Source organism: Bacillus sp. WC2507, assembly GCF_052656125.1.
On the sequence record NZ_JBQXPN010000001.1, the window covers coordinates 4,241,907 to 4,357,249 of the forward strand.

126 protein-coding genes, 4 pseudogenes, 2 riboswitches and 1 other annotated feature (2 of these 133 cut by a window edge) are annotated in these 115,343 nt (G+C 35.5%); of the genes and pseudogenes, 37 read left to right on the forward strand and 93 right to left on the reverse strand.

What is annotated here, in order from left to right; all coding sequences use genetic code 11:
- The 14 genes from hisH to ACUN28_RS22400 form a co-directional block, all read right to left on the reverse strand.
- On the reverse strand, positions 1–168 hold the start of the coding sequence (gene hisH, locus ACUN28_RS22335; RefSeq protein ID WP_016088721.1) for an imidazole glycerol phosphate synthase subunit HisH. 462 nt of this gene lie to the left of the window's left edge; only the first 168 of its 630 coding nucleotides appear in the window; the start codon lies at positions 166–168; the stop codon falls past the left edge of the window.
- On the reverse strand, positions 169–753 hold the full coding sequence (gene hisB, locus ACUN28_RS22340) for an imidazoleglycerol-phosphate dehydratase HisB (RefSeq protein ID WP_016088722.1): 585 nt from the start codon (positions 751–753) through the stop codon (positions 169–171).
- The gene (gene hisD / locus ACUN28_RS22345; protein WP_016088723.1) at positions 753–2,042 is read right to left on the reverse strand and encodes a histidinol dehydrogenase; all 1,290 of its coding nucleotides are present in this window, start codon (positions 2,040–2,042) and stop codon (positions 753–755) included. The genes hisB and hisD overlap by 1 nt, the downstream gene beginning before the upstream one ends.
- A gap of 11 nt (positions 2,043–2,053) precedes the next feature.
- Complete coding sequence (gene hisG, locus ACUN28_RS22350; protein ID WP_016088724.1) at positions 2,054–2,689, reverse strand: ATP phosphoribosyltransferase; 636 nt, start codon at positions 2,687–2,689, stop codon at positions 2,054–2,056.
- On the reverse strand, positions 2,665–3,927 hold the full coding sequence (hisZ, locus tag ACUN28_RS22355) for an ATP phosphoribosyltransferase regulatory subunit (protein WP_016088725.1): 1,263 nt from the start codon (positions 3,925–3,927) through the stop codon (positions 2,665–2,667). Before hisZ ends, hisG begins: the two co-directional genes overlap by 25 nt.
- Before the next feature lie 308 nt (positions 3,928–4,235).
- Entirely contained in the window at positions 4,236–4,817 is a 582-nt protein-coding gene (leuD, locus tag ACUN28_RS22360; RefSeq protein ID WP_016088726.1) for a 3-isopropylmalate dehydratase small subunit, read from the reverse strand.
- A complete protein-coding gene (gene leuC, locus ACUN28_RS22365; protein ID WP_016088727.1) occupies positions 4,795–6,189 on the reverse strand; it encodes a 3-isopropylmalate dehydratase large subunit in 1,395 nt (464 codons plus the stop codon). The genes leuD and leuC overlap by 23 nt, the downstream gene beginning before the upstream one ends.
- Positions 6,189–7,253 carry a 3-isopropylmalate dehydrogenase gene (gene leuB, locus ACUN28_RS22370; protein WP_016088728.1) on the reverse strand — a complete coding sequence of 355 codons (1,065 nt, stop codon included), beginning with the start codon at positions 7,251–7,253 and terminating at the stop codon, positions 6,189–6,191. Before leuB ends, leuC begins: the two co-directional genes overlap by 1 nt.
- Before the next feature lie 77 nt (positions 7,254–7,330).
- Complete coding sequence (gene leuA / locus ACUN28_RS22375; protein WP_016088729.1) at positions 7,331–8,851, reverse strand: 2-isopropylmalate synthase; 1,521 nt, start codon at positions 8,849–8,851, stop codon at positions 7,331–7,333.
- Position 8,852: 1 nt separating this feature from the next.
- A complete protein-coding gene (ilvC, locus tag ACUN28_RS22380; protein WP_016088730.1) occupies positions 8,853–9,863 on the reverse strand; it encodes a ketol-acid reductoisomerase in 1,011 nt (336 codons plus the stop codon).
- Positions 9,864–9,889: 26 nt separating this feature from the next.
- Positions 9,890–10,399, reverse strand: coding sequence for an acetolactate synthase small subunit (gene ilvN / locus ACUN28_RS22385; RefSeq protein ID WP_016088731.1), 510 nt, complete (start codon positions 10,397–10,399; stop codon positions 9,890–9,892).
- Positions 10,396–12,096, reverse strand: coding sequence for an acetolactate synthase large subunit (ilvB, locus tag ACUN28_RS22390; protein ID WP_016088732.1), 1,701 nt, complete (start codon positions 12,094–12,096; stop codon positions 10,396–10,398). The genes ilvN and ilvB overlap by 4 nt, the downstream gene beginning before the upstream one ends.
- Positions 12,097–12,168: 72 nt before the next feature.
- Positions 12,169–12,396, reverse strand: a binding site (T-box leader).
- Positions 12,397–12,412: 16 nt separating this feature from the next.
- Entirely contained in the window at positions 12,413–13,309 is an 897-nt protein-coding gene (ilvE, locus tag ACUN28_RS22395; RefSeq protein WP_001005497.1) for a branched-chain-amino-acid transaminase, read from the reverse strand.
- Between the two features lie 141 nt (positions 13,310–13,450).
- Positions 13,451–13,666, reverse strand: coding sequence for a hypothetical protein (locus tag ACUN28_RS22400; protein ID WP_016136600.1), 216 nt, complete (start codon positions 13,664–13,666; stop codon positions 13,451–13,453).
- 59 nt (positions 13,667–13,725) lie between these two features.
- Between ACUN28_RS22400 and ACUN28_RS22405 the strand changes: the two genes are divergently transcribed.
- Together ACUN28_RS22405 and ACUN28_RS22410 are read left to right on the forward strand one after the other, a co-directional pair.
- On the forward strand, positions 13,726–13,965 hold the full coding sequence (locus ACUN28_RS22405) for a DUF3911 family protein (RefSeq protein WP_000752505.1): 240 nt from the start codon (positions 13,726–13,728) through the stop codon (positions 13,963–13,965).
- A gap of 86 nt (positions 13,966–14,051) precedes the next feature.
- The gene (locus tag ACUN28_RS22410; protein ID WP_000101009.1) at positions 14,052–14,291 is read left to right on the forward strand and encodes a YkuS family protein; all 240 of its coding nucleotides are present in this window, start codon (positions 14,052–14,054) and stop codon (positions 14,289–14,291) included.
- Between the two features lie 363 nt (positions 14,292–14,654).
- Here ACUN28_RS22410 and ACUN28_RS22415 read toward each other — a convergent pair whose 3' ends face one another.
- Positions 14,655–14,744, reverse strand: a complete 90-nt coding sequence (locus tag ACUN28_RS22415) for a hypothetical protein (RefSeq protein WP_000608225.1) — start codon at positions 14,742–14,744, stop codon at positions 14,655–14,657.
- Between the two features lie 108 nt (positions 14,745–14,852).
- The gene (gene ytfJ, locus ACUN28_RS22420) at positions 14,853–15,320 is read right to left on the reverse strand and encodes a GerW family sporulation protein (protein ID WP_016088733.1); all 468 of its coding nucleotides are present in this window, start codon (positions 15,318–15,320) and stop codon (positions 14,853–14,855) included.
- Between the two features lie 203 nt (positions 15,321–15,523).
- Between ytfJ and ACUN28_RS22425 the strand changes: the two genes are divergently transcribed.
- Positions 15,524–15,916 carry an imidazole glycerol phosphate synthase gene (locus ACUN28_RS22425; RefSeq protein WP_074651135.1) on the forward strand — a complete coding sequence of 131 codons (393 nt, stop codon included), beginning with the start codon at positions 15,524–15,526 and terminating at the stop codon, positions 15,914–15,916.
- 33 nt (positions 15,917–15,949) lie between these two features.
- Here the strand turns inward: ACUN28_RS22425 and ACUN28_RS22430 are convergent, their stop codons facing one another.
- Entirely contained in the window at positions 15,950–17,293 is a 1,344-nt protein-coding gene (locus tag ACUN28_RS22430) for a TrkH family potassium uptake protein (protein WP_016088734.1), read from the reverse strand.
- Positions 17,294–18,478: 1,185 nt separating this feature from the next.
- Here ACUN28_RS22430 and ACUN28_RS22435 point away from each other — a divergent pair.
- A complete protein-coding gene (locus tag ACUN28_RS22435) occupies positions 18,479–19,714 on the forward strand; it encodes a dicarboxylate/amino acid:cation symporter (RefSeq protein WP_016088735.1) in 1,236 nt (411 codons plus the stop codon).
- Between the two features lie 22 nt (positions 19,715–19,736).
- On the opposite strand, the gene ACUN28_RS22440 is transcribed toward ACUN28_RS22435, so the two are convergent.
- The gene (locus tag ACUN28_RS22440; protein WP_000184933.1) at positions 19,737–19,892 is read right to left on the reverse strand and encodes a hypothetical protein; all 156 of its coding nucleotides are present in this window, start codon (positions 19,890–19,892) and stop codon (positions 19,737–19,739) included.
- Positions 19,893–20,028: 136 nt separating this feature from the next.
- Positions 20,029–20,448 carry a MarR family winged helix-turn-helix transcriptional regulator gene (locus ACUN28_RS22445; RefSeq protein WP_016088736.1) on the reverse strand — a complete coding sequence of 140 codons (420 nt, stop codon included), beginning with the start codon at positions 20,446–20,448 and terminating at the stop codon, positions 20,029–20,031.
- Between the two features lie 162 nt (positions 20,449–20,610).
- Here ACUN28_RS22445 and ACUN28_RS22450 point away from each other — a divergent pair, with 162 nt between their 5' ends.
- Together ACUN28_RS22450 and ACUN28_RS22455 are read left to right on the forward strand one after the other, a co-directional pair.
- Positions 20,611–21,042 carry a regulatory YrvL family protein gene (locus ACUN28_RS22450; RefSeq protein ID WP_016088737.1) on the forward strand — a complete coding sequence of 144 codons (432 nt, stop codon included), beginning with the start codon at positions 20,611–20,613 and terminating at the stop codon, positions 21,040–21,042.
- 33 nt (positions 21,043–21,075) lie between these two features.
- Positions 21,076–21,663, forward strand: coding sequence for a thioredoxin family protein (locus ACUN28_RS22455; protein WP_098405136.1), 588 nt, complete (start codon positions 21,076–21,078; stop codon positions 21,661–21,663).
- Between the two features lie 29 nt (positions 21,664–21,692).
- On the opposite strand, the gene uppP is transcribed toward ACUN28_RS22455, so the two are convergent.
- Positions 21,693–22,484, reverse strand: a complete 792-nt coding sequence (uppP, locus tag ACUN28_RS22460; RefSeq protein WP_016088739.1) for a bacitracin resistance undecaprenyl-diphosphatase — start codon at positions 22,482–22,484, stop codon at positions 21,693–21,695.
- Positions 22,485–22,665: 181 nt separating this feature from the next.
- Between uppP and ACUN28_RS22465 the strand changes: the two genes are divergently transcribed.
- From ACUN28_RS22465 to ACUN28_RS22475, 3 genes are all read left to right on the forward strand, one after another.
- A complete protein-coding gene (locus ACUN28_RS22465; protein WP_016088740.1) occupies positions 22,666–24,030 on the forward strand; it encodes an MATE family efflux transporter in 1,365 nt (454 codons plus the stop codon).
- Between the two features lie 70 nt (positions 24,031–24,100).
- Positions 24,101–24,274, forward strand: a complete 174-nt coding sequence (locus ACUN28_RS22470) for a hypothetical protein (protein ID WP_016088741.1) — start codon at positions 24,101–24,103, stop codon at positions 24,272–24,274.
- Positions 24,275–24,292: 18 nt separating this feature from the next.
- Positions 24,293–24,442, forward strand: coding sequence for a hypothetical protein (locus ACUN28_RS22475; RefSeq protein WP_016088742.1), 150 nt, complete (start codon positions 24,293–24,295; stop codon positions 24,440–24,442).
- Positions 24,443–24,506: 64 nt separating this feature from the next.
- Here ACUN28_RS22475 and ACUN28_RS22480 read toward each other — a convergent pair whose 3' ends face one another.
- Positions 24,507–25,004, reverse strand: coding sequence for a hypothetical protein (locus ACUN28_RS22480; protein WP_016088743.1), 498 nt, complete (start codon positions 25,002–25,004; stop codon positions 24,507–24,509).
- Between the two features lie 105 nt (positions 25,005–25,109).
- Here ACUN28_RS22480 and ACUN28_RS22485 point away from each other — a divergent pair, with 105 nt between their 5' ends.
- Positions 25,110–26,012, forward strand: coding sequence for an aminoglycoside phosphotransferase family protein (locus tag ACUN28_RS22485; RefSeq protein ID WP_016088744.1), 903 nt, complete (start codon positions 25,110–25,112; stop codon positions 26,010–26,012).
- Between the two features lie 2 nt (positions 26,013–26,014).
- Here ACUN28_RS22485 and ACUN28_RS22490 read toward each other — a convergent pair whose 3' ends face one another.
- The 5 genes from ACUN28_RS22490 to ACUN28_RS22510 all read right to left on the reverse strand — a co-directional run bounded on the left by ACUN28_RS22490 (position 26,015) and on the right by ACUN28_RS22510 (position 29,236).
- Positions 26,015–26,176, reverse strand: coding sequence for a hypothetical protein (locus ACUN28_RS22490; protein ID WP_016088745.1), 162 nt, complete (start codon positions 26,174–26,176; stop codon positions 26,015–26,017).
- Positions 26,177–26,426: 250 nt separating this feature from the next.
- Positions 26,427–27,200, reverse strand: a complete 774-nt coding sequence (locus ACUN28_RS22495) for a hypothetical protein (protein ID WP_016088746.1) — start codon at positions 27,198–27,200, stop codon at positions 26,427–26,429.
- 24 nt (positions 27,201–27,224) lie between these two features.
- Complete coding sequence (locus ACUN28_RS22500; RefSeq protein WP_016088747.1) at positions 27,225–27,671, reverse strand: flavodoxin; 447 nt, start codon at positions 27,669–27,671, stop codon at positions 27,225–27,227.
- Positions 27,664–27,840 carry a hypothetical protein gene (locus tag ACUN28_RS22505; RefSeq protein WP_016088748.1) on the reverse strand — a complete coding sequence of 59 codons (177 nt, stop codon included), beginning with the start codon at positions 27,838–27,840 and terminating at the stop codon, positions 27,664–27,666. The genes ACUN28_RS22500 and ACUN28_RS22505 overlap by 8 nt, the downstream gene beginning before the upstream one ends.
- A gap of 226 nt (positions 27,841–28,066) precedes the next feature.
- Complete coding sequence (locus tag ACUN28_RS22510) at positions 28,067–29,236, reverse strand: amidohydrolase (protein WP_016088749.1); 1,170 nt, start codon at positions 29,234–29,236, stop codon at positions 28,067–28,069.
- A 336-nt stretch (positions 29,237–29,572) separates the two neighbouring features.
- Here ACUN28_RS22510 and ACUN28_RS22515 point away from each other — a divergent pair, with 336 nt between their 5' ends.
- The 5 genes from ACUN28_RS22515 (at position 29,573) to dltD (ending at position 33,888) form a co-directional block, all read left to right on the forward strand.
- A complete protein-coding gene (locus tag ACUN28_RS22515) occupies positions 29,573–29,719 on the forward strand; it encodes a teichoic acid D-Ala incorporation-associated protein DltX (RefSeq protein WP_002011626.1) in 147 nt (48 codons plus the stop codon).
- A 12-nt stretch (positions 29,720–29,731) separates the two neighbouring features.
- Positions 29,732–31,246, forward strand: a complete 1,515-nt coding sequence (dltA, locus tag ACUN28_RS22520) for a D-alanine--poly(phosphoribitol) ligase subunit DltA (RefSeq protein WP_016088750.1) — start codon at positions 29,732–29,734, stop codon at positions 31,244–31,246.
- Positions 31,243–32,409, forward strand: a complete 1,167-nt coding sequence (gene dltB, locus ACUN28_RS22525) for a D-alanyl-lipoteichoic acid biosynthesis protein DltB (RefSeq protein ID WP_000127922.1) — start codon at positions 31,243–31,245, stop codon at positions 32,407–32,409. The genes dltA and dltB overlap by 4 nt, the downstream gene beginning before the upstream one ends.
- 67 nt (positions 32,410–32,476) lie before the next feature.
- Complete coding sequence (dltC, locus tag ACUN28_RS22530) at positions 32,477–32,716, forward strand: D-alanine--poly(phosphoribitol) ligase subunit DltC (protein ID WP_000807310.1); 240 nt, start codon at positions 32,477–32,479, stop codon at positions 32,714–32,716.
- A complete protein-coding gene (dltD, locus tag ACUN28_RS22535; protein ID WP_016136599.1) occupies positions 32,713–33,888 on the forward strand; it encodes a D-alanyl-lipoteichoic acid biosynthesis protein DltD in 1,176 nt (391 codons plus the stop codon). The genes dltC and dltD overlap by 4 nt, the downstream gene beginning before the upstream one ends.
- A 17-nt stretch (positions 33,889–33,905) precedes the next feature.
- On the opposite strand, the gene ACUN28_RS22540 is transcribed toward dltD, so the two are convergent.
- From ACUN28_RS22540 to ACUN28_RS22550, 3 genes and pseudogenes are all read right to left on the reverse strand, one after another.
- Positions 33,906–35,000 (reverse strand): NAD(P)H-dependent flavin oxidoreductase, encoded by a 1,095-nt coding sequence (locus tag ACUN28_RS22540; RefSeq protein WP_016088752.1) that lies wholly within the window; start codon positions 34,998–35,000, stop codon positions 33,906–33,908.
- A gap of 157 nt (positions 35,001–35,157) precedes the next feature.
- A pseudogene (locus ACUN28_RS22545) lies at positions 35,158–36,314 on the reverse strand (RNA-guided endonuclease InsQ/TnpB family protein).
- Positions 36,311–36,910 (reverse strand): annotated as a pseudogene (locus ACUN28_RS22550) (IS607 family transposase). Before ACUN28_RS22550 ends, ACUN28_RS22545 begins: the two co-directional pseudogenes overlap by 4 nt.
- Before the next feature lie 164 nt (positions 36,911–37,074).
- On the opposite strand from ACUN28_RS22550, the gene ACUN28_RS22555 reads away from it, so the two are divergent.
- A complete protein-coding gene (locus tag ACUN28_RS22555; protein WP_016088754.1) occupies positions 37,075–37,995 on the forward strand; it encodes a S66 peptidase family protein in 921 nt (306 codons plus the stop codon).
- Positions 37,996–38,022: 27 nt separating this feature from the next.
- On the opposite strand, the gene ACUN28_RS22560 is transcribed toward ACUN28_RS22555, so the two are convergent.
- From ACUN28_RS22560 to ACUN28_RS22570, 3 genes are read right to left on the reverse strand one after another with little or no spacing between them, the layout of a single operon-like run.
- Positions 38,023–38,421 carry an SseB family protein gene (locus ACUN28_RS22560; RefSeq protein WP_016088755.1) on the reverse strand — a complete coding sequence of 133 codons (399 nt, stop codon included), beginning with the start codon at positions 38,419–38,421 and terminating at the stop codon, positions 38,023–38,025.
- 52 nt (positions 38,422–38,473) lie between these two features.
- On the reverse strand, positions 38,474–39,061 hold the full coding sequence (locus ACUN28_RS22565) for a cysteine hydrolase family protein (protein ID WP_016088756.1): 588 nt from the start codon (positions 39,059–39,061) through the stop codon (positions 38,474–38,476).
- Positions 39,030–39,545: a carboxymuconolactone decarboxylase family protein gene (locus tag ACUN28_RS22570; RefSeq protein WP_098405137.1), complete on the reverse strand. Its 516-nt coding sequence runs from the start codon at positions 39,543–39,545 to the stop codon at positions 39,030–39,032. The genes ACUN28_RS22565 and ACUN28_RS22570 overlap by 32 nt, the downstream gene beginning before the upstream one ends.
- A gap of 63 nt (positions 39,546–39,608) precedes the next feature.
- Here ACUN28_RS22570 and ACUN28_RS22575 point away from each other — a divergent pair, with 63 nt between their 5' ends.
- Together ACUN28_RS22575 and ACUN28_RS22580 are read left to right on the forward strand one after the other, a co-directional pair.
- A complete protein-coding gene (locus ACUN28_RS22575) occupies positions 39,609–40,061 on the forward strand; it encodes an Lrp/AsnC family transcriptional regulator (protein ID WP_001175491.1) in 453 nt (150 codons plus the stop codon).
- A 100-nt stretch (positions 40,062–40,161) separates the two neighbouring features.
- Positions 40,162–40,344, forward strand: coding sequence for a DUF3913 family protein (locus ACUN28_RS22580; RefSeq protein WP_000707107.1), 183 nt, complete (start codon positions 40,162–40,164; stop codon positions 40,342–40,344).
- Between the two features lie 29 nt (positions 40,345–40,373).
- Here the strand turns inward: ACUN28_RS22580 and ACUN28_RS22585 are convergent, their stop codons facing one another.
- The 13 genes and pseudogenes from ACUN28_RS22585 to ACUN28_RS22645 form a co-directional block, all read right to left on the reverse strand.
- Positions 40,374–41,387 carry a CPBP family intramembrane glutamic endopeptidase gene (locus tag ACUN28_RS22585; RefSeq protein WP_016088758.1) on the reverse strand — a complete coding sequence of 338 codons (1,014 nt, stop codon included), beginning with the start codon at positions 41,385–41,387 and terminating at the stop codon, positions 40,374–40,376.
- Between the two features lie 213 nt (positions 41,388–41,600).
- Positions 41,601–42,377, reverse strand: coding sequence for an ABC transporter permease (locus tag ACUN28_RS22590; RefSeq protein WP_016088759.1), 777 nt, complete (start codon positions 42,375–42,377; stop codon positions 41,601–41,603).
- On the reverse strand, positions 42,377–43,279 hold the full coding sequence (locus ACUN28_RS22595) for an ABC transporter ATP-binding protein (protein ID WP_016088760.1): 903 nt from the start codon (positions 43,277–43,279) through the stop codon (positions 42,377–42,379). Before ACUN28_RS22595 ends, ACUN28_RS22590 begins: the two co-directional genes overlap by 1 nt.
- A 14-nt stretch (positions 43,280–43,293) precedes the next feature.
- A complete protein-coding gene (locus ACUN28_RS22600) occupies positions 43,294–44,088 on the reverse strand; it encodes a hypothetical protein (RefSeq protein ID WP_016088761.1) in 795 nt (264 codons plus the stop codon).
- A complete protein-coding gene (locus tag ACUN28_RS22605) occupies positions 44,085–44,783 on the reverse strand; it encodes an ABC transporter ATP-binding protein (RefSeq protein WP_016088762.1) in 699 nt (232 codons plus the stop codon). Before ACUN28_RS22605 ends, ACUN28_RS22600 begins: the two co-directional genes overlap by 4 nt.
- Positions 44,780–45,160: a GntR family transcriptional regulator gene (locus ACUN28_RS22610; protein WP_000687513.1), complete on the reverse strand. Its 381-nt coding sequence runs from the start codon at positions 45,158–45,160 to the stop codon at positions 44,780–44,782. Before ACUN28_RS22610 ends, ACUN28_RS22605 begins: the two co-directional genes overlap by 4 nt.
- Before the next feature lie 216 nt (positions 45,161–45,376).
- A complete protein-coding gene (nrdF, locus tag ACUN28_RS22615; protein WP_016088763.1) occupies positions 45,377–46,345 on the reverse strand; it encodes a class 1b ribonucleoside-diphosphate reductase subunit beta in 969 nt (322 codons plus the stop codon).
- 93 nt (positions 46,346–46,438) lie between these two features.
- Positions 46,439–47,758, reverse strand: a pseudogene (locus ACUN28_RS22620) (ribonucleoside-diphosphate reductase subunit alpha); the annotation flags it as partial.
- 97 nt (positions 47,759–47,855) lie between these two features.
- Entirely contained in the window at positions 47,856–48,617 is a 762-nt protein-coding gene (locus ACUN28_RS22625) for a group I intron GIY-YIG endonuclease (RefSeq protein WP_000995589.1), read from the reverse strand.
- Between the two features lie 243 nt (positions 48,618–48,860).
- Positions 48,861–49,625: pseudogene (locus ACUN28_RS22630) on the reverse strand (ribonucleotide reductase N-terminal alpha domain-containing protein); the annotation flags it as partial.
- Positions 49,612–49,971 carry a class Ib ribonucleoside-diphosphate reductase assembly flavoprotein NrdI gene (gene nrdI / locus ACUN28_RS22635; RefSeq protein WP_016088765.1) on the reverse strand — a complete coding sequence of 120 codons (360 nt, stop codon included), beginning with the start codon at positions 49,969–49,971 and terminating at the stop codon, positions 49,612–49,614. The pseudogene ACUN28_RS22630 and the gene nrdI, both read right to left, overlap by 14 nt.
- Positions 49,972–50,447: 476 nt before the next feature.
- Entirely contained in the window at positions 50,448–50,765 is a 318-nt protein-coding gene (locus ACUN28_RS22640; RefSeq protein ID WP_016088766.1) for a hypothetical protein, read from the reverse strand.
- Between the two features lie 25 nt (positions 50,766–50,790).
- Positions 50,791–50,985 carry a hypothetical protein gene (locus ACUN28_RS22645; RefSeq protein ID WP_000344284.1) on the reverse strand — a complete coding sequence of 65 codons (195 nt, stop codon included), beginning with the start codon at positions 50,983–50,985 and terminating at the stop codon, positions 50,791–50,793.
- Between the two features lie 245 nt (positions 50,986–51,230).
- Between ACUN28_RS22645 and ACUN28_RS22650 the strand changes: the two genes are divergently transcribed.
- Positions 51,231–51,809 carry a GNAT family N-acetyltransferase gene (locus ACUN28_RS22650; RefSeq protein ID WP_016088767.1) on the forward strand — a complete coding sequence of 193 codons (579 nt, stop codon included), beginning with the start codon at positions 51,231–51,233 and terminating at the stop codon, positions 51,807–51,809.
- A 35-nt stretch (positions 51,810–51,844) separates the two neighbouring features.
- On the opposite strand, the gene ACUN28_RS22655 is transcribed toward ACUN28_RS22650, so the two are convergent.
- Positions 51,845–52,447: a hypothetical protein gene (locus tag ACUN28_RS22655; RefSeq protein WP_016088768.1), complete on the reverse strand. Its 603-nt coding sequence runs from the start codon at positions 52,445–52,447 to the stop codon at positions 51,845–51,847.
- 88 nt (positions 52,448–52,535) lie between these two features.
- Positions 52,536–52,691, reverse strand: a complete 156-nt coding sequence (locus ACUN28_RS22660) for a hypothetical protein (RefSeq protein WP_016088769.1) — start codon at positions 52,689–52,691, stop codon at positions 52,536–52,538.
- Positions 52,692–52,951: 260 nt separating this feature from the next.
- Between ACUN28_RS22660 and ACUN28_RS22665 the strand changes: the two genes are divergently transcribed.
- Positions 52,952–53,137 (forward strand): YkvS family protein, encoded by a 186-nt coding sequence (locus ACUN28_RS22665; protein ID WP_001165081.1) that lies wholly within the window; start codon positions 52,952–52,954, stop codon positions 53,135–53,137.
- A 55-nt stretch (positions 53,138–53,192) separates the two neighbouring features.
- On the opposite strand, the gene queF is transcribed toward ACUN28_RS22665, so the two are convergent.
- From queF to queC, 4 genes are read right to left on the reverse strand one after another with little or no spacing between them, the layout of a single operon-like run.
- Positions 53,193–53,690 carry a preQ(1) synthase gene (queF, locus tag ACUN28_RS22670; protein WP_000147752.1) on the reverse strand — a complete coding sequence of 166 codons (498 nt, stop codon included), beginning with the start codon at positions 53,688–53,690 and terminating at the stop codon, positions 53,193–53,195.
- An 18-nt stretch (positions 53,691–53,708) separates the two neighbouring features.
- Complete coding sequence (queE, locus tag ACUN28_RS22675) at positions 53,709–54,425, reverse strand: 7-carboxy-7-deazaguanine synthase QueE (protein ID WP_016088770.1); 717 nt, start codon at positions 54,423–54,425, stop codon at positions 53,709–53,711.
- Positions 54,418–54,909: a 6-carboxytetrahydropterin synthase QueD gene (queD, locus tag ACUN28_RS22680; RefSeq protein ID WP_000368412.1), complete on the reverse strand. Its 492-nt coding sequence runs from the start codon at positions 54,907–54,909 to the stop codon at positions 54,418–54,420. Before queD ends, queE begins: the two co-directional genes overlap by 8 nt.
- On the reverse strand, positions 54,909–55,571 hold the full coding sequence (queC, locus tag ACUN28_RS22685) for a 7-cyano-7-deazaguanine synthase QueC (RefSeq protein ID WP_000711595.1): 663 nt from the start codon (positions 55,569–55,571) through the stop codon (positions 54,909–54,911). The genes queD and queC overlap by 1 nt, the downstream gene beginning before the upstream one ends.
- 93 nt (positions 55,572–55,664) lie before the next feature.
- Positions 55,665–55,708, reverse strand: a riboswitch (PreQ1 riboswitch).
- Between the two features lie 207 nt (positions 55,709–55,915).
- Between queC and kinB the strand changes: the two genes are divergently transcribed.
- Positions 55,916–57,124: a sporulation sensor histidine kinase KinB gene (gene kinB, locus ACUN28_RS22690; protein WP_016088771.1), complete on the forward strand. Its 1,209-nt coding sequence runs from the start codon at positions 55,916–55,918 to the stop codon at positions 57,122–57,124.
- 11 nt (positions 57,125–57,135) lie between these two features.
- Here the strand turns inward: kinB and ACUN28_RS22695 are convergent, their stop codons facing one another.
- From ACUN28_RS22695 to ACUN28_RS22710, 4 genes are all read right to left on the reverse strand, one after another.
- Positions 57,136–57,252 (reverse strand): DUF6254 family protein, encoded by a 117-nt coding sequence (locus tag ACUN28_RS22695; protein ID WP_000038254.1) that lies wholly within the window; start codon positions 57,250–57,252, stop codon positions 57,136–57,138.
- Between the two features lie 100 nt (positions 57,253–57,352).
- On the reverse strand, positions 57,353–57,886 hold the full coding sequence (locus ACUN28_RS22700; RefSeq protein ID WP_016088772.1) for a DinB family protein: 534 nt from the start codon (positions 57,884–57,886) through the stop codon (positions 57,353–57,355).
- 139 nt (positions 57,887–58,025) lie between these two features.
- The gene (locus ACUN28_RS22705) at positions 58,026–59,720 is read right to left on the reverse strand and encodes a M3 family oligoendopeptidase (RefSeq protein ID WP_016088773.1); all 1,695 of its coding nucleotides are present in this window, start codon (positions 59,718–59,720) and stop codon (positions 58,026–58,028) included.
- Between the two features lie 160 nt (positions 59,721–59,880).
- Positions 59,881–60,327, reverse strand: a complete 447-nt coding sequence (locus tag ACUN28_RS22710) for a MarR family winged helix-turn-helix transcriptional regulator (RefSeq protein WP_000203348.1) — start codon at positions 60,325–60,327, stop codon at positions 59,881–59,883.
- 195 nt (positions 60,328–60,522) lie between these two features.
- On the opposite strand from ACUN28_RS22710, the gene ACUN28_RS22715 reads away from it, so the two are divergent.
- On the forward strand, positions 60,523–62,019 hold the full coding sequence (locus tag ACUN28_RS22715; RefSeq protein ID WP_445423420.1) for a DUF3149 domain-containing protein: 1,497 nt from the start codon (positions 60,523–60,525) through the stop codon (positions 62,017–62,019).
- 29 nt (positions 62,020–62,048) lie between these two features.
- On the opposite strand, the gene ACUN28_RS22720 is transcribed toward ACUN28_RS22715, so the two are convergent.
- Positions 62,049–62,330 carry an aspartyl-phosphate phosphatase Spo0E family protein gene (locus tag ACUN28_RS22720; RefSeq protein WP_016088775.1) on the reverse strand — a complete coding sequence of 94 codons (282 nt, stop codon included), beginning with the start codon at positions 62,328–62,330 and terminating at the stop codon, positions 62,049–62,051.
- A gap of 398 nt (positions 62,331–62,728) precedes the next feature.
- Here ACUN28_RS22720 and ACUN28_RS22725 point away from each other — a divergent pair, with 398 nt between their 5' ends.
- Positions 62,729–63,499, forward strand: coding sequence for a divergent polysaccharide deacetylase family protein (locus tag ACUN28_RS22725; protein WP_016088776.1), 771 nt, complete (start codon positions 62,729–62,731; stop codon positions 63,497–63,499).
- A gap of 67 nt (positions 63,500–63,566) precedes the next feature.
- On the opposite strand, the gene cbpA is transcribed toward ACUN28_RS22725, so the two are convergent.
- The 11 genes from cbpA to ACUN28_RS22780 form a co-directional block, all read right to left on the reverse strand.
- A complete protein-coding gene (cbpA, locus tag ACUN28_RS22730) occupies positions 63,567–64,190 on the reverse strand; it encodes a cyclic di-AMP binding protein CbpA (RefSeq protein ID WP_016133949.1) in 624 nt (207 codons plus the stop codon).
- A gap of 125 nt (positions 64,191–64,315) precedes the next feature.
- On the reverse strand, positions 64,316–64,945 hold the full coding sequence (locus tag ACUN28_RS22735) for a class II aldolase/adducin family protein (protein ID WP_016088778.1): 630 nt from the start codon (positions 64,943–64,945) through the stop codon (positions 64,316–64,318).
- Between the two features lie 248 nt (positions 64,946–65,193).
- Complete coding sequence (locus ACUN28_RS22740) at positions 65,194–67,470, reverse strand: NEAT domain-containing leucine-rich repeat protein (protein ID WP_033660047.1); 2,277 nt, start codon at positions 67,468–67,470, stop codon at positions 65,194–65,196.
- Between the two features lie 412 nt (positions 67,471–67,882).
- Positions 67,883–68,665: a DeoR/GlpR family DNA-binding transcription regulator gene (locus tag ACUN28_RS22745; protein ID WP_016088780.1), complete on the reverse strand. Its 783-nt coding sequence runs from the start codon at positions 68,663–68,665 to the stop codon at positions 67,883–67,885.
- 52 nt (positions 68,666–68,717) lie between these two features.
- Positions 68,718–69,890 carry a saccharopine dehydrogenase family protein gene (locus ACUN28_RS22750; RefSeq protein WP_016088781.1) on the reverse strand — a complete coding sequence of 391 codons (1,173 nt, stop codon included), beginning with the start codon at positions 69,888–69,890 and terminating at the stop codon, positions 68,718–68,720.
- Positions 69,887–70,984, reverse strand: coding sequence for a 2-aminoethylphosphonate--pyruvate transaminase (gene phnW / locus ACUN28_RS22755; RefSeq protein WP_016088782.1), 1,098 nt, complete (start codon positions 70,982–70,984; stop codon positions 69,887–69,889). The genes ACUN28_RS22750 and phnW overlap by 4 nt, the downstream gene beginning before the upstream one ends.
- 15 nt (positions 70,985–70,999) lie before the next feature.
- Positions 71,000–71,794, reverse strand: coding sequence for a phosphonoacetaldehyde hydrolase (gene phnX / locus ACUN28_RS22760; RefSeq protein WP_016088783.1), 795 nt, complete (start codon positions 71,792–71,794; stop codon positions 71,000–71,002).
- A 21-nt stretch (positions 71,795–71,815) separates the two neighbouring features.
- Entirely contained in the window at positions 71,816–73,573 is a 1,758-nt protein-coding gene (locus tag ACUN28_RS22765) for a putative 2-aminoethylphosphonate ABC transporter permease subunit (protein ID WP_016088784.1), read from the reverse strand.
- Positions 73,574–74,575, reverse strand: a complete 1,002-nt coding sequence (locus ACUN28_RS22770) for a putative 2-aminoethylphosphonate ABC transporter ATP-binding protein (protein WP_016088785.1) — start codon at positions 74,573–74,575, stop codon at positions 73,574–73,576. It abuts the gene before it with no gap.
- A 20-nt stretch (positions 74,576–74,595) separates the two neighbouring features.
- Positions 74,596–75,672 carry a putative 2-aminoethylphosphonate ABC transporter substrate-binding protein gene (locus ACUN28_RS22775; RefSeq protein ID WP_016088786.1) on the reverse strand — a complete coding sequence of 359 codons (1,077 nt, stop codon included), beginning with the start codon at positions 75,670–75,672 and terminating at the stop codon, positions 74,596–74,598.
- 228 nt (positions 75,673–75,900) lie between these two features.
- Complete coding sequence (locus ACUN28_RS22780) at positions 75,901–76,053, reverse strand: hypothetical protein (RefSeq protein ID WP_000240799.1); 153 nt, start codon at positions 76,051–76,053, stop codon at positions 75,901–75,903.
- Between the two features lie 148 nt (positions 76,054–76,201).
- On the opposite strand from ACUN28_RS22780, the gene ACUN28_RS22785 reads away from it, so the two are divergent.
- Entirely contained in the window at positions 76,202–76,537 is a 336-nt protein-coding gene (locus ACUN28_RS22785; protein ID WP_016088787.1) for a DUF3905 domain-containing protein, read from the forward strand.
- A 38-nt stretch (positions 76,538–76,575) separates the two neighbouring features.
- Here ACUN28_RS22785 and ACUN28_RS22790 read toward each other — a convergent pair whose 3' ends face one another.
- The 5 genes from ACUN28_RS22790 to phaR form a co-directional block, all read right to left on the reverse strand.
- Entirely contained in the window at positions 76,576–77,925 is a 1,350-nt protein-coding gene (locus tag ACUN28_RS22790) for a TrkH family potassium uptake protein (RefSeq protein WP_016088788.1), read from the reverse strand.
- A 23-nt stretch (positions 77,926–77,948) separates the two neighbouring features.
- Positions 77,949–79,142, reverse strand: coding sequence for an NAD(P)/FAD-dependent oxidoreductase (locus ACUN28_RS22795; protein WP_016088789.1), 1,194 nt, complete (start codon positions 79,140–79,142; stop codon positions 77,949–77,951).
- 95 nt (positions 79,143–79,237) lie between these two features.
- Entirely contained in the window at positions 79,238–80,323 is a 1,086-nt protein-coding gene (gene phaC, locus ACUN28_RS22800; RefSeq protein ID WP_016088790.1) for a class III poly(R)-hydroxyalkanoic acid synthase subunit PhaC, read from the reverse strand.
- 82 nt (positions 80,324–80,405) lie between these two features.
- Positions 80,406–81,149 carry an acetoacetyl-CoA reductase gene (locus tag ACUN28_RS22805; RefSeq protein ID WP_016088791.1) on the reverse strand — a complete coding sequence of 248 codons (744 nt, stop codon included), beginning with the start codon at positions 81,147–81,149 and terminating at the stop codon, positions 80,406–80,408.
- A 153-nt stretch (positions 81,150–81,302) separates the two neighbouring features.
- Positions 81,303–81,785: a polyhydroxyalkanoic acid synthase subunit PhaR gene (phaR, locus tag ACUN28_RS22810; RefSeq protein WP_016088792.1), complete on the reverse strand. Its 483-nt coding sequence runs from the start codon at positions 81,783–81,785 to the stop codon at positions 81,303–81,305.
- A 198-nt stretch (positions 81,786–81,983) separates the two neighbouring features.
- On the opposite strand from phaR, the gene phaQ reads away from it, so the two are divergent.
- The 7 genes from phaQ (at position 81,984) to ACUN28_RS22845 (ending at position 87,459) form a co-directional block, all read left to right on the forward strand.
- The gene (phaQ, locus tag ACUN28_RS22815; RefSeq protein WP_016088793.1) at positions 81,984–82,436 is read left to right on the forward strand and encodes a poly-beta-hydroxybutyrate-responsive repressor; all 453 of its coding nucleotides are present in this window, start codon (positions 81,984–81,986) and stop codon (positions 82,434–82,436) included.
- 42 nt (positions 82,437–82,478) lie between these two features.
- Positions 82,479–83,003, forward strand: coding sequence for a polyhydroxyalkanoic acid inclusion protein PhaP (gene phaP / locus ACUN28_RS22820; protein ID WP_016088794.1), 525 nt, complete (start codon positions 82,479–82,481; stop codon positions 83,001–83,003).
- A 101-nt stretch (positions 83,004–83,104) separates the two neighbouring features.
- On the forward strand, positions 83,105–83,548 hold the full coding sequence (locus ACUN28_RS22825; RefSeq protein WP_001067917.1) for a MaoC family dehydratase: 444 nt from the start codon (positions 83,105–83,107) through the stop codon (positions 83,546–83,548).
- 147 nt (positions 83,549–83,695) lie between these two features.
- Entirely contained in the window at positions 83,696–83,881 is a 186-nt protein-coding gene (locus ACUN28_RS22830) for an alpha/beta-type small acid-soluble spore protein (RefSeq protein ID WP_000241212.1), read from the forward strand.
- Between the two features lie 114 nt (positions 83,882–83,995).
- Positions 83,996–85,315, forward strand: a complete 1,320-nt coding sequence (locus ACUN28_RS22835; RefSeq protein WP_016088795.1) for a TrkH family potassium uptake protein — start codon at positions 83,996–83,998, stop codon at positions 85,313–85,315.
- Between the two features lie 38 nt (positions 85,316–85,353).
- A riboswitch (yybP-ykoY riboswitch) is annotated at positions 85,354–85,519 on the forward strand.
- 90 nt (positions 85,520–85,609) lie between these two features.
- On the forward strand, positions 85,610–86,404 hold the full coding sequence (locus tag ACUN28_RS22840; protein ID WP_000383326.1) for a TerC family protein: 795 nt from the start codon (positions 85,610–85,612) through the stop codon (positions 86,402–86,404).
- 203 nt (positions 86,405–86,607) lie between these two features.
- Positions 86,608–87,459 carry a formate/nitrite transporter family protein gene (locus ACUN28_RS22845; protein ID WP_016088796.1) on the forward strand — a complete coding sequence of 284 codons (852 nt, stop codon included), beginning with the start codon at positions 86,608–86,610 and terminating at the stop codon, positions 87,457–87,459.
- 27 nt (positions 87,460–87,486) lie between these two features.
- Here the strand turns inward: ACUN28_RS22845 and ACUN28_RS22850 are convergent, their stop codons facing one another.
- From ACUN28_RS22850 to ACUN28_RS22890, 9 genes are all read right to left on the reverse strand, one after another.
- Entirely contained in the window at positions 87,487–87,798 is a 312-nt protein-coding gene (locus ACUN28_RS22850) for a cyclic-phosphate processing receiver domain-containing protein (protein WP_016088797.1), read from the reverse strand.
- A gap of 14 nt (positions 87,799–87,812) precedes the next feature.
- Positions 87,813–88,535: a prepilin peptidase gene (locus ACUN28_RS22855; protein ID WP_016088798.1), complete on the reverse strand. Its 723-nt coding sequence runs from the start codon at positions 88,533–88,535 to the stop codon at positions 87,813–87,815.
- A gap of 112 nt (positions 88,536–88,647) precedes the next feature.
- The gene (locus ACUN28_RS22860; protein WP_016088799.1) at positions 88,648–89,358 is read right to left on the reverse strand and encodes a LutC/YkgG family protein; all 711 of its coding nucleotides are present in this window, start codon (positions 89,356–89,358) and stop codon (positions 88,648–88,650) included.
- A complete protein-coding gene (locus tag ACUN28_RS22865) occupies positions 89,358–90,779 on the reverse strand; it encodes a LutB/LldF family L-lactate oxidation iron-sulfur protein (RefSeq protein ID WP_000061930.1) in 1,422 nt (473 codons plus the stop codon). The genes ACUN28_RS22860 and ACUN28_RS22865 overlap by 1 nt, the downstream gene beginning before the upstream one ends.
- 16 nt (positions 90,780–90,795) lie before the next feature.
- Positions 90,796–91,515 (reverse strand): (Fe-S)-binding protein, encoded by a 720-nt coding sequence (locus tag ACUN28_RS22870; RefSeq protein ID WP_000869154.1) that lies wholly within the window; start codon positions 91,513–91,515, stop codon positions 90,796–90,798.
- 168 nt (positions 91,516–91,683) lie between these two features.
- Positions 91,684–92,373 (reverse strand): FadR/GntR family transcriptional regulator, encoded by a 690-nt coding sequence (locus ACUN28_RS22875; protein ID WP_254913065.1) that lies wholly within the window; start codon positions 92,371–92,373, stop codon positions 91,684–91,686.
- Between the two features lie 228 nt (positions 92,374–92,601).
- The gene (locus ACUN28_RS22880; RefSeq protein WP_016088800.1) at positions 92,602–94,002 is read right to left on the reverse strand and encodes a sensor histidine kinase; all 1,401 of its coding nucleotides are present in this window, start codon (positions 94,000–94,002) and stop codon (positions 92,602–92,604) included.
- A gap of 3 nt (positions 94,003–94,005) precedes the next feature.
- Entirely contained in the window at positions 94,006–94,677 is a 672-nt protein-coding gene (locus ACUN28_RS22885) for a response regulator transcription factor (RefSeq protein ID WP_000049878.1), read from the reverse strand.
- Complete coding sequence (locus ACUN28_RS22890; RefSeq protein ID WP_016088801.1) at positions 94,670–95,644, reverse strand: YncE family protein; 975 nt, start codon at positions 95,642–95,644, stop codon at positions 94,670–94,672. The genes ACUN28_RS22885 and ACUN28_RS22890 overlap by 8 nt, the downstream gene beginning before the upstream one ends.
- Positions 95,645–95,780: 136 nt before the next feature.
- On the opposite strand from ACUN28_RS22890, the gene ACUN28_RS22895 reads away from it, so the two are divergent.
- From ACUN28_RS22895 to ACUN28_RS22910, 4 genes are all read left to right on the forward strand, one after another.
- Positions 95,781–96,896, forward strand: coding sequence for a CdaR family transcriptional regulator (locus ACUN28_RS22895; RefSeq protein WP_016088802.1), 1,116 nt, complete (start codon positions 95,781–95,783; stop codon positions 96,894–96,896).
- A gap of 117 nt (positions 96,897–97,013) precedes the next feature.
- Positions 97,014–98,426, forward strand: coding sequence for a glycolate oxidase subunit GlcD (glcD, locus tag ACUN28_RS22900; RefSeq protein ID WP_016133936.1), 1,413 nt, complete (start codon positions 97,014–97,016; stop codon positions 98,424–98,426).
- Positions 98,423–99,751, forward strand: coding sequence for a (Fe-S)-binding protein (locus ACUN28_RS22905; protein ID WP_016088804.1), 1,329 nt, complete (start codon positions 98,423–98,425; stop codon positions 99,749–99,751). The genes glcD and ACUN28_RS22905 overlap by 4 nt, the downstream gene beginning before the upstream one ends.
- 466 nt (positions 99,752–100,217) lie before the next feature.
- Positions 100,218–101,015, forward strand: coding sequence for a CAP domain-containing protein (locus ACUN28_RS22910; RefSeq protein ID WP_016088805.1), 798 nt, complete (start codon positions 100,218–100,220; stop codon positions 101,013–101,015).
- A 41-nt stretch (positions 101,016–101,056) separates the two neighbouring features.
- Here the strand turns inward: ACUN28_RS22910 and ACUN28_RS22915 are convergent, their stop codons facing one another.
- From ACUN28_RS22915 to inhA1, 11 genes are all read right to left on the reverse strand, one after another.
- Positions 101,057–101,662, reverse strand: a complete 606-nt coding sequence (locus ACUN28_RS22915; RefSeq protein WP_016088806.1) for a DUF1648 domain-containing protein — start codon at positions 101,660–101,662, stop codon at positions 101,057–101,059.
- 91 nt (positions 101,663–101,753) lie between these two features.
- Positions 101,754–102,677, reverse strand: a complete 924-nt coding sequence (locus ACUN28_RS22920) for an RluA family pseudouridine synthase (RefSeq protein ID WP_016088807.1) — start codon at positions 102,675–102,677, stop codon at positions 101,754–101,756.
- Positions 102,678–102,776: 99 nt separating this feature from the next.
- Positions 102,777–103,193, reverse strand: coding sequence for a hypothetical protein (locus ACUN28_RS22925; protein WP_016088808.1), 417 nt, complete (start codon positions 103,191–103,193; stop codon positions 102,777–102,779).
- Between the two features lie 101 nt (positions 103,194–103,294).
- Positions 103,295–105,487 (reverse strand): MMPL family transporter, encoded by a 2,193-nt coding sequence (locus ACUN28_RS22930; RefSeq protein WP_016088809.1) that lies wholly within the window; start codon positions 105,485–105,487, stop codon positions 103,295–103,297.
- A gap of 110 nt (positions 105,488–105,597) precedes the next feature.
- Positions 105,598–106,245: a phosphatase PAP2 family protein gene (locus tag ACUN28_RS22935; protein WP_016088810.1), complete on the reverse strand. Its 648-nt coding sequence runs from the start codon at positions 106,243–106,245 to the stop codon at positions 105,598–105,600.
- 60 nt (positions 106,246–106,305) lie between these two features.
- Entirely contained in the window at positions 106,306–107,355 is a 1,050-nt protein-coding gene (gene potD / locus ACUN28_RS22940) for a spermidine/putrescine ABC transporter substrate-binding protein PotD (protein WP_016088811.1), read from the reverse strand.
- A gap of 38 nt (positions 107,356–107,393) precedes the next feature.
- Positions 107,394–108,194 (reverse strand): spermidine/putrescine ABC transporter permease PotC, encoded by an 801-nt coding sequence (gene potC, locus ACUN28_RS22945; protein WP_000714199.1) that lies wholly within the window; start codon positions 108,192–108,194, stop codon positions 107,394–107,396.
- 6 nt (positions 108,195–108,200) lie between these two features.
- The gene (potB, locus tag ACUN28_RS22950; RefSeq protein WP_000715494.1) at positions 108,201–109,049 is read right to left on the reverse strand and encodes a spermidine/putrescine ABC transporter permease PotB; all 849 of its coding nucleotides are present in this window, start codon (positions 109,047–109,049) and stop codon (positions 108,201–108,203) included.
- The gene (gene potA, locus ACUN28_RS22955) at positions 109,046–110,029 is read right to left on the reverse strand and encodes a spermidine/putrescine ABC transporter ATP-binding protein PotA (RefSeq protein ID WP_016088812.1); all 984 of its coding nucleotides are present in this window, start codon (positions 110,027–110,029) and stop codon (positions 109,046–109,048) included. Before potA ends, potB begins: the two co-directional genes overlap by 4 nt.
- 236 nt (positions 110,030–110,265) lie before the next feature.
- On the reverse strand, positions 110,266–111,633 hold the full coding sequence (locus tag ACUN28_RS22960; RefSeq protein ID WP_445423421.1) for an aldehyde dehydrogenase: 1,368 nt from the start codon (positions 111,631–111,633) through the stop codon (positions 110,266–110,268).
- Positions 111,634–111,804: 171 nt separating this feature from the next.
- Complete coding sequence (inhA1, locus tag ACUN28_RS22965) at positions 111,805–114,192, reverse strand: M6 family metalloprotease immune inhibitor InhA1 (RefSeq protein ID WP_016088814.1); 2,388 nt, start codon at positions 114,190–114,192, stop codon at positions 111,805–111,807.
- Between the two features lie 343 nt (positions 114,193–114,535).
- On the opposite strand from inhA1, the gene ACUN28_RS22970 reads away from it, so the two are divergent.
- Positions 114,536–114,670, forward strand: a complete 135-nt coding sequence (locus tag ACUN28_RS22970) for an anti-repressor SinI family protein (protein WP_016088815.1) — start codon at positions 114,536–114,538, stop codon at positions 114,668–114,670.
- Positions 114,671–114,749: 79 nt separating this feature from the next.
- A complete protein-coding gene (locus ACUN28_RS22975; RefSeq protein ID WP_016088816.1) occupies positions 114,750–115,073 on the forward strand; it encodes a helix-turn-helix domain-containing protein in 324 nt (107 codons plus the stop codon).
- Between the two features lie 72 nt (positions 115,074–115,145).
- Here the strand turns inward: ACUN28_RS22975 and calY are convergent, their stop codons facing one another.
- Positions 115,146–115,343, reverse strand: the final stretch of a protein-coding gene (gene calY, locus ACUN28_RS22980; RefSeq protein WP_016088817.1) for a biofilm matrix protein CalY. The gene runs 396 nt beyond the window's last position; the window shows 198 of its 594 coding nt (coding positions 397–594); its start codon lies off the right edge, out of view — the gene reads right to left on this strand; it ends in the stop codon at positions 115,146–115,148.

Genomic DNA, 115,343 nt, shown 5'->3' on the forward strand with positions numbered 1-115,343 from the left:
CAATACATCCATCGCTTTTGGAAATGCACCTACTCCTGGTAAAATTACTCCATCACTTCTAAGAATCTCTTCTTTATCACTCGTTACGATGTACTCTGCTCCAATATATTTTAATGCTTGTTCTACACTACGAATATTTCCCATTCCATAATCTATAATGGCAATCAATTACAACATCCCTTTCGTTGAATTTACACCAGTAATGTTGGCATTTCTTTCGACTGCTTCTCTAAGCGCTCTACCAAACGCTTTAAATAACGCTTCAATTTTGTGATGTGTATTGCTTCCGTATAAAATGCGAGCATGTAATGTAATATTGGCAGCATGAGCGACTGCTCTAAAAAATTCTTCTGTTAGTTCTGTATCAAAATCCCCTAGCTTCGGATTCGTTAATTCTCCTTGAAATACAATATATGAGCGCCCGCTAATATCAATTGCGACAAAACCTAAAGATTCATCCATCGGTACATATGCTGAGCCGTACCTGTTAATCCCCTCTTTATTTTGCAATGCTTCTTTCAAACAATTTCCCAGTACAATTCCAACATCTTCAACTGTATGATGCGCATCAACGAATACATCGCCTTCCGCCTCCACTTGTAAACCGAATCTTCCATGCCGTGCAAATAAAGTTAGCATATGATCAAAAAATCCAACTCCCGTTTGTATAGAAACGCTCTTGCCTTCATCAAGCTGCAAACTTAATTTTATTTTTGTTTCTGTCGTCTCACGTATTTGACTGGACTCACGCATTATTCTTCCTCCTCAAATCTTATTTGAATTGCTCTCGCATGCGCATGTAACCCTTCTTTATTGGCAAGTTCTACAATATGATGTTGTACATCTCTTAACGCTTCCTCCGTATAAGACAGAAAGCTTGATTTTTTTACGAAATCATCGACTGATAGCGGTGAGAAAAACCTTGCCGTTCCACTTGTCGGTAACACATGATTCGGCCCTGCTAAATAATCACCGAGCGGTTCCGGTGCATATGGTCCCAGAAAGATAGATCCTGCATGTTTCACATAAGCTAGAGCATTCATCGGTTCTTTTATATGTAACTCTAAATGTTCTGGAGCGATTTCATTCGATAATTGTAGTGCCTCATCTAAAGAAGGAACGATAAAAATAGCTCCATTTCTATTTATCGATTCACGTGCAATTTCGCTTCTTGTTAATGTTTCTAACTGTCTTTCTATCTCTTTTTCTACTTCTTTTGCTAACTCTATATTCGTTGTAATACAAATTGCCGTTGCTCTCTCGTCATGTTCTGCTTGTGATAATAAATCAGCAGCGATATATTTTGCATTGCCGGTTTCATCAGCAATAACTACAATTTCTGACGGTCCAGCAATCATATCAATATTTACGATTCCGTATACTTCTCGTTTCGCCAGAGCGACGTACAAATTTCCTGGTCCAACTATTTTATCCACTTTCGGAATCGATTCCGTCCCATATGCTAAAGCAGCAATTGCTTGCGCACCACCTATCGTATAAATTTCATCTACTCCTGCAAGGCTTGCAGCCGCTAATATATGAGGATCCATTCCCCCTTGCCTTGGTGGTGTCACCATTACAATCTTTTTCACACCAGCGAGTTTTGCTGGCAATACATTCATTAATACTGACGAAGGATACGAAGCAGTTCCGCCTGGCACATATACACCTACATTTTCTAACGGCCGAATGATTTGTCCTCTAATGATGCCTTCACTCGCGCAATCGAATATGGATTGCCTTTTTTGCTTTTCGTGATACGAAATAATGTTTCTCTTCGCCTCTTGTAACGCTTCTAAAAATGAATTCTCTACAAACGTACTCGCTTGTTTTATTTCTTCTTCACTTACACGAAATTCTTTCATCTCCACACCATCAAACTTTTTTGTATAAAAAGATAGGGCCTCATCCCTACTCTCCCTCACATTTTGAACGATTTCACTTACACTTCTTTGAACAGTTTCTTCTATTATATTGGCGTTTTCTCGTAGCAATTCTATTTTTGATAGTGCCTGTTGAAAATCTTCACAAACTATCTCCATTACAAGTCCCCCTATTTTTCCGACAAAATTTCTTGCTCCATCATATTTACAATACTGAATATTTCGTCTTTTTTAGTTTTTAATGCAGCCTTATTTACAATCATTCGAGCAGATATAGAACACATTTCCTCAAATACAATAAGTCCATTTTCTTGTAATGTTTTTCCTGTTTCAACAATATCAACAATCGCATCTGCCAATCCCAGAATAGGAGCGATTTCTACAGAACCTTCTATTTTTATAATTTCTACATCCTCTCCTTTATCATGAAAATAGTTAGAAGTAATATGTGGATATTTCGTCGCAATACGTTTCTTCCGGTAACTCTTTGGGTTATAAGTAGGAATAGAAGCAACACAAAACTTACACACGCCTACTCCTAAATCCAACATTTCATAAATATCTTTCTCGTTTTCCATTAAAATATCTTTTCCAACGACCCCAATATCAGCTACTCCATGTTCTACATAAGTAGCAACATCTACTGCTTTCACTAAAATAAATGAGATATCTGTATTTTTACTTTGAAAGACAAGCTTTCGTCCTTTATTTTTGAGCTCTGAACAATCAATTCCAATCTGCTCAAAGAGTGGAATCACATGTTTTTCTAATCTTCCTTTCGTTAACGCAATTTGAATGTTACGCATGAAGTTTCTCCTTCTTTCTGGACTACCCATTTCTCTTTCCATACATATTCCACTAACGATTCGTTCTTTGCCTCAACGACCGTTACTATTTGATTTTTTCTTGCAAATTGAAAGGTGTCGTTTACATTAGAGAATAAAGATAGCTCTACTTTTTTCCCGTCCTTTTGAAGTAAATTTCGTAATCTTTCCGCTTCTGCTAATCTATTTAACTCATAATGAATGATAATATCTATTCTCTTTCTTTCATATGGTTTTTGCTGCTCTTGCAGCGCCTTCACAATTTGATTGACTTGCACCGCGAGTCCAACAGCCGGCTGCATTTCCCCAAAATTCCCAATTAACTCATCATATCTTCCGCCACTAACAATTTCTTCTCCAATTTCATATATATACCCTTTGAAAATAACACCTGTATAATAATCCAAATGTTGAATCATACCTAAATCGATTGATATGTAAGATCCATAGCCTAGTTTTTCAATTGCTTCATATATTTCTTTCACTCTTGCAATAGCCATTTTCATTTCATTACTTGAGGCGAGTTTTTCTGCTTCCTCAATCACTTCTAAATTCCCAAATAGCCTTGGTAATTTCTCAAGTAATCTTACGGTTTCATCACATCGATCTAATTTCTTTTCTCTAATAAAATTTGATAGAGCAGCATAATTTTTACTTTCTATATACGTTCTAAGTACTTTCTCTCCTTCTTCATGAATGGAGAGCTTTTTTACAATACATTTATATAACTGCACTTGCCCAATCTCTATGGTAAAAGATTTCACCTTCACCTTTTGAAGTGATTGAATGACGCTTATAACACATTCAATTTCAGCTCTTACATTATCAATCCCGATAATTTCAATACCACTTTGCACAATTTCATTATATTTTCCGGTAAGGGACTCATTCGCTCGAAATACATTCCCACTATACGTCAGTTTAAGCGGCGTATCCCACCTCTGCGTTCCCATTACTCTCGCTAAAGGAATTGTCATATCTGGACGCAAGACGATAATCCGTCCCTTTTCATCAAAAAATTTATACATCTTTTCTTCATCTATCGGCCTGCTTTGAAAGGCAAAAACATCATAAAATTCAATTGTAGGTGTCCTTATTTCCTCATAACCTCTCTCTAAAAAAGTACGTCTTAATTTTTGCTCCACTTCTTCAATTAACGTACATTCTTCGAATAAATAGTCTCTCGTTCCATTTGGGTTTGCCCGTTTCCATTTTGCCATCTAAATGCTCACACCTTTCCCTTTCTAATGTATGCCTATTTCATTCACCTAAACCGAAAATAAAAAGAGCCTTGTAGACAAAATACCTACAAGGCTCTTTAGTAGAGTGTAGGTACAACGGGAATAACCCTTGTGCCTACACGTTTTCACGCTAGGTTCAAGGGCTTTATGTATGATGATGTAGTTGTGTAAGCATTTTAATAGATTGCACGATATTCATAATACTTACTCCCTTTCTCCTCTGATTTTTACATAGTATATAATACTTAATTCTGAATGTAAATACATTTTGAACATTCCGTTATTTCTTAATATAAAGCTACTTTCCTTTCATACTCTACAATTTCCTGTTCATATTGCATCGTAATACTAATTTCGTCTAGACCATTCAATAATTTCTCTTTCCACATTTTCTCGATTGTAAAATGAAACCTGTACGTACTCGTTGTAATTACTTCATTCTCTAAATCTACTTCTATTTGTTCTCTCGCATCCGTTTTGGCAAGTTTTTCTCGCATTTCTTTATCCATTACAATTGGCAACATACCATTTTTCATACAATTCATATAAAAAATATCTGCAAACCCACCAGCGATAATAACGCGGAAACCATAATCAGCAAGTGCCCAAGGTGCATGTTCTCTAGAAGAACCACACCCAAAATTATTACCTGTAATTAATATACTTGCTCCTTTTCTGTCTTGTGCATTAAGTGGGAAATTAGGGTTTTCATGTCGTTCATTATCATATCGCCACTCGTCAAATAAATATTTTCCAAATCCCGTCCTTTCAATTCTCTTTAAGTATTGCTTCGGAATAATTTGATCTGTATCAATGTTATCATTCATAAGTACTGCAGCAGTACCTTTATGAATACGAAATGGCTTCATCATAACTCTCCTTTCTAGTATCAACAAAATGACCATATAACGCAGCTGCTGCCGCCATTGCTGGGCTAACTAAATGTGTTCGTGCTCCCTTTCCTTGTCTTCCTTCAAAATTACGATTTGAAGTTGAAGCACAATGTTCTCCTTCAGGTACTTGATCTGGATTCATTCCAAGACACATGGAACATCCAGGTTCTCTCCATTCAAATCCAGCTTCTTCAAATATGTGATGTAGTCCTTTTTGCATCGCAGCTTCTCTTACTCTTTTCGATCCAGGTACAACGAGTGCTCGCACACCTTCTTTTACCTTTCTCCCTTTCACAACAGATGCAGCAATTTCTAAATCAGATAATCGAGAATTTGTACAAGATCCAATAAAGACATGCTGAACTGGAATTTCATAAGTGCTTTGCCCAGGGCTTAATCCCATATATAAAAACGCTCTTTCATCGTTTCCATCCTGTGTTTCTGGCAACTTTTCATCAATACGAACACCCATACTTGGATTTGTTCCCCACGTAACGTACGGTGCTAAATCTGTCACATCTATCGAAATATGCAAATCATAAATTGCGTCTAAATCTGTATAAAGTTCAGACCATTTTTTCGTGAAAGATTCATAGTCTTTCGGTGCATATTTACGTCCATTTACATACGCAAATGTTTTTTCATCTGGTGCGATAATACCAGCCTTTGCTCCTCCTTCAATTGCCATATTACAAAGTGTCATTCTCTCTTCCATCTCCATTGCCCCAATCGTCTCTCCGTAAAATTCCATTACGTATCCAGTTCCAACTGCTACACCGTACTTTGAAAGGAGATGCAAAATAATATCTTTTGCGTAAACGCCTTTCTGTAATTTTCCGTTTAACTCAATGCCCATCGCTTTCGGTTTTCGTTGCCATAGCGTTTGCGTTGCCAATACATGTTCCACTTCACTCGTACCAATACCAAATGCTAGCGCGCCAAACGCACCGTGCGTCGCTGTATGACTATCACCACAAACAATTGTTTTTCCAGGCTGCGTGAGCCCAAGTTCTGGTCCGATAACATGAACGATTCCCTGGTCTTCATCCCCGATATCCGCTAATGGCACCTGAAATTGTTTGCAATTTTCCCTAAGGGTATCCAATTGCTGCTTCGCAATACGATCGGTAATATTCCAAACATCTTTCGTTGGAATATTATGATCCATCGTTGCGAATGTTAAATCTGGTCTGCGGACCGTTCGATTTGTAAGCCGCAAGCCTTCAAAGGCTTGCGGTGACGTTACTTCGTGAACAAGATGTAGATCGATATATAATAAATCCAATCCATTTTCGTTTGTCGTAACTACGTGTCTTTCCCAAAGTTTATCTAGCAATCTTTTCCCCATTATCTCCCTCTCCCTACTAACGCTTGCTCTTCCATTTCTTGCATAACTGCCTTCGTAAATGAAGTTGTCGTTTCAGTCCCCCCGATATCTGCTGTACATTTTCCTAATTTAAGAACTGCAGAGATTGCGGATTCAATTGCACACCCTTCTCTCGTTAATCCGAATGATTGCCCAAGCATCATTGCAACAGAGCGCATCATTGCAATTGGATTTGCCTTATTTTTCCCGGCAATATCCGGTGCTGATCCGTGAATAGGCTCGTATAATGAAGGGCCTTTTTCCGCGTGACTAGCTGATGGCAGCATTCCTAATGATCCAGCTAATACGGAAGCCTCGTCACTCAAAATATCACCAAATAAATTTTCCGTTACAATTACATCAAACCGTCCAGGATTCCGAATTAATTCCATAGCTGCGGCGTCCACTAAAATATGTTCTAATTCAACACCTGGATATCGAAGTGCTACCTCTTCTGTTACAGTTCTCCATAGTTTACTAGACTCTAAAACATTCGCTTTATCAATAGATGTTACTTTTTTCTTCCGCTTACTCGCTAATTGAAAAGCATAAGAAACGATACGTTCAATTTCATGACGATGATACGTAAGTGTATCTGTTGCTACTTCGTCCGTTCGTTCTTTCGGATAAGAAAAATAAATCCCACCTGTTAATTCACGAACGACAACGAAATCAATTTCATCAGCCTTTTTTAATGGCGATAAATGTGCCGTTGCACTTTCTACCGTTACAGGACGAACATTCGCAAATACTCCAAGTCCTTTTCTTAAAGCTAATAATCCTTTCTCTGGTCTTTCTTTCGCACCATCCCACCTTGTTCCACCAACTGCTCCTAGTAGAACCGCATCACTTGCTAAACAGGCGGCAAGTGTTCGTTGTGGTAATGGTTGCCCATTTAAATCAATAGCCACACCACCAAAGTACTCATCTTGCAAATGAAAATGATGCCCATATAGCCTCTCTACCATATGCAATACTTCCTTTGCACTCTCCATAACTTCTGGACCAACACCATCACCAGCTAAACAAACGATACGTTTTTCCAATTTCAACACTCCTTTTAACTGAATTTTCGGAACTTTAATTTGATAGGTGAGGAAAGCTTCTCTCACCTATCAAACACTTATTTCACAAGCGCTATAAGAGATTTTAATTTCCCTGCTGCATGGACATACGCTCTTGCCGACGCTTCCAATACGTCTTGGGCAACACCAAAACCCGATACTTGATGCGTTCCTTCTTTTAATTCAACATGAACATGAGCAAGTGCATCTTGACCTTGTGTAATAGATTGTATGCGATAATCTGCCAATTCACATTCTAATCCTAAAATTCTTTGGATTGCATTGTAAATCGCCTCAATACTACCAGAGCCAGTGGCTGCATCTTCGTATACATTTCCTTCCTCATCTTTTAGTACAACTGTCGCGCATTGTGTACTATTTGATACGAAATGTACTTGTAATTGCGTAATGTTATATTGTTGTGCTGCAAATGCTGCTTCACCAAGCATAAGCGCACGTAGATCTTCTTCAGTAATTTCCTTTTTACGATCAGCCAATTTTTTAAATGCTTCAAATACCGCATCCCGCTCTTCGTTTGTAAATTCATAGCCAAGCTCTTTCATTTTTTCTGTGAACGCGTGACGTCCAGAATGTTTTCCAAGTACGAATAGATTTTGAGATTCGCCTATTAGCGCTGGTTCAATAATTTCATATGTTGTCACTTCTTTTAAAACACCATCTTGATGAATGCCTGACTCGTGAGCAAATGCATTCGCTCCTACAATCGCTTTATTTTTCGGTACTACCATACCTGTTAAACGACTTACTAACGTACTTGTCGATTTAATCTCTTTTAGTGTCATAGAAGACTCCGCTTTATAGAAATCTCTTCGAATATGAAGCGCAACTGCAACCTCTTCTAACGCCGCATTCCCTGCCCTTTCTCCAATTCCATTAATCGTTCCTTCTACTTGCAGTGCTCCGCCTTCAACCGCAGCTAAGGAATTTGCTACTGCCATACCGAGATCATCATGGCAGTGACAAGAGAAAATTGCTTTTTCATACGAAGGAACAGATTCTTGTAAGTATTTAAATAGAGAATAGTATTCTTCTGGGTTCGTATAACCTACTGTGTCTGGAATATTGATTACATTCGCTCCTGCACGAATTGCAACTTCTACTGCTTCCGCTAAAAAATCTCTCGCTGTTCTTGTCGCATCTTCTGCAGAAAATTGTACTGTCGGGAATAAAGATTTTCCGAGTGTAACCGAGCGATGAATACTATCTAATACATCTTCTTTTGACATACAAAGTTTATATTTCATATGAATATCACTCGTAGCTAAAAATACATGTAAACGAGGAGATACAGCACCTTTCACAGCTTCATATGCTCTTCGAATATCACTTTCTTTCGCTCTAGCTAAGCTCATAACTGTCGCATTTTGAATTGTATTTGCGATCCGCTTTACCGATTGAAAATCCCCGTCGGAAGCTGCTGCAAAGCCAGCTTCCATGACATTAATACCTAGTCTCTCTAATTGCCTTGCAATTTGCAATTTCTCTTGTTCATTTAAATTCACTCCTGGTGATTGTTCGCCATCACGTAGCGTCGTATCCATGAACAAAATCTGCTTCATATTATTTAATCCCTACCTTTACACGTGGTTGTACGAAAGGCATCATTTCACGTAATTTACGTCCAACTACTTCAATTTCATGTTCATTCTCTTTCTCATTTGTAGCCTGGAAATTTGGTCTTCCTGCTTTATGCTCCGCAATCCAGCCTCTCGCAAATGTACCATCTTGAATTTCCGCTAGTACTTCACCCATCGCTTTCTTCGTATCTTCAGTAACAACACGTGGTCCTGATACGAAGTCTCCCCACTGCGCTGTATCCGAAACTGAATATCTCATATTTTCAAGTCCACCTTCATACATAAGGTCAACAATTAGTTTTAGTTCATGTAAACATTCAAAATATGCAAGTTCAGGTTGATATCCTGCATCAACTAACGTTTCAAACCCTGCTTTTACAAGCGCAGTCACTCCGCCGCAAAGTACAGCTTGCTCTCCAAATAAATCTGTTTCTGTTTCTTCTTTAAATGTCGTTTCTAATACACCTGCTCTCGTCGCTCCAATTCCATCAGCATAAGAAAGCGCCTTTTCAGTCGCAACTCCTGTTGCATCTTGATATACTGCAAACAGTGCTGGAACCGCACCGCCCTCACTAAACGTACGGCGTACTAAATGTCCTGGACCTTTTGGTGCTACTAGAAATACATCTACATTCGCTGGTGGTTTCACTTGATCAAAGTGAACATTAAATCCGTGTGCAAAAACGAGAGAATTTCCTGCCTGTAAATTTGGCGCAATTTCCGCTTCATATACTACCGGCTGCAGTTCATCCGGTAGCAAAATCATTACTACATCAGCTTTTTCCGCTGCTTCTGCTACTGTATATACAGAAAATCCATCTTCTTTCGCTTTATCCCAAGACTTCCCTTTCCTTAACCCTACTACTACATCAAATCCGTTATCACGTAAGTTTTGCGCATGCGCATGACCTTGCGAGCCATATCCGATGATTGCTACTTTCTTTTCCTTTAATACATTTACCGTTACGTCTTTTTCATAATAAACTTTTGCCATTTTCATTTCCCCCTATATTTAAATGATTATTGAATTAACATAATTTGCTTATCTTGTTTCTTCATACTACGCGTAAATGCTGTTACACCTGTTCTAGCAATTTCTTTCAAACCATATGGACGAAGCAATTCAATTAATGCTTCTACTTTTTCCTGTGTACCTGTTACTTGCACAACTATGGAATCCTTCCCAACATCTATTACAGCGGCTCGAAACGGTTCAATTAAACTATATAATTCTGCTCTTGCTACTGACGTTGCGACTTTAATAAGTGCAAGTTCTCTTGCGATCATCGCTTCTTCTGTAATATCTGATACTTTCAGAACATCAATTTGCTTATGAAGTTGTTTAATTAACTGCTCAACTTGCTGTTCATTTTCAACGTGTACAACAATCGTCATCCGCGATACGTCCGATGATTCCGTATGACCTACTGAAATACTTTCAATATTAAAATGTCTTCGTGTCATAACACCTGTAATTCGGTTTAACACACCACTTTGATTTCGAACTGTCGCTGTAACAATTCTCTTCACCTTTTTTCCACTCCCTCCATTTGGTGAACACCTTTCCCTGGCGCAACCATCGGCATTACCTTTTCTGATTGAAGTACACGGCAATCAATTACGACCGGTTCTTGTAATTCAATCGCATGCTGTATTTGCTTCTTTGCAAGAAGTGGATTATCTATACGCACTCCTTTTATGCCATACGCATTCGCAAGAGCGACGAAATCTGGTTGACACGCCAGTAAAGAGTGCGAATATCTTTGATTATAAAATTCATCTTGCCATTGTCTTACCATTCCTAAAGCTTCATTATTTAAAATAAACACTTTAACGGGTAAAGAATGTTCTTTTAACACACTTAATTCTTGCAGGGTCATTTGAAATCCAGCGTCACCGACAATTGCAATAACTAATTCTTCAGGCTTTGCAATTTGTGCACCAATTGCTGCTGGAAATCCAAACCCCATCGTTCCTAATCCTCCTGAAGTTACCCATTTATCTGGAGTTTTGAGCGGATAGTATTGAGCTGCCCACATTTGATGTTGCCCAACGTCTGTTGTTACAATCGCTTCTCCTTTCGTAATTTCATATAACAAATCAATTGCGTATTGAGGCTTAATACTTTCAGAATTTCGTTTATAAGAAAGTGGATACTTTTCTTTTCTACTCTTTAATAAAGAAAGCCACTTATAATGATTTTCTTTCTTTCCTTCTGGTTGAAGTAATACTTCCAACGCACGCTTAGCGCTTGCAACGATAGGAATTTCAGTCGGCACATTTTTTCCGATTTCTGCTGGATCAATATCAATATGTGCAACAGTGGCCTCTTTAGCAAAATAAGCTAAATTTCCAGTAAGACGATCATCGAATCTTGCACCTATATTAATAAGTAAGTCGCATTCATATAACGCCATATTGGCTGTGTAAGAACCATGCATTCCTCCCATCCCTAGAAAAAGGTCATCATCTGGCGGAAACCCACCAAGACCAAGTAAGGTATGCACAACAGGGATTTCATATTTACGAGCAAAACTTGTTAACTCCTTTGATGCTTTCGCATGCAATACACCTGCTCCAGCTAAAATTAACGGCTTGTTTGCAGTCTCAATTGCTTGTAATAATTTGTTTATTTGGAGTAGATTTGGTTCATAATTAGGGTTGTATCCTGGTAAATCCATTTGTACGTCATTACATCGTTCTCCTTGCTCTACTACCATATCTTTCGGAAGGTCAATAACGACTGGACCTGGTCTTCCTGTTCTAGCAATATGAAATGCTTCTTTAATAATTCGAGGTAAATCTGAAGCCTTTCGCACTTGATAGTTATGCTTTGTCACCGGCATCGTAAGCCCCATAATATCCGCTTCTTGGAAAGCATCGCTTCCAATTAACGTTGTTGCTACTTGCCCTGTAAATACAACAAGTGGTAATGAATCAATCATCGCATCTGCTAGACCAGTAATAACATTTGTAGCACCTGGTCCACTTGTTGCAATGACAACCCCTGGATTACCAGTAATTCTGGCATACCCTTCAGCGGCGTGAATAGCTCCTTGCTCATGCCTTGTTAAAATATGCGGAATTTCACAGTCATATAGTGCATCATAAAGAGGTAAAACAGCACCACCAGGATAACCGAAAATCACTTCTACTCCTTCCTTTTCTAGCGCTTCTAACAATAGCTGTGCACCAGTTGCCAGTTTCTCTTCCGTTTTTGAAGACATTGTTCTTATAAGCCCCCTTTTAAAAACTTTTATCAATAAAAAAAATCCTACGTCCACACTCCAGCTATGTGCTGAAGGGACGAAAGATTTCGCGGTACCACCCTTCTTCGCAAGAATACTCTTGCCTCAGTGACCCATAAATGAGTCTAGCTAATAACGGAGCTACCGTCTAAGCCTAGACAAACGCTTCAGCTTAGCACTCAAGGGCGATGTTCGTCGACGTGAACCATCGGTTTTCAGCAACCACCGACTCTCTGTAAGGCTTCACAATCAACTACTCCTCCCTCTCAACGCTTTCTTATGTTATAAAAAGTTGTTATCCAACTTTATTTTCTTCGTAGATCTTCTCTCCATCTTCTATAACTAACTTTCGGAATTCTTCTAATAAACGATTCGTATGTGGACCTGTTTGCCCTAAACCAATCGTTCTACCGTCTACTGTCGTAACAGCAATTACTTCAGCAGCCGTTCCTGTTAAAAATACTTCATCGGCTACATATACATCATGTCTTGTAAATAACTCTTCTCTAACGTCATATCCAAGTTTTTCACCGATTTCTAGAATCGCGTTTCGTGTAATACCTTCTAACGCTCCAGCAGAACTTGGCGGTGTAATTAATTTATTTCCTTTTACAATAAACACGTTATCTCCTGATCCTTCAGCTACGTATCCTTGATCATTTAACATAAGCGCTTCTTGTACGCCAGCTAATTTCGCTTCAATACGAACTAAAATATTGTTTAAGTAATTTAAAGATTTTACTTGAGGCGATAAAACATCTGGACGATTTCGGCGCGTTGCAACTGTTACAACCGGAATCCCTTTTTCATAATATTCTTGCGGGAATAAAGATAGTTGCTCTGCAATTACTACTACATTCGGTTTCTTACAAGAATCAGGATCTAATCCAAGATTTCCTGCTCCTCTCGATACAACTAGGCGAATGTATCCATTAGATAATTTATTTTGTCGAATCGTCTCAACAACAATATTCGTTACTTCATCTAAAGAGTATGGAATTTCTAACATAATGGATTTTGCTGATTCATATAACCGGACAAGATGCTCTCTCAAACGGAAAACATTACCGCTATAAACTCTAATTCCTTCAAATACTCCATCGCCATATAAATAACCATGATCATATACTGAAACTTTTGCCTCGTCTTTTGGAACAAATTCTCCATTTAAGAAAATCCATTGCTCGTTCACTGGAAAGCGCCTCCTATGTTCTATGAATTTTTTATTGTTTCCTAGTTTACTCTCCTTTCTAAATAAATCAAGTTAATTTTTAGAAAATTTATAATTTTTAATCGTACGTACATCTTTGATTATATTGATTTAACAGCATTGTTAACGTTTACAAAAAGTCAAAAAATTTTTTTCGCCAATTTTCACTAAAAAAAATATTTGTTTAAAAGAAGGATTTTCATCAATTGATACGAATCTATTGTATTCAATAAACGGACGTCCGTTTTTATAAATTCGGGAATATATAACGACTTTTGCTGAAAAAGGGGGAAAATAATAAAAATAACGCTGTCTAAAAATAACATTCATATTTTTCATTTCGTAATCATAATCCTATTTTTAAAAAACAATTTGTCAAAATGAAGGAGGAAAACAATATGGCGTGTGTACAAATTAAAGGAACGAGACAAGAGGTAGTAGAAATGCTTCAACTATTTGATCTAATGGATACGAAAGGTTTTTGTAAATTCGATAATTATGTAGAGGTAGAACCAAATAATAAAGAACATAATAATTTTATTGCTTCAATTGACATTCACTCAAATACTTCTTCCAGCCAAGATACTTTAAACGATCAATTCGTAAGTCAAATGCTTACTGGTGTATATAACGACTAAACAAAGATTTACTTCCTACCGTCTTTTCATAAATATATGCAGTGGACTTGAGCATACTAGCAACTAGATGGTAGGAGGTGAGAATTATGGCTAGAATTGGCGTTGAAAACTCATTAACAGATGTTCAACAAGCTCTTCAGCAACAGGGACATGAAGTTGTTACCCTGGGTTCCGAACATGATGCACAAGGGTGCGATTGTTGTATTGTAACTGGGCAAGATTCTAATATGATGGGTATTGCAGATGCATCAATTAAGGGATCGGTAATTACAGCTCATGGTTTAACAACAGATGAAATTTGTCAGCAAGTTGAGAGCCGCACTTAAATTTAATATACAAAAAGAAAGAGGACTCCTTTTGAAAAGGAGTCCTCTTTTTTATATTCACCTAACGGGAAAGTAACATATACTGGATGAAAGCCCTACCTCTCTCTCATCATTACGGTTCCACTGACCGCTCCTTGATTCACTAGTATATCTATAAAGCCTACAATTATAATTTATAGGGTTTGTTCACAAAAGTTGTTGGTAAGACTACCCGATCTTTCGCAAACTTTTCGTATTATATCTATAAGATTTATTTACTTTACACTAGCTGTAACCGAGACACGAATTAAAATTTTAACACCAATATAATGACTTGTCAACATTTTTTACAAATTAAAAACAGACAGTAACGGTTTGTCTGTTTTAGAATGGAGCTTTTTCTTTTATTACATATACAACAAAGCCGCTTACTAACATACATAAGCCAACTACTAAGTTTTTGATATTAATCATAAATTCCTCTCCCTTATTCCACACATCATATATATTTACAGTTCAATTATTCCGATCATCATAAAGCGCACTTTTTCTAATATATCATAATTCCTAAAAAATGCAAGTTCACTTGTGACGACTATTTACAAATTTATCTACAGTGCTTGGTACAGTATTTAAAGCCTTCTCAATTAAATGTGTACTACTATTGAGGTGTAATACTTGCACACCGTTAGAACCAACTACTAAAAAAGCAACTGGGCTAATGGAAACCCCAGCCCCGCTTCCGCCTCCAAACGGATGACTTTGCTTGTTCTCTTTATGCTGTCCTTGTCCGTTATTATGTTTTTCGGAAATAAAATCACCTTTAAAGTCACTTCCACCGGCACCAAAACCAAAAGCCACTTGAGATACTGTTAATACTACATTTCCATCAGCTGTTGAAACTGGACTTCCAACAATCGTATTTACATCTACCATCTCTTTTAAATTTGTCATTGCTGTTTTCATTAAATTTTCAATTGGATGTTCCATTATGTATTGCACCCTTTCCTCATTATTCCTTTTTATACTTTCCAAAATAGAGAAAGTCATACTAACTTTTCCTATTTCAAAAAAACAATTCCACTCTTCTAAATGGAATTACGCCTTGTACTCGCTCGGATAAAATGAAACTTTAATCAGCAGGGCTTTGTTCATCACCCACTGATTATTAGCCTTCAGCAATCAGGCGTTTGCGGACCACAAATAGCGGGATAAAAAAGAACAAGAGATGCATACTACTATTGAACCTTGTTATGAAAGGAGTCATGACTTTGACTGAGAAATTTGATGAGTATAAAAAAAGAGATAGAATAGATAGTGATTATAGTGACTACAAAGAAGAATATGCAGCTGAGGTTGCACCACAGCGCATTGATTATGATTACGATGAGAAAGATAATAAAGATGATGTAAGATCGTCCGCCGCTGGATCAACGGCTGGCTTTATCGCTCTTGCCTTATCTATCTTATCACTATTTACCTTCCCAACATTATTTGGTCTTGTTTCTGTATTACTAGGGATCTACGCTTATAATCGCGGAGCTACTGTAACTGGTGGTATCGCTGCGATTGTCGGCGGAATTGCAGCACTCATTGCAATTTTATTCCGAGTAGCGCTTATCGGTTTATTGTTCTCCCTTTTTTAAAAAGAAAAAGGTATCTCGCTTATGCGGGATACCTTATCCTGTAAATACATCTTCCGATGGATATTTAATTTTTTGTTTTGCTGGTCGCGCTAAAGAAAAGACAAGTGTTAACGGTCCGATTAATCCACAAAACATAACAAACATAATAATACATTTTCCAAACGCTGATAACTTTGCAGTAATCCCCATCGTTAACCCTACTGTGCCGAACGCTGAAATTGTTTCAAATAGTAACTGAATAAAGCTGAAGTTTTCTGTAAGCATTAATACAAATACCGCTGCAAAAATGAGTATTTGACTGGCAACAGCAATGGCTAACGCTCTCGTTACTGTCGACATTTTAATTGTGCGCTGAAATAAAACGATTTCCTCTTTTTTTCTAAAGAAAGAAAGGACAGATGTAACTAAAATAACAAACGTTGTTAATTTAATCCCTCCACCCGTTGATACACTTCCTGCACCAATAAACATTAAAACCATCGTAAATAATATAGATGATTCTTCCATTCCCCCGTAGTCAACTGTATTAAATCCAGCAGTACGAGGAGTAATACCTTGGAAGAAAGAAGCCCATAACTTTTCATTTAAAGGTAAATTCCCTAACGTCTTCACATTATTATATTCCAATACAAAAATCACAATCATCGCTATAACATTTAGCGCTACTGTTCCGACAATCATGATTTTGGAATGAAGTGATAATTTTCGAAAGCTACGACTATACCATATATCAATTAATACTGTAAAACCGAGACCACCTATTACGATTAATGAGCAAATCCCAATATTAATAATAGGATCTCCTACATACCTTGTTAAATTATCCGGCCATAGAGCAAATCCAGCATTATTATAAGATGCAATAACGTGAAAAATGCTATAATATACACCTTTTCCAAAACCAAACTCTGGAATAAAGCGAAACGATAAAAAAATGACTCCAATAAGCTCAATACAAATAGAAAATATAAAGACACGTTTTACTAATTTTACAAGACCACCTATATTTGTCTGATTAAATGCCTCTCCGATTAATAATCGATGGCGTAATCCGATTTTTTTACCTAATACCCAAACAATTAAAATGGCAATTGTCATAAGACCTAAACCACCCGTTTGAATTAAAAACATAATAACAATCTCGCCAAACATCGTAAACGTACTTGCAGTATCTACTACTCCCAATCCCGTTACAGTTGCTGCTGATGTTGCCGTAAAGAAAGCATCTACCCAGCTAATATGTACTTTCGTTGCAAATGGTAACTTTAATAACAAACCACCAACCACAATTAAACAGAAAAATCCTAATGCTAATATTTGTGGTGGATTTAATTGTATAAAACGATTATACAGACCTTGTCTTTTTGTTACTTCCATGTCACTAACTCCCTTTTCCCCTTATAAATAAAAGCTTATAAGAAACCTTAAACAGCGGGATAAACCTTATATTCTTATAATATAGTTGAGCATAATCCTTTTTTTCATAGTTTTCAACTTTTATTTATACTCGAACTCCACTGCATTTTATGACAAGACACTTTATATTATATTTCTTCTTACTCTACAACTCTCGCAATAATTATTTTATATGTATCACTTCTCAAATTCTCATATCTTTCACTCTATGTTCACATAGGGGTCACATCTACCTTTTATAGTATATGTATCGGAGCTGTTCCTCCCTAATTTATAAGACATTCCCCAGTGTCTTTGAATAGCTTCCATCCCTAATTAAATTGACATAAATTGTCCCCTTCCTTGACCATCTCATATGCGATGGTCTTATTTTTTTGTTTGCTCTATCCTTATGTAAAACTCCCTCTCTCTTTCACCCTATGTTCACATCAAGGTCACATCTACCTTTTATAGTATATGTATCGGAGCTGTTCCTCCCTAATTTATAAGACATTCCCCAGTGTCTTTGAATAGCTTCCATCCCTAATTAAATTGACATAAATTGTCCCCTTCCTTGACCATCTCATATGCGATGGTCTTATTTTTTTGTCTTTCTATCTTTTATTAAAAACTCCCTCTCTCTTTCACTCTATGTTCACATCAAGGTCACATCCACCTTTTATAGTATATGTATCGAAGTTGTTCCTCCCTAATTTATAAGACATTCCCCAGTGTCTTGAACAACTTCCATCCCTAATTAAATTGACATAAATTGTCCCCTTCCTTGACCATCTCATATGCGATGGTCTTATTTTTTTGTCTTTCTATCTTTTATTAAAAACTCCCTCTCTCTTTCACTCTATGTTCACACCCCGGTCACACTCACCTTTTATAGTATATGTATCGAAGCTATTCCACCCTAATTTACAAGACATTCCCCAGTGTCTTTGAGTAGCTTCCATCCCTAATTAAATTGACATAAATTGTCCCCTTCCCTAGGCCATCCAATGTGATGGCCTATTTTGTTTTTCAAATATAAAATTTAACCCTTTCTACATTAAAATAGGGATTTTTATACAAAATATTCAGAAAATATTGTCAAAATAGGTATTTTTTCGGTACAATTAATGTAGAAAGCTACTTTACAAAAAATAAGGGGGGATTTTATTGAAACAAACAAAAGCAATCTTAATTGCATTATTTCTCGGTTTAGTTGTCGGACTCACTCTAAATTTAGCTGCACCATCCATTTTTGAACCATTAAATCAATATGTGTTCAATCCACTTGGTCAATTGTTTATTCGACTCATTAAAATGCTAGTTGTTCCTGTTGTATTCATTTCTATCGTGCTTGGAGCTGCTGGGCTTGGGGACCCGAAACAACTTGGAAGAATCGGCTTAAAATCCATTTCATTCTTTCTTGTAACTACAGCCGTTGCTATCTCTATTGCAGTTACATTTGCACTTATTATACAACCAGGATCTGGCGGTAACTTTAAAACCGAAGGGCTTAAATATGAAGGTGCAAAAACCGAAACATCTTTCGTCGATACATTGCTAAATATCGTACCAGATAATCCAGCACAAGCGATGGCTGATGGAAACATGTTACAAATTATTGCCTTTGCCGTATTAATCGGACTCGGTATAGCTATTTTAGGAAAACGAGTCCAAGGTATCCATTCATTACTTGAACAGGGCAACGAATTAATGATGTATCTTGTTAATCTCGTTATGAAATTAGCTCCAATCGGAACATTTGGATTGCTCGCTTCATCCGTTGGTAAAATGGGTCTTGCAGGCGTCGCTGCGATGTTCAAGTATATGATTGTCGTTATGCTAGTACTTATTATTCACGGCGTCTTCGTATATGGCGGCTTATTAAAGGTATTAGCAAAAGAAAGTATTGTCCGTTTCTTTAAACAATTCGGACCGGTAATGGCAATTGGATTTAGTACATCTAGCTCTAATGCATCTCTTCCATTTGCAATGAAAACAGCACAAGAAAAACTGGGTGTTCCAAAAGCGATAAGTTCTTTTGTACAACCACTAGGTGCCACGATTAATATGGATGGTACCGCCATTATGCAAGGTGTAGCAACTGTGTTTATCGCTCAAGTATATGGCGTTGAACTTACTATGTCCCAATTAGCTGTCGTCGTATTAACTGCTGTACTAGCTAGTATCGGTACTGCTGGTGTACCAGGCGTTGGACTTGTAATGCTTACGATGGTTTTAAATCAAGTAAATCTACCCGTAGAAGGTATTGCCTTAATTATCGGTATTGACCGCATTCTAGATATGTCAAGAACAGCTGTAAATATTTCTGGTGATGCAATTTGTGCAATGATTGTCGCAAAATCAGAAGAAAAATATAATACGAATCAATCTGCAGTATCTTAAATCAAAAAAGGAGTGAAATGATTCACTCCTTTTTTGATTTACTTCCTTTTTTCGAACGATATTCTTTTCCTTTGTTATCATTACCAGTCTCAAATTCAGTACTAAACTCTTGCTGAAATTGCCCTGATTTCGGTGAGCCTTGATTTCCGCTCCCTTTACTACCATTACGATTCGTCATAATTTCTCCTCCTTCCTTTACTAGTAGTATGATACATATTTTCATTTTTATAATCTATTACGTACGAAAGAAGACCTTCCTCATATAAGGAAGGTCTTCTTCTTGGATGCGTAAGCGTTTTCTTACTTGTAATGACTTAAATAAGTTTTTTAGAAATAGATATCATTACATTCATTTCTTCTTCTGAAAGTGCGGAGAATCTTTCTTGTAAATATTTCTTTTTCTCACCTTCCATTTTCGCAACTAAATCTTTCCCTTGTTCTGTAATCTCCAAATATACAACTCGGCGATCTGACGTAGAACGTGAACGAGTTACAAAACCTTTATTAATTAATTTTTCTGTAACAGCTGTAATATGACTATTCGACACATTTAACTCATTGGCTACACGTGATACCATTTCTTTATTCGTACGATTCAATATTCTAAGGACGATGAACTCATTCCACGGTATGTAACCACCAAATATTTTTCCAATATCATTACGCAACGTGCGGAACATAGCAAAAACATTTGTCGATAGTTCTTCCATTAATTGCTCTCGATTTTGAGACAACTTTGACAGCCCCTTTTATTTCATTTAGTTAAATAAAAACCTTATTAATAATTTTACATGAAATCTTACTTTTTGTCACCTTATTTTCCCATAATTCGTAGTTTTTTAATAGATATTTCATGATACAATAAAATTGAATTTCCAGAAAAAGGAGTTGGAGTAGTGAGTGAAGAAGACAAATTTTCTAACCTTAATCTAAAAGATAAGACTTTGATTATTGGTTTTGTTATTCTGTTTCTCATTATAGTTTTTTCATTTATATTTTTTGTATATGTAGGAATCTTTCATATTACAGGTGTAGAGTATAGATCGCGCACTGCTTTACTTCTATTTTTTTTATTAATTACTTTCTTAGACGGTATTACATTTTTTATCTTTAGTTTCTTGAAAGCACTGCTATATCCAATGACACAAAACATGCCAAATTGGCTTTCTATTACTCTTTTCGCAATCATGGAAATTACGCTAGATTGGTTCGTCATTCATACTGCCGACGATTGGATAGAGAGCGTACAACTGTCCAACATTGCTGAATTATGTGTCGTACTATTCCTTTTCCTATTCAATCAATTATTAAGTGATAAGAAAGAGTAAGAATACAAGCTTTTCTATATAAAAATTGGTACAATGAAAACAAATCATACTAAAGAGGTGTTACTTATGAACTTACAACAATGGGCTGATAAAGGTGTGTCCTTTGATACATATGTGAATGAAATGAAAGTAAATCAATACGAACTACTGCACATTTACAATAACTTTTTAATTCCAAATGAATTACTTCCTGTATTAGAAGAACGCCAAAATGATGGCTGGCGTGTTATCGTATTAACAGCCGATTGGTGTGGTGATGCTCTTTTATGCGTACCTGTTATGAAACGAATTTCTGAAGTTGCAAATATTGATATGTCATTATTAATTCGCGATGAAAACTTGGAATTAATGGATCAATATTTAACAAATGGAACAGCACGCGCGATTCCAATCTTTATTTTCATTGATAAAGATGGAAATGAACAATCCGTTTGGGGACCACGTGCTCCAAAAGTACAAGAGTTAGTAACTTCAATGCGCGCTACATTGCCTGAAAAAGAAGATCCAACATTCGAAGAGAAACAAAAAGAAATGTACGCTAATTTCCGTGCTACATTAGCTGATGATACTTCTCTATGGGAACATGTAATGGAAAGCATGATGGAAAAAGTAGTAAAATAAAAAAACTGCCGAACTCGGCAGTTTTTTTATTACATAATGAAGAAATAGAATACCGCAGCTAAAATGAAACGATAATAAGCGAACGGTGTTAGTTTTACACGAGATAATAATTTTAAGAATGAAACAATTGCAAGCATTGCAACAACGAATGCTGTAATAAATCCTGTTGCAAATAACGGTATATCAGCTGCACTTAATATATCCCAGCTTTTAATTAAATCTAATCCACTTGCAGCTACCATCATTGGTACTGCTAAAATGAATGTATATTCAGCTGCCGCTGTATGTGACACGCGAGCTAATAAACCACCACTTATTGTAGAACCAGAACGAGAAAATCCTGGCCAAAGTGCTAAACATTGGAACATTCCGATTGTAAATGCTTGCTTATATGTGATTTCATCTAATGTTCTTGCTGTACTTGGTTTCGAAAACTTCTCAGCAACAATCATTAAAATACCACCAGCCACTAAGCTAATGACAACTGGGCCTGGCCCAAATAAAACTTCTTTAATCGCACTATGGAACAATACGCCAAGTATGCCGGCAGGAATCATCCCGATAATAATATGTAATAAATTTAACGATGGTCCGTCTGTTACTTTCCCTATACCTACTAAAGACCATAGACGCTTCCAAAATATAACAACAACTGCTAAAATCGATCCCAATTGAATAACAACTTCGAAAACTTTCGCTCTCTCGTCGTCAAATCCAAGTAAATGACCTGTTAAAATCATATGTCCTGTTGATGAAACTGGTAAAAACTCTGTTAAACCTTCAACAGCACCCATGATTATTCCAATTAACCAATCAGCCACGAGTAGTGCCTCCTTAATAACGAATATGTAATTTTTCACACCTTATCATAATACCTTATCCCCTTTTAAAGTGCATCCTTTTTTTATTGATTGTACATGTTGTATGCGCGTATTTCTTTTCTATTTTTTAATTAAATTGTATGATAGTAAGAGTTTGTTTTTTTAGCGGAAAGGGGATTTTATGAAAGAAACTAATTCATTCTCACAAAAATTAAAGCAATTTGTATTACTATTTTTCCCGATTTTCGTAACGCAAATGTCATTATTTGCAATGAGTTTTTTCGATACGACAATGTCAGGGCACGCAAGTCCCATTGATTTAGCGGGTGTTGCTATCGGAACAAGTATATGGCTTCCCGTTAGTACCGGATTAACAGGAATTTTAATGGCTACTACTCCAATTGTTGCACAGCTCGTTGGATCAAAGAAAAAAGAGGATGTTCCCCAAGTTGTCATACAAGCAGTATATTTAGCAATTTGTGCTAGTTTCGTGGTCATCCTTATCGGTTTCTTCGCTGTTTCACCTATTTTAAACGGCATGCGCCTGGAAGAACCTGTGGAACGTATTGCGGCACAATTTTTAAGTATTATTGCAATTGGAATTATCCCTTTATTTACTTACACTGTTTTACGTGGATTTATTGATGCATTAGGAAAAACTCGCACAACGATGATCATTACATTATTATCATTACCAATTAACGTAATATTAAATTACTTATTAATTTTTGGGAACTTTGGTTTTCCAAAACTTGGTGGTGTCGGTGCAGCAATTGCTTCTGCAGCAACCTATTGGTGCATTTTAATTATTACCGTCATTATTATTCGTACGAAAGCGCCGTTCGCATCTTTCAATATCTTTAAACAGTTATATCGTCCTTCTCTTTCGAGTTGGAAAGCATTCTTAAAACTTGGTGTCCCTATCGGATTTGCTATCTTTTTTGAAACAAGTATTTTCGCTGCAGTGACACTTATGATGAGTAATTTTAGTACAACAACAATCGCAGCTCATCAGGCCGCTATGAACTTCGCTTCCTTGCTATATATGACGCCTTTAAGCTTAGCGATGGCAATGACCATCGCTGTTGGATTCGAAGTTGGGGCAAAACGATATAATAACGCAAAACAATATGGATTTATCGGGATTGGCTTAGCACTTGCATTCGCCCTATTGTATTCAATTCTTCTTTACTTCTTTGATGATGAAATTGCTTCGATTTATACGACAGATATACAAGTTCATCATTTAGCAAAAGAATTTCTTATATTTGCGATTTTATTTCAAATTTCAGATGCAATTGCAACTCCTGTACAAGGGGCACTACGTGGTTATAAAGATGTAAATGTTTCCTTAATTATGACATTAATCGCTTATTGGGTAATCGGTCTACCTCTCGGTTACATATTAGCAACTTATACTGACTGGGCAGCAAAAGGATATTGGATCGGTCTTATTATCGGTCTAGCATTTGGCGCTATCTTCCTTCTTATCCGTCTATTTCAAGTTCAAAGAAAATATACAACAGAAAACCGCCACTTACGATAGAGGGGCGGTTTTCTTTATGCATATTTTTTCTTGTAACGTATAACATAATGAAAAAGAAAGGTGGATACATATGGACGAAAAAGAAAAAAATCAAGCATTCGATGAAGAATTCGCCCCTGAAATTTCACCTGGATATCGGCAAGATATACATAAGCCACCTAAATATAAAAACACCTCGTTTTTAATGGGCATTACCATTTTTGCTGCTGTATTACTTGTGCTTATCATTTTTGTTTATTTTTAAGGAAAGGTGACATATTATATGAAGAAACAAGATTTCAATCGTTCGAAAAGAACTGTAAAAACAGAAAAAGGGTATGCAGGTGATTCTGTTCTTACTCAGAAACAAGTCGAACAAGGAAATTTATACATTGCTCAAAAAGAACTTGGTCAACAAAATGAAAACCTTTAGAATCCCTCAAAGAACTGGGGGATTTTTTTATCCCTCTATTTGTAGCACTGATTCATGTTTCACTTTATTGTACATGCTGTTTTTGTTCTAACACCTTAAATATATTATTAACCTTTACAATTTTCATTTCATAATTCAATTTCATTTCGCTTCTCTTACCATCTTCAGTACCCACAACGTACGCTACAGTTTGATAGAGAAAGCTTTCATCCGTCACTTCACGTATGTCCTCGTTTATAAATTTATACTCTAAATCCCGAAAACGATTTGGATAATAACTTCCTATTAATTGTTCATACCCTCTATTTAAAAATATTTCTTCACCTTTTCGTTTCACATCTTCTTTATTATTAAACTCAAACACTGATAATTGCTCTGTCACAAAATGTTCTCCTACCTTTTTCATTTCATTATGAGTTAAAGTTTCTATACTTTTGTTCTTTAATTCCTTATTTAATCCGTACTGATCAATCGGTTTAAACCTAGCAAAAACCTCCTCTTTATATGACCAAAACAATCCAAAAGCGATACATAAAGAAGTAATTAGTATTCTTTTCTTCATAACAATCCCGCTCCCTCTTCATAATGATAGTTATATTTTAACATATAGAAAGAAAATTCTGATATCATAAAGTAGTATAAGTTAACTTAGAAACGAGGAACAATTATGGACTCTTACAAACAATATATAAAAGAAGCTCTGCCTAGACTTTCTATATATTCATATAAACAAAATGAAGAAGGATGGGATAATGTAGCGGTTATCGTAAATGATGAGCTACTGTTTCGTTTCCCGCGAAAACAGGAATACGCAATACGAATTCCGTTAGAAAAAGAACTATGCACACTTCTCTCTTGTTCACTACATAAAATTGAGGTTCCAAAGTATCACCTATTCTATAAAAAGGATACGGATACTATTCCGCTTTGTAGTTACTATACTCTCATTCATGGTGAACCGTTAAAAGCAGAAATAGTTGCGAAGTTAGATGAAAAAGAACGAAAAATAATTATTACACAATTAGCTACTTTCCTTGCGGCTCTACATAGTATCCCTTTAAAACGTGTGAAAACATTAAGGTTCCCTATAGAAAAAACACTTACCTACTGGAAAGAACTACAAACTAAGTTAAATCAGTATGTTACTAACAGTCTTACTTCGTCCCAGAAATTATCTTTAAATCGTTTATTCGAAAATTTCTTTACCTGTATCGATACATCCACTTTTCAAAATACACTTATTCACGCTGACTTTACACATCATCACATTTTATTTGATAACCAAAATAAAACCATTTCAGGAATTATTGATTTTGGTGATGCTCAAATTGGAGATCCCGCCTTTGACTTTGCTGGGCTATATTATGATTTTGGATGTGAATTTACTACATCAGTGTATGAACAATACAGCACGCTTATTTCTCATCACGATCCATTACTCATTCACCGCATCACTACCTTTTATCAATACAGCCCTTTACTACATAATATAATTTATAACTTTGAAACAAAGAATGAACTTGAATTCATAGCGGGTACAAAACAACTGAAAACAATATTACAGGGATGAGATTACATTCTCTCCCTATACTCTCTCTCCTCATACATCATTAACTTTTTATCCATTTCAACAATGACTTGATACAGTTGAAATGCTTGTAAAATTTGCAGTTGAATCCCAAAAGGAGCATTCTGTTCTTTTAACCATTGAAATACTTTCGTTTCATCTTTCATTGATTATTCCTCCCTTTATCCCGCTTTAATGGGCAGTAAGACCCCCACCTCCAAATTCAGCGAAAGCAAAGAAGTTAGTCGGGGGATCAACTGCCCATAAAAGTCCAATTGGTTCAACTAATAATCAGTAGGGGATGAAGAAAACCCCCACTGATTAAAGTTTCACTTTATTAAAATCTGCTACAAATATACCGTAAATGATGAAAAGCTTTTCATGTCAATAACAAAAAAGGATGCAACATTGCATCCTTTAGTGTACGATATTTTTCTTTTGCTTCGCTTCTTTCTTTACTTCTTCCCTTTGGCATTCACTACGAAACGCACAACTCATACACTCAGAACGAAAATGACGCTCTGTATAGTGTTCAGGTTGTTGCAACATTTCTTTCATTCTAGATAAATCAGCCATTCCGGTTATAATATCTTCCTGTTTTGGAATGTACTCATACTTAGTTCCTTCTATTAAATTAATAACTTCAATTTTTCCTGGAAGAATGCCGAAAGCTTTATAACTGAATACTGTCATTAACTTTTGACAAAGAGCAAGCATTTCCTCATCCGCATCGACAACATACTTTTTAATTACAAACGACTCAGTACTCCACTCACCAACTTCTAATGTCAATGACATGTGGACACCTAACTCTTCCATATATGTTTGAAATTTTTCATATAAAAATAACGGCGGTGTCTGACTATCATCTCTTTCAACAAACTGTAATAAGTGATCTGTTAGCTTCGCTAACACAATATAATACTCCGTCTTCGAAGCAAACATATTAACCCTTACTTTTTTCCAATACTTTTCTATTAATATTAAAAGTACAATTTTCGTTTGTTGGCCTGCAGGTAGCGTGTAATACTCGTTAATAATTTGATTCACAATCATTTGTGCGATTTGTTGCCATTCAAACGAAGAAGGTTCTCTTCTTTTTATATGACGAAAATAAAATTTATGCGGACAACGCATAAAATCATACAAATGATAATCTGTCATCGTTTTGATTGCGATTTTCTCATGCACTTGCTCTTCATCTCCCTTCTGCCATTAAGAAAGGTGTTTTACAAATTCAGCTCCAAACTGTAAACATTTTTCTACATCTTCATCTTCTGGCGTTAATTCTACTTTTAGTCCTTCTAACACAACTGCTGCCCCGCGTTCTTGTACCTTTTCTATTAAAATGTCAACCGCCACGCCGTATTTCGGATAAGCCGAATCACATGATCCGAATACTGCCGCCTTTTTCCCAGTTAAATCAATAGAATCCATTGCGTCATAAAAATCTAAGAAATCATCAGGAAGGTCACCATCTCCCCAAGTGTATGCACCTAAAATAATTCCATCATACTGTTCTAATATAGAAGCTTCTGGTGAATCCATAATATCGATAACTTCAATTTCATTTTCTGTTTCACGAATTGCACCCGCAATATGATCAGCCATTTCCTCTGTATTTCCACTCATACTTGCAAATATCATTACTAACTTACTCAACTGAATCTCTCCTTTTACCTTGTATCTCTTTTTCTGTTGGAAGCGTACTCTTCTCATCTACATATTCAGAACGAATTACATTTCGTTGCCATTCCATATGCTGATCAACATCTTTATTTTTATCTTTTAATCCCCTCCGCAGAAGGTGAAATTTTTTTCTCATTAACATGTCGCATCCATCCTATTGATAATAATTATCAATTTCAACTATATTTAGATTAATTGAAATTGATTATCAATGTCAATAACTTTTTTTAAAAAAATGATTAAAATGTACAAGCTTGTCCGTTAGCTATTCATATACTATAAATGAGCATAGTTCTTTCTCAGCCCTCTCTGACGGAAAGAAATAAAAGCAACTGCGATAGAGCGCAGTTGCCTTTTTTTATACTTTTCTATGATTTTAGTAGTCTTATCGCTGTCTCTAGAAATAATTCCACTCCATAAACTAGAGCTGATTCGTCTACATCAAATTTTGGATGGTGATGCGGATAGCAAGTATCTATCTTTTCATTACCGGTTCCTAGTTTAATGAAACAACCCGGTGCTTTCCGTAAATATGCTGAAAAATCTTCTCCTCCCATAGAAGGTTCCAGCTTCACAACACGCTCATCCCCGAACAAATGTAGTGCACTTTCTTCTACTACTTTTGTAATATATTCATCATTAATAACTGGATCATATCCGTACCGATACGTATATGTATAATCTCCTCCATGCGCTTCTGTAATTCCTTTCACGACTTGCTCAATTCTCTCTTCTGCTTCTTTTCTTAATGTTTGATTAAAAGAACGAACCGTTCCCATTAAAGTTGCTGCACTAGGAATAATATTATCAGCCATTCCCCCATGAAACTGCGTAACTGAAACGACCCTTTGCATGAAAGCACTTGTATTTCTTGATACAATATGTTGTAAATTTGTAATAATCTGCGCTCCGATAGCAATAGGATCTATCGTTTCTTCTGGCCTCGCTGCATGCCCTCCTTTCCCTTGAATTTCAACTGTAAATACGTCTGGTGCCGCCATCATCGGCCCATACGCAATGCCTATCTTCCCGCTTTCCAATCCAGACATAACATGTAAACCTATTACATAATCAACACCATCCATCACGCCTACCTCAACCATTTCTTGTCCACCACCAGGAAACACCTCTTCTGCGTGCTGAAAAAACAGACGAATCTCACCTGCAAAATCTTCCTTTATATTTGATAGTGCCTCTGCTGTACTTAACAAAATAGCTGCGTGAGCATCATGCCCACATGCATGCATCATTCCTTTATTCACAGACGTATAAGATTTCCTTGTCTCCTCTTGAATTGGTAAAGCATCTATATCAGCTCGAATCGCAACTACTTTCCCTTGTTCCGTTCCTCTTTTAATTGCTAGTACACTATACTTCGTTGGCCTCGTTACTTCAAAAGAAGAAAATGAGCATAATGTATCATATATAAATTGCGAAGTTTCTTCTTCACGAAATGATAATTCCGGATATTTATGAAAATGCCGTCTCCATTTAATAATGTTTTCTTCTGAAATAATATCCCTCCACACGCCCTTCATCAGAAATTCCTCCTTTTAAGAAACTTTAGCAATTCATAAATTAACTATGAAAAATTCAAAGATACAAGCAAATATTACATTTCTATACATTCTCCCAGGCCACTTTTATACATTCACACAATCCACTTCCTATTTACATGTCAAACCCATTACAAATTCATGCTGAATGTAATATAATTGCTAAGTTAGGGATTTTCTTTTTTAGTATTTAGTGCTAATATCAGAAAAGAGCCTTTTGACTTATTTTTACCTAAAATGTGGGATTTTGTTTTTTTCACAATAATGTAGGACATGATACCTACAAAGAGCTATTATTTCATTAAGAGAGGGAAAGACATGGAAAGATTAAAAGAGATATGGTCTCAACCACTCACACAATGGGTTGCAAAGACGGTTTATTACCTTGCAATTTTATTTGCATTACTTTGGTTGTATGGATTCCATGATACAAACACAAGTACATTTATTTACAATGAATTCTAGGGTGGGAACGTTATGAAGTTATTAGAACAAATTGAAAAGTGGGCTGCAGAAACGCCTGATCAAACCGCTTTTGTTTGGCGAGATGCGAAAATTACGTACAAACAATTAAAGGAAGATTCTGATGCGTTAGCACATTGGATTTCTTCTGAGTATCCAGATGATCGTTCACCAATTATGGTTTATGGCCATATGCAACCTGAAATGATCATTAACTTTTTAGGGTGTGTAAAAGCTGGACATGCTTACATCCCTGTAGATTTATCTATCCCAGCTGATCGTGTACAACGTATCGCTGAAAATTCTGGTGCGAAATTACTTTTATCAGGAACAGAAGTAACTGTAACTGATTTACCAGTTCGCATTGTAAGTGAAGACAACTTAAAAGATATTTTCTTTACTCATAAAGGGAACACTCCAAATCCTGAACATGCGGTAAAAGGTGATGAGAACTTCTACATTATTTACACATCAGGAAGCACAGGTAATCCGAAAGGGGTTCAGATTACTTATAACTGCCTTGTAAGCTTTACAAAATGGGCTGTAGAAGATTTTAACTTACAAACAGGGCAAGTATTCTTAAACCAAGCACCTTTCTCATTCGATTTATCTGTCATGGATATTTACCCATCATTAGTAACAGGTGGTACACTTTGGGCAATCGATAAAGATATGATTGCACGTCCAAAAGACTTGTTTGCTTCTTTAGAGCAATCGGATATACAAGTATGGACTTCAACACCCTCTTTCGCAGAGATGTGTTTAATGGAGGCATCTTTCTCTGAGGGTATGCTACCAAACATGAAAACATTCTTATTCTGTGGTGAAGTGTTACCAAATGAAGTAGCTAGAAAATTAATTGAGCGTTTCCCAAAAGCAACAATTATGAATACGTACGGTCCAACAGAAGCTACTGTCGCTGTAACAGGTATTCACGTTACAGAAGAAGTGCTTGATCAATACAAATCACTTCCAGTTGGCTACTGTAAATCAGACTGTCGCCTTCTTATTATGAAAGAAGATGGTACGCTTGCACCTGATGGTGAAAAAGGTGAAATCGTAATTGTCGGTCCAAGCGTAAGCGTTGGATATTTAGGAAGCCCTGAATTAACAGAAAAAGCATTTACTATGATTGACGGTGAGCGCGCCTATAAAACAGGCGATGCTGGCTATGTTGAAAATGGTCTTCTATTCTATAATGGTCGTCTTGATTTCCAAATTAAGCTGCATGGTTATCGAATGGAATTAGAAGAAATTGAGCATCACCTTCGTGCGTGTTCTTACGTAGAAGGTGCAGTTATCGTTCCAATTAAAAAAGGTGAAAAATACGATTATTTATTAGCGGTTGTTGTTCCTGGAGAACATTCATTTGAGAAAGAATTCAAATTAACATCTGCAATCAAAAAAGAACTCAATGAGCGATTACCAAACTACATGATTCCACGTAAATTCATGTATCAATCTTCTATTCCTATGACACCAAATGGAAAGGTAGATCGCAAAAAATTATTGAGTGAGGTTACAGCATGACCGCATATGGATCATTTTATTTTTTCGCTATAGTGGGCATTTTATTAATACCTACTATCATAGCTGGATTAAAAGGTAAAATGTTGCGTAAATATAATGCCGTTTTAACATTAGTCATGATTGCTATTATCTTCTCGGATAAACCGAAGCAAGCGATTATGTTAGCCGCATTTATTATTTGGCAATACGCCCTTATTAAAGGCTATTTAATTTTAAGAAAACAAAATAATAGTACATTCATGTTTTGTATAGCTGTTATTTTATCGATTTTGCCACTTATTTTGGCAAAAATCGCACCATTTGTACCTGAATTGCATTTTATTGTTTTCGCAGGTATGTCTTACGTAACATTTAGAGCTGTACAAATGGTCTTTGAAGTTCGTGATAATTTAATTAAAGAACTTTCCTTCTTTAATTTCTGGGAATTCGTTTTATTCTTCCCTGCGATTTCAAGTGGACCTATCGATCGTTACCGTAGATTCCAAAAAGATATCCAAAAGCCGCCTAGTGCTGAGGAATATCAAAAGTTACTATATACAGGGCTTAACCGTATTTTCCAAGGTTTTCTGTATAAGTTTATAATCGCGCACTTGATAACAACATATCTTGTAAAGGCAGTATTCGCCAATCAAGATACACTTTTATCTAATGCGATTTTTATGTACGCTACTAGCATGCAATTATTCTTTGACTTTGCAGGTTATAGTGCGTTCGTAATTGGTATCAGTTACATGATGGGAATTAAAACTCCAGAAAACTTTAATAAGCCATTCCTCAGTCGTAATATTAAAGACTTCTGGAACCGCTGGCACATGAGTTTATCATTCTGGTTCCGTGATTTCATCTACATGCGTTTCGTCTTTTTTGCAACGAAGAAAAAGTTAATTAAGAACCGTTACACAATTTCGTATATCGGTGCATTTTTAAACTTCTTCATTATGGGAATTTGGCACATCCAAGGAAGCGCTGTTGCGCAGTATGTTATTTATGGTCTATATCATGCCGCATTGTTTATTTTATTCGACATTTTCGAACGAAAAAACAAGAAGCATAAGTTTTGGCCAAACAATAAATTTACACACGTCCTTGCGATTGTAATTACGTTCCACGTTGTATGTTTCGGTTTCCTCATTTTCTCTGGACACCTTAACAGATACTTTTAATGCACCCTTCTTATTCCATTAAGAAGTTGCACATATAACATATTCGGATATAAAGGAGATTTTAAAAATGGCAGAATTCAAAGAGCAAGTATTAGATATTTTAGAAGAAGTATGTGAAAACGATATTGTGAAAGAAAACTTAGATGTTCAATTATTTGAAGAAGGTATTCTTGATTCTTTCGCTGTAGTATCTTTATTAGTTGAATTCCAAGAGCGTTTAGATATTGAAGTTTCTATTTCTGATTTTGACCGTGATGAGTGGGCTACACCAAACATGGTTATTAAGAAGTTGGAAGAAATCCGATGAACAAAGCAAAATTTGGTCCGATGCTTTTAGCATTGGCCCTTTTTGCTGTATTCTTACTTATTCCAACGCGCTTCCTACTTCCACTTTTAAGTGATGAAAAAGTAGAACAAGCTGCCACTTCTTTAAAAGAAGAAAAGATTCAAAGTATGATTTTACAGCAAAAGATGTTAGCAGACCCGAAATATCTTCCGATGTATGGTTCATCGGAATTCGCACGTATGGATGCTTTCCATCCATCGAATTATTTCAAAGTAAAACCTGAAGGGTTCACCCCATTCCTACTTGGACGCGGCGGAACACAAGACCTTGTACATGTATTAAACTTTACATCTACAATGGATCAATTGAAAGATAAGAAAATGGTATTCGTTCTTTCTCCGCAATGGTTTGTACCACAAGGTATTGATGAAACACACTTTGCACCTAACTTTTCAAAACAACAAGGTTACCACTTCATTTTCAACGATGATGTAAAACCTGAAATGAAAAAGCAAATTGCAAAGCGTTTATTAAACTTTGAGATTGTTAAAAAAGAAACTTTACTTAAAATTTCGCTTGAAGGTATCGTTTATGATGATACAAAGCATAAAGTAAAAGCACTTGCTGCTAAACCTTTCGCTTATATTTATCGTAACATTTTAGATCGTAAAGATTTATTTACAGCTATGTTTGATATTAAACCGCATAAAGAAAAACTTGACCCTTCATTAAAACAAATGAATTGGGAAGAAGCTCGTAAACATGCAGATCAAACGGGTGCAGTAGAATCAGGATCTAACGAATATGGTATCGAAGATGATTACTTCAATAGCAAAATTAAGAAGAAGTTAAAGCAACGTGAAGGCTACTTAAAAAATGATGCTTATGATCAATCGCCAGAATATGAAGATTTACAAATCGTACTTGATTTATTAAAACAATCTGGTGCAAAACCACTCTTCATTTCTGTTCCTGTAAAAGGTCCTTGGTACGATTACGCTGGCTTCCCGAAAGAGCGCCGCGAATTGTACTACAAGAAAGTTCATGAGCAAATTGAGAAAGCTGGCTATCCAATTGCCGACTTCTCAAATCATGAGTATGATAAATACTTCTTAAAAGATCATATGCACTTAGGTTGGAAAGGCTGGGTTTATATCGATGAGGCCATCCAACAATTTTATAAAGCAAACTAATGAAAAGACCACTTGAATTATTCAAGTGGTCTTTTTCTATATACATTTTGTAATTGTTCGATGACGTTATCTGCTTCTTTCATAACTCGCTCCACTACATGCTGAGCTGATTCTATTCGTGCTAATGATGACGCTTGTCCTGCCCAAAGTGACATGTATTCTCCTTTATTTTGTTTTGCTGCCTCTTGGCGTATTTTAGATGTTAATACATTTTGCACTGGATACATCGGAAGCCCTTCTTCTTTCCCTTCATGTTTCTCTATAAATTCATTACGAATACCCCGTGCATATTTCCCAGAAAACGCACGAGTCACAGTTGTACTCGTATCTGTACTATGTAAAACCGCTTCTTTATACACATCATGCGTAATACTCTCTTCACTCGTTAAAAAGGCTGATCCCATTTGAACAGCTTCTGCTCCCAGTGTAAATGCCGCAACAAGCCCTTGTCCGTTCATTACACCACCTGCTGCAACAATCGGGATATGCGGGACTGCTGCTACTAGCTGCGGAATTAATGCAAACGTACCAATCATAGCATCCTGTTCTTTCCCGATAAACGTTCCTCTATGCCCTCCTGCCTCGCTGCCTTGGCCGACAATAAGATCTACTCCTAACTCAGCAAGCACTTTCGCCTCTGTCACATGAGTAGCTGTTCCGATGACTTTTATTCCCCTTCTTTTTAAGTCATCAATTTCTTCTTTTTCTAACGTTTGAAATGCAAAGCTAACAACTGGTACTCTTTCTTCTACTAACACTTGTAATTGTTCTTTATAGTTTTTTGGAAGTTTTAACGTCTCTTCTTCCTCTATACCGAATTCTCTATTCACTCCGCTAAGTAATCCCTTTGCCAAGTTTATCTTCTCTTCTTCTATCTGTATCTCTTTCGTTAACAGTAAATTAACACCGAAAGGCTTATCCGTTCGTTCCCTTATTTTATAAATCGCTTCACGAATTTGTTCAGGACTCATATAGCCTGCTCCAAGCGTTCCTAATCCTCCGCTATTACTTACAGCTGCAACAAGTTCTGGCGTCGTAATCGCACCTGCCATACCTGCTTGAATGATGGGATACTTAATTTGCAATATATCTATTACGCGACTTGTAAACATCATTTCTCCTGCTACTAAAAATATAGACAAATGTATATTCTTAGAGTATTCCTGCTTCTACGTGCCCTGCCTCGCTAATCACTTGCTACTACAGTTTGCTGTGACACTCCACAGGCGTAAATTCCGATGTAGCCCACCGTACATATATACAATCTATTTACGTTAGTATTGTATATTTTTTTGCTTGTAAAAGGTTGATAGATGCATTTAAATCTCTATCCATTACATTTCCACAATCACATGTATATACTCGGTCAGACAGCTTTAAATCCGACTTTTTTTGACCGCAACATGAACATATTTTAGAAGATGGATAGAACCTGTCCGCTTGCCGTAGTTCAATTCCATATTCCCTACATTTCGTTGATAGCCATGTTTTAAAAGTATAAAAACATTGTTGCGCTACAGCTTTAGATAGATGTTTGTTCTTCATCATACCTTTCACATTCAAATCTTCTACTGTAATAAACGTTGGCTTGGTTTTCACCACATCATTTACAATAGACTTTACATACGCTAATCGGATATTTACTAGCCTAGCATGTAGTTTTTGCACCCTAAGAATGTTTTTATCTATATTCGCTCTTTTATTAGTAACAGGTTGTTCACCTCGCTTTCTTATATTTTCAAATTTGCGTGATAAAGAGCGTTGTTCACGTTTTAACCGTTTTTCTATCTTTTTTACTTGTACTGTTTTATTTATATTTTTGTGAGTTTTTCCATCGCTACGTACAGCGAAGTCTTTAATTCCCAAATCAATTCCTAGACCTACTGCATTGAGAATTGAATTTGGTTTTACCTCTTTCACTTCACAGAGTATAGACACATAGTATCTTCCTGCTCTTTGATATACTGTACCACTTTTTACAGTTGTATTTTTTGAAATATATCCATACTCTTTTAACCTTATCCAACCAATTGTAGGGACTTTTACTCTATGTCTTTCTACTGTCCAATCTGTTTTGTTGTTTTTCGGAAAATAGCACTTCACATCTTGCTTCTTCTTTTTTTATATCGTGGAAACTTAGATAAACCTTTAAAAAATCGCTTAAAAGCTTTATCTCCATTCATAATCGCTTGTTTTACCGCTTTGCTCGACACTTCTTTAATCCACTGGTCACACTCTTTTGTATGAATGTTGTTTAGCCATTTGGAAAAGTCATAGCCACTAAGAAATTTCCCCTCCGACTCATATGCCTCTTTATTTTTAGAGATATACAGGTTATATACATATCGACACACCCCAATAGTTTGACGGATTTTACTAACTTGTTCAGTTGTCGGTTTGACTTCTATTAAATATGCTCTTTTCATAAGTCTTCATCCTCCGACATTTTCTTTTTGTATTTTCTCAACCCATATATTCTACAACTAAATACATGAATGATAGATATTAAATCCTGAACAAGTTCTTCTTGAGGAGATAGTTTATTATTGTTAACAATAATAATTTTCACCCCCATTTTACGAAGAAACTTTTCAAACCAATCATATCCAAAACGTACAAATCTATCTTTGTGTGCAATGATGATAGTCGAAATATTTCTTTCCATACAACTGTCAATCAGTTTATTCCACTGTTTTCTTTTGTAGTTTAATCCGCTACCAATATCTGTGATAACTTCATCTACAATCATCCTTCGTGCATTTGCGAATGCTTTTAAAAACTCAACCTGATTTTCTAAATCATCTTTCTGACCTGGATTTGATACTCTTGTGTAAATAACTACTTTGCCTACTTTATTTTCTTCTTGAATACCCATATATTCCTTATACTGTTCTTCTGTATAGTATCATCTTCCTTTTTGGTTTCGGTAAGCAGTTAAAACACCTTGATTGTCCCACCTTTGCAATGTCTTAACAGAGACATTAAGCATTTCTGAAAATTCTTTTGGTTTATATTGTTTCATAATTACTTTTTATTATATATGCCTACTTTTGTCTATGTTTTTGTTTACTGTTTCTTTCTCCTATTCCCCTTATATCTTCTTTATTTGACAAACTTTCCCCTTCTTTTACAAGGGTTGAACTTCCTATGAAGCGAATATATTGAAAGTGAAGGAGGCTGAAAACAATGATGTATCCAAATGCATTAAAACAAGGTGATACAGTAATGATTATTGCACCGTCCGGCCCACCAACAATTGAAAATGTATTAAAAGGTGTAAACGTATTACAAGAAATGGGTTTATCTGTAGTAATCGGGAAAAGTGTTTATGAGAAATATGGATATTTAGCTGGAAGTGATCAAGTTCGTCTCGATGATTTACATGAAGCATTTTTAAATAATGAAGTAAAGGCCATTTTCTGTGCACGAGGTGGTTACGGAAGTGCTCGTCTCCTCCCTCACATTCAATATGAAATCATTCAACAGAACCCAAAAATCTTTTGGGGATATAGCGATATTACAGCTTTACATACTGCCTTTTTGCGTTATGCAAAGCTTATTACTTTTCATGGTCCAATGGTTGAAGAATTAGGTAAAGGTGTAGATTCTCTTTCTTTATCTTCTTTCAATCAACTATTCCATCCGTATTCAACTATCTTATCTGCTTCAGAATGTATCGTCCCTACCTCCCCCTGTACAGTTACAGGCACATTAGTGGGAGGGAATTTAACTGTATTAACAAGTATAATTGGCTCACCCTATGAGATAAATACGGCTAATAAACTTTTGTTGCTTGAAGACATTGGGGAAGAACCATATCGTATTGACCGTATGTTAAATCAGCTACTTTTATCTGGAAAGTTTAATGAATGTAGTGGTGTGATTTTTACAAGTTGTCACGACTGCACTCCTTCTAAACCATCTCAATCATTGCAAACAATATTATATGAATATTTCGCACCATATCATATACCTGTCCTATTCGGTTTACCAATGGGACATATAAGCCCAAACATCGGTATTCCTCTTGGGGCTACAGCGACAATAAGTACAAATCATAAAACACTCTCTATTTCTTCTGGCGTAGCCGCTCCGTGTTCAAATTAAAAAGGAAAAGCGATTCAGCTTTTCCTTTTATTTATAATAATTAAAAATTCGTCCAGATGCGATATCTGCAATTTCTTCTGGAATAAATGTTTTACTTATATCAGTTCCAACATTTAATACTGCTGTAGCATCTTTCTCAATGCTACCAAATAATTCTTTTCCACGTATCGTAATAAGGGGCGTTCCTTCTGGTAACACGTCTTTTACAAATTCCATTTGTGTAAAGAACGGCACGATCCATCTACCCTCTCCTTGAAAATGACGCAATCGAAGTATTCCTTCTGTTGCCCCGTCCTCTGCTTCTAGTGAACCAGCAACATAAAACTCAGTTGATAAGAGCAATTCATAAAATTCCTTTTGCTTCTGTTTATCGTCCCCTGCTCCAACAAGTACTTCTTCTATTCTCTTTACCGGAATTTGCTCCATATGATGCCACCCCTATTTCAAAATGATTGTACTTAGATTATACGAAATATTCTTATTTTTTTCTACATAATTCGCAATTATTTTCTTGAAATAATTTTAATACTTCTTTTGTCGTCACAATCGTAGCAAACTCTTCATGTAAATTTACAAGTGTCATATTGTGAATATCCTCTGCATTATACTCTTTACCATCTAGACCTTTACGGTTAAAAGTAGCCGTTGCATCACTCACTAAATACGTTGTAAATCCTAAATTTCCTGCCATTCGTGTCGTAGTCTCCACACAATGATTTGTCGTTAATCCTACAACCACTACTGCATTACATTTGTTCTCTCTTAATTGCTCTTCTAAATTTGTCCCAATGAACGCGCTGTTAACAGATTTCTGAATAATCACTTCGCCTGGTAATGGCTTCAGCTCTTCTTTAAAGTTCACCGTTTCCGCTCCTTCATAAAACATCGATTGAGCATTTTCTTTATTTACATGTTGAATATGAAAAACTGGTCGTTTCCTTTTTCTCCATTCTGCTAATAACATTCTCATGTTTTCTTCAGCAAAAAGATTATTTCTCTCGCCCCAGTATGGTAACTGAAACGCCTTTTGTACATCAATTATGATAAGTGCTATTTGATTCATCATCATTTTCTCCTTCATTCGGCTGTAATTGAAACAGAAAACCAAGTTGTTGCGACGCAGTAATAAAACAAATATAAGCGCAAAGCTCTACAATTTCTTTTTCCGTCCAATATTGTTTCAATGCATGAAACATATTATCATCTATTGCCTTTTTATCATGAACAAATATATGTGCAAAAGTAACTGCTACACTCATTTCTTCTACCTTTTGCATATTATGAGGTCTTCCTTTTGCCATACAGTACGGACATTCATTCCCGTACGCTAATGTTCTCCTTACTTGTTCCTTCAACTCTGCCGAGAGAGTTCCCTTATTATACAGCGTATCCTCTACCGTACTCCATGAATGTAATAGATCCGGATTATGGCCTAATAACTTTTGAAACTTTGTATCTCCTACATTTGATAATGAAATTCTCTCCATCATTTCCCCTCCTATTTCTTTCTGTTTTATTGTAAAATAAATAAAGTTCACTTTACATTTCATATGAATCTTAATTTATATTTTTTCTTTACAAAAATTATTATTTTACTGGAGGTATATTTACAAATGCAACTAGATCGTGTTGATCGAAAAATTTTAAATGAATTATATAATGATAGTCGCCTTTCCATGCGCGAATTGGCGAAACGAGTAAACTTATCTGCTCCGTCTACTGCAGAACGTGTTCGTAAACTTGAAAGTGAAGGCGTTATTCAAAAATACACAATCGATATCGATTATAAAAAAGCAGGACTTGTTTTAGATTGTATTTTAGAAATCACTTTAAAAAATGGTGATACAACACGTATGCAACAGTTTATTCAGTCTTATCCATCTGCAAGTTTTTGCTACCGAGTAACAGGAAGCTTATGCTACATTGTAAAAATTTCTGTTCCTTCACTCGTTGAACTTGAAGATTTTATCAATGATGTTTCCTCATATGCAACGACTGTTTCTCATATCGTATTATCAGAAGTATCTCTTACTCCTGATATTGAACATATCTTCCCAGAAGCTTAATTTATTTTTATTCATAAAATATAGAAAAACCCCTTACAATAAGAATAAAAATAATATATTATGTATTAAAATACATAAAGTTCGAGAAAGGGGCTTTACATTGAAAATCTGGTTTTATGAAAAAACGGCACAATTAGATGACTTGCTTGGCATTTGGGACAATGTTCCGACTATCCCTCGAATTGGTGAAAAAGTGGAGATTTTAAAAACAGTCCGCACTGTTACAGATATTAAATATGTAAAGAACGGTAATAATTTTCGTGTAGAAATTATTACAAATTAAAAAGTAGCTCTTAAGGAGCTACTTTTTAATTATCTATCATGCACTTTCTTTATAACAATTTTATCTTCTTCTACAGATACTGTTACATAATCATTTTCTTCTAACCGGAGCTTATTTACAGCCTCATCTGGTAGCTCTACAGCCATCAATCTATCTGTTACGATCACTTGACTATACACTTCATTTTCTTGTGATGCACTCACTACTTTTTCCTCATTTATGAAGCGCACTGGTGGCACCCCCACTTCTTTTACTGTATGCCATTGTTTCCAAACGTAAGGAATTAACCAAAGCAACCCAACAACTGTAAGACCAATACCGATCCATAAATTACTTTGCGCTTGTAATTCAGGAATTGAAATTGCAGTACTTTCTTCTCCACCGACAAATTGCATACTTGTTGCAATCAAATTATTCAGAGCGTGTACAGCGATATTCGTCCATATATTTTTCGTCTTTATGTATAAAAGACACATCACAACACCAAACATAAATGCACCAATAACATCAAAATGTCCTAAACCAAAAATAATGGAAGATATAATGACAGCTTTTTTAATTCCCCATTTATAAGCCATTCGCTGTAAAAAGAATCCCCTAAAAATAACCTCTTCCATAATAGGTGCTAATACACATGCTGAAATGAAAGTAAATATCGTCATATATATGTTACTCGTGTTAATAACATTTCCGTCTTCTAACATAGTAACTAAGAAATTCGGTAACGTATGTGCTAATATGTAAAATTGAATATGAGATATACCAACTGAAAAAATCATTCCCATTATCGTTGCTAATACAATTAATCCCCACGGTAAACGTCCTGGCTTATCAAAAAAACTGTTAAATACAACATTATTTTTATTTGTTTTTACGTATAACCAAAATAACGGAAATACAAAAAATAATGTTATTTGTGAAATAACCTCCATCGTATTCTCAGAAACATTTGATAGACCTAATGGGATCATCGTAAGGAACACCCCTATAATCATCCATCCAAAAAAGCTACGTAGTCTTATACGTGAAAATGCATAGTGCATATAGAACACCCCCAAAGATAATAAAAGTAAATAGTCGGATAATTAAATTATAATATGAATATAGTTGAAATTCTTCCTATTTTTCTCAAATACTTTTGAACAACATATATAGTAATTTTATTTAAAATACCGTATCACTTTTCTTTCAGTTGAAATCTACGAGAAAGTTATGTAATAAAAAATCCCCGTTTCTACACGCGGGGATTTCTTTTATTATAATACATCACGTTTTTGGAATAATGCACTCGATGCTACAAGCAATACAACAAAGTATGCAGCTACAAGTAATAATGAAGTTGTAAATGTAAATTCTGTAAATGTAGGTTCTACTCCGCCACTAATTAATTTATTGCTGTCGTAAGCTCTTAAATCCAAATGGAAGAATACTACAAACTTCGCTACACCTTTTGCAAACATCATTAATACCATATTAATTGGTCCTTGTAAAAAGAAGAGGAACATCGTAATAATTAATGGTAATACAGATTTTCTAAATACGTTTGCTAAGAAAAATGCAAGCGTCGCAAAGAAGAACGGTGAAAGTACTTGATATAAAGTAGATTTCATTACGATTCCTAACGTTAATTCTGTTTTACTACCATCCATTACAATTCCGCCAATAATCATTGCAATTAACGTGCTAGCAAATATGATACATACTATAGTAAGTAACACTGTAATATATTTAGAGAATAAAACTGTCATTCTTTTTCTTGGACGGATTAATAACTGCTTAATTGTACCTTTTTGGAACTCATCAGTAATCATACGAGAAGCAATCGTAATTCCAAAAATTGTTGCAAACAAAGTAATTAAACCAATCTCTGAACTTGCAAAATCTAAATATGATCCTTTAAATTCACTTCCGTCTCCCCATTTCATCATCGCTAAAACTCCCAAAATCTCCAATACTGCAATGACACCAATTAAAATATACATACCTTTTTTCGCATGTAACTTTAAAAATTCATTTTGAATTAATTTAAACATTACGCTTTCACTCCCCCTGTAATCGCTAAGAACTCATCCTCTAACGTTTTATTTTGAACAGTAACTCCGTATACAAGCACATCGTCATTTACAAGTTTTTTTACAAGTTGTGGGATTTCTTCTTTCATTACAGATACTGCAATTACATTTCCTTGCGTCTTACCTTTAATGATTTCATTTGCTTTCTGTACTTGATCTACTTCAAACGCTACAACTACTGTCTCATCATGTTTCGCTTGTTCATGTAAGTTGTACTCTTGCACAAACTCACCTTGTTTAATAATAACGACGCGATCACACATGAGTTCAATTTCACTTAATAAGTGACTTGATACGATTACAGCAATATTCTCTTCTTTCGCTAAACGTTGTAAATAATCACGAATTTGGCGAATACCAGCTGGATCTAATCCATTTGTCGGCTCATCTAAAATTAAGATTTTTGGCTGATGAAGTAATGCCTGTGCAATTCCTAAACGTTGTTTCATACCAAGTGAATATGTTTTCACCTTTTTATGAATCGCATGCTCTAATTCAACAAGCTTTACAATCTCAGCAATGCGCTCTTTACTAATTGGTGTAATTGCCATATTCGCAAAATGCTTTAAGTTTTGCATTCCAGTCATATAATCATATAGTTCAGGATTTTCTACAATCGCTCCAATTTGCTCTAGCGCCTTTTCACGCTCCATGCGAATACTATGACCACAAATTGTAATATCGCCCTCTGTCATTGATATAAGACCTGTCATCATACGAATTGTCGTCGTTTTACCACTACCGTTCGGTCCAAGGAACCCGTACACTTCCCCTTCGCGAACTTCAAATGATAAACCGCGGATAATTTCCGTTCCACCAATCTTTTTTCGAACATTCTCTAACTTTACTACTACGTTTCCCAATGTCGATTCCTCCTTTAGACTTCTAGTTTTTTATCGATTATGCGACCTGTTATATATACAAGTAGAACAAATATACCGATTGAAAAAGTAAGACTATATAAATTCATAAGTCTTTCTGGATATAGTATGAGATTCATATCCGCTGATTCATCTATATAAACTAATTTTTTAATAAAAGTAGGTATAGGCGCAAGTCGGCCCAGCATTTCATATATCAGATTGATTACTTTCGTTACTAGTAAAAATAGGAAGAAAATAATTACGTACTCCATTTTTTTCTTTTTCAAAGAAAATACTTTCACACCAGCTACTGTAAAAAGTAAAACTAACAATATACTTGATAAATTAAATACATATAACACGCTACTAAATAACTGCTTTACCATATCTAGTGTAAGTGTAGTTTCGGTGAATAACAATTCATGGAGTTCTGTACCTTTTATTACTTTCATCGAAATACTATAGAAAAATATAGCACCTATTAATTCAAAACACATTAAGCAAATTGCTGCATATGACAATACTGCTAAAACAATTTTTTTACCAGATATCGGTGTTAACCGAAATAATTTACTTTCAGTCATTTTCCCAAACGCAGACATCGCCTGCAGAAATACTAATACCGCAAAAATTAAATAAACTAAGAATACTAAAGCAATTGTAATCATTTGCCTTACTTCTCCTGATTCTTGTTTAATATAATTCCCCATACTCACAAAAGCGACAGCTACAATAAATATGAATGACAATAACGAAATAAAAATTTGTTTTTTATTCGCATTGTACATATATATTAAACTGGCCTTCATCTACTAAACACCTCCTTAAACAAATCCGTAACAGCTTTTCCTCGTTGGAAGCGTAACTCCTCTACATTTTCATGAAGTACACTTTCACCATCTTTTAAAAAGATTACTTCGTCAAAAATGTTTTCCACTTCACCAATTAAATGTGTTGCAATTAAAATGGTACAATCTTCACGATAAAACTGTAAAATAAGTTCCAGTACGTGTTCTCTAGAAACAAGATCAATTCCGCCCAGTGGTTCATCTAGTACGTATAACTTCGCTTTCCGAGAAAACGTTAAAATAATTTGTAGCTTTTCAACCATACCTTTTGATAAAGCTGTAATTTTTTCTTCTAACGGTATTTTAAATTCCGCAATCGTATCTACCGCTTTTTGAATGTCGAAGTCTTTATAAAAATCTCGATAGAAAAATAAAGAATCTTTTACCGTCATCCAATCATCAAATACTGGTTTATCCGACATAAAAGAAACAATTTCTTTCGTTTCTAATCCGACCTTTTTACCAGCGATTGTAATACTCCCTTCGGAAGGATGCTGCAGACCGGCAATCATTTTCAATAACGTCGTTTTTCCGCTCCCATTATCTCCAACAAGCCCTATAATTTTCCCTTCCGTAATCTCTATGTTTAATTCACGAATCACTGCTTTTAATCCGTATCTCTTCCATAAGTTTTCTATTTTTAATAACGCTGTCATTCGCTCTCCTCCCTCTTCTCATGTAATGAAGAACGAAGGATTGTAAGAATTTCTTCTTCTGAAAAACCTAAATTGTCCATTCCATCTATAAAAGAATGAAGCAATTCTTTCGCCATCTCTTTTCGCAGCTCCATAATTTTCTCCCCTTCATTCGTTACATATCGTCCCATTCCTCTACGCGTTACAACAACCCCATCCCGTTCTAGCTCTTGAAATGTACGCTGAATCGTATTTGGATTTACTTGTAATTCACTCGCTAATTCACGTACAGAGGGAATTTTATCACCAGGCAATAAATGTCCTGTTACGATTTCTTTTTTTATGTATTCCATTACCTGAATGTAAATTGGTGTATTTGGAGAAAACTCTATTTTCATTTCTTCCCTCCTTTTGTATCGGTGTACTAGTTAAATAATACACTGATACAAAAAGATTGTAAATACCCATTTAATTACAAAAAAGTTCTATCCATTAGCCGGATAGAACTTTTTCAACAGAAATCGCTATACAAAAATAATAGTGTTATGTAAACAAAACCATAAAGAAAAGCTGTCTTATCAATGAATAAGACAGCTTTTCTTTATGATTATATATTAAAAATTAAACGCGAAGTCATCATCCGATAACTTTTCAACGTTCGTCGCTTTTACGTAACCATTTCCTTTTACAGAGAAGAAATCATGGTTTTTCGTATCTGTACGTAAACCATTTAAAACGATTGGGTTAATTTCTTCTTCTTCAAACTTCGGCTCAAGTCCTAAGTTCATAAGTCCTTTATTCGCATTGTAACGAACGAAACGATTTACATCCTCTACTAGACCGATAGAAGTGTAAATTTCTTCTGTGTATGCCATTTCAATTTCATATAGTTCCATTAATAACTCTTGTGTTTCTTTTTGCACTTCTTGTTGATCTTCTGCAGAAAGTTCTGCGAAGATTTGTTGTGCTAAAATACCGACGAATACGCCGTGAATTGATTCATCACGAATTATTAAGTTAATAATTTCGCCACTTGCCGTCAATTTACCTTGACCTGCTAAGTAAAGTGGATAGAAGAACCCACTATAGAATAAGTAACTTTCTAAGAACACACTGGCTACCATTGCCATGTATAATTCTTTTTTCGCTACTTCAGGCTTTAATAAACGACGATAGTAACTCGTGATAATGCCAGCCTTTTTCTCAAGTAACGGATGATTGTCTACCCATTCAAAAATATCATCAATTTCTTCTTCAGTAGCTAACGTTGTGAAAATATGACTGTAACTCTTCGCATGTACTTCTTCCATAGCTCCCATGAAAGCTAATACACTTTTCGCTTGTAAATTTTCAAGATGAACAAGTACAAGTGGCATCCCTTCGCCACCTTGTTTCGTATCTAAAAGTGTTAAACCACCTAATACACGCTTATAAGCAACCTGCTCTTCTTTTGATAATTGTGCCCAAGTATTTTTGTCAGAAGACACTGCGATTTCTTCTTCTGTCCAAAACTGAGCGATGTTTTGCTTCCAAAACATTAAACTAAAATCATCTTCTTTTTTGTTCCAGTTTACCGCACGCATTCAATCGCCCCTTCTCTAAATAAACATGAAAAATTGATAACTAAGCATGAGCAGGGTTCAGAAAACCCTGCTCATGATGTCTCACTTTTTATATTAAACGGTACAAGCTACGCACTCTTCCACGCTTAACTTACGTGTTCTCGTATAATACAGACTCTTTAAGCCTTTTTTATGTGCATAGATGTAGTAACGTGCTAATTCACGTGTTGAAATATCACTATTAACGTAAAGAATTGTACTAATTCCTTGGTCAATATGTTCTTGGATTTCTGCGATTAAATCAATTAATTTAAACTGATTCATATCGTAAGAAGATTTATAGTACCAGAACGTATCTTTTGATAAATACGGCATTGGATAATATGTTGTTGCATTCGCATACGTTCTTGATTCAATTTGACTTACGATCGGCATTACGCTTGAAGTTGCATTTTGAACGTAACTGATAGATTGTGTTGGAGCAATAGCAAGACGGTAGGAATTATATAATCCATTCTTCTTCACTTGCTCTTTTAAACTTGTCCAATCTTCTTTTGTTGGAATATGAATTCCTTCAAATAATTGCTGAACTTTTTCAGTTACTGGGCTGTAATCTGTCGTTTCATACTTTTCAAAGTATGTGCCGTTCGCATAATCAGACTTATCGAAGTCTTTAAATGTTTCGCCTTTTTCTTTAGCGATTTCCATACTTTTCTCAATAGAGTAGTAATTTAACATCATAAAGAATGTACGAGCGAACTCTTTCGCTTCTGCACTTTCATATGCGATTTTGTTTTTTGATAAATATCCGTGTAAGTTCATTGCGCCAAGTCCAACTGAATGAAGCTCATCATTTGCTTTTTTCACAGTTGGTGCATTCGGAATGATCGTCATATCAGAAACAGCTGTTAAAGCTTCCATTCCCGCATGAACGGCTTCACGAATTTCTTTATTTTCCATTACATTCACGATATTTAACGATCCTAAATTACAGTTAATATCACGACGGATAATATCATCTGTACCATAATCATTTATTTCAGAAGTTTCTTGAAGCTGGAAGATTTCTGTACATAAGTTCGACATCTTCACAGTTCCAATATCCTTCAATGGATGTTGATTATTTGCATTTGATTTAAACATTAAGTATGGGTAACCAGACTCAAGCTGAATCATAGCGATTTTAATAAGCATATCACGTGCACTAATATCTAGCGGCTTCTTCTTCACTTTCGGATTGCTCATTAATTCATCGTACATTTCATCGATATCAATATCATCTAAATGCTTTCCGTATTCTTTATACACCGTATAAGGCGCGAAAACATGGAAAGGTTCGTTTTTCTCAGCTAGCTCAAAGAACTTACTTGGCACGATAATTCCGATTGATAGAGACTGAATACGGCTCTTCTCATCAGCATTTATTTTTTTGGTCAACTCGTCTTCATATTTCTATGAAGGTTGGACTATATCATCAACCTGTAACTGGTTGCCTTGCACTTCGACTGGTACCTATTTCCAGCCTACTCTACTAGCTTTCGTCTAATGACGTGCGTTCGATAGTCTCTACACCTTCTTGAAAGTATTGATAATTAGGAAAGTTATTGGATAGTACTCTATATTTTATCGTATTAGCAGGCACATTAAACGCTCGGCCGGCTTCCGCTAAAGACTCATAGTAAATGTCATTTATAACAATTGGCTTTTTTTGTTTTTCTCTTCCAGAATTATATTGGTTTTTTTGAGCTTTACTTATCTTCATACATGTTTCTTTTGTATGTTTTTTACCTTTACGAGACCTAGACATTTTTTCTTTTGTTTCATCAGTATGTTTTCTACCGTGAAATCGTTTAGTAATCTTAGATCTCATATTCTCCATATGTTGAGGTTTATCATACCAATAATTATTAGGACCAGTATTAATTTCAGAAAGAAATTTTTTTACTTCCTTTGAGTGAGTTTTCCCATACATATGGTTCTTTTCCCCACTCAACGCCCCACCTCTAGCGATGGGATGTCCGTTGTAGCAATACTGTTTCCCATAATATTGACTTAGTAAACTTTGCTCTATCTTATGAAGAATGTTCTTATCATCTGGTAACTCGATTATCCCTTTAAACTCAAATTTATTCTCACCATATAAATTCCAGGCTGCTTGTAAATGTTTACTATGATGCCGATTAGCATTCAATTGATTTCTATGAGTTTTAAATCGTACTTTAAAATTATTAGAACTACCAATATAAAACTTCCTATTTTCCTTATTAATTATCAAATAAATTCCACAGTTCATGGAATCTCGCCTCCGGTGAATATAAGATTCCACTTCACCCAAGTAACATTTCTTTCAAGCTTGGCACGGTATTACCTGCTATCCATGTACATGGACCGTAGGCTCTCTTAGTCAGCTTCTTCGCGGGTTCTTTTTCTTTTACCCCTTATTCAACTGATACCGTTAGCCGCTACTGCGACACCCTATTGGTTAGGTTCACAAGGTTTTCTCATACACATTACTGCGTAGAGGGACTACCAATTAATCCAAGAATTCAATAATATCCCAATGGAAAATGTTTAAGTATACTGCGCCGGCACCTTTTCGTTGGCCAAGCTGATTCGCATATGAAAACGAATCTTCAAGTAATTTCATAACAGGTACTACACCACTTGCAGCGTTGTCGATACCTTTAATTTGCTCACCGCGTGCGCGTAGCTTAGATAAGTTTAAAGCTACTCCACCGCCAATTTTCGATAATTGCATTGCTGTATTAATGTTAAAGCCGATTGAATTTAAGCTATCATCCATCTCTAACAAGAAACAAGACACCATTTCTCCTCTTCTGCTTCTTCCCGCATTTAAAAAGGTTGGTGTCGCTGGTTGGTAGTTTTGTTTTACAATCATGCTTGCGAAGTGTTTTGCCTTCGCAACATCACCGCGTCCTAAGTATAATGACACAATTGCTACACGATCTTCATAGCTTTCTAAGTATTGTTTTTGATCATTCGTTTTTAACGCATAATCTTTGTAAAACTTAGATGCTGCCATATAAGATTGGAACTCGAAGTTTTCACCATAAGCGATGTTATATACCTCTTCTACTTCCTCCAAGCTATACTCGTCCAGAACGTTGTAATAGTAATCATGTTCTTTCATATACTCCATTCGCTCTGCCACGCTATTAAAAGAAACGGTATTCTCTCTAGCTTCTTCCATAAAGACTTCTAATGCCTCTTTATCCTTATGAAGCTGATAAAAACCGTCCTGCATTTGCGTGATTTCATTATTCAGTTCAATGTGTCGCAATCTCCCGCACCCTTTCCTTAAAATATTCTACATCGTTATTTGTTCCAGATAACTCAAATTTTGATACAATAGGCACTTCATATTTAGTAGAAATTTTGTCAGCACTTGCACCGAACATGTCTCCCCAGTTACGATTGCCGCTTGCAGATACGCCTTTTAATTTTCCATTATTGCGCTCTAAAAAGTCTAAAACACGTTCTGGTACATTGCCAAAACCTGTTGTATACGTAATAAGAATAAAGTCTTCATCTATTACTAGATCTTCATCAATTTGAACGGCCGGCATATTTAATTTGTGGATGAAACGCTTCACGTTTCCTGTCATAGAATCATATGCAACTAACATTTCCGACCCCTCCCTCTCCAATCTATATTCTCTATATGTTGTTCTTGATTTCTCTATATATTGTATTACGTTTCAAAATAAGACACAAGATATATGTATAAATTCTTTCTTTTTTTAACTTTTACTTTTCGACAAGACAGTCGATTTTTTTCAATACAATGACTATGAAACAACATTCTAAAACTCATGTCAATAAAGTGCTTTTCAAAAAAGTTGTCAACGAATTTAACCTTATTTTTAAAAAAGTTACCAATATATTTTGTCATAAAACGGCAAATGCTGGAGTAATATATTTCTCCAGCATCACGCAAAAAAGAACAGACATGAAACGATAATCTGTTCTAAAAAACGATTACATTTATCAATTTTACTTTATTAAATATTATACATATACTTTCGGTTCGCGTTACATACTAAAAGATAATTATTACAGAAAAAGATTATTATTATGGAAATTCAACTTATTTACGAAAAGATTATTCAGAGTGCTCAATACGCAAAATATCTTTTACAAATATATGATGTGGATTTTCATCTTTATCAATCATTGTACATACAGGTGCCTCTTCATCAAAGTATACAATCATTCCTTCTACGTACTGATATGTATGTTGAACTTGTACAGTTACTTTAATTTCTAAAGCCTCTTCATATGCTCTTTTTATTTTCTGAAGCATTTTTGCCGAACACTTTCGTTTCTCTGGATACATGACCATCCCCATAAATCTATTGCCGGCTCTATCTTTCCACATATAATCCCAATGTGGTAATATACCTTGTTTAAAATCGCCCATAATTCTCCCCCCTATATTCTTCTAGTTACGAACGTGGCGTTTCTGAATATGTATAAATTACTTGCCCGCCGCGCTGCGCGTTCCCTATAATATGTTTAAAATCTTCTCGACTTACTACAACTTTCCTAAACGTATAAAATACATCTTTCGTTGCAACATACTCCTTTATTTCACCATTTTTCAGCTGATCCAAAATTGTATTTGCTAATTGTTCATCCATGTATTTCACCTCTATGCAATATTTTATTTTATCGTATATTCTATAGGTCAACAACTGTAAAATTATCCAGGTGCTATACCTTCATTGCATTTTCATTATTTCGCAAACGATATCACTTTACTATATGTCCACTAAATATCATATACTAACATAGCTACTTCTCTATATCAAACATTTCGACATTCAATTATGCAAAGTTCCATACCACTATGCTACAATATATAAATAGAACTAGGAGGGATACTATGATTCGGAAAGCAAAAAAGACAGATGCAAAGGCAATAGCTCCTTTATTGTATAACGCTCTGCACGAAATTGCTGAAAAAATCACAGGTAGCACTGTTGAGACAGAAGTATTACTAGGACTTGAAACATGGTTCTCAAAAGAGAGTAATCGACTGAGCTATGAAAACTGTTTTGTATATGAACAAGACGGGAGTGCGGTCGGAATTATTGTCGCTTATCACGGTAGTGAAGCAACAAGGCTTGATGCACCAATTGTACGTCACTTAAGAAAATTACATAAAGATGAATCGATTACGTTAGAAAAAGAAGCTGAGATTGATGAATATTACATTGATACATTATCAGTTTCAAGTGCATATGGCGGAAAAGGCATCGGTTCTAAGTTAATTAAAGCTGCTGAAATCCATGCAACTGAAAAGGAGCATAAAAAAATCGCATTACTTGTTAATTTAGAAAATACACGTGCCTATTCATTATACGAAAAGCTAGGTTATACAAAGGACCAAATCGTTATGCTTGTGGGTGAACCTTATGCCCATCTAGTAAAACCATTAAATACAAAGGTTTCTATATCTTAAAAAGAAAGCACACGATTTATATAAATCGTGTGCTTTTATGTTAAATTCGTATTTAATATATTTCCATTCATCGCCTCGTGAAACGTATATGTTGTACATCCCCATGGCTCTCTGTGCAAAATAGGCGAACCAGACCATCCCATTGCTCTCAATTCTGCACCAACCATTGCATTAACATAATTATGCCCTACAAGAGCAATACTTCCATGTACGAGAGCGTAACGGTGTAATAAGTAAGCCGCTTGCCTTGCCCTCTCTCTTACTTCCTTATAAGACTCAACATCTTTATGGTAACCAAGTATCCATAATGTTCGTCCGATAAAAATCCATACGTTAGGTTTACATTTTAACCATGTTGGAGCATAAAAACTCGTCGGAATTTCAGCTTCTCTAAAAAGAGAATTTTGCATAAAAGATAAAGAATCCATTAATTCAGCTGTTGACTGTACAGCACACCTTTGATCACTCGTTAAAATCAATTTTGCTGCTTCAACCACTTCCATTGTTTCCGTTGGTATAGGTGCTTTTTCTATTATGGTATGTAAGTCATATCCCTTCATCCATTCATGAAAGGATGTAACCGTCATTGGTTCTATAGTACGGTCTAAGCGACCATGACGAATAAAAGAAATCTTCATTCTTTCCACTCTCCATTCATCACTTACGAATTCTATTATGTACTATTTTTAAATATCATACCACGCAAAAAAAGAAAGTTATACACCTTTACATATCCCCACCACTCTCATGTGTGACCCCAGCATGTATACCATCCATCCCATCAAAATATGGAGTTGTTTCATGATGACGAATCTTTTTTAAATGTATATAAGAAAATACAAATAAAGTTAACGCTATAACACTCCCTACAAATTCAAACATCATTTTACCGCCTCTAATTTCTCCCACTTTAGTAGGTTATTGTATTTTTTATTATACCCCTATATAAAGATGCACGCATTTAAACCGTTCTTTTTTCTAATAACTTGAAGTTCTTGTATATTTTCTTACAAAAAGTGAATATTTTTCGAATTTTTACTTTGGAAACATTTACAAACTAGACAATATGGTTCAAAATAAGAGGAAATAAAAAAAACCAAAATTATTCTTTTTTTGGAAAACTGTAACAAGGAGAGTTGCTTATGCAGATCGCAGAAACTGGAGATATCATTGAATTTAAAGGTGGAATGCAAGGCCGTGTTCAAAAAGTAAATCAAAACTCCGTTATTGTAGATATAACAATCATGGAAAATTTTAGAGAACTAGATATGGAACCTCTTACAGTTGTAAGTCATAAAAACTATACTGTCATTAATCAAAATGCATAATATAATAGAAAGAAAGGATCTGTATGTTATACAGATCCTTTCTTTCTATTATATATTAACGATTATCAATTGTTTCTGGATATAGATCATGGTTCATCATGCGGTAGTCTGCCATTTGTTCATATTTCGTTCCTGGGCGACCGTAGTTGCAATAAGGATCAATTGAAATCCCTCCACGTGGTGTGAATTTGCCCCATACCTCAATGTAACGCGGATCCATTAATTTAATTAAATCATTCATAATAACGTTCATGCAATCTTCGTGGAAGTCACCGTGATTGCGGAAACTAAATAAATATAGCTTTAAAGATTTACTCTCTACCATTCTTTGTTCTGGAATGTAGCTAATATAAATTGTTGCAAAATCTGGTTGGCCTGTTTTCGGACATAAGCTTGTAAATTCAGGACAATTGAATTTCACAAAATAATCACGGTTTGGATGATTATTATCAAATACCTCTAAAATTTCTGGGCTATATTCAAATAAATATTTTGTATTTTGATTTCCTAATAATGTTACATCTTTTAAATCTTCATCTAATCTTCCTGTCATTTTAAACATCCCTTCTCATTATACTCCGCGTTTATTTCCCCATACTAACGCATGAAGCTGCGGCAATACTTTTGCATTATTCATCTCTTTACAATTTACAGCTTTATCAATCAGCCACTCGTACTTATCTAATAATTTCTTAATCAGCATCGCATCATCCACAGTTTTTGTATCATCATTCCCTACTTGTAAGAAAAATGGTACATCGGGATAACGTTCGTGCATCTTAACTGCATATTCAAAATCTTGATCGTCGAATACTACTACTTTTAAACTAATATCTTTTCCTGCTAGTTTCTGAATCACATCATCTAACTTCTGAAAATCAGTATTCATCGCCGAACTTGGTGGTTTTGGAGAAATCGTTATCTCATCAATTTGAAGTAACCAATCTTGCCATTTACTCCCTTGCGTTTCGATTGCTGTTCGCATTCCATTCTCTTTTAATATAGAAAGAAGAAACTCAATATTTTTCAGCAATGCTGGATTTCCGCCTGAAATCGTAACATGAGAAAAATTTTCGCCACCAATTTCTACAAGCTCATTCCAAACGTCTTCTGCTGTCATCTGTCTAATTTGATCTTTAGCCGATCCATCCCACGTAAAAGCAGAATCACACCAAGCGCAGCTATAATCACAGCCAGCTGTACGGATAAACATTGTCTTTTGTCCTACAACCATTCCTTCACCTTGAATAGTCGGACCAAATATTTCTAAGACAGGGATTTTACTCATCGAGCATCCACTCCCGTCTTACTTCCGCATAACTAGTCGGAGTCTCAAATAGACGAACAAATTCAACGCGAGCTCCTTTATATTCGTTCGCACGATTATCTTTTGTTAACGCTTCTGCCATTTTTTCATAAATCCAAACGACCATATTTTCAGCAGTCGTATTCATTGCTGGTAACGTTTCGTTTAAATAACGATGGTCTAAATAAATTTCTATTTCATTCTTCCAAATTTCTTTTATATCTCCAAAGTCAATCGCAAGACCTATTTCATTTACATATCCACTAATTCCAAATACAACTTTATATGTGTGACCATGTAAGTTTTTACATTTTCCTTCATAACAGTGTAAATGGTGCGCTGCATCAAATGTAAATTCCTTGCTGACCATTACTCTTTTATTATGATATTTGAGCTGTTTACGCTGAATATCCTTGTCCATTTTTTGCAAATTTTCTACGATGCGAAATCCAAAGAAATTATCCATTAGTTGTTTGCTCCTTCGCGTTCTTGTAGGTACGTATCTAATCCTGCTTTACGAAGTTGACATGCTGGACATTCACCGCAACCATCACCAATGATTCCGTTATAACATGTTAATGTTTTTTCTCGAACAAACTCGAATGCTCCAAGTTCATCTGATAATTTCCACGTTTCCGCTTTATCAATCCACATAAGTGGCGTATGAATCACAAACGGATAATCCATGGATAAATTTAAAGTAACGTTTAACGATTTCACAAATACGTCACGGCAATCTGGGTAACCACTAAAATCAGTTTCACATACACCCGTTACAATATGACGTGCTCCTACTTGTTTTGCTAATACAGCAGCAAATGATAAGAATAGTAAATTTCGTCCATCTACAAATGTCGATGGCAATTCACCTTCTTCATGTGTAATCTCCATATCCGTTCTCGTTAACGCATTTGGAGCAAGTTGATTTAATAGACTCATATCTAGTACCGTATGCTTAATTCCTAGCTCTTTCGCAATTTCCGCTGCACAATCAATTTCTAACTTATGACGTTGATTGTAATTAAACGTTACAGCCTCTACTTCTGCAAACTGCTCTATTGCCCAAAATAAACATGTCGTACTATCTTGTCCTCCACTAAAAACAACAACTGCCTTTTCTTTTTTCATTTCACTCATTCTCCTTCTCTATTACGAATAAGAAGAAAGAACGTTCTTGAACTGTCACAATAAAAAAACAAAACAATACCTAAAGATATTGTTGTTTCCATAGTTTTTTATAGAGGGAGTTCGCGAACCTCTCCCGTGCATTGCACGGAATTCCTTCTTTCATTGACAAAGCTTATTGTAACATATTGTATACTACCAGAAAAAATTTCTGATTTTTCCGCTATTTCTCATTTCATTTCTTTCATTTTATAGTATGATTAATTTAATGTGAGAAGAGAGGAGGCATCCCACTGAAATCCTTTATTATTTATCTCTTTTTAAATATATTATTCATCCTTGTTACAATGCTCGTATACCATTTATTTTGGAATCAAAAAGGGAAACGTTCTCCTAAATTAAATTCAGCAATATTTATTGTATTGTGTTGCCTCGTTACTATACTATGTATCACTTTCGCAGCAAAAACAAATTATGGATTTCAATTTGATATGCGGCATATCGTATTAATTGTCGGTACATTAACCGGAGGTCCTATTGCTGGCGGCTCTATATTAGTTGTATTAAATATATACCGCTTCTTATTAGGAGGAATAGGTGTTTTCCCATCGCTTATCGGTTCTATCCTTCTATTTATTGTCCTATTATTTACATACAAATTTTTCAATCGAACTTCTAATCGTATAAAAATAGCACTTGCTATTATCTACAGTCTCACATACGGATTTAGTTGGATACCTTTCTTCCTTTCAAAGGTTACAAACAAGGCTGATTATATACCACATATTATTGTGTATGAGTTATGTACGATACTTGGTACGATTCTTATTTTATATTTACTACACATATTACAAACTCAAATTCGTCTCCAAAACGAACTTATGAATGCTGAAAAATTTCATTTAATTGGTGAAATGGCAGCGTCTATCTCTCATGAAATTCGCAATCCATTAACTTCAACGAAAGGATTTTTGCAACTTTTACAATCAGATACATGCACTGAGCAGGAGCGAAAATTATATATCGACATTGCCATCAACGGAATCGAACAAGCAAACCACGTTCTTACAGATTATTTAACCTTTGCAAAACCAAGTATTGAAAAAGAACAAAGATTACAGTTAGAAGAAGAACTGCTACATGCATTATCGTTAATTACACCGCTTGCTAATTTAGCAAATGTGCGTACACATTATATAAAGCAAAGCACTTCTTTTTTTATCGCGGGAGAAAAACAAAAACTAAATCAATGCTTGTTAAATATTTTAAAAAACTGCATTGAGGCCATGCCAAAAGGCGGTGATCTTTATTTCACATTAGTTCCTGATCATAAGCATATTCAGTTATATATAAAAGATACAGGAGTCGGTATGGATACCGAACAAGTGAAACGTCTCGGCTCTCCTTTCTATTCAACGAAAGAAAAAGGAACTGGACTTGGAATGATGGTCGTATTCAGTGTTGTTCAAGCTATGAATGGAAAAATTGATATTATAAGTGAAAAAGGAATCGGTACAACCTTCTTATTAACTTTTCCACTCATACAAAAAACGTGATGAAATCATCATCACGTTTTTTCTGTTCCTTCAACTAATTCAGCAAAAGCTTTCACTTTTCCATGTGGCTTTTGATTTTCTTTACGTGCTTTCCAAGCGCGCTCTTCTTCTTTCTTTTTCTTGGACATACTTTTCAACTCCTTCTTTCCTTTCTCCATGTAGTATTCCAAAATAAGAAAGAAAACTATGCACATATCAAAAAAGAAGTGGTCTCCCACTTCTTCCTAATTATCGTTGTAAAATTGCGTGTTTCGCCTCTTTTAACTGCGTAAGATGTCTTTGTTCATGCAAATCAAGAAATTGAATCCATTGATACAAATTCAGATCATTAAAAACAGGATGCTTTAATCCATTTTCAAATAGATCTTTTTCATCTATAACACTATGAAGCGCGTGTAATAGTTCTTGTCGTGAATGTTCTAGTAATTGAATTCCTTGCTGTTTTTTCATTAACGTTTCTGTTGGTTGCATTTGCTGAGGAGCTTCTCGTTTATGTGTGCGATCAAGCGTAAGTTGGAGGTCTTTAAATGGAGTCGTGTTTCTTTCGTTTTTTTGTAAAGCATATACAAGGGCAGACGTGACAGATTGTTCAACTAAATGCAAGTGATGCAAAATTTGAATAATACTCCATTTATCACGGCGTGGCTTTACATTCACTTCTGTATCATTTAACATTTCAATTTCTGATAATAGCGTGCTTCGAGTAGACTGTAATGAGTTCACCAAACTTTCTAAACTCACATCCATATTAGATTGAAGCATATTTCTTTCCCCCCTTTTTGTTGGTGAAAAGAGGTGCTCCTTATGAGAAACACCTCTTTAGTATTCTGAATTTTCTTTTATTATCTCATCATTTTCCCATTATGTCGATGTTAAACATGTGAAAAAAAGCGCATGTTTTTTACAATTTTGTGTCGTCAATCGCATGTAACCATGCTTCAATTTCTGTAATGACACTTTTCACACAGCCTTCAGCAAATGGTGATGTTAAATTTGCAACTTCTACTAATTCCAAGAATGATTTACTTCCACCTTGTTGGCACAGATTCACATAATCTTCCCACGCCTCTTGTCTATTATCTCTTGCACGTTTCCAAAATTGCAGTGCACAAATTTGTGCTAACGTGTAGTCAATATAGTAGAACGGCGAGCTATAAATATGTCCTTGACGTTGCCAGAATCCACCGCGCTCTAAATAATCATTATCTTCATAATCACGATGCGGCAAATACTTTTTCTCTATATTACGCCATGCTGTCTTACGCTCTTCTGGTGATGCTTCTGGATTTTCATATACATAATGTTGATATTCATCAACAGATACACCATACGGTAAAAACAGAAGTGCTGAACTTAGGTGAGAGAAGTAATATTTATCTGCATCTTCTTCAAAGAATAATTTCATCCATGGCCATGTAAAGAATTCCATACTCATAGAATGAATTTCACACGCTTCATACGTTGGCCAATTGTATTCTGGAATTTCAAACTTACGACTTTCATATACTTGGAAAGCATGACCAGCTTCATGTGTTAATACATCAATGTCCCCAGATGTTCCATTGAAGTTCGAGAAAATAAATGGTGCTTTATAATTCTCGATATATGTACAATAACCGCCACCCGCTTTTCCTTTTTTCGCAACTAAATCTAATAAATCATTATCTAGCATGAAATTGAAAAATTCATCCGTTTCAGCCGATAACTCTTTATACATCGTTTTCCCATGATTAACAATCCAATCCGCATCTCCTTTTGGAGTTGGATTACCAGTAGCAAACTCAAAGTTTTCATCATAATATGCTAATTTTTCTACACCAATACGTGCTTGTTGTCGCTTTCTTAATTCCGTTGTAACTGGAACGATATAATCAAGTACTTGCTGACGATAATTCGCCACCATTTCCGCATTATAATCTGTACGGTACATTCTCGCATATCCAAGTTCAACAAAGTTTTTGAAACCTAAAGATTTAGCGATGTTCGTTCTCACTTTAACAAGCTCATCATAAATACGATCTAACTCTTCCTCATTCTCAGCTAAAAATCCGTAATATGCTTCACTTGCTGCTTTACGTTCACTTCTTTCTTTCCCTTGCATAAATGGAATAAGCTGTGATAACGTTCTTTCTTCTCCTGCAAAGTCAATTTTTGCAGATGCTAATAACTGCGTATATTGTGAAGACAATTTATTCTCTAATTGTAAATCTTTCACGACTTCATCAGAATATGTTTTCAAATCACACTCTGCTAGAGCAAACAATTGCTTCCCATAATACGCTTCTAATTCTTCACGAAATGGAGAATGAATTAACGCTTTATAATACTTTGTACCATATCCTTGTACAACTGGAGAGAATTCATCAAAGAAATCTTGCTCTTCCTTATAAAAAGCATCTGTCGTATCAACAGAATGACGAATGTAACAAAGATTCCCCATTGTACCAAAATCGTTGCGAATTTCGTTAATTGAATGAATGACTTGTTTTTGTTCTTCTACAGTTTTTGCGTTATCAAACTTCTCTAAAGCAACAGTAAACTTCTCTTTTAATTCTTCAATATTTGGCCGTTTATATTCATAGTCTTTAAATGACATGAACGAGCCTCCTCTCCATTATATACATCCTTACTATAATTCAATGCTTACTTACAAATCTCCTCTTATTCTTCAGCAAAATACGGCAGATGTTGTCATAATTACATGTAAACAAAAAAGCCTTGGATTTCTTTATCCAAAGCTCCTTTGGAACATACTATTATTTTTCATACTTTCCAATCTTTTTTAATAGATCAAGTAATTCATCCTTTTCTTCTTTCGTTAACATTTCAAAAGACTGATGTATAACTTGCTCATGCCCTGGAAAAATAGAAGCAATAAAGGTCTCTCCAGACTCAGTTAGTTGTGCATATATAACACGTCTGTCATTCGGGCACGGAATTCTCTTTACTAGTCCCTTTTTTTCTAGCTTATCTACAACATATGTAATGCTGCCACTAGCTATTAAAATACGCTCACCAATTTGCTGAAGTGGCTGACCGCCTTTATGATATAGCAGTTCTAATACAGCAAATTCAGTTGGATTTAACCCGTTACTTTGTATAGATTTATTTGTAGTATCCATAACAGAACGATGTACACGAGATAATGCAATAAATACTTTTAAAGATTGAGAAATATCTTCTCGTTCATTATTTGATGTCATACAACTTTCAACCCTTCACTTAAATTCTCAGTAATAAAAAGAAAAAAACAGCTTAGTACTTCATGTAATTCCCGAATGAGTATTCACTCATTCATTACCTCTCCCCAAATATATTATGAATGATTCTTGAATAAAAACATGACAATTTTAACATAGTTTATATATAATGATAATAAAAAAGAAGGAGTACCAAATTTGAAAGTCAAATTCCACAGCATAGTTTTATATATATTGCTTGTTATCCTACCAACGATAGGGATTGGTGCTACATTTTATTCATATCATTCGTATAAAATGAAACAGGAAAACAAACAATCTGCTCACACGGTTCTCTTTTTATATAGAGACTATTTAGATCATCACCTTGGTGAAGCAATCTCCGCATTAGAAATGCTCTCAAAAGTCGTAGGAACCGAGACTGGAAATATAAATGGAGTGAAACAAATTGTACATGATACAGATGGAAACGATGCACGCTTTTCTGGTCTATATTACGCTACACCAGAAGGAATCATTACAATCGCATCCGAAGGCGAACGACCACCTGTTGATGTCTCAGATCGCAAATATATTCAAGACGCGTTACAAACGAAGAAAACAACTGTATCATCAGCCATTACAGATCGTGTTCTTGGACATCAAGCGATTATGATTGCTTCTCCCATTTTCAATAAACAGAAGGCGCTCTCAGGCTTATTGTTAGCAAGTTTACGCTTTGATTACATTTCATCATCTTTAAATGCCATTAAGCCACAATACCATTTTGAAGTAACCGATAAACATGATGTAGTTTTTCTAACCGATGATAATAACGAAACAAGTGATGCGCATTCTAATATGCTTACTACTCCACTCCAACGATTAAATTGGAAGGTCTCTGTTTCTCCATTGCCTATCCATCAAAAAACTTTATACCAGTGGGTTTCAATAGAGTGTATAGCTACTTTATTTTTAATGTCTATTTTATTTTTACTTGCTCAATATATGTTGTTAAAACGTCAAACAAAACTGGAAAGACAACAAAATGAACTACAAAAAATTGAATTGGTTGGAACTTTTGCAGCTAGTACAGCCCACGAAATCCGTAATCCTCTTACCGGAATTAAAGGACTCGTCGCTCTATTAAAAGAAAAATATAAAGATGAACAAGATCAGTTCTATTTTTCCATCATTGAACAAGAAATAGAACGGATTAATGAAATTGTAAGCGAATTTCTTATTCTTGGAAAGCCAACCGCTATCATTGAACAAACATATGATGTGAGAACTATTTTAAATGAGGTAGCATTGATTATTCAATCTGAGGCGAATCTACATAACATTGTATTCCATTTACATTTGCCAGACCATCCTGTTCATATACGTTGCTCAAAAGACCATATGAAACAAGTGGTTTTAAACATTACAAAAAATGCAATTGAAGCCATGACTTCTGGTGACACACTAACTATTTCCGTAACAAACAATGAAACACATGCACAATTGCAAATTATAGATACTGGAAAAGGGATTCCAAAACATATTCAAAAACACCTCTTTCATCCGTTCTTTACTAATAAAGATACTGGAACAGGTCTTGGACTTGTCATATGTAAACGAATTGTAGAGATGTACAATGGGCATATTTTTATTGACAGTATAGAAAACGAAGGAACGACAGTTCATATCGAAATTCCGTTACACCTAGTATAATTATCCTTATCCCAAAAGGGTAATTATACTTATTTCATAAAACCAGCCACAAGCATTCGCCAAAAATTACTCGATTTTCCTTCATACCCAATTTGAAAAATAGGTACCTTTATAATTGATAACCATTTGGGTGTTTGTTTTTCTTTATAGCACTGGTACTGTAAAATAAGCTTGTCCAATTCTTGACTAACTTGAATTGTCTCCATACTATTTAACCCACTCGTTAAACCTAATTGAATCATTTCTTCACGCTTTATATGAATATCACGTGAAAGCTTTTCTAATGTGTACTTCCTTTTTACAGTAAACATTCATATCCCCCTTATTATACTTCCTTGCTCTCAACTTCACTTCTCCATTGGCCTTTTAACTACTTAATCATATTTGAATTTGAAGAATCAGAAAATTTAACATTTTCTCCCTGTAATTTACAAATCTTTACCCTCACTTTGAGAATTATTACAAATTATTCTATCTTTGTAAATACATTCGCAATAATAGACATTTTTTTCATCTTCTTTTTTTACAAATACCAATTAAATAGCGGATTCTCTATTTTCCATATACTTTTCTTCGACATTTTTTGTTTAATTTATATAAAAACGCAAAACATAATAATGATTGATAAAGTGCAAATTTAATCATTGGGGATTTTGTTCATTCCCTACTGCCCGCAAATAGCGGGATAAAATAGAAAGGAAATATTTATATGCGCAAATATACGATTGCATTGCTTATGTTTACTATGTTCTTACCATCCTTCTTGTTCCCTGTTCAAGCAAAGGCCCATACAAACAAAGTAGCTATTGTCATTGATGACTTCGGCAATAATATGAAGGGAACTGATAAAATGTTATCACTTCCTATTCCACTGACTGTTGCCGTTATGCCTTTTCTTCCTTCTACAAAGGAAGATGCGATAGCGGCTCATAAGAAAGGACACGAAGTTATTATACATATGCCAATGGAACCTATTAAAGGTAAAAAAGAATGGCTTGGACCAAAAGCGATTACAACTGATTTAAGCGACGAAGAAATAAATAACCGACTCGAACAAGCAATTCAAGAAGTACCGCATGCAATTGGGATGAACAATCATATGGGATCAAAAGTGACCGCGGACGAAAGAATTGTACGCCTTATACTTGCAGCTTGTAAAAAACACGGTTTATTTTATTTAGATAGCAAAACAAATCCTAAGAGTGTTGTCCCAAAAATCGGGAAAGAATTAGGAGTACCTATTATTGAAAACCAATTATTTTTTGATGATGTGTATACAGCGGCACATATTTCAAAACAAGCTCAATTACTCATCAAAAAACTTCAAGAAAAGCCGATTATGGTAGCTATCGGACATGTTGGGCCTCCAGGTGAAATTACATCCCGTGTTATAGAAACTTCTATTCCTCAAATTCGCGAACATGCAGATTTTATTTTTTTATCTGATTTAGCATTATCTCCGCCTCCTGTTTCAAAATAGGATTCATTATTCAAACTAAAAAAGGTACCAATCTGCATATAGCAAATTGGTACCTCTCCTTTTTAACTTAAATATAATCTACATGACTCACTCGGAATCCTTTTCTCTCTATTTTTTCAATTAATTTCTTTATTTTTTTTTCATTTAACTCATCTGTTATATTTACGATAACACGGCGAATATATTGATCCCCGTTATCTAGCGTAAATAATCCACCGATATTAAATGCCTTCAACAATGTCCCAAGTTCTTTAATCGTTCCCTTACAATCTTGTGTTGCAATTGTTAATATATAACCACCCGTCCGCATACCGAATGAATCTTCAATAACATCAAATATATTAGAATGCGTTAAGATACCGACAAATTCATTATAATCATTTAGCACAGCTAAAAATGGAAGACGACGAATAACATAAAATGCTCTGAAAAAAGAATCCTTTTCAAAAATAAATGCAGAGGAATCTTCCAGCATATGTTCCGTACTTAATTTCTCTAATCCACTATTACACTTCTTTTCTAAAAGATCTACTTTATAAATAATCCCCATGAATTTCTTTTCATCTTCTGCTAATACAGGGATTGCTCGAAATCCCGTTTCATTCATAATGTGTAAAGCCTCTTCACCTGAATCGTTTATTTTGCAAAATGTTACTTGCTGTTTTGGCAGAAAATGATATTTAACTCGCAAAATATGTTCCTCCTTACATGTCAACATGTAATCTATATATAATAAGGAGACCTATATTTTATGAGTAAATTTATTTTTAAAACGCTTTCATTTATTTATTGACTTGTAACGAAATCACAAACATTTTATATAACAGAACTCTTGGCACCTTTTATCATTAACAATTTCACATGGTAATTCATTAAATATTCTATACCCTCTAGCCATTTTTTCGTATCTTCTGGAGTTTTCCCCCACACGATCATGCCATAATTATGAACAAGAACTACTCCTCCACCTTCAATAAAATTCGGCACATTATTTTCTAATAAATCAGCGAATTTTTTCTCATCTTCTACAATGGGAATTGTCATTTCTGTTATACCTTCTTTTCCAAAAACACGTTCCACGCTACGTTTATCGAATGTTACTTCCCCTTCTTCTCCATATAACTCTGATATTAAATGACTATCTACAGTCTGCACTTGTAAAATACATTCTGCACTACTTTTTTTATAAATATCCGCATGCATAAATGATTCCGCAGCTGGTTTTTCTTCATTTTCAAATACTGGCTCACACATACAATTCACAACAATAAAATCTTCTTCTGAAAATAACCCTTTATCTCTTCCCTCAACGTTTACTAAAAAAGTTAACGGCTCTTTTGACGTACAGAGTGATAAACTAATTTTTGTACCATAAAACCAATCACGAAGTGCCAATTCAGATTTCACATCTTTTAATTCATTCCATTTCTTTAGAAAAAATAACATTTCGTCACCCCCGGCGTAATAGTTATATAATGTTCGAATCCTTTATATGTAAAAGGAATATTTTTTGATTATTCTAAAAATTTAATTGAATTATCACATGAGAACGCTTTTTTGTCAATATGGTTTCACAGCTCTTCTATAAAATGGGCCATCTATATTTCTATACTCCTGTCTATTTCCTATTTCATTTTATACATAAAAAATACGTTATTCTTTTTAAATCAAAGAATAACGTATTTTCTCATCTTTTATTTCGTGATTGCGTTATATAAAAACTGTGCATATTGTTCGCGTGTTACGAAGTCATCGCCTAAAAAGTTTCCTTTTCCATCACCTTTTGATATATTATTATCCGCTAAAGCTTTTACATATCCTTCTGCCCAATGACCCTTTGGTACATCTTTAAAGCTCACTACACTCTTTTCTATTTCCTTTAATTGGAATACCTTTTGTAATACTACTGACATTTCATATCGAGTTAACACTCCATCTGGACGGAACGTACCATCACCATCTCCCGTCATAATTCCAGCTTGTGTAACTGCCTCAATAGCTCCTTCATACATATTTCCTTTCGTATCTGTGAACTTCGTTTTCTGTTCTAAATTACGCTCCAACTTCAAATATTTTTGTATTAAAACTGCTACTTGACCGCGCGTAATGTTGTCACCAAATCCAAATTTTCCATTTCCATAACCTACAAATAATTTTTCTTTTGCTAAATGATTAATTGCTTGCTCTGACCAATGGCCTTTTGGTACATCTTTAAATTCCATTACTTCTTCGGCTACTTTTCCATTTACAACATTTTGAATCACAGAACCAGTGAAGAAAATCCCTGTATCCGCAAATGGATCTTTCACACCAAATTCATATACTTTCTCACCTGGTGTACTCCACTTAACTGCATCGTTACTATACGTCCCACCTTCGCTCTTCAAACTAATTTTTGTAGAGATTTTACCATCTTTTTCGTATACAGGTACTTTCACTTCTTTATTTACTTCTGTTTCCTCTAAAAATACTTTTTGGTTTTGAACATTGATGTAAGCTGTTTTACTTAGTTCTATAACTGGTCGAACATCGCGGATTTCATTTGCAACAAAACTTAGAAATACTAACTTTTTCAAATTGCTAACTGGTGTTAAGTCTGAAATATAATTTGCTTCTAAATCAAGCTTTTGTAAGTTTACTAGATTTGATAATGGAGTAATATCCTTTAACTCATTGTGAGGTAAATCTAATTCTGTAAGTTGAGTCATTTTAGCAAGTGGTGTCACATCTTCTATTTGATTTTTCCCGATAAATAACTTACTTAATTGATTCATTTGATCAATGCCCGATAAATCTTTAACTTTATTACGTGTTAATACTAAGTCTGTTAAAGGTAATGAATATAACGGTTTAATATCTTCAATTTGATTACCTGCTAAAGTCAAGTATGTTACATTTTTTAACGCGCTTAATGGAGCAACATTCATAATTTTATTATTTGCTAAATTCAAGTAATCTAGTTGTTCCATTTTCGCTAATGCTGTTACATCTTCTATTTGATTTCCTGATAGATATAAACTTTTTACATTTTTCATTTCCACTAATGGTGCAACGTTTGTAATTTTATTATTACTTAAATCAAGAGATTCTAAATTATCCATCTTAACAAGTGGCGTTACATCTGAAAATTCATTACCACGCAAAGCTAAATGATTTAATTGCTTTAAGTTCGTAAAGAACGACGGATCTTTTATCTTCGCATTTGCAACTGTTAAAGATTTTAAATTTGGCATATATTTTAATGCACTATAATCAAGAATCTCATTCGTATTTAAAAACAAGTCCTTTACTTGTAATAACTCTTCTTTCGTAATTGGTGTATTTAAATCTTTTCTATTAAATACTTTTTTATTAACAAGTTCTCTTAATTTCTTATCTGTTATCACGTTTTGACTATCAACTGGATTATCCGTTTCCGTCTTACCTGAATTAGAGTTGTCATCTGGTTTCTCTGTTTCTTGGTCACCTAATGTTGGATCTTTAATTTCAAATTGAACTTGATATTTGTGATCATATCCAATAGCCGGAATAAGTATGTGCATTTGCATATTGTGCTTCTTCTCAAATTCGCCAATTTCAAATTGGACTACTTTCGTTCCATTTTTCCTCTTATCTTCTGATAGAACTTTCACATCATGAAATACACCAGGTTGGTTTTTATCCTCTATTCTAAGATATTGAAAATAATCGCTATCTTGCATTGTTACAGTAACAATTTTTTTCCCGGCTACAATCGCTACTTTAGGATCTTTTATATATTGAGAAACCATAGATGGTTCATCTTTTTGATCCTTATATATTTTAATCTCAGTATCGTATGTACGTTCACTAGCTGCTGCCACCGACTGGTTTGCTTCAGCTTTTAGTGCTGCTAATGCTGGAGTAGAGTATGTAGCAAATGGAATTGCTAATGTTGTGGCTACTACTAGCGCCTTAATATAACTTTTTTTCAAAATAATATCCCCTATCATATATAATTTTCATAATTGATAACACTTATCAATTACTTACAAAATAAATGATAATGAATCTCATTATCATTGTCAATGATAATCTTACATTAAGTTTATATTTCCATGGATAAAAAATAAAAAACCCTTGATTCAAAGGGCTTTTTTGCTTATCGTATGAAGAATTTCACTTTTTTCTTTTTCATTAATAACACCAATTTTTTGCAAAATATTTGCATACAATACAAGTTTATTATATATCCGTTCTGACATCCTTCTCCCTTCTTTCCTTCGACCAACTTTTTTTGTATTGGTAAATTATATGAAAGAGATGAGAAAATGTGTCCACTTTTTGCATAAATACAAATCTTTTATCCTGCTATTTGCGAGCAGTAAAACTCCCACCTCAAAATTAGGTGGGAGTTCAATTTATTTAGCAAATTGTCCATTGAATATTATGCTTTTTGACTTCCTCTTCAAAACTGTAGGGCATTTTCTTATCACAAATTACATGTTCAATACGCGAAAACGCTGCTATTCGGTAATTTCCTTTTACCCCTACTTTTGTATGATCGCATAAAATATATGTTTTTTCCGCTAATTTCATCATCGCTTCTGACAGTTTTGCCTTTTCTAATTCAAAACTAGAAACCCCAAAACCAGGCAACAATCCATCAATCGAAACGAATGCTTTATGAAAATGAAATTGGTGGATTACTTGCTGCGAAATAGAACCTGACACACGTGAATGCTTTGGAGATACTTTTCCACCAATAAATAAAACTTCTCCGTGAAACATCTTTTTATTAATAGAAGAAATTAATTGTGTTGCTACTGGAAATGAACTTGTTACAATCGTTAAATTTTTGCGATGAACAAGATAGGGCACCATTTGAAGTGGTGTACTTCCATCATCAATCGCAATAACATCTCCATCTTCCACGAACGTTGCTGCTTTATACCCAATTCTCTTCTTCTCTTCTATATGTAGCATCTCTCGCTCTAACATTGGTGCCTCTATTCCAGCTCCCGGAAGTTGGACAGCTCCACCATACACTTTCTTCAACTTCTTTTCACGATCCAACTCTTCTAAATAACGGCGAATCGTCTCTGTTGATACAGCAAACTCTCTCGCTAATTCTGAAACTTTTACTTTCCCTTTAAACTCTATCTTCTCAAGAATGGTTCGCTTTCTTTCTTCACCTACTACAGACATAACCTCACCCCATTAATTTCTACCTCATAAACTGCCTTACTTATACAAAGTTCTAACTTTCTTTGTAAGTAGAAACTTCTTCATGAATATGAATACCACGCTTTTTTAGTTCATCAAAAATAATTTGTGGATTTACAAAAGCTTCCTCAGGTGTAACAACACCAACTTTATTTACATTCCCTTTTGCGATTAACTCTGTAGCAATCCCAAATGGAATACCGACGTTTCTCGTATAAGCTCTTAATTTTTCCCATCCTACAACAGATCCATCAGATAACGGGTGTGTATGATATAATACGTGCCTTTGTTTCTCATTATTTTTCATACCTATTACTTCTACATGAAGTGCATAACCGTAAATTTCTGTTTCTTGTCCTTCTTTCGATTGCAATAAATACTTCGAAATACAATCCATAATGCCAATTTCTTTCCCATTTATATCAACTCGATCATTACGCAATATACCATAATCATATAAAGCACGTACGAGCTGCATATTTTGCTGTGGCCAAGTCCCTCTCGTCTCTATCAGCTTGACACCTTTATTTTCTAGTGCTTTTGCTAACGTAATCGTTTCAGAATGCGGGATTATATACTGCGTTTCCTTACCATAAGGCGCCGGTAATTCAATTTCTCTCGGACGCGCAAACGGAGGTACTTGCTTAAACTCACCATCTTCATATACTGTACGCGATGGTAAATGTGGATCATATTCATATGTCGTTGTCTCTGTAATGGATGCAGAAAAAGCAATTGGACGATACGAGCCGTGACTGACACGAACTGACTCTACAGTATCTAGCTGATTTGCTGCATGCATCGCCATCATTTGCGTTACACCTGGCGTCATACCAAAACCAGGTAAACACGTTTTTCCGTTTTGAACAAATATAGAATGCGAATCATTTTCTTCACCAAATCCATTCAAATTCACACCGTGACAACCTGCTTCTGCAATACATCGAGTAGACAAGCCATTTAACTTTATCGTCGTGCCATCCATTACAATGTCATAGCCTTTCATTTTTGCAACTGTATCCTCGTGATTCGTTACATCTACTTTCACAAAATCAACACGAGGATCGTTGAGCCATTCTACTACTTTAAGGCCCTCTTCTTCATTAAAATCAGCTACTGTAATCGTCTCAAAAGATGAAAATTGCACTAAATCTAAAATTGCTTCACGACAAATTTTACCTGCTCCACCTAAGCAAAATACTCTCACCCTATAACAACTCCTTTAGCGATACTATTAACTAAGCGATTGATATCTGCCTCATGTACATCACCGATATTTCCAATGCGGAACGTATCTACTTTCGAAATTTTACCAGGATAAATGACGAATCCATATTGCTTTAATTCATTATATAACTGTTGAAATTCAAATCCTTTTTCTGGATAAATAAAAGATGTAATAATAGGAGATTGATATTTTTCATCTACTAGTGGCTTAAATCCGATTTCTCTCATTCTATTCACTAATAGTTTTTGATTGTTATAATATCGATTGTAACGCGCTTCTACTCCGCCCTCTTTTTCTAATTCAAGTAGTGCTTGATAAAAAGCGTGTACAACATGTGTAGGTGACGTAAAACGCCATTTCCCATTTTGATTTTCCATCGTTGCCCACTGATCGTATAAATCTAATGATAATGAACGTGCCTGCCCTTTACATTTCACCAATTCAGCGCGCTTTGCAATAACAAAGCCGAACCCAGGAACCCCTTGAATACATTTATTCGCACTACTAATTAGAAAGTCAATTTGCAATTCAGCAATATCTATTTCAATACCACCAAAACTACTCATTGCATCAACTAGTGTTACTTTTCCGTATTTCTTCCCTAATTTACATATATCTACAATTGGATTGATAATACCTGTTGTTGTTTCACAATGAACAACTGCAATATGTGTAATCTCTTTATCTTGTTGCAATATCTTTTCTACTTTTGCAATATTAGTAGGCTCCCACTCTTCTGTTTGACTGACCACCACATCTATATGTAACATCTCTGCCATTTGTACAATTCGCTTACCGTATGCACCATTTATACAAACGAGCAGCTTTCCGTTTTTAGGAATGACAGAACCAATTACTGCTTCAACTGAAAACGTACCGCTTCCTTGCATGAGAACAGTTGTATATTTCTCTTCTTCCTTCGTTGCTAACGATACAAGTTTAGCTCTTACCTCTTGCACCATGGTGTTATATTCAGCATCCCACGTACACCAATCGTATAACATAACTTCTTTTACTGTTTTTGTTGTTGTTAATGGTCCTGGCGTTAATAATAAGTAGTGATTTTCAGTCATGATCCTATTCCCCTTTTATGAAATAATAAGCTCTTGTTTCTCGATATGTTCCATTACGTTTTCGAGTTCCTGCATCGTTTCCATCGTAAAGTGCGCCCCATTTTCAACGAAACGATTACGAACTACTTCTATTTTTTCACGAAGTTCTACCGGATCCATATTCTCCACTTCTTCTTCAGTTAAGCCGAGTTCGCTACTGCCAAGAATTATACCAACTGTCCACATACCGGCATTTCGCCCTTCTTTCATATCTGATACCGTGTCTCCAACTTTTATCATATGATTCATCGGATATACACCAAGTTCCATCGCATTTTTATAGCACATCCACGGATACGGACGACCCGCTGGAACATCATCTGGTGTAACGAGGAAATCAGGTTTATATCCTTGTAGTGCTGCTTCTCTTGCTACAATGTCCATCATTTCTCTCGTATAACCAGTCGTTGAACCAATTTTAATTCCTCTTTCACGTAAAGAAGCAATTACTTCTTTTACTCCATGAATTGGCGACGCATAGACCGGTAAAATAGCGAAGAGAATCTCTTCAAATTCTTCATACATATCCTGAATGTCTGCTTCTGTTGGTAATTGTCCGAAAACATGCTTCCACTCATTCGCAATACGAGGCATTTCTATTAGTGCCCTTACATGATCTATTTTTAATAATCCCATTGGCTTACGTGCTTCTTCTGCTGTAATTTCAACACCACGTTTATGAAAAATCTTCATGAATACTTCTAATGGTGCAAAACATCCATAATCAACTGTCGTACCTGCCCAATCAAAAATTACTGCTTCTATTTTCATTCAATCCATCACCCTTCTTATTTATCTTTTTTGCCATTGTGACGTTCGGTTACGAAGTGCTTTCGTTCCCCATTCATATACAACTCTTACTACAATATTTGTAACAACAATAAGCACACTCATTGCAGCTGCTGGTGCCACATTTCCTGCATCATCCATATTTACAATTGATACGGCAGCTAGTTTAAAATCAGCTGCGTATAGGAATACAACTGCCGAGACAGTTACCATTGAATTTACGAAGTAGTACATGACCATTTCTAAAATGGCTGGTAGACACATCGGTACCGTAACTCGAAAGAATGTTTTATAAAACGGAATCCCCATCGACTGTGAAACAAGTTCAAACTCTCGATCTAATTTCTTTAAAGCTGTCGTTGCCGTAACAAATGTTACCGAATAAAAATGAATGATATTGACTAGTACTAGCACAACGATTGTTCCGTATAGAGAATGAAACGGGTTCGTTACGGAAAGTCCAAAGATTTGTATGGTTGGTTGACTAAAGAAGAAGACGTAGCCTAACCCAAGTACTAAACCTGGTATCGCTAAAGGGACGATAGAGAAAAAGTAACCTGCTTTTCGGAAAAATTGTAGCTGATCTATTTTCTCAATCGCATAAGCGAACATAAATGTTAAAACTGCTCCAATAACCGCTGTGATTGCTGAAACAATTACGCTATTTTTAAACGCTTCAAGTCCATCTCCTGTTAAACTGGAAAAATTAAAATGCTCGAATGTAAAGCTCATATTATACGGCCATACTTTCACACTTGCAGCAATACCAACTGCCACAAATAATAAAATGATCATAAGCGTTACTACGCTACAATATACGAATGAAATAACATCTCGTTTCTTATTATTTATTATTCTGTAAGGTACTGATTTGGAAGATAAGAGATTCGCCTGCTTTCTTTGCGTAATGCGATCAACTGCAAATGCAAATATAGCTGGGATTAATAAAATCATTCCGACGGTTGCACCCATCGGCATATTTTGCTGCCCAATTACTTGCTTATATACGTCCGTAGCAAGTACATTATATTGCCCACCAACAATTTTTGGTGCCCCAAAATCAGTGAAACTAAGTGTAAACACAACGAACATCGCACTAATTAATCCGTACTTTACATTAGGTAAAGTAACAGTGAAAAATTGCTTTGTTTTACTCGCTCCTAGCATATTAGAAGCTTCATATAAACGATAATCAGAGCCTTGAAAAGCAATTAATAATATAAGAAATGCTTGCGGAAATGTATACATGACTTCAGCCATTACAATTCCTACTGGTCCATATAAAGGAATTTGTATCCCTTCAAACAAACCAAACATCCCTTTCGTTACTAACCCTTGATTACCAAATAAATATGTAAGTGCGATACCATGCATCATCGTCGGTGCGAATAATGGTAACAACGCGACATATTGAAATACACGCTTCCCAAACACATTCGTACGAGCGATCGCATAGGCGTAAGCAAAAGCGAGTGTCGCTGCAATAATTGTTGTCGCACCCGAAATCCATATCGTATTTTGTAATGATTGAACTAGCGTTGGAGTTGTGAAATATTTACTGAAATTCGCAAGACCAATGAAAGCTCCATCTTTATCATAAAAAGCTTGTATAAACAATTGTAATAGAGGTAATACAAGCATGATCAAAAATGCAAGAAGCATACCAATAATTAATAGTCTTTGTATCCACTCTTCTTTACCGATACGTCTCTTAATCTTTTTTTTCGTACTTTCTACCTTGAAATCTTCTAACATCTCCATCTATACAATGACCTTCTTTCCATATGACAACATATGATTTTCTGAGAAAGAGATTTGAAGCGGCTTTCCTTTTCTAATTGCGGTTGCTTCTACTTCTGATGCCAATATATCCACTACGATTTTCTCGTTATAAAGATGTGTTTTTTCTTCTACGACTCGCACTTCTGTCCGATATACAGATCCACGAAATTCCATACTTTCCACAACCGTTTTAATACCATCCTTTTGTACCACGGTTACATGTTCAGGACGAATTGCATGTTCTTCATTATTTCTCGAAAAGAAATTAATAGAACCAATAAAATCTGCCACAAACGGATTGGCGGGTCTTTGATAAATCTCCTCTGGTGTGCCAATCTGCATAATTTCCGCATGATTCATTACAACAATTTTATCAGCCATCGTTAATGCCTCTTCTTGATCATGCGTGACCATAATAGTTGTTACTCCCACTTTTTCTTGCAAATCACGCATTTCTCTACGTAACTTTTCACGCACTTTTGCATCTAAAGCAGATAACGGCTCATCAAGTAACAAAATATCCGGAGACAGAGCGAGCGCACGGGCAAGTGCTACTCGCTGCTGTTGTCCGCCAGACATTTGAGCAGGATATTTATCTTTTACATTCAGCAAATCTACAAGTTCTAACGCCTCTAGCGCTTTCTCTTTTACTTCTGCTTTTCCATATTTTTTTGTCTTTAAGCCGTATTCAATATTTTCAAGTGCTGTTAAGTTCGGAAATAATGCATACGATTGAAACACCATTCCGAAATTCCTCTTTCCAGGAGGTAATGCTGTAATATCTTTTCCATCCACAGCTATACTACCTGTTGTTGCCTCTTCTAGCCCAGCTAAAATTCGAAGCAATGTTGTTTTCCCACAACCACTTGGGCCTAATAAACATACAAACTCATTTTTTTTCACAGTAAAAGAAATATCTTTTAACGCTGTAAATGCATCAAACTGTTTTTGAATGTGTTGAATTGATAAATATTCGCTCATTTTTTCTCTCTCCCACTCACTTACTTTTTCGGTTCTGCTTTTTGGCCAAACTCTTTTTCCCATTTTTCTAAAATTTCGTCCCGATTTTCTGCTGCCCATTTAAAGTCATTCTTTTTGTATAACTTTTCTGTCACATCTTTAGGGAATCCATCTGGAAGCTTATAATCATTTTTAATTGTCGCAAATCCATTTTTCTCGAAGTATAACTTCATTACATCATCAGTAATTGCCCAATCTAAAAATGCTTGCGCTAATTTTTCATTTTTTGCATTATCTTTCTTAATAAGTGCGTTCGCTTCTACTTCCCAACCTAATCCTTCTTTCGGCAATACAACTTCAACTGGTGCACCTTTTTGTTTCTCTTTCAAAGCACTATAAACCATTGAGACGCCAACTGGATATTCACCCGCGCCTGCTAATTTCGCTGGTTTTGAACCTGAATGAGTATAAGTTGCCATATTTTCATGAAGTTTCTTCATGTAATCCCAACCCTTATCTTCACCCATAATTTGTAACCATGCAGAAACTGTTAAAAATCCTGTTCCAGAAGAAGCCGGATGTGGCATAACAAGCGTTCCTTTATATTCTGGTTTCGTTAAGTCTTCGTATGATTCTGGCATCGGTAAATTTTTCTTCTTTAATTCTTCTTTATTTATAGCAATCCCCGTCATAAATGCCGTATTACCTACCCATTTTTCTGGTTGCTTATCATCTTTAAATTGTGGAAGAACACGATCTGCTCCTTTTGGAGAGTATCCTTTTAACATATCTTTTTTATCTAAAGCTAATAGACTTGACGCAGCAGTTCCCCATACAACATCTGCTTGTGTATTTTTTCCTTCAGCTAGCAATTTCGCTGTAATAACTCCAGTTGAATCACGAACAATGTTCAGCTTCACATCTGGATACTTCTTTTTAAAAGAATCAAGATAAATTGGTACAAGTTCTTCTTCAATCGCTGTGTAAACAGTTAATGATCCAGATAATTTATCATCTTTTACTTTTGCCCCAGCACTTTCTTCTTTTTTTGCACCACACCCCATTAATAACGAAAATACCATTCCAGTTGCTACAGCTTTAAAGATTGTTTTTTTCACTGTCTCTCTCTCCTTTTACAAATCTTATGTACAACTCAAATATAAACAACTAGTGTAAAAGCAGTATTAAACCAACATTAATCTTTTGTTTGTTGTTTGTTTTTGTGTAATACGTTGCTACTTCTATGTTTTTTCGCATTTTTCTGCTAACAGTGAACACTAAATTTACAAATAATTAAAAAAACCTTTATAATCCCACAAAAAAATGAGGCGTTTGTAAAAAACGCCTCATTTTTGTTTACCTTTTTTTGAATTACGATTTGCATACTTCGCGCTATTTTCTCCTTCATACTCTAATGCAAATTCTGCATCTGGTAAGCTTTCTTTCGGAGTTTTATTATTGTTGATTGCCGCATTTTGTTTCACTTTTCTTTTTACCAATACATTCACCTGCTCTCAAGAATTCACTTTCTACTCTAGTTTGAAGCAACATAAAATAATTATTACTGGCAAGTGTTAACAAGTACATAAGAGCCGCTAAATGGAAATACTACCTATAAAGAAAACATTATAAAAAGGAGCGATTATTTTGAAGAAAAAAGATAAAATTCAGTCACCAATTTTAGATGAAACGCTCCCGCATCAAATGAATTTTCCATCTTTTAAAGGAACAGGAAAGAAGATGCAACAACCTTTCATAAATCAATATGACGTCGTAATCGGCGACAGTAAATATGATTCCGAGAATAGTCCACTTCACAATTGGAGCGATGAAGTAGATCCTGCCATTATGGCTGGAGAAGAATGGATCCATCCTACAAATGATATTGGCTGGATTTCAGAGGAAAATCAAGAGTTGCTAAAAAAAGAAGTAGATAATAAGAATGACTCTTTTATGCATCCGCAATTTGGCATTAACGACTAAAAAACCATTCTACCTAAAATAGGTAGAATGGTTTCATACTATCCAATAATAATTCTCTCTTTCGGGTATTTATAGCGAGGTGGCTGTTCTCTTCCACCACTAGCCAGTATAAATGTTAAAATACCGACACGCCCAATAAACATAAGTACAATAAGTACAAGTTTACCAACAGTTGTTAAATCTGGCGTAATACCTGTTGATAGCCCTGTCGTCCCGAAAGCAGAACACACTTCAACAATTAAACTCATAAGTGGTACATTTTCCGTAATAGATAAAATAAATAGCGCTGTGGCACATAATAAAATCCCCATCGTCATAACGACAGATGCTTTCAGCACGTCCTCTTCATGTAGCTGACGCTTGAAGACTCTAACCGTTCTCCCACCTCTTGCAAAAGTGTATAGCGATAATATACTAACAGCAAATGTTGTTGTACGTATTCCGCCCCCAACCGAACTTGGAGATGCTCCTATAAACATTAATATACTCATAAATAAAAGCGTCGGTTGTGACAATTCACGTATATCCATTGTAGCAAGTCCACCACTTCGCGTCGTCACAGATTGGAATAATGTATAGAAAACTGTTTCATGCCATGACTTTCCTGCTAAAAACTGATTTCGTTCTAGTAAAAAAATCATGATTGTTCCAACGATAACGAGTGCAAAAAATGTTGTTGTCGTCAATTTTGTAAATAACGAAAAACGAAATAGTTGCTGTCTCCTTTTACTAAGGAATTGTTTCACTTCCATTAATACAGGGAAACCGATCGCTCCTAAAATAATAAGTAACATATGAATCATTTGAACAATATAATCTTTCTTATACGGAATTAGCGATTGTCCTGTTAAATCAAATCCGCCGTTCGTGGTTGCACTAACAGCTGCAAAGAAACCGTGAAAATAAGCTTCTTGCCAAGTTGGAAAATAAAGTAGGAATCTTGTACCTAATAGTATTGCTCCAATAAGTTCTATCGAAATAATTACAATTAAAATAGAACGCATCAATTCTACAAGGCCTGATAAATTCCCTTGATTATGATCTGCCATAATGAGTCTTCTTCTCTGCAAACCGATCTTTTTCCCCGTTATAATCCAAACAAATGTACCAAGTGCCATAATTCCTAAGCCGCCTAATTGTAAAATAAGGGCTAAAATAATAATTCCTGCCGTAGTAAATGTATCTGAAATCGTAACAACAGACAGTCCCGTAACACTTACCGCACTAACAGATGTAAAAAGGGCATCGATAAATGTCCATTTCACACCAGACTTCGTAACAAACGGGAAACTAAGCAATATCACCGATACAACTACTGCTAATAAATAAAACAAAACAATGAGTTGTACAGGACGTAATTTTTGTAAAAACTTTTTTATATCTCTCATTCCATCACTTCGCTACCTTTTTTCTATCGATTAAATAAAGAAAAATCTTCACTTTCTTTATTTGTAAATAACTGCTCAAATAATTTGGCAAATACCATTCCATACACAGTTCCATTACCTCCATACGGCAATGCGTAAAATAAATTATGTATCTTTTTATCTTCTTTTAAAATAGGAAGACCATCATGACTACCACCAAATGCTGCCGCCCAATAGTAGTCTGCCTGTATATTTTTATACTGCGGGAACATCTCTTTTACAATGTTAATAAGGATATCACGCTTATGCAATAATTTCGTATCACCGATTGTTTGAATTTGCATCGCTTCATCTAATCCACCTACAATAATACGGTTTGCATACGTTCGAAAATATAAGTAAGGTCGTGCTGTTTCCCAAATTAATGATTGTTCATGCCAACCTTCAAATGAATCTATCTTATTTGTCACAATCGCATAAGATGTTTCTACTGTTGTATTTTTTTCTTTCTTCCCGAAAAGCGTTTCATAACCTGTTGCCATAATAATATTCTTTGCTACAATTTGATTTCCTGTTTTTGTGTAACAAATTAAATTATTTTGGCGTTTTTTTATATGTATGGCCTCTGTATGTTCATGCACAGTAGCTCCCATTTGATTTGCTTTATGCAAAAGGCTATGCGCTAATAAATACGGATTCACCTCGGCATCACCATGCGTATATAACGCAGCTTGTTTTGTAAATGAATACTTCTTTTTAATATCTAAATCGGTAAAATATTTAACCGGGAATCCATGATGACGTAACGTATTATATTCTTCTTGTAAAAATGAAACGTCCTCATTTCTACTTGCATAATATAAACTACTTCGCGGAATAAAATGGGGATCAATATCAAGAGTCGGTACAACCTTCTCCATTGTTCTGAGCGCTTCGTAACAAAGGCTATATGCTCTTACCCCTTTTTCTTTACCAAATGTATGAATAAGAGAGGTTAACGATTTATCATGAAGAAATTGTAATAAGCCTGTATTCGCAGCTGTACTACCACATGCGATTGCGCTTTTTTCAATGAGTGTAACACTCATTCCAATTTTCGCTAACGAATACGCTATATGAGCACCTGCTTCTCCACTTCCAACTACGAGCACATCACATATCATATCATTTTCTAATGGTGGATAACAAGGTACAGAAACTCCTGTATTCCAAAACAATTTACCAGTCATAAGTTTCATAATTATACTCCTAAAATGTAGATTTCTCCTTTCTATGTTTTGTTATTTTCCATAAAAAAATCCAACTAACACAACGCTAGTTGGATTTTTTATTTTTACTTCGAACGCTCTTCAAGCCAATTTCCAATCGTCGGATACGTTTGTTTTACAGCTGTTCCGCCGTAAACGATAGACATATGCCCTGTCGGTAAACATACATATTGTTTATCTGTGCTAGAAATATGATCTAGCAATGCTTCTACTTGGCATGGCAGGGCGATATGATCACGTTTCCCGGAAATATTTAAGACATTCGCCTTAATATTTGCAAGGTCTACCTTTTGTCCGCGAATAACGAGTTCACCCTTAACCAATTTATTATTTTGATAAAAATCGCGAATCCACTGTCTATATGATTCACCTGGGAACGGAATACCGTCGCCAACCCACTTTTGAACCAATCTCCAGCTTTCAACAAAGCGCTCATTCTCTGAACGATCCACTAAAGCCACATATGGACCAACAAAGTTCGTAATCGGTTTTAGCATTTTGTTCCCGAAATCAATCATTTCTGGCGGAATATTTCCAAATGTATCAACCGCTTTATCTAAATTGAAGTATTTCTCATCTAATAAAGGACCATATAATCCTGTTTCAGAGAAATCAAAAGGACTTGTCATAAAGATTAAGTTACGAATTGGCATGTGCGGATGAAGTGCCGCATAAATAGAAGTTAGCGTTCCGCCCATGCAATAACCAAGTAAAGAAATCTCGTCCGATTTTGCAGTTCGCATTACTTTTTTCACTGCTTTTGCAATATAATCAAACACGAAATCATCAAATTTCAAATGACTATCTTCTAAACCAAATGTGCCCCAATCAAGCATATACACGTCAAAACCACGGTCCACTAGATATTCCACTAAACTATTTCCAGGAGTTAAGTCCATAATATATGGTTTATTAATAAGAGCATATATTAATAGAATTGGAACTCTTTGTGTTTTTTCTTGTTTTGGAATGTAGCGATAAAGCTTCGTCTTATTCTTCGTCCAAATAACCTCTTTCGGTGTTAACCCTACTTGCGGCTCTGGTTCACGTAATAAAATTTCACTCGCCCTTTTCACACGGCGATATGCTTTTCGGTACTCTTCTGGGTATAACTCTAATTGCTTTTCCCATTCTGTTACGAATGTAGTCATTTTTCTATCTCCTTTTTGGTCGATTTCCTTTTAAAAAAAGAAGTGCATTCCTGCTATGGATATGCACTTTTTTCTTACTTCATTACATGTATAATCCACCGTTAATGTTTAATTGCTGACCTGTAATATATGCACCGTCACGGCATAGGTATACTACACCTTTTGCAATTTCATCAGCTTGACCAAAACGTTTTTTCGGGATTTTCGCAACGATTTTTTGACGTACTTCTTCTGGTACTTCAGCTACCATTTCAGTATCAATAAATCCTGGGCAAATTGCGTTTACAGTTACATTTGTTTTTGCAAGTTCTAACGCTAATGATTTTGTAAATCCTAACATACCTGCTTTTGCTGCTGAGTAGTTTGTTTGTCCAAATCCACCAGCTTGACCAATAATAGAAGAAATACTGATGATTCTTCCTTCTTCTGCTTCCGTTATGTATGGAAGTACAGCGCTTGTCGTATTAAATACGCTGCTTAAATTCACGTCAATTACGCGTTCCCAATCTTCACGATTTAACTTTTTAAATGTACGGTCTCTTGTAATACCAGCGTTATTAACAAGAATATCAACTTGACCAAAATGATTCACAGCTTCTTCTACAAGTCGGTTTGCGTCTTCTACTTTAGAAACATCCGCTTGAACTGCATAAACGTCATGACCTTCTTTTCCTAGTTCATTTACTAAGTTTTCGGCTGCTTCTTTACTGCTGTTATAGTTAATAACTACTTTTGCTCCCTCTTGTGCTAACGCTACTGTAATCGCTTTTCCAATTCCTTTTGCCCCACCTGTTACGATTGCTACTTTGCCATTTAATTGAACCATTTCTTTTCCCCCTTAAATGAATTTGTGAACGATTGTTATGAATCATTTTGGTACTCATAGTAATAGAGTCCATATATTAATTATGTTTCGTTGTTTATACATGAAAAAGAGATTCTCCCCTTCTCTTTTACACGTTATAAACAAACGCTATTATCATTTTTTATTTTCCGGCTTATTCGCAGGTTTTGTTTCTTCTTTTACAGGTTCTTGTAGTTTTGCTAGTACTGCATTTTGCTTTTCTAGCAATTCTAAGATTTGATCAACTTTCGTTTCTAACGTGCGAATATCTTGTTTTACTTTCGTAACATCACGCTTTAATGTAGGAGCTTGTCCTAAAGAATCTACTTTCTCCTCTAGAAATTCCTCGATGTTATCTACTTTATTTTCCAAGTTAATAACAAGCGTAGCCACTCTTGCAATATCCTCTTTCGTAGGCACATTCACCTGCTCTAGATAATTTTTTGTTGTATCATTTAATGCTTTTTGATAAAACAAATTTAAATCTAGAACGCTGCCCATCCAAGCAGAATATTCTTCTGTTTTAATTGTTTCATTGAGCGCTTTTCCCCAAAATGTTTCGGTTTGTTCATAAGCATTTTTCCATGCTTGTAGTGGATCGAATTTTTGATCAATCACTTTACCTACACTCCCTTTTTCGTTTTTGAAACAATTCAACCTATTCACTATTTTCTAATATTCTGAATAAAACTTCAAGTCTATATTTTATTTTTCTTTATTTTCCAACAAATGTATTGACATTAAAAACAGATAGGTGTAAATTGCACTTATAAGCAAAAAATTCCATCTAACTGATTCATGAGGTGATGCACAATCATGCTACAAAATGAACCAGAACAACGCGAAAGTTTGGAGAATAACCAAGCGAAACAACCAAACTCCATGCCAAAAAACTTCTTAGTTCCCTTCTTACTTCTCTGTCTAAAAGACTGGAGTCTTCATGGTTACAAACTTATTCAAATGCTAATGGACATCGGCTTTTCTTCTGTTGACCAAGGTAATGTGTATAGAACATTACGCAAATTAGAAAAAGAAAACCTTATTTCTTCTACTTGGGATACAAGCGACGGAGGGCCAGCAAAAAGAATTTATTCTTTAACTGAATATGGAGAGCAATATTTAACAACATGTGCGACTTCTTTTGAACATTATCAAAATATGTTGCGGACGTTTTTTACGTTATACACCAATGCATTCTTTCCATTTTCTACTTCTCCAGAAAAGGATGAAAAGGATTCTTCATCTTCACCTGGTGGTACAGCAGATTAATCTGCGTTCATAATATGCAAAAAAACATTTGGAGGTCAAACAATGGAAACTAAGCCATACGAATTAGTCGATGCATTTTGGAAAAACTGGTCTCAATCTCTTTCCCTCTTCTCTTCAGCTGGGAAACAATTAGAGCAACTTACTTTAGAAACTTTAAAACAACAACAAGACGCTCTGCATAAATTAACATCAGGAGTAGATGAACTAGAAAAAGAACTACAACAATTCACTGCTCAGTTCAATAACCAATATACAGATTATGTGAAGCAATTAACTGGAAACTCCTTAAATGATCAAATTAACGAGTGGCAAGGGAAATGGAATGAACTTTCTACTCAAATGCACCAACTTACTGTTTCTCCTACGAAAACATCTTTGTCTATTCTTACTCAAACTAGTGGTCAATTTGAAGAAACAACAAAACAATTTATTGAACAGCAACAATTACAACGTGAAGAGGTTCAAAAACAATTTGAAGTTTTTTTGGGAGAGTTCAAGTCCAAACAACTAGAACTCGCAAAGCAGTTCGAGGAAAACTCAAAAAATTTATTTACTTCCATCAAGTAAGAAAAATGTGGGAGCTAACTGCAGCACAAACAAAACTCTTTCTTCCTCCTACTACATCAAGATGGCTGGCATTTTTCGATATGGAAAAGAAGGAGGCCCAAATGAATCCATTTCAAGAAGCACAAACTGTTCCGGAGCTTCGTTATGATGAGATTCAAGTCGGTGATCAAGCATCCCTTACAAAAACGATTACGGATGAGGACGTTATCAATTTTGCAAAATTGACTGGAGATGTGAATCCTATTCATATTTTAGACTCTTTTGCAAAAACGACAATGTTTAAAGAACGTATTGCTCATGGTATGCTCGTTTCAAGTTTTATTTCTACTATCCTTGGAACGAAGCTCCCAGGAAAAAATACGATTTATTTATCTCAAAACGTTTCATTCCGTGCTCCTGTCAAGATTGGCGATACACTTCGCGTTGTGGCAGAAGTCATAAAAAAACGTGACGATAAAAAAATCATTACGTTGCAAACAAACATATATAATCAATCAGGTGATATTGTCGTTGAAGGTACAGCGACAATACTGAAAAAAGAGTAGCAAATTTGCTACTCTTTTTTCTATCCAATAACTTCTAATCACACCGATTACTTCCGCGTATGAGTACGCCGTTTCCACATAAAATAACGTTACCAGTTTAGATAGGTACTTAGCTGAACTGGACTACTCATAAGGATGTGTATCAACATGGTAAAAACAAACAAATTACTAGTTCCAGGTGCAGAACAAGCACTTGAACAATTTAAATATGAAATTGCACAAGAATTCGGCGTAAGCTTAGGTTCTAATACAGCATCTCGTTCTAACGGTTCAGTTGGCGGCGAAGTAACGAAACGCCTTGTTGCTTTAGCTCAACAACAATTACGTGGATAAACCTATAACATATGGCTTAGAGGCAGATATTCTCTGCCTCTTTCTATTTTTAACATACATAATCGTGCTTTTTCACATACTAGTAAGAGCAAACTGAAAGGAACGATATGTAACATGAAACGGATTAACATTCGTATGAGTCCTCCCCGTGTTCTTACTTTGTCTTTTATTATGTTATCAGTTATCGGCACATGCTTATTAAAGCTACCAATTGCTACAACAACGTCTATTTCATGGCTCGATGCTTTATTTACAACCATTTCTGCTTGTACGGTTACAGGGCTTGGTGTTGTGGACACTGGGAAAGTATTTACCTTATTTGGCCAATGTGTCATTTTAGCGCTTATACAAGTTGGCGGACTTGGCATTATGAGCTTTGCCGTTTTAATTGCAATTATGCTCGGCAGAAAAATTGGCCTTCAAAACCGAATTTTACTGCAACAAGCGTTAAATCAAACGAATATTGGTGGCGTCATTCGTCTTGCCAAAGCATTATTTTTATTCTCTTTTACAGTCGAATGTATCGCTACTTTGATTCTTTCTTTTGAATGGGTACCGAAATACGGTATTGCTAAAGGGGTCTATTATAGCTTTTTTCATTCGATCTCTGCATTTAACAATGCTGGTTTTTCTGTATGGAGCGATAATTTAATGTCCCATTCTCATAGCATTCTTGTCAATCTCGTTATTTCCTCCCTCATTATTTTAGGTGGGATTGGTTTTACAGTAATCGTAGATATAAAAAGAAAGAAAAATTTTAAAAACCTTACATTACACTCAAAACTTATGCTCTCTTCTACTCTAATCGTCAATATTATTGCGACTGTTTTTATTTTTATATTCGAGTTCCACAATTCCCTTTCTATGAGAGGATTTACCCCATTTGAAGAAGGAATGGCCGCTTATTTCCAGGCGATTTCAACGCGTACTGCCGGGTTTAATACAGTTGATATTTCTGCATTATCAAAGCCTTCCCTTTTATTAATGATGCTCCTAATGTTTATTGGGGCTGGCAGTGCTTCAACTGGTGGCGGAATTAAGTTAACAACATTTTTAATCATGTTTTTTGGGGTATTTAAATTTTTACAAGAACGAGATGATATTGTCGTGTTTAAAAAATCTATTAAAGATACTCTCATCGTCAAATCATTGACCATCACGATTATTTCCATTTCATTTATCTTTTTTGCTATTTTAATTTTAAGTATTACTGAGCGAGTTCCTCTATTGATGAGTGCTTTCGAAGTATTTTCAGCATTTGGAACTGTCGGTCTCAGTATGAATTTCACACCACACTTAACTATGATTGGAAAAGCTATTATCATCTTTATGATGTTTTTTGGGAAGATGGGACCTTTAACATTGGCTTTTTCTTTTGCACGTAAAAAGAAACAAAAAATAAAATATCCGAATGAAGATATTTTAACAGGTTGACAACCGTATAAATTATCCATATAATGAGAGTACAATAGCATATCTCCAAAGGGGAGTAGCGTCCAAGAATCTTTCTTGGAAACAAAGTCGTCATTACGTAGAACTTAGTTCTTCCGGCTTTGTTGGCATTTTCATTACATATGTCTAGCAAGACCTTTGCCTATTAACGGCAGAGGTCTTTTTTGTATTCATTACCAAATTCTTCCAAAGTTAATAGGCAGGAGTATGGGGAAACTAAATAGTGGGGAAATTCTTCACTTATTTAGTACTTATAGAAATGAGAGGAGAATGTACATGGATGTATCATTATTATTGGAGTATGGTTGGGTATTACTCATCCTAATTGCACTTGAGGGGATTTTAGCGGCTGATAACGCGCTTGTTCTTGCAATTATGGTAAAACATTTACCAGAAGAAAAACGAAAGAAAGCACTATTTTATGGATTAGCGGGGGCATTTGTTTTCCGATTCGGATCGTTATTTATGATCTCGTTCTTAGTCGATGTATGGCAAGTGCAAGCAATTGGTGCCATTTACCTTATGTTTATCGCTGGTAATCACTTATTTAAAACGTATGTTAAAAAGAATACAGATGAAGAAACAGAAGAAAAAGAAGCAAAGAAAAAACAAGAGAATTTTTGGTGGACTGTATTTAAAGTTGAGGTTGCTGATATCGCCTTCGCAGTTGATTCAATTTTAGCTGCTGTTGCATTAGCAATGACTTTACCAAAAACAGGATTAGGTACAATTGGTAGTCTTGATACTGGGCAATTCGTTGTTATCTTTGTAGGTGGACTTATCGGATTAATCATTATGCGATTTGCAGCAACTGCTTTCGTACAAATCTTAAAACGTAAACCAGGACTTGAAACTGCAGCATTCTTAATTGTAGGTTGGGTTGGTGTGAAGCTAGCAGTTTATACATTAGCACACCCTGCATTAAATGTAATTCCACATTCATTCCCAGAATCCACTCCGTGGAAGCTTACATTCTGGATTGTATTAGTCGGAATCGCAGTTGGTGGTTGGTTCTTCTCGAAAGAAGTAGAAGTAAAAGTAGAAAAGAATTTAGACGAAAAAGCGCTGTAATTACAGCGCTTTTTCTCTTTTCCTTGTCCCCTCTCTATGTCCAGAAAAAATTCCATTATACTATTTTTTGTAAGCGTTTTCCTTATATATGTATGTCCTTTTTGTGAAACATTGCACAAACTCATTGAAACTATGACCGAATCCATGTACTTTATTCATATAAGGAGTATTTATAGATGATGTACTAAAGGAGCGTATTACTCATGCTAGAACAAGGATTAGATTATGTTGTCAAACTGGCTAAGAGCAAAAAACAAATGCTAGATACAAACCCGATGCAATATTTCATTCGTGCCGCACTTGCGGGTATTTATATCGGCTTTATTATTGTACTATGTTTTAAATTAGGTAACTTTTTTCACATTGCAGATTCACCAGCAACTTATTTAGCTGCTTCTATGTTTTTCGGAATTGCCCTCGTACTTATTATATATGGCGGTGCTGAATTGTTTACTGGAAATACAATGTATTTCACAGTGGCAACTTTACGGAAAGAAACAACGATTTCTGATACACTTCGTAACTGGGTTGCTTGTTATGCAGGTAACTTAGCTGGCGCTTTATTCTTTGCCTTACTATTTTACGCAACTGGCATTTTCGGAGCAATTGATCACGGTCATTTCATGAATAAAGTAGTGGAAGGAAAAATGAATACACCTACAATACAATTATTCTTTAAAGCAATTTTATGTAACTGGCTTGTATGTCTTGCTTGTTTCTTACCTTCTCAAGTTAAAGGTGATACAGCAAAAATTATGATGATGATGCTACTCGTTTTCACATTCTTCTTATCTGGTTACGAGCATAGCATCGCAAACTTATCACTATTTGCTTTATCTTTAGTTTCACCGCATCCGGAGACAATTTCTTTTGCAGGTGCTATTCATAATTTAATTCCAGTTACAATTGGTAACATTATTGGCGGGTCTGTATTTGTCGGTATGGTATACCACTACTTAACAAAGAAAACACCTGAAGTTCAACAGGAAGAAACTGAAATCGCAGCAGCTCAACAAGAAGAGATTATTCCTTTACAAGCACATATGAAACATTAAAAACTCCAAAGTTTTACTTTGGAGTTTTTAGCTCCCCACATATTTAACAACAAGATTAGGATTAATCTCTCCTTCTTCCTTTCCCTTATTAATTCTCTGTTTCATCTTGTACATACCGATGACATCATTCGTATGAAGGTGAATTTCATTTACGTATAACCCCTCTTTACAAAAAACCTCTACAAAATCTAATCCACTTTTTTCTCCCCACCCCATATTGAAATCAAGGGAAAGAATATTCACATCATAATCCCGAACCATTTGCAAGGCACATTCTACTGTAGTTGCGGGCACATACCCGTACGGACAACTTCTTTGATCATCCATATATACGTTCACTCTCTATCCCCTCTCTATTTTGTATACGTGACCAACATGTAACATATTGCCCCAAGGCTAATAAAAGGGCCAAACGGAATTGGGGTCCTCATTTTCATACGTTTTAATACTATACCAGCCCCAAAGAAACAGAGACTAAAACAAGATGCTAAAAATAAAATCATAAAAATCCCTTTCAGTCCCACTATAAATCCAAGTAACGAAAGTAATTTTACATCTCCTCCACCAAGCCCTTCTGGATATATTTTTTGCATGCAATATAACAAAATGAATATAACCCCACTACCAACTATACTATCTGTCCAAGTGACTAACGGTACAAAAACACATTCTAAAATGAGTAAACAGGCGAACCAAGCTAAAATACGATTAGGGATTAACATATATATGTAATCTGTAATTGAAATAATAAGAAGTAACGAAAAAAGCGATAAAATGATGATAAGCTCTCGTTCCACCCCAATCATATATACAGTAAGAAGAAATATCATTCCGGTTACAAGTTCAAATACTACGTACAAAATTGAAATTTCCCTCTTACAATTCGTACAACGTCCTCTTTGTATACAAAATGAAATGATTGGAATCAATTCTTTTGGCTTCAGCACATACTTACAATAATAACAATGTGAACGCGGGGTAATGATAGACTCACCTAGTGGAACTCTCATCGCAATTAACATAAAAAAAGAACCAAACACCATCCCCACTAACAATGCATATAAATAAGTGAACATCCCTTCCTCTCCTTTCCAGAAGAACATAGCAAAAAAAGGAGAGAACTTCTACTTTATATTATCTCTATTCTATTAAAAAAGCAGGCCATTTTCTGGCCTGCTTTCCCCTCTTTTATACGATGAAATATACTGCTTTTAATGGTCCATGTACTCCGACAACAAGATTCATTTCAATATCTGCCGAGTTACTAGGTCCTGTAATAAAGTTAATACAAGATGCCACTGTCTCGCCATTTTCTACACGTGTGTTCATATCCTGAACTGCTTGTGTAATACGAGGCACAAGTGTTTCACGTGGAATAATAGCAAAGTATACAGTCGGTAAAAAGTGTAAAGAACGACCTTGGCCTTTATGACTTTGTACAACAATCGTACCAGATTCAGCTAAAGTATAATCACTAAATGCGATTCCAATATTCGCCCTTTCCGCTATACGCATATTCTCTTCTTTTCTCTCTGGATCCCATACATTTACTTCAACATCTCGCTTTGGAAGTTCTTCTTTAAATAAAGAAGTCAATCCATAAGAATCAAAACGGTCATCTGCTGATAATAAAATAGGTCCCCCGCCGTTTTCCATGATTACTTTTTGAATATCTTCACGCAAACGGTCATTTGTCGTTTCCACTACAGTTGTATGAATGTTTGTACATTGATTTTTAAATACTTCTAACAATTCTTCTTGTGAATAATCTTTTAGCGTTTCTACATTCACATTACTTTTCCATGCTGGACGCTTTACGCCTTCCGTTTTCCGCTCACGTCCAAGTTCTTTTGCAATATTATCTAGAAAGGACTCACGGTTTTGAATTAATCCTGTCATTATTTGTCCCCGCCTTTCTTATGGTCTTTATACCAATCACGGAATCGTTCTTTACTTGGAGCCGGGAATTCACGAATATCTGTCCAGTTTTTAAGTGGCCCAACACCTTTTGATACACGGTTACCAGATGTAAATGGACTCATTGCTGCTGGCGCCATTTTTGATCCCATTTTATATAAAGCTGCTGAAGATGCGCCCATACTAAACATTTTCATTGCTAATTTTTCCGCAAGTGGAGCACGCCCTTCTTGCTCAACGATAACTTGACGATGTTTTAATAATAAATCATGCAATGGTATTTTTACTGGACAAGCTTCTGTACACGCTCCGCATAAACTAGAGGCATAAGGAAGCTCTTTGTAATCATCATACCCACCTAAAAGTGGTGTTAATACCGCACCAATTGGTCCTGAGTATATAGAACCATACGAATGTCCACCAACGTGACGATATACAGGACATACGTTAACACAAGCAGCACAACGAATACATTGCAATACTGAGCGGAATTCAGATCCAAGAATTTGAGAACGACCATTATCGACAACAACTAAGTGGAATTCTTCTGGTCCATCTACTTCCTCTTCTTGAATTGGTCCTGCTACAGTTACATAACTTGTTAACTTTTGACCTACTGCACTACGACATAGTAAACCAACTAAAACATCTAATTCTTCCATTGTCGGAACCATACGTTCCATACCCATTACTGCAATTTGTGTTTTTGGAATCGACATGACAAGATCTGCATTACCTTCATTCGTTACTAAACAAAGAGAACCAGTATTTGCAACAGCGAAGTTACAACCTGTCACACCAATTTCTGCATCCATAAATTTCTCACGAAGTTGTTTACGAACAAACTTTGTCATTTCGTATGGATCATCAGAATTTTCATAGCCAAGCTTTTCTTTAAATACATCACGAATTTGCGTTCTATTTTTATGAAGTGCAGGCGCAATAATATGTGAAGGTGGATCGTTATCTACTTGCAGAATATACTCTCCTAAGTCACTTTCTAACACTTCACAACCAATCTCTTCAAGCGCATGGTTCATACTAATTTCTTCTGTTACCATCGACTTTGATTTTACTACTTTTTTTGCCTGCTTCTTTTTTGCAACGTCTTGAATGTACTTTGCTGCTTCCTCTTTCGTTTTCGCAAAGTACACATGTCCGCCTCTTTTTGATACATTTTCACTTAACTGCATTAAGTAATAATCAAGATTTTCTAACGTATGTTGGCGAATTTGTTCACCTAGTTCACGCCACTCTTCCCAGTTTCCTAATTCGTCCGCTGCTTTTAAGCGATTCGTATATAAGCGCGTTTGCGCAGAAGATACTGCTCCACGCATAAACGAATCTTGAATTCCATCGCCAACACGATCATTAAATTTTTTCTCACTGATTTTCATAGACATAGCTTATGTTCCCCCTTCATGAGCGACTATTCAGTACCTCAGCAATATGCATTACTTTTATTTCTTTCCCTAAACGTTCAATACGTCCGCCAATGTTTAACAAACACCCACAATCTGCACCGATTAAATAATCTGCACCTGTTTCCATTGCACTATCTACCTTTTCATCTACCATTTGCTCAGAAATTGGAGTCATCTTCACTGAAAACGTTCCCCCAAACCCACAACAATTTTGTGCGTTTGGCAGTTCTCTCACAGTTAATCCTTTTACGTTAGATAATAAAATTCCTGGTGCCTCTTTTACTCCAAGCAGGCGTGTCATATGGCAAGATTTATGAATAGTAGCTATCCCTGGTAAACTTGCACCAACATCTGTAACTTTTAAAACATCTACAATAAATTGTGTCAATTCATATGTTTTATCAGCAACCTTTTGTGCACGTTTAGCCCACTTCGGATCATCTTTAAAAACATGCGGATACTCATGAAACATTGTCGCACAAGAACCAGATGGTGTAACAATATATTCTGCATCTTCGAAAGTTTCAATCATATGTTTCATCGCTTCTTTTGCTGCTTCTACATGGCCGCTATTATAAGCAGGCTGCCCACAACAAACTTGTGCTTCTGGAAATTCAATTTCACAACCTAAACGCTCCAACACTTCAACTGTTGCTTTGCCGACGTTTGTTTCAAACATATCGACTAAACAAGTAACAAATAAAGTAACTTTCATAATTATTACTCCCCCTTTTTACAACTCTACCAACAAACATATGGTCATCAGATGACTAAGGAAAGAAGAAGTAGGCTCAACCATGGCCTATCCTCTCCCTCTTCTAAAGAAAACGCTTACTTAATCTTTCTCTATTTTATCAAAAAATTAGATTTTTAAAAGATTAAATTACGAATTTATATCGTTTTTACCTGTGACAATATGTTCTACATTTGTTAAATGATCTAGCATTGCTTGCTGTGCTAATTCTACATCTTGCTTTAACACCGCATCATATATAACTTGATGCTCTTCTATAAGTCGTTCTGATGTTGTTTGTTCACCATATAAAATAATGCGTCTTGATTCACCAATCGTTTCAGCAATCATCTCTGAAACGTGATTCATGAGTTCAAGCAAAATGTTGTTATGCGAAGACTCCGCAATTCCCATATGGAACTGAAAATCTGCTTTTTCGCCAGCCTTTTCATCTCCAATGCTCTTTGCCATTTCATCTAACCAATGCTTCATATTTTGCAAATTATCTTCCGTACGCTTTGCCGCAGCTGCTCGAACTGCCCCCACTTCAAGCACCTTTCGTACTTCTAATAAGTTTAAAATATCTTCTTTCTTCATTAATAATTTATTGTTTAATGATTTTGTTAATGAAGAAGAATCGAAATTCTTCACATATGTACCTTCTCCTTGTTTCATCTCAATTAAGCCCATTGCTCTTAGCGCACTTAACGCTTCACGAACAGCAGATCTACCAACTTGAAACTGCTCAGCTAATTGATGTACAGGAAGTAGTTTGTCACCAGGTTTTAACGTACCATTTTTAATCATTGTTAAAATAGCTTCAGATACTTCTTCGTAAATCTTTTTCGGTTTAATAGATTTGTACTCCAGTTAAATCACCTCAGTATCTTCCAAACAACAATTGAAACGATTTATAAAAACTTTGCATCATAACTATTTTAGAACGAATTGGTAAGAAGTACAAATGTTTTGTTCATAAAATCGTCAAATTTTTAATATTTATTTGATATTAATTTATATGTATTCCTATATTAATTTGCACTCATGAAGAAAAGCATGTCCTTCACATTAGAACATGCTTTCTTCACCTTGCATTTTCAATTTAATACTAACCGTCGTTCCATTCCCTTTTTCACTTTCAATTCGCCATTGTCCATCATGTATATGAACAATTTGTCTTACAATGGCAAGCCCTAAACCTGTTCCACCATGTTGACGACTTCTCGCTTTATCAACTCTGTAAAAACGTTCACCAAGATTTTCTAAATGCTCTGTATCAATACCGATTCCTGTATCTTTTATTTTTAATTCACAGTAATCATCAATTTGTTCTAAGGTTATATTGATATCCCCGTTTTGATTTGTATACCGTATCGCATTATCTAACACGTTATGAAGCACTTGTTGCATACGATCCTCATCAATTATTACAATGATTTCTGGATTTAAATTTGTTGAAATACGAATTTTCTTTTCTATAAACTTAATCTCATACGTATCTAACACATCTTCAATTAGTTGTGAAAAAACGATAGGTTGTTTCTGTAACGGAAAATGTTCACCTTCTAATTGTGCTAAATCTAATAAATCATGAACGAGACGCTGCATACGATCTGCTTCTTTATGAATAAGCTGTATTACTTTTTCCTGCTGCGGTCCCTTTGCTACACCATCTAAAATAGCCTCGCTATATCCTTTTATATAACTAAGTGGTGTTCTTAGTTCATGCGAAACGTTAGCTAAAAATTCCTTACGCTTTACGTCTTCTGTCTCTAAAGAATTTGCCATTTTATTAAACGCTTTTCCTAATCGTCCAATTTCATCTTCAGAAGAAATTGTAATCCGTTCTGAGAAATCTCCCGTAGCCAAATGATTGGCTACTCGTTCCATTTGCGAAAGCGGCTTCGTAATAGCAATAATAATTTTTCTACCAATCCATATCGTAATTAAAATCATGGCAAGTGCTAACGGTGCTAAAATAAGGCCCATATCATATATTAAGTCTTTTATACTTTTTAAAGGAATATAAGAATATACAATGCCCACTAATTTTTTATTTTCTAAAACAGGGATGACAACCCCCATAATATTACGGTCAAAATGTTCCTCATATCCTATCTTTGTCACAGTTTTTCCGTCTAATAGTGCTTGCCTGTCACCTTCACTTATAAGAGAATGATGATGCACATCAAAAGGTAAACATGCGCTTAAATCACGCGGATTAGATACGAAAAGAACGTCCGAACTAGATATTTGATCAAATGCTCTTACTTTCTCTTCAAAAGTTGCTATTCCTTCACGCTTATCATATTGCGCAGCAAGACGCTTCCCTTCCATTACTAATGAATCTTTTAAATTATCAACGTATAGTTTTTCATACGAGTATAAGGATACAAAATAAAGAAAGGAAACTGTTACACATACTGCACATACTACTGTAAGCCAAAGCTTCTGTACCATCGTAAACATACGTTACACCTCAAATTTATAGCCTACACCCCAAACAGTTTGAATGTAGTTTCCACTTTCTCCAAGCTTCAAACGCATCGTTTTCACGTGCGTATCTACTGTTCTCGTACTTCCGGCATAATCATATCCCCATACCTTCTCCAGCAATTGTTCCCGGCTAAACACTTGTCCTGTATGTTGACAAAGAAAATAGAGTAAATCAAACTCTTTTACTGTAAGAGAAATCGGCTCACCATCAGCCTCAATCTTCCTACTTTTTTCATTAATAAGGATCGGTCCAAACTGAATCTCCTCTTGTTGCTCTTGCTTTGTATAGCGTCTTAACACAGCTTCCATACGAGCAATTAATTCTCCAGGACTAAATGGCTTTACAATATAATCATCTGCTCCCATACGTAAGCCGTTCACCCTATTCCACTCTTCACCTTTTGCTGTTAAAAATATAATTGGTACATCTGACGTTTTTCTAATTTCTTTACAAACTGAAAGTCCATCCATCTCTGGCATCATAATATCTAATACAACGAAATCATAATGATCCGTCTCTAATTTTTTTAGAGCCTCTTTTCCATTTTCAGCTTCTCCCCACTCGTATCCGAAATTGTCTAAGTACATTCCAACAAGCTGCCTCATATCACTTTCATCATCTACAACTAGCACCCTATATTTACTCATTGTCCTTCCCTTCCCTCTCTATGAGTTGAAACGGTCCTTTTCCGACTTTAATTGTTTGTTTTATTTTCATACTCTTCATATCCATAACGCATACTTCATCGCTATCATAACTAGCCACATATCCTTCTGCTCCGCTCTTCAAAAATGCAAATGGGTTCGATCCTACTTCTACAGAAGCTACCTCTTTATACGTGCTAACATCGAACTTTCTAAGTGTATTCGAACCATGACTCAATGCATATACATACTTATTATCCTTCGTTATATTCACAGGCATAAACGGAGCGTGTAAAGAACGGACCATCTCTCCGCTCTGCAATGCATACACTAATACTTTCTCATTGACTTGATTTCCATCACCATGTCCGCCAATCCATATTTCTTTCCCATCCGGACTAATTGTCGCTCCTGTTGATGCCGGGGGAATCATAAAGGATTGTATCACTTCTTTTTTCTTTGTATCAATTGTCGTTAACTTCGTATCATAAAAGTTTAATACGGATAACTGATTATGATGCTCTACCATTGTTATTGGCCCTTTTCCGGTTGACACACTCCCGATTTCTTTCCCTTTTATCGTAAAGAATCTTACTTTTTGAGCCTTTTGATCAGCAGCAAATAATTGTTTTTTATCTTCTGATACGACTACATTCACAATTCCTTTATCAGTCTTATATTTATCCACCTGTCTTCCTTCTGTTAGTGAGTATACATACATATATTCTAACTGCTTACCATATACAAGTATGTCCTCACCATTTGGAAGTAGTGCAATTCCTGCCATTGGTTCATTAAGCTCCCATGTCGTAATTAACTTTTTAGTTTGTTTATCAACAAAACTAATACTACCCTCTTTTATATTCGTTGTTATAATAATACTTTTATCTTTAGCAATCGGTGTATATGAACTTCCTTGACACCCTACTAATAGAAATAAAAAACAGAGAAGAAAAACATACTTTCTCAAAAGATTCCCTCCATCTTCAGATGATTTCGCTATAATTGTAAAATAACAAATAAATGTGTGGAAAGTGTGAAATTTTTCTTTCTTACTTCATTTACATATATAATGTACAACAAATAGAATTTGAGGTGTGCAAATTATGCTTTTTCCTGATTTAGCGAATAAAATTGTACGAGAAGTACGCAGACTAATTACAGAAAATATTATTATCATTAATACACAAGGCGTTATTATCGCAAGTACAGATGCGGAAAGAATCGGTCAATTTCATGAAGGTGCACTCCGCTGCGCGAAAGAAAAGAAGACGGTCATTATTACAAAAGATGATGAGCAACAACTACATGGCGTAAAAGCCGGCATGAACCTTCCTTTACTATTCCATGACGAAGTAATTGGTGTTATTGGAATTACAGGCGAACCTGAAAACATTTCACAATACGGTGAGATATTACGTAAGATGACCGAATTATTAATTCATGAAAACTATTTTTTAGAACAACTAGAACTTGAGCATCGTTCTTATGAAGCATTTGTCTTTGATTGGCTTCAAAATACAGACTGGTCTCCAAGTTTTCTCGATCGCGCAAAAACACTTGGTATTGATTTATATAAGAAGAAACAACTTATTTTGTTCTCTATCGATCAAAATGACACGATGCTTCAGCGCAAAATTTGGCAACACATACGCAATCTATTAACAAAAGAGCATCTATTTGTTCGCTGGGGAAATGATCGATTTATTTTATTTACAGCCACAAACTCCAAAGAGCAAACGTATCAATTTTTTAAACGATTAAAACAAGACTGTGAAACTTTATTTTCTATTCCTTTATATATTGGGATTGGACAATCCGTTACACCAAGCAATATGAGCTTATCGTACGAACAAGCATTACAAGCTCTTTCTGTATCACTTGAAACGAAAAAAATTGTATTTAATGAAGATTTACGTTTAGAAATGTGCTTACAAGATATTTCTGCTGAAACGCGGGAACAGTTTCTAAGGCGCACCATCGAAAACTTATTATCCTCTCCTGAGCTTATGCACACTTTACGCTTATTTATCGATTATAACCAATCCTATAAGCAAACCGCTGAACAATTGCATATACACATTAACACATTGCATTACAGACTAAAAAAGATTGAGGAGCATACGGGACTTGACCCGAAACACTTCAAAGATTTAAACATTTTATACTTCTCACTCCTCTTACTAGATAATCATACAAAAAAGAACGATAAAACAGATTAATCTTTAGATGATTATACATAGAAAGAATCCCCCGACTTTTTTATCATTATAATGAAAGCACTGTGACAACGTTTTTTATTATCACTAATTACGTTAACAGTTTGAGGGGGATTTCCAATGTTAGAAAAGCAAATTATTGATTCATTCGTATCCATTGTTGGCGAAGATAATGTAGATACATCCAATATGGGGCGTTTAACGTATAGTTATGATGCCACTCCAAACTTCCAAGCAATGCCTGATGCAGTCATTGCTCCTCGTAATACAAATGAAGTAGCTGAAGTATTAAAAGTATGTAACACTCATAACATTCCTGTATATGTTCGTGGTTCTGGAACAAACCTTTGCGCAGGAACATGTCCACTTGAAGGCGGTATTGTCCTTATCTTCCGCCATATGAATAACATTTTAGAAATTGATGAAGAGAATTTAACAATTACTGTACAAGCTGGTGTGATTACACTTGATATTATTAAAGCGGTAGAAGAAAAAGGTTTATTTTATCCACCAGATCCAAGCTCGATGAAAATTTCTACAATCGGCGGTAACATTAATGAAAACTCAGGTGGATTACGTGGTTTAAAATATGGCGTAACACGTGATTATGTAATGGGGCTTGAACTCGTCTTACCGAACGGCGATATCATTCGCACTGGTGGTAAATTAGCAAAAGATGTAGCTGGTTACGATTTAACTCGTTTATTTATCGGTTCTGAAGGCACACTTGGCGTCGTAACCGAAGCTATATTAAAACTTGTTCCTATGCCTGAAACGAAGAAAACAATGCTTGCGCTCTATGAAGATATTAATGAAGCTGCACGTGCTGTTTCTTCTATTATTGCAAATAAAATCATTCCAGCGACACTTGAGTTTTTAGACCAGCCAACAATTGAAGTAGTAGAAGAATTTGCACAAATTGGTTTACCAACAGATGTAAAAGCAATTTTATTAATCGAACAAGACGGCCCGCCCGAAGTTGTCAATCGAGATATTGAAAAAATGGCTAATGTTTGCCACTCTATGAATGCAGTCGATGTTCGCGTTGCAAAAGATGAAGCGGAAGCCGATGCACTTCGCACCGCTCGCCGTAGTGCTTTATCTGCGCTTGCTAGATTAAAACCTACTACAATATTAGAAGATGCAACGGTACCACGTTCACAAATCGCTCCGATGGTTGAAGCTATTAATGCCATTGCAAAGAAATATAATATTCCTATTTGTACGTTTGGGCATGCTGGCGATGGTAACCTACACCCAACTTGTATGACAGATGCCCGTAATGAAGAAGAAATGCACCGAGCTGAACAAGCTTTTGCTGAAATATTTGCGAAAGCAATCGAACTTGGTGGCACGATTACTGGTGAACATGGCGTTGGTGCAATGAAAGCTCCGTATTTAGAAATGAAATTAGGTAAAGAAGGTATTGCTGCTATGCAAGGAATTAAACAAGCCTTCGATCCAAATAACATTATGAATCCAGGCAAGATGTTCGCGAAAGACACTCGCAAAAGAGTGGTGGTTGAGCGATGACAACATTAAATAAAGAAAACATTCAAAAGGAATTTAAAGAACGATTAAGTGAAGATGAACTACTAAATTGTATGCGATGCGGTTTTTGCTTACCAACTTGTCCTACTTACATTCAATCTGGATATAAAGAATCACATTCACCACGAGGACGTATCGCAATAATGAAAGCGGTCGTTGACGGTTTAATCGAGCCAGATGAAGATGTTGAGAATACATTAAACGTTTGCCTTGGCTGCCGTGCTTGTGAACCTGTTTGTCCATCTGGTGTGAATTATGGACATTTACTAGAAGAAGCTCGTGATATTATTAATCAAAACAAAAAGTTCTCGGTGCCAGTGAGAGCCGTTCGTAAAGTCGTTTTTGAAGGACTATTCCCGCATCAAAATCGAATGAGAACATTAACAGGACTAATTGGATTTTACCAGCGTTCCGGTTTACAAACGCTAACACATAAAACAGGGATTATGAAGCTATTCCCTGAAACACTTGCAACGATGGATCTCGTTTTACCAAAAGTCCCTAAAATGAAAGCAATGAAAGACCGTCCTGAATTTTTACCTGCTGAAAGTACAAAGAAAAAACAAGTTGCATTCTTCACGGGTTGTTTAATGGATACGATGTTTTTAGAAACAAATAACGCAACGATGAAACTTCTTCAATTAGCTGGTTGTAATATCGTTATTCCGAAAACACAAAGTTGCTGCGGGGCATTACATGGGCATGCTGGTGAGAAAAGTGGAGCAAAAGAATTAGCGAAACGAAATATAAAAGCATTCGAAGATTTAAACATCGACTATATTATTACGAATGCAGGTGGTTGCGGAGCTTACCTCGTAGACTACGATTATCTTTTAAAAGATGATCCACAGTGGGCAGAACGTGCAAAGCAGTTTGTTTCTAAAATTAAAGATATTACCGCTATTCTAGTAGAACTAGATTTCCATAAACGAAATGACTTACGACTCACACCGCAAATTATTACGTATCAAGACTCTTGTCATTTACGCAATGTTATGCGAACATCTTCAGAACCTCGTATGTTACTAGAAGCAATTCAAGGCGCAACATACCGTGAAATGAAAGATGCGGATCGCTGCTGTGGTTCTGCTGGTATTTACAATATTGTTCATTCAGAGCTATCCATGGAATTTCTAGATTACAAAATGGACCGTGTGCATGAAACAGACGCAGCAACCATTGTTACTGCAAATCCAGGTTGTTTATTACAAATGAAATTAGGGATTGAGCGAGAAGGTCTTTCTCATAAAATGAGAGGAATTCACATTGTAGATCTATTATTAGAAGCAATTGAAACCAACTCGTAATAACTCGTAACATACGTAATAATAGGAAAACGGCTATCTCCTTCGTCTATGTAAAGAGATAGCCGCTTTTTTGTCTGCTACAACATTAAAAATATGTTACTTTATTATAAAAAAGAACAACAGAAACATTACAGTTTTGTAAAAATCAATCCAGTATATTCCTCAAAAAAATGCTCAAACCATTGATACAATAGGATTCTTCATTTTCTACTTAGGTAACTTTATCCAAAAACCCCCTCTTAAAACGAAGTATAAAAATGCTGAAAATTCCTTTTATACTCTACGTTTCTCTTATTTCTTCCCTTTTCTTCACTTAGGATAAATTAGGTAATTTTAAAGTCTATGAATTTTTTTCCATCTTTTTTCTCGCAAATTGTATGCTACGATGAATTGGTCAGTCAGACAGGCTGTCAAAAACAAATCGTGTGAAAAACAAATTAAAACTTTATATAGGGGGACACACATCATGAAAAAGCGTGTTTTATTATCTGTAGCTGCTGCAACAGCTCTTACTCTAGGAGTATCATCTTTAGATGCACAAGCTGCAACAGTACAACCATCTAACATAAAGGTTCAAAATATTCAGCATTCTAATGTGATGATGAAGCAAATGAGCCAACAAGAATTACAAGCATTCTTACAATCTATGGGAGTTGAGTCATTAGCACAATGGCAACAAGGAAATTTCCAACCAAACTGCTTCATTCCTGGTCAACAACCAACTGAAAATGTTGTAACTGAGCAACCAACAGCTAAGCCAGAAACTCAAAAGCCTGTTGAACAAAAACCTGCTGAAGAAGTTCAAAAACCAGAAACTCAAAAGCCTGCTGAAAACAACAATACTCAAAAACCTGCTGAGCAAAAGCCTGCTGAAGAAGCAAAATCTTTAAGCGAATTCGAACAACGTGTCGTTGAATTAACAAACGCTGAGCGTACAAAACAAGGCTTACCAGCATTACAAATCGATACTGAATTAAGCAAAGTAGCACGTATCAAGTCTGAAGATATGCAAAAAAACAACTACTTTGATCATAACAGCCCTACATACGGGTCTCCATTTGACATGATGAAGAAATTTGGTATTTCTTATAAATCTGCAGGTGAAAACATTGCTCAAGGCCAACGTACACCTGAAGAAGTAGTACAAGCTTGGATGAACAGTGCTGGACACCGTGCAAACATTTTAAATAATGGCTTCACTCATATCGGTGTTGGTTATGTAGAAAGCGGCAACTACTGGACACAACAATTTATCACAAAGTAAATAGATTAAAAGAGTCTTCTCATTATGAGAAGACTCTTTTTTTACGTTTCATAACTTTCTAATATGTACGAATACAAGACGTAGAACATAAACAAAATAGAGCCACCACTTATTACACTAAGTAACACATAAAATCCCCATTTCAAGTTCAAAAACAATGAAAACAATATACTACATGCCATCACTTGAAAAATCCGCCTACTCACTAAACGGATCTTTTGTAATTTGATTGGATCTTTTTCCGTACTCTTAACTTTTTTAAACCCTTTACTAAGCATAAAAAGAAACATACTAATTCCAATTGTTAGTCCTGTCTGAAAGGATATCATGCTTCCATAATTAATAAAGAGAATGAGCATATGGATAAACAACATAAATAAAGTAATCGTCTTTAGAAATCCACTTATAATAACATGCTCGCCTTCATTAAACTTATATATATTATGTGAAATAATATACATCAATCCATGTAAGAAAATAATAAGACAAGGAATAAATGCTACAACAATTTGTTTACTCATAAACTCGTTCGGCCCACCATTTTCATTCCAATGTACTGCCATCCGGTTTGGTACATATGGATAGAGGCATAGAGTAACTAAAAGACAAGCGAAAAATATTCCTAGTATATATTTATATTTGACCAAGTAATTCTCACCTCTCTTTTCTCTTAACGGCTTCGCTTCTTTTAGAGAAATTCCTGCAAAAATCTACTTTTCTCAAATTTAAACTTACACTTTACACATTCATTCTTTGCAATTCTTTCATTGTATTATTTAATTTTGTAGGAAATGGTACGTCCACTTCAATTTCTTCTTTCGTAATTGGATGCAAGAAATGAATCTTCATCGCATGTAATGCTTGCCCGGACATATATTTCGTTTGTCCACCATATAATACATCGCCAACTAACGGATTACCATTATAGCTCATATGAACACGAATTTGATGTGTTCTACCTGTTTCTAATTGTAACGTTACGAGCGTAGCATTTTGTTTTTTAAAATACTTCTCCACTTTATAATATGTTATAGCTTGGTCTCCCTTTGGGGAAACACGTCGTCTCGTCGCATGATGGCGATCTCTTCCAATAGCTGCGTCAATTGTTCCTTGTTTCTTCTTTACTTTCCCTTCCACAAGCGCCGCATATGTTCTTTTAATTTTTCGTTCCATTAATAAACGATCCATAATTGCACCAGCAATTCTATGCTTAGCAAACACGACACCACCTGTCGTATCTTTATCTAACCGATGAATATGACGAACCTTTGTCTCTAAACCTTGCATTTGAAAATGAAAGGCAACAAGGTTTGCAAGTGTTCCCGTTCCACCTTTTTCAGCAGGATGCGTATCCATTTGCTCTGGTTTATTTACAATGAGTACGTGATCGTCTTCATATACTACATCTAATTCCCCGTATTCAGGCTCTACATCGTATTCTTCTTCCATAAACATATGAACTTGTAACTTATCGCCCTCTTTTAAAAGCTCATTCCATCTCCTCTGTTCTCCGTTAACGGTAACACCTTTTTCCATACGAAGCTGATGTAACAACTTTTTCGGTATTTCCCATTCTATTTTTAATAACGAATCAATACTTATGCCATTCCATTTAGCTGGAACAGTAATTTCGCACCATTCGCCCTTTTTCTTCGTTTCCATACTATATCACCTTATTTCTATTGATTCTCTCATTGTAACGGAAAACACAATTTGATGCACCGTCAAAAATAGAGGACAGTCTTATAGTAGACTGTCCTCTCACGCTCTACGCCGTTTCATTTCCTGCAATACTTCTTCCGCTTTTTGCTCATACGATAAATCTTTAAAGAAATCCGCCAATCTTTTATAATCATTATACGTATCTAATAAATCATCCATCTTTTCTACTTTCATCACTTGTTGTTTTTGCTTCATTTTTACTGGATAACGATAGCCCGATATTTCTTGTATTTTGTAATACTCATCCTCTACTTGAATGACCTTTACAAGTTCCTCCTCTTCCGCATCCATCGTATACCCATCAAAATCTCTAAGTAATTCATAAATGATATGAGTCCATTCATCTTTTGGATAAAATCCTTTTTCTAACCGATAACCGACAATGCGATACATATGCCCATCGTTTTCTGCAAACTGTACTGTATCATTTAGCTTAAACTTAAAATAACGAAACATTGCCTTCACCTACTTATATGTAATGTTCTTATCACATACTATTTGCAAAATGTAGGTCTTGCTATTCATAAAAAAATACTCATCTTATAGATGAGTATTTTTTACGATGATTTTTCTCTTTTCTTTCGAAATGGCAACCACCAGTTCCAGTCTCCAAACAATTTCATTAAACTCGGTACAAGCATAAGACGAATAATTGTTGCATCAAGAAATATCGCTAACGCAACGCCAAGCCCCATTTGCCGTACTGGTAAAATATCAGTAAAGGCGAACGCACCCGTTACAACAATCATAATTAAAGCAGCTGATGTAATGATTCTACTTGTTGACACAAGTCCTTCTAACGTCGCTTGATCGTTATCTCCTGTTTCTTCATATAACTCATGAATACGCGAAATAAGAAAGACTTCATAATCCATGCTAAGCCCAAATACAAGGCCGAAAATGAAGATTGGTAAAACGAATAGAACAGGACTCGCTTCTAAACCAAAATGACCACCTTCAAATAACCAAACAACAATTCCAATTGTTGCGCTTAAACTAAGTATATTCATAATAATCGCCTTAATCGGAATGAGTATAGATCGGAATGCAAATAATAATATAACAAAGGTTGATCCAAATATAACAGACATACCAATTGCAACTTTATCTTTTATTTCATCTTCTAACTCTTGTTGGAACGTCGTCATTCCGCCTAAATAATACGTAACATCTGTTTCTTTATAATTTTGTTTAAAATCACGAACCCACTGTTTAGCAGTTTCAGTACGCGGTTTCGTTTTCAAAAAGACTTCTATCGTCGTCTTATTCCCTTTCGTATATGCTTCAAATACAGGAGCTAGTTTTGCTGCTTCTGGTGACTGTAGCATTCCCGCAACTTGATCTGCTTTCATTCCAGTCAGCCCGTCGTATAAACTTCTTACTTCATGCACTTTCTTATCGTCTTTTAATTTTCGAACGACTTCTTCTATCTTTTGTAAACTTTCTTTTTCTTTCATATCTTTTTTCGTCTCTACCAATAACGTAACATCAGCATGTGTTTTTGCAGTTTTATTAAATGCTTCTTCGTACTTCTCATATGCCATTCTTGTATCACTTTGTTTAGGTAGAGCTTCCACGTCAGGGAACTGTAAATTTGCAGTACGTAACGGCAATAAGCAAATAACAATAAATAGTGTAACAACAATAATCATCGCAATTGGATGTTTCATTACAAATTGTGCAAATTTACGCCACGCCTTTGCCGGCGTATGTGCTACTTGATTCTTTTTTAATATTCGTTTACCAATTAATGATAATAGCGCTGGAAGAAGTGTAAGTGAGAATAAAATACTCATAATCACAACAATCATTCCGCTAATTGCGACAGACTGAATATAATCGATCTTAAAGAAAAACAAACCGGATAATCCAACAAATACACATAATCCTGAAAATACGATCGCACGCCCTGCTGTCTGATATGTAATTGCTATCGCTTCTTTTACCGTTCGCTTTGCAACTTCCTCTCGAAAGCGATTTACAAATAACAGCGCAAAATCAATAGATAGCGCCAGTCCGATCATCGGTGCAACATTTAACACAAAAATAGATAGTTCCTTATCGCTACCTATAAAGTATAATATTCCCATCGTACTAATAACACTAAGTGCCCCATTTACAATTGGTAAAATAGATGCCAAAAGACTACCAAATGAAAATAGTAATACGAGAAATGCAATTGGCAGACCAATCATTTCTGCTACTTTTAAATCATTTTGCGTTCTTTCATTAATCTCTTGATTAATTTTTGGAAATCCTGTAGGCGTTACTTTTAACGCTGCATTACTTTCCTTTTCGATTTTATCAGCAAATTGTAATGTCTTTTCCATTCGTTCCTTATTTGTTTTCCCGGAAAATAAAATTGTCGCATAACCGATATCATCTTGTAACATTTCTTTATTTTGTATTGGGTGATGGAAAGATTCATATGTCTCTTTCTCTTGTACATTTTTTACAATTCCCTCTACTTGCTTTTGAAATTCCTCATGTGAAGCACCCTTATTTTTTTCAAAAACGAGTAGAAGTGTATCTTGAGACCTCTTAAAATCTTTATCTAAAATTTCTTTCGTTTTTTGATAGTCCCCTTCCGTTTGGAAGCCATCACCACCTAACACTCCCGGCAGCTTTGGAGCGAAAATACCGAGTGCTACCGCAAGCAATAATAACGCCACAATTACTGTATAACGAAACTGATACAAAAAAGCTCCTAACTTCCCCCACTTATCTACTTTATGTACATTTGTTTTCACACATTTTCACCTACTTTAAATAATTCAATTGTCATTTATACTGTATCACATCTTCGTACAAACAAAAAACGTCTAGAAACACTATAATGATAGTTTTTCCAGACGTTTTTTTATCTCTCTTTATTAAGTCCCAATCTCTCCGTAAGTAAACGGTGACAGTAAATCGCCATAATTAACAAAATACCACCTACGCAATAACCAGCTAAAATATCAGTTGGATAATGTACATTTAAAATAACTCTACTTAATCCAATCGATACAATTACTATTCCCATCAAAATCGTTATAACATATTTCCCAGTTACACTCTTCAAATTCGCAGCAATGATATAAGCAAGAAATCCGAATGTCATAATAGATAACATTGCATGCCCACTAGGGAAGCTATATCCAAGTGCATCCAACGCTTCATTTAACGACGGACGCTCCCTTTTCACAATTTCTTTTATCCCTTTATTAACAAGATGTGTTATTAAAATGCCCATTGGATACACAATCATCGCAGCATAATAACGTTTTCTCCAAAAAACAAGTAAACTTATAACGAGCGTAGTTACGATCCCAATGGCAGACCCTAATTTTGTATAGTGTGAGAAAAATGTAAGCGAACCTTCTGTTTGTAATCCTTTTACTAATGATCGGACATATGTATCCATCACTGTAACGCCACCCGCATGTACTCGCCAAGCAACAATGCCAAATACAGCAAGTAATAAAACAATACATACTACCTCATATTGATGCAACTTCTTTTTCAAGCGATTTCCTCCTACTATGAAAAAAATGCGATTTCTATTTTAGAAACCGCATTTCCTTACTTATTTACCTTTTGTTTTTAACTCTGTCCAGTAACGATCATAGTCTTTTAGCTTATCGTCTACATCAACAAGCCATTCTGTACGATCTAATTCTTCTTTCGTTAAGAAGATCATATGATTATCACGATATTCTTTACTATGAAGAGGATGAGCTTTTTCATTCGGATTACTGTATCCAATTGACTCGTAGTTTTTCACACTTACTTTTTCATCTAATAAGTAGTTCATAAACTTCTCTGCAAGCTCTTTGTTTTTCGCACCTTTTGGAATCGCTAACGTGTCAGCCCAAATTGTGCCGCCTTCTTTTGGTACAACGTACTCTACATCTTTATTATCTTTTGCGATAAATGCTGCATCTCCAGACCAAACTGTTCCAATCCAAGCATCTTCTGTAATGAATTTTTGTTTAATATTATCTGTATCAAATGCTAATAAGTTTGGAAGTAGCTTCTGTAAATCAGTTGCTGCTGTCTTTAACTGTGCATCGTCTTTCGTGCTGTTTGAGAATCCGTGCTTCTTAAGACCCATTCCTAACACTTCACGAGAATCATTTAATAAAGTTACATGCCCTTTATATTTCTCATTCCATAGGTCAGCCCAGCTTGTAGGTGCTTCCTTCACATACTTTTTGTTGTATGCAATACCTGTTACGCCCCAAGTATATACTAAAGAATATTTATTTTCTGGATCAAACGCAGGTGTTTTGAAATTAGAAATCATGTTTTCGATATTCGGGATATTCTTTTTATCTAACGGCGCTAATAAATCCATTTTCGCCATTGTTTTAACCATGTAATCAGATGGCTGAATTAAATCATACTTCGCGCCACCTGCTTGTAATTTCGCAAGCATTTCTTCATTACTTGCATACTTATCATAGTTAATTTTCACGTTATATTTCTTTTCAAAATCTCTTAGCACTTGCTCATCAAAATTGTCAGCCCAGCTATAAATGTTTAACTCTTCTTTCTTTTCACCACAACCAGCAAGTACACCAGCAACAAGGCTAAAGCTAATTGCTGCGCCGGCTAATCTTTTTATTAATTTCATCGATTTATTACCCCCTCGTACTTTCTAGATCGTTCGTATTATAAAGGAAGGTGTCCTCCAGAGTTTTCTTCACCATCTGCACCTTTGTTACGGAAGATTTCAGATAGAACCATTAATCCTACGATAGCTACAATTAAAATTGTAGAAAGTGCATTAATTTCTGGTGATACTCCACGCTTAACCATACTGTAAATGTATAATGGCAATGTTGTTGATCCTGGTCCTGATACGAAGAAACTAATTACAAAATCATCAATTGATAATGTGAATGTTAATAATGCGGCTGAAATAACTCCTGGTGCAATTGCTGGGAACGTTACATAACGAAACGTTTGCCACGGCGTTGCTCCTAAATCATTCGCAGCCTCTTCTAAATCACGTCCCATACCAGAAAGACGTGCTGCTAAAATAACGACAACAAATGAAATACTAAATGTAATGTGCGCAATAATAATTGTTGTTTTACCCAGTTCCATACCTAATTGACTAAATAAGATAAGTAAAGATAGTCCCATTAAAATATCAGGGATTAAAATTGGTAAATATACAAGACCGTTAATAGCACCTTCATAACGATATTTGTAACGATGTAATGCAATCGCAAAAATCACACCAAGAACAGTCGTTACAATCGTCGTTACGATCGCAATCGTCATACTATTTACAAACGCATCAATAACATCTTGTTTTTGAAATAAATCTGTATACCAATGGAATGTAAAACCTTCCCATTCCGCATTAATGCGAGAATCATTGAAAGAATATACCATTAAAACCATCATTGGAAAATACAAGAACAATAAAATTAACCAAGAATAAGAAACTAAAAACTTCTTCATCTTTGCCTATTCCCCTCCGTTCCCATCATATTTATATACTTTCGTTGCACGATAATATAAGTAAATTAACAGAACAGAGAATAGAACAACAATCATAGATAACGCAGATCCAAACGGCCAATCACGCGCTCCTAAGAATTGATTTTGAATTACGTTTCCGATTAATGCTACTTTCGATCCACCCATAACGTCTGATACAACAAACATTCCGATAGAAGAAACAAATACTAAAATAGAACCAGTAGCAATCCCTGACATCGTCATTGGTACTGTAACATTCCAAAATGCCTTTACTGGTGTTGCTCCTAAATCATAAGCTGCTTCTAACTTACGCTTATCAAGCTGCTCAATCGCTGCATACACAGGTAAAATCATAAATGGTAATAAAGAATAGACCATTCCGAGTATTACAGAAGGAGTATTATATAGTAAATTTAAAGGTTCACTAATAATACCTAGTTTCAATAGCAATGTATTTACAAGACCTTGTGAACGTAAAATAACAATCCATGCGTATGAACGAACAAGAAAGTTAATCCAAAACGGGATCGTTGCCAATAATAAAAGAATCGAACGGTATTTACGATCAACAATCGTAATGGTATACGCAAATGGATAACCAATCAGTAAACAGATTACTGTTGTAATGACTGCGATCTTAACAGTTTCCCATAACGTCCCCATATATAATGGGTCAAATACACGCGCTATGTTCTCTAATGTAAATTGCATTTCCACTGTCCCATATGCTCCGCGCTGCATGAAGGCGAATGCCAATACAAACAGAAGTGGAATTAAGAAGAAGATTAACAGCCACGCGACTGTAGGTAGTGCGAGTAATTTCCCTTTTTTCAATTTAAGGTCACCTCGTCCTCTTGCTCCCAGCCTACGTATACATTATCTCCAATGCTCCACTGTGCTGCTTCTTCAGCAGTTTGATATGCCATTAGTAATTCTGATGTTTTCTCATCACGCACATAAAGCTTTTCCATATTTCCAACAAACTCGATGTCTTCAATATGTCCAAGATGGTATTCTTTTAAAATCGGCTCTTCAACCGAACGCACTTTTACATTTTCAGGGCGAATTGCTACATAGCCTTCCCCGTTTTTCACAATATTATTTTCACCGATAAATGTCGCAACGAACAACGTTTTCGGCTTATTGTAAATTTCTTTCGGCGTTCCGATTTGCTCAATATGTCCTTTATTCATAACAACGATACGATCACTCATGCTCATCGCTTCTTCTTGATCGTGCGTTACGTATATGAACGTAATTCCTAAATTACGTTGTAAGTTTTTCAATTCACGTTGCAAGTCTTTTCTTAACTTAAAGTCTAACGCCCCAAGTGGCTCATCTAGTAATAATACACGCGGGTTATTTACAATCGCTCTCGCAATTGCTACACGCTGCTGTTGTCCACCAGAAAGCTTTGCAGGTTTACGATTACGGAACTCAAGTAACTGCGTTAAACGCATTGCCTCTTCAGCACGCTCTTTCTGCTCTGCTGCCGGTACTTTCTGCATTTTCATACCGAAACAAATATTCTTCTCCACATTCATATGTGGGAATAGCGCATAATGTTGGAACACTAAGTTCATATGACGCTTATATGGTGGCAAATCGTTAATCTTTTCATCATCTAATAAAAGATTCCCTTTAGTTGGAGTTTCAAATCCTGCGATCATACGAAGTAATGTCGTTTTCCCGCAACCACTCGGTCCTAAAATTGTTAAAAATTCTCCCTCTTTAATATCTAAAGAAAGAGGTGGGATAATCACTTGACTTCCAAAATGTTTTTCTACTGCTTCAACTTTAATAATCTTTTTCATTTTCCCGTCCAATCTACCTTAAATTTTAATTTTTATATTCATGAATAAATATTTATGTTCTATAGACTATTTTTTGTTTCGATCCAAACAAAAATGGTTATTTAGCAGCGTTCTCTTCTATTCTATATGTAGTATGTTTGATTCATTTTCGCATGATACATATGTCGAACAGAAAAACCCCTTCCATTGCGAAGGGGCTATTATCATACGGCTACGCCTACTGATAAACACCATCATCATTTTAACAACTTTCGTATGAATTTTAAAGCACTTTTTGTAGAAGAGTAACGAATTTTCATATCAAATGCCGTAGATTGGGCTAAAATGCTTTTATAATGTGAAAAAGTCCGAAAACTTTCTTCTCCATGATAACTCCCTAATCCGCTACTTCCGACGCCCCCAAAAGGTAAATATGGCGTTGCAAGATGATAGACAACATCATTAATACAGCCTCCGCCATATGAAATATTACTCGTCACTTTCTTTTGTACTTCTTTATCTTCAGAAAATACATACAACGCTAACGGTTTCGGATGTTGCTGAATGGTGCCAATTACCTCTTCTATGTTGTCGTATTCTACAATTGGTAAAATCGGACCAAAAATTTCATCTTCCATCACAGCACTTTTCCATGTAACATTTGTTAACACTGTTGGTTCTATATGTAAAGTTTCTTTTTTATAGTTCCCGCCAATTACAGTTTTACCATCTTTCAAAAATGTACATAAACGTTCAAAATGACGCTCACTCACAATTCGTACGTAATTATCATTGTGCAGTGGATCTTTTCCATACTGCTCCGCAATTTCGTGTCGTAACGCATCGATTAACTGTTCTTTCACGGAAGTATGCACATACATATAATCAGGTGCTACACATGTCTGCCCAGCATTTAAAAATTTCCCCCACACAATTCGTCTTGCTGTTACATCTATTTTTGCATCTTTATGTACAATACAAGGGCTTTTTCCGCCAAGTTCTAACGTAAGCGGCGTCAACTGTTTCGCAGCTGCTTCCATGACAACTTTCCCAACTCCCACACTACCTGTAAAGAAAATATAATCAAATGGTTCCTTCAGCAAAGCTGTACTCTCTTCAACGCCACCTTCTACTACCGCTACGAGCTCTTCTTGGAATAATCCCTCTAACATTCTCGTAAGTACTTTGGAAACGTTTGGCGTTAACTCTGACGGCTTTAAAACGATTGTATTCCCAGTTGCCAGCGCTCCTACAAGCGGTGCAATCGCTAATTGAAACGGATAGTTCCACGGTGCAATAATAAGTGTCACACCGTACGGTTCAGGAACTACTTTCCCCTTCGATCCAAAATGAGTAAGTGCTGTTCGAACTCGCTTCGGTTTACTCCACGATGAAATATGCTTCAATTGAAAGGAAATTTCTTTTAATACATATCCAACTTCCGTTGTAAACGACTCGTGAACTGACTTATTTAAATCTAATTTCAATGCCTGAAATATTTCTTCTCCAAACCGCTGAATGCCTTCATAAAGCTTCTTCAAATTACTCTTTCTCGCTTCTATACTTCTCGTATGACCTTTTAAAAAATATTCCTTTTGTCTACTTACAATAGAAGAAACACTCATTCACTCACCCTCTCCCACTATTTTCATCCAATTCTTTCATTATTTATATAGGCTTCATATGAAACAAATTTCTATTCGTAAAGTTACATTATATATAATTTATTCTTTTATATAAAATTCATTGCTCACAAAAAAACTACCGAAAGAAAATCTCTCGGTAGTTTTACTGTATTAACGATATAAACGAACAGCACCTGCAGAATTATCATCAGCTTGTCCTACTACTTCAAACTTCAGGCCAAGATTCGGTAAAATACGTCCTGCATCTGGAATCTGTTTATTAATATACGTTTTCGAATCATCAAACTTTGGCACACCTGCTAAGCCATTATACGTATACGTTCCGCGCGTTGGAGATACAACTTTCCAAGCTGGCGTTTTATCAAATGAGAACGCCGCATCAGCGATTTGGAATCGTGTACTACTTTCAATTGTCGGTTTACCATTTAAATTTCCTACAATTGCTTCTGGATGAGAATCAACTACACCAAGGAAACCATGTCCTGGATGTAAACCAACCCAGTTATCTGTGTAAGCTGAGTCTGCATACCATACAACCATACCAGAGTTATATTCTGGACCGCGAGCAAATTTCAATGCGCTATCTGATCCAGTATGATTTCTCCACTCTACATAGTAGTTATGTTTTTTCTTCTCAGTTCCGTTAGAAACTGCGAAACCATCTAATTTAAATTGTGGTGTACCTTCTGCATCATCAGAGAATACTACTTTACCATCGACTGTTAATGAAGCATTATCAAGTAGGAAACCGTTTAATGCTAAACCACCGTCCGTAATGTACTCAAATGTTAATTTTACTTTCTTACCTTTGAATTGGCTTAAATCATATGATTTGTCAACCCATTTTCCATTTGTCGAATCTGCATTTCCACTATTTGCTTTCTCACCAAGTTTTTCAATTAGCGTTTTTTGACCATCTTCTGTTACAGCATGTACTTCAAGGAAATCATACTCTGCTTCGATTTCATATAACGATTTGAAATCAAATTTCGCATTCGTTGCATTCGTTAAATCGAACAGTGGTGTTTCTAGCGTTGTATGAAGATTGTCACCTTTTGTGCTGTAGTAATACTGCTTACCAAATGCTGGAGCAATCGTTTTTATATCTTTATCCGGTAAGTTGACACGAATCATACCTGGTCTTGCTGATTTCGTAACACTTTGGTCTAAATATGTTGCTAGACCGATACCTTTATTTAATTTCTCGTAATCTACTTCTACGATATTTGCCCAGTTACCACCAATTGTTTTTTGGAAATACTCTTTATTTTGTGGTGAGAAACTTGTTGGCGTTGTTCCTGCAATCTTACCAGCCCAGCTTCCGCCACTCATAACAGACCAAGCTTGAATTGGCTCACCATGACCCGTATAGTTTGTATCATATTCATCTGGAAGACCTAAATCATGACCATATTCATGTGCGAATACACCAACTGCGCCATCTTCTGGTTCAATTGTGTAGTCGAATGCTGCCATCTTTCCGCCCCAATATGGAACTTTCGCTTGTGTACCTTCAATTGCGAATGGCTTTGGTCCAACTGTCCAGCGATGTGACCAAATTGCATCATCACCTAATTTACCACCGCCTGCTTCCTGTCCAACACCCGCATGAATAATCATTAAGTGATCAATTAAACCGTCTGGTTGATTTTGATTTCCATCACCATTTACATCGTATTGATCGAACTGATCAAACTGTGATAAATCAAGTCCGCTATCTACAGCTGCTTTTAATGCATCTTTTACTAGATCACGTGGTCCTTTTGGTCCTTTATTATCATGACCTGTAGCAGCATCCGCACCGTAATCAGCAGCTTTACCAGGAACTGTTAACCATTTAGTAACCGTTCCGTCTACTGTGTAACTACCACCAGATTGCTCTTCGTAATATTGTTTAAACGTTTCGATTTTACTTCCATCCTCTAACTCGAATGGTTCATTACCGAATAACATTTTTTCATAATGTTCTTTGTTAAAATCGTCAGTATACATATAACCAGGTTCTTTATCAATATTGTTATGTTTAAAGTCAGCGTACTCTACAAGTAAAACGAGTACTTTATCTTTACGAACTTCACCGTTATATTCTTTTCCCTTTGCTGGAGAAGTTGGTACTTTACCATTTAGACCACCCTTAACTGGGCCTGTCGCTGCAGGTGTTCCTGTTGCTGGTTTGTCTAACTTTTCTTTCGTATCAGCTTTCGCATCTTTCACTTTCTTTAAAAAGTCAGATGCTTCTTTCGTAAGTGGGTCCCCATTTGATACTTCTTTCCCAGGATTTTCACCCTTTTTGTTCTCTACGTATTTTTCGACGGCTTTCTTTGTTTCTGTCTCTGAAGCCTTCGAATCAATTACCCCACGGTTTTTTAGCGCATTTGCTAAACGGTCTTCCGGAATTAAATGGTCATCGACTGGGCTCGTAGCTGTCTTATTCACAGGCGTTTCAGCATATGCAGATTGAGTACCAGCTCCGAACGAAAGGCCTAATACAGCTGTCAAAGCGATTGATGATAAAACTTTGAACGGTTTCTTGTTCATCCCTTATTTCCTCCCCTAATAAATAATATGTATTACAAATTGAATTTTATTAAAAATTCAATATTTTTTCAATATTTAGTCATATTATGTAATGTTTTTAATATATTTGTAAAAATTCCATAGTTAGCATACGAATATATCACAATTCAACAATGTTTTCTGAAAATATTGAAAATATTTGTCAGAAACTTTATAATCGCCATAGAGGGAATTTAATGGGGATTTTATCTTTGTTTTATCTACAAAATATTTGATAATTCACTACATAAAAACACAAAATCTGATTGCATTATCACGTATTCTGTAGCAGCAGTTATGACCGATAATTAGGGAGGAATTACATTTGTACAAAGATAAGACTGACGCACTGGATCAAGAATGGATTGATTTAATACTTGAAGCTCTAGATGCTGGTATCGCCCTGAAAGATATTGAACATTTTTTCCAACGTATGAAGTCATCCAGTCAGGCTCAATAGGTTTGTTCTTTTTAGCGAAGTTTATGTTATAATAATGACATCATAAGACGACGACATATTGATAGAAAGGTGCGCAAATATGATTGGAGAACGTATAAAACGCCTGCGTTTACAAAAAGGTATTTCATTAACTGAACTTGCCGAAAAAGCCGGCGTTGCTAAATCTTACATTAGTTCTATAGAACGAAATTTACAAAAAAACCCTTCCATTCAGTTTCTTGAGAAAATCGCAGCAGTTCTACAAATTCCAGTTGATACTCTACTACATGATGAAACAGCAAAGGAAAACCACTTAGACTCCGAATGGACGCAACTCGTTAAAGATGCGATGAGCTCAGGTGTCTCCAAAGAACAATTTCGTGAATTTCTTGAATTTACAAAATGGAAGCAAAATCAAAAATAATAATAGAAAGAAGTGCTAACAACCAGCACTTCTTTTTCTTTATAAAAAAAGCGGGGGATACCCGCTTTTTTATTATTTTTCTTCGCCAGCTTCTTGGTTAGCATTGAATGTCCATTCTAAATTCAATGAATCACCTTGGAAGATATTTTGTTCTTTCCCATTATCTACAAATTCAAATTGTACCCACAGATAATCCTCTGTGCCTGCTTCTAATCCACCCTTTTCTCCCCACTCAGGAGCAAAGATGTCTTTAGCTAAAAGATCTGGATC

Bases quoted from the DNA above. Each gene is read 5' to 3' on its own strand.
- hisB (WP_016088722.1), bottom strand. From the start codon at position 753: ATGCGTGAGTCCAGTCAAATACGTGAGACGACAGAAACAAAAATAAAA.
- hisD (WP_016088723.1), bottom strand. From the start codon at position 2,042: ATGGAGATAGTTTGTGAAGATTTTCAACAGGCACTATCAAAAATAGAA.
- hisG (WP_016088724.1), bottom strand. From the start codon at position 2,689: ATGCGTAACATTCAAATTGCGTTAACGAAAGGAAGATTAGAAAAACAT.
- hisZ (WP_016088725.1), bottom strand. From the start codon at position 3,927: ATGGCAAAATGGAAACGGGCAAACCCAAATGGAACGAGAGACTATTTA.
- leuD (WP_016088726.1), bottom strand. From the start codon at position 4,817: ATGAAGCCATTTCGTATTCATAAAGGTACTGCTGCAGTACTTATGAAT.
- leuC (WP_016088727.1), bottom strand. From the start codon at position 6,189: ATGGGGAAAAGATTGCTAGATAAACTTTGGGAAAGACACGTAGTTACG.
- leuA (WP_016088729.1), bottom strand. From the start codon at position 8,851: ATGAAGCAGATTTTGTTCATGGATACGACGCTACGTGATGGCGAACAA.
- ilvC (WP_016088730.1), bottom strand. From the start codon at position 9,863: ATGGCAAAAGTTTATTATGAAAAAGACGTAACGGTAAATGTATTAAAG.
- ilvB (WP_016088732.1), bottom strand. From the start codon at position 12,096: ATGTCTTCAAAAACGGAAGAGAAACTGGCAACTGGTGCACAGCTATTG.
- ACUN28_RS22400 (WP_016136600.1), bottom strand. From the start codon at position 13,666: ATGAAAAATATGAATGTTATTTTTAGACAGCGTTATTTTTATTATTTT.
- ACUN28_RS22405 (WP_000752505.1), top strand. From the start codon at position 13,726: ATGGCGTGTGTACAAATTAAAGGAACGAGACAAGAGGTAGTAGAAATG.
- ACUN28_RS22410 (WP_000101009.1), top strand. From the start codon at position 14,052: ATGGCTAGAATTGGCGTTGAAAACTCATTAACAGATGTTCAACAAGCT.
- ACUN28_RS22415 (WP_000608225.1), bottom strand. From the start codon at position 14,744: ATGATTAATATCAAAAACTTAGTAGTTGGCTTATGTATGTTAGTAAGC.
- ytfJ (WP_016088733.1), bottom strand. From the start codon at position 15,320: ATGACTTTCTCTATTTTGGAAAGTATAAAAAGGAATAATGAGGAAAGG.
- ACUN28_RS22425 (WP_074651135.1), top strand. From the start codon at position 15,524: ATGAAAGGAGTCATGACTTTGACTGAGAAATTTGATGAGTATAAAAAA.
- ACUN28_RS22430 (WP_016088734.1), bottom strand. From the start codon at position 17,293: ATGGAAGTAACAAAAAGACAAGGTCTGTATAATCGTTTTATACAATTA.
- ACUN28_RS22440 (WP_000184933.1), bottom strand. From the start codon at position 19,892: ATGACGAATCGTAATGGTAGTAAAGGGAGCGGAAATCAAGGCTCACCG.
- ACUN28_RS22455 (WP_098405136.1), top strand. From the start codon at position 21,076: ATGAAAACAAATCATACTAAAGAGGTGTTACTTATGAACTTACAACAA.
- ACUN28_RS22465 (WP_016088740.1), top strand. From the start codon at position 22,666: ATGAAAGAAACTAATTCATTCTCACAAAAATTAAAGCAATTTGTATTA.
- ACUN28_RS22470 (WP_016088741.1), top strand. From the start codon at position 24,101: ATGGACGAAAAAGAAAAAAATCAAGCATTCGATGAAGAATTCGCCCCT.
- ACUN28_RS22475 (WP_016088742.1), top strand. From the start codon at position 24,293: ATGAAGAAACAAGATTTCAATCGTTCGAAAAGAACTGTAAAAACAGAA.
- ACUN28_RS22480 (WP_016088743.1), bottom strand. From the start codon at position 25,004: ATGAAGAAAAGAATACTAATTACTTCTTTATGTATCGCTTTTGGATTG.
- ACUN28_RS22485 (WP_016088744.1), top strand. From the start codon at position 25,110: ATGGACTCTTACAAACAATATATAAAAGAAGCTCTGCCTAGACTTTCT.
- ACUN28_RS22490 (WP_016088745.1), bottom strand. From the start codon at position 26,176: ATGAAAGATGAAACGAAAGTATTTCAATGGTTAAAAGAACAGAATGCT.
- ACUN28_RS22505 (WP_016088748.1), bottom strand. From the start codon at position 27,840: ATGTTAATGAGAAAAAAATTTCACCTTCTGCGGAGGGGATTAAAAGAT.
- ACUN28_RS22510 (WP_016088749.1), bottom strand. From the start codon at position 29,236: ATGAAGGGCGTGTGGAGGGATATTATTTCAGAAGAAAACATTATTAAA.
- ACUN28_RS22515 (WP_002011626.1), top strand. From the start codon at position 29,573: ATGGAAAGATTAAAAGAGATATGGTCTCAACCACTCACACAATGGGTT.
- dltA (WP_016088750.1), top strand. From the start codon at position 29,732: ATGAAGTTATTAGAACAAATTGAAAAGTGGGCTGCAGAAACGCCTGAT.
- dltB (WP_000127922.1), top strand. From the start codon at position 31,243: ATGACCGCATATGGATCATTTTATTTTTTCGCTATAGTGGGCATTTTA.
- dltC (WP_000807310.1), top strand. From the start codon at position 32,477: ATGGCAGAATTCAAAGAGCAAGTATTAGATATTTTAGAAGAAGTATGT.
- dltD (WP_016136599.1), top strand. From the start codon at position 32,713: ATGAACAAAGCAAAATTTGGTCCGATGCTTTTAGCATTGGCCCTTTTT.
- ACUN28_RS22540 (WP_016088752.1), bottom strand. From the start codon at position 35,000: ATGTTTACAAGTCGCGTAATAGATATATTGCAAATTAAGTATCCCATC.
- ACUN28_RS22555 (WP_016088754.1), top strand. From the start codon at position 37,075: ATGATGTATCCAAATGCATTAAAACAAGGTGATACAGTAATGATTATT.
- ACUN28_RS22560 (WP_016088755.1), bottom strand. From the start codon at position 38,421: ATGGAGCAAATTCCGGTAAAGAGAATAGAAGAAGTACTTGTTGGAGCA.
- ACUN28_RS22565 (WP_016088756.1), bottom strand. From the start codon at position 39,061: ATGATGAATCAAATAGCACTTATCATAATTGATGTACAAAAGGCGTTT.
- ACUN28_RS22570 (WP_098405137.1), bottom strand. From the start codon at position 39,545: ATGAAATGTAAAGTGAACTTTATTTATTTTACAATAAAACAGAAAGAA.
- ACUN28_RS22575 (WP_001175491.1), top strand. From the start codon at position 39,609: ATGCAACTAGATCGTGTTGATCGAAAAATTTTAAATGAATTATATAAT.
- ACUN28_RS22585 (WP_016088758.1), bottom strand. From the start codon at position 41,387: ATGCACTATGCATTTTCACGTATAAGACTACGTAGCTTTTTTGGATGG.
- ACUN28_RS22590 (WP_016088759.1), bottom strand. From the start codon at position 42,377: ATGTTTAAATTAATTCAAAATGAATTTTTAAAGTTACATGCGAAAAAA.
- ACUN28_RS22600 (WP_016088761.1), bottom strand. From the start codon at position 44,088: ATGAAGGCCAGTTTAATATATATGTACAATGCGAATAAAAAACAAATT.
- ACUN28_RS22605 (WP_016088762.1), bottom strand. From the start codon at position 44,783: ATGACAGCGTTATTAAAAATAGAAAACTTATGGAAGAGATACGGATTA.
- ACUN28_RS22610 (WP_000687513.1), bottom strand. From the start codon at position 45,160: ATGAAAATAGAGTTTTCTCCAAATACACCAATTTACATTCAGGTAATG.
- nrdF (WP_016088763.1), bottom strand. From the start codon at position 46,345: ATGCGTGCGGTAAACTGGAACAAAAAAGAAGATGATTTTAGTTTAATG.
- ACUN28_RS22625 (WP_000995589.1), bottom strand. From the start codon at position 48,617: ATGAACTGTGGAATTTATTTGATAATTAATAAGGAAAATAGGAAGTTT.
- nrdI (WP_016088765.1), bottom strand. From the start codon at position 49,971: ATGTTAGTTGCATATGATTCTATGACAGGAAACGTGAAGCGTTTCATC.
- ACUN28_RS22640 (WP_016088766.1), bottom strand. From the start codon at position 50,765: ATGGGCGATTTTAAACAAGGTATATTACCACATTGGGATTATATGTGG.
- ACUN28_RS22645 (WP_000344284.1), bottom strand. From the start codon at position 50,985: ATGGATGAACAATTAGCAAATACAATTTTGGATCAGCTGAAAAATGGT.
- ACUN28_RS22650 (WP_016088767.1), top strand. From the start codon at position 51,231: ATGATTCGGAAAGCAAAAAAGACAGATGCAAAGGCAATAGCTCCTTTA.
- ACUN28_RS22655 (WP_016088768.1), bottom strand. From the start codon at position 52,447: ATGAAGATTTCTTTTATTCGTCATGGTCGCTTAGACCGTACTATAGAA.
- ACUN28_RS22660 (WP_016088769.1), bottom strand. From the start codon at position 52,691: ATGTTTGAATTTGTAGGGAGTGTTATAGCGTTAACTTTATTTGTATTT.
- ACUN28_RS22665 (WP_001165081.1), top strand. From the start codon at position 52,952: ATGCAGATCGCAGAAACTGGAGATATCATTGAATTTAAAGGTGGAATG.
- queF (WP_000147752.1), bottom strand. From the start codon at position 53,690: ATGACAGGAAGATTAGATGAAGATTTAAAAGATGTAACATTATTAGGA.
- queE (WP_016088770.1), bottom strand. From the start codon at position 54,425: ATGAGTAAAATCCCTGTCTTAGAAATATTTGGTCCGACTATTCAAGGT.
- queD (WP_000368412.1), bottom strand. From the start codon at position 54,909: ATGGATAATTTCTTTGGATTTCGCATCGTAGAAAATTTGCAAAAAATG.
- queC (WP_000711595.1), bottom strand. From the start codon at position 55,571: ATGAAAAAAGAAAAGGCAGTTGTTGTTTTTAGTGGAGGACAAGATAGT.
- kinB (WP_016088771.1), top strand. From the start codon at position 55,916: ATGCTCGTATACCATTTATTTTGGAATCAAAAAGGGAAACGTTCTCCT.
- ACUN28_RS22695 (WP_000038254.1), bottom strand. From the start codon at position 57,252: ATGTCCAAGAAAAAGAAAGAAGAAGAGCGCGCTTGGAAAGCACGTAAA.
- ACUN28_RS22700 (WP_016088772.1), bottom strand. From the start codon at position 57,886: ATGCTTCAATCTAATATGGATGTGAGTTTAGAAAGTTTGGTGAACTCA.
- ACUN28_RS22705 (WP_016088773.1), bottom strand. From the start codon at position 59,720: ATGTCATTTAAAGACTATGAATATAAACGGCCAAATATTGAAGAATTA.
- ACUN28_RS22710 (WP_000203348.1), bottom strand. From the start codon at position 60,327: ATGACATCAAATAATGAACGAGAAGATATTTCTCAATCTTTAAAAGTA.
- ACUN28_RS22720 (WP_016088775.1), bottom strand. From the start codon at position 62,330: ATGTTTACTGTAAAAAGGAAGTACACATTAGAAAAGCTTTCACGTGAT.
- ACUN28_RS22725 (WP_016088776.1), top strand. From the start codon at position 62,729: ATGCGCAAATATACGATTGCATTGCTTATGTTTACTATGTTCTTACCA.
- ACUN28_RS22735 (WP_016088778.1), bottom strand. From the start codon at position 64,945: ATGTTATTTTTTCTAAAGAAATGGAATGAATTAAAAGATGTGAAATCT.
- ACUN28_RS22740 (WP_033660047.1), bottom strand. From the start codon at position 67,470: ATGATAGGGGATATTATTTTGAAAAAAAGTTATATTAAGGCGCTAGTA.
- ACUN28_RS22745 (WP_016088780.1), bottom strand. From the start codon at position 68,665: ATGTCTGTAGTAGGTGAAGAAAGAAAGCGAACCATTCTTGAGAAGATA.
- phnW (WP_016088782.1), bottom strand. From the start codon at position 70,984: ATGACTGAAAATCACTACTTATTATTAACGCCAGGACCATTAACAACA.
- phnX (WP_016088783.1), bottom strand. From the start codon at position 71,794: ATGAAAATAGAAGCAGTAATTTTTGATTGGGCAGGTACGACAGTTGAT.
- ACUN28_RS22765 (WP_016088784.1), bottom strand. From the start codon at position 73,573: ATGGAGATGTTAGAAGATTTCAAGGTAGAAAGTACGAAAAAAAAGATT.
- ACUN28_RS22770 (WP_016088785.1), bottom strand. From the start codon at position 74,575: ATGAGCGAATATTTATCAATTCAACACATTCAAAAACAGTTTGATGCA.
- ACUN28_RS22790 (WP_016088788.1), bottom strand. From the start codon at position 77,925: ATGAGAGATATAAAAAAGTTTTTACAAAAATTACGTCCTGTACAACTC.
- ACUN28_RS22795 (WP_016088789.1), bottom strand. From the start codon at position 79,142: ATGAAACTTATGACTGGTAAATTGTTTTGGAATACAGGAGTTTCTGTA.
- phaC (WP_016088790.1), bottom strand. From the start codon at position 80,323: ATGACTACATTCGTAACAGAATGGGAAAAGCAATTAGAGTTATACCCA.
- ACUN28_RS22805 (WP_016088791.1), bottom strand. From the start codon at position 81,149: ATGGTTCAATTAAATGGCAAAGTAGCAATCGTAACAGGTGGGGCAAAA.
- phaQ (WP_016088793.1), top strand. From the start codon at position 81,984: ATGCTACAAAATGAACCAGAACAACGCGAAAGTTTGGAGAATAACCAA.
- phaP (WP_016088794.1), top strand. From the start codon at position 82,479: ATGGAAACTAAGCCATACGAATTAGTCGATGCATTTTGGAAAAACTGG.
- ACUN28_RS22825 (WP_001067917.1), top strand. From the start codon at position 83,105: ATGAATCCATTTCAAGAAGCACAAACTGTTCCGGAGCTTCGTTATGAT.
- ACUN28_RS22830 (WP_000241212.1), top strand. From the start codon at position 83,696: ATGGTAAAAACAAACAAATTACTAGTTCCAGGTGCAGAACAAGCACTT.
- ACUN28_RS22835 (WP_016088795.1), top strand. From the start codon at position 83,996: ATGAAACGGATTAACATTCGTATGAGTCCTCCCCGTGTTCTTACTTTG.
- ACUN28_RS22840 (WP_000383326.1), top strand. From the start codon at position 85,610: ATGGATGTATCATTATTATTGGAGTATGGTTGGGTATTACTCATCCTA.
- ACUN28_RS22845 (WP_016088796.1), top strand. From the start codon at position 86,608: ATGCTAGAACAAGGATTAGATTATGTTGTCAAACTGGCTAAGAGCAAA.
- ACUN28_RS22855 (WP_016088798.1), bottom strand. From the start codon at position 88,535: ATGTTCACTTATTTATATGCATTGTTAGTGGGGATGGTGTTTGGTTCT.
- ACUN28_RS22860 (WP_016088799.1), bottom strand. From the start codon at position 89,358: ATGACAGGATTAATTCAAAACCGTGAGTCCTTTCTAGATAATATTGCA.
- ACUN28_RS22865 (WP_000061930.1), bottom strand. From the start codon at position 90,779: ATGTCTATGAAAATCAGTGAGAAAAAATTTAATGATCGTGTTGGCGAT.
- ACUN28_RS22870 (WP_000869154.1), bottom strand. From the start codon at position 91,515: ATGAAAGTTACTTTATTTGTTACTTGTTTAGTCGATATGTTTGAAACA.
- ACUN28_RS22880 (WP_016088800.1), bottom strand. From the start codon at position 94,002: ATGTTTACGATGGTACAGAAGCTTTGGCTTACAGTAGTATGTGCAGTA.
- ACUN28_RS22885 (WP_000049878.1), bottom strand. From the start codon at position 94,677: ATGAGTAAATATAGGGTGCTAGTTGTAGATGATGAAAGTGATATGAGG.
- ACUN28_RS22895 (WP_016088802.1), top strand. From the start codon at position 95,781: ATGCTTTTTCCTGATTTAGCGAATAAAATTGTACGAGAAGTACGCAGA.
- glcD (WP_016133936.1), top strand. From the start codon at position 97,014: ATGTTAGAAAAGCAAATTATTGATTCATTCGTATCCATTGTTGGCGAA.
- ACUN28_RS22905 (WP_016088804.1), top strand. From the start codon at position 98,423: ATGACAACATTAAATAAAGAAAACATTCAAAAGGAATTTAAAGAACGA.
- ACUN28_RS22910 (WP_016088805.1), top strand. From the start codon at position 100,218: ATGAAAAAGCGTGTTTTATTATCTGTAGCTGCTGCAACAGCTCTTACT.
- ACUN28_RS22920 (WP_016088807.1), bottom strand. From the start codon at position 102,677: ATGGAAACGAAGAAAAAGGGCGAATGGTGCGAAATTACTGTTCCAGCT.
- ACUN28_RS22925 (WP_016088808.1), bottom strand. From the start codon at position 103,193: ATGTTTCGTTATTTTAAGTTTAAGCTAAATGATACAGTACAGTTTGCA.
- potD (WP_016088811.1), bottom strand. From the start codon at position 107,355: ATGAAATTAATAAAAAGATTAGCCGGCGCAGCAATTAGCTTTAGCCTT.
- potC (WP_000714199.1), bottom strand. From the start codon at position 108,194: ATGAAGAAGTTTTTAGTTTCTTATTCTTGGTTAATTTTATTGTTCTTG.
- potA (WP_016088812.1), bottom strand. From the start codon at position 110,029: ATGAAAAAGATTATTAAAGTTGAAGCAGTAGAAAAACATTTTGGAAGT.
- ACUN28_RS22960 (WP_445423421.1), bottom strand. From the start codon at position 111,633: ATGAGTGTTTCTTCTATTGTAAGTAGACAAAAGGAATATTTTTTAAAA.
- inhA1 (WP_016088814.1), bottom strand. From the start codon at position 114,192: ATGAACAAGAAACCGTTCAAAGTTTTATCATCAATCGCTTTGACAGCT.
- ACUN28_RS22975 (WP_016088816.1), top strand. From the start codon at position 114,750: ATGATTGGAGAACGTATAAAACGCCTGCGTTTACAAAAAGGTATTTCA.